Here is a 100796-nt window from a genome sequence, read left to right as displayed (position 1 = left end):
TCTGCGCTTGAATCCTTTGGTGTGAGAGCCTGGATTCTACCGGTGGCTGGCCCTCTGCCTATCGTTTCAAGCGTTGCACTTATTCTATGAATTCAGGCGGGCTGGAACTACAACGACACTGATCGCCTGCAACTGGCCTATGAGCGCTTGCAGAGTGATGTCGACAGCCAAGTGCTCAATGAGCATGGTTCGTTCAGCTCCACCGTGACCTTTGCCCCGATGCGCAGCAATGCATTGATCGACACCAGCGGTGCCAAGGACAGCACGGATCGTGAACGTATCAGCCTGCAACACCGCTTCGCCCTGGATCTGGCCGCTGTGGATAACGTGAACTGGCAACTGAGCTATCAGAACAGTCAAATACGCCAGCAAACCGAACAAACCCGCCGCGTGTGGACCGCCGCTAACGCCGCCCCCACACCAACGCCAGGCACCCGCGAACGCTATCGCACCCGCGACTCACGTTACGAGGAAGACCTCTGGAGCCTGAATGTCCAATTCGACAAGCAGTTCCAAACCGGCAACGCCAATCACACGCTGATCTATGGCCTGGATGCCAAGCACCTGGAAAACAGCAACCTGCGCAAGGGCGGTGAGATTTTCACCGATACCGGCGCAGCCGTGCCTGTTTCGCCAACGGCAGAGCGCCTGCCCCTCAGCGACTTCCCCGACCCGACCACCGTGCAGTACGCGTTCTTCGTTCAGGACAGCATCGAAATCGGTCGCTGGACCTTGCTGCCGGGCCTGCGCTACGACCACTACACACTCAAACCTGACGTCACGCCCGAGTACCTCAACGCCAATCGCCAGGACCAGAATCCGTCCAATTACAGCGATCACGCGTTTTCACCCAAACTGGGCGTGACCTACGACCTCGACGGCACCCACAGCGTCTACGGCCAATACGCGGCAGGCTTCAAAACGCCGGAAGCGGTGGATATCTACGGAGAGTTTTCCAACCCGGGGCATGGCTACCAGTACCTGGCCAACAACAACCTGAAAGCGGAAAACAGTGACAGCTACGAAATCGGTCTGCGCGGCAAATATGATCAGGGCAGCGTCTCTGTGGCGTTGTTCTACAACCGCTACAAAGATTTTATCGAGCAAGTCACCACGGCTGATCCAACCGGCGCTGGCCTGCTGACTTATCAGCAACAGAACCTTGACCGCACCACCATTCGCGGTGCCGAGGCCAAAGGTGAACTGTTCCTTGACCAGTGGGGGCTCAACGGCTTCCGCGCAACCGGTGCCATCGCCTATGCACGCGGCAAGGATCACGAAAGTGGCAACGCGCTCAATAGCGTCGATCCACTGAAAGCCGTCATGGGTATCGATTACACCGCACCCAGCAGCAACTACGGTGCAGGCCTGACCTGGACATTGGTTGCCGCTAAGGAGCGGATTGATGACAGCCAAGCGGCCGCGGCGCGGATCAACGAGCAGTTCGCACCTTCCGGCTACGGCACACTTGACCTCAACGGCTGGTGGCAGGTTAGCGAACAGTTCTCGGTTAATGGCGGCCTGTATAACCTGACCGACAAACAGTACTGGCAGTGGGGCGATGTTCAAGGCTTGGACAGCCAATCCGTAGCCCTCGACCGCTTCAGCCAGACGGGCCGCCACGCCGCCGTCAACCTGATCTGGGAAATCTGATCCACCGCAGCTGTGCAACGCGTTCCACTTGGCGCAAGGATGCGCCCTCCTCTTTCACTTCCGCGCCAGAGCGGCATAATGCCGGCCTGTCGAGGAGGTTCCCATGTTGCGATTATGTGCACCGGATGAGTTGGCCGAAGGCCAGAGCCGGGGCTTCGAAAGAGCTACAGAGCAGTTATTTGCCGTGCGCAAGGACGGCCAACTGTATGCCTATCGCAATCGCTGCCCGCACCGTGGCATCCCGCTGGAATGGCAGCCCGACCAATTTCTCGATGTCAGCGCCAGCCTGATTCAGTGTGCCACCCATGGCGCGCTGTTTCTGATTGATTCTGGCGAGTGCGTCGCCGGTCCCTGCGCCGGGCAATCCCTACAGGCAATCGCCATTCACGAGGATGATCAGGCTATTTGGGTCGAGTTAGGCGACGCCTAAAGCCCTTGAGCAGCCAGCCGTTGAGCGTGTTCCACAAACAGCTTGACCGGCTCGGCTCCCTTGCCGACCAGGCCAAAGGTCTGATTGATGATATCGAAGTGATCCAGCGGGTACTGATCACCGATCACCGTGCCCAAGTGCGAGCTGTAACGCCCGACCATGCCATCACACTGCCCCACCTCACGCGTGAAGGTGCGCGCAAAAAGGCGGCAGGCGATATTCGGCCCGTCAAAGCGGTTACCGCCTTTATTGGTAATACCCGGCTGGATAGTGCCGGACCAGGAGTAGTAACGCACGCCGTTGACCTCAGCCGCACCTTCACCGCCCCAGACTTCAGGCAAGCCCTGCGGATGCTGCGTATTGAAAGCCGCGACGCCTTCGGTGCTTAGCGATTGCTGCGCCGCTGCCACATCCATCGGCAGCGGTTCACCCTTATACCCGCGCTCCAGCCAGGCCATGCACCGGGCTACAGCACGCAGCAGCGCACTCAGTGCACGTTCACGCAGGCTGCCGTGTGGCGCTTTACGGGCGAGAAAATCCGCCAGCTCCGACCCCTGATTAGGCCCGGCCACCGAAGTGACGGACGCCACCCACTCAGGCTTGAGCGCGGCGGCATAACGGGCCGTCAGCGCGCCCTGGCTATGGCCGATCAGGTGCACCTTTTCAGCCCCGGTTTGCGCCAACACATCGGCGATGCGCAGCAGCAATTGCTCACCGCGCACCTCGGTGGAATGCACCGATGACACCAGCACCGGAAACACCGTCGCGCCCAACCGGCGTAACGCGCTGACAATGCCGTACCAGTACGGATAACCGAGCAAGCTGATAAAGCCGAGCAGACCGGGGACGAGAACTAAGGGGTAACGGGGAGTAGATGACGATGTCATGGATAACCTTCCTGGTAGTCAGGGTGTTGAGCGCAGCACAACTGCGCCCGCTCAACCTTATGACCAGCATAACCATGGAAGGTTACGTACGCGCGTCTTCACACCGCTTGCGGCGTCACCACTGAAGGCGGCAGGCGGTAGATCCAGATACGCGTGAGAACCGTCTTGAACTGCCGCCACAGGCTGCCGTTGTTGTAGACCTGACCATAACGCTCGGCGATGGTGCGCACTTCAACGGCCAGCGCGGCATAGCGACGGGCCGGCAAATCAGGAAACAGGTGATGCTCGATCTGATGGCTGAGGTTGCCGGTGAGGATGTGAAACAGCGGCCCGCCGTTCAAATTGCTGGAACCGCGCAACTGGCGCAGGTACCAATGGCCACGGCTCTCGCCGACCACCGACTCTTTGCTGAACACCGCCGCCTGCTCGGTGAAGTGACCGCAAAAAATCACGGTAAAGGTCCACAGGTTACGGATCAGGTTGGCCAGCGCATTACCCGCCAACACCGCCAGCGCATTAGCGCCGATCAGCAGCGCCAGCAGCGGGAAGGCCAGATAATCCTTGCCCCACTGGCGCAGCACCTTGGCGTTGAACTGTTTGATCAGCGGGCGCGCCTCATCTTTGCTCAGCCTGCCCTTGTAGACCTTATCCAGACGCAGGTGCTGAATCGCCACCGAGTACTGAAACAGCACGGCCTGAATCGTCACCCACAGCGGCTGCCAGCGGTAAAATGGCTTCCAGCGCTGTTCAGGAAACAAGCGCACCAGCCCATAGCCGACGTCATCGTCCATGCCCAGCACATTGGTCCAGGTGTGGTGCACATGGTTGTGGGTGTGCCGCCAGAAATCGCTCGGCCCGGCAATGTCCCATTCATAGGTGCGCCCGGCCAGTTCGGGGTCGTTCATCCAGTCGTACTGGCCGTGCATGACGTTATGCCCCAACTCCATGTTTTCCAGAATCTTGCCCAGCGCCAGCAGCGCCGTGCCAAGCAGCCAGGTCGGGGGAAACCAACCCAGCATCAGCAAGCCACGCCCGCTCCAGCAGCAAAAGCGCACGGCCGCGCGGATACGCCGGATATAACGCGCGTCCGCCTCACCCAGGTCAGCTAGGGTGCGTTGGCGTAGGGCGTCCAGCTCCGCGCCGAAGGCATTCATTTCATCCACAGACAGTTCGCGATCAGCACGCATGGGGAGCACCTGAAGAGTTAGAGATCAATTTCAACATCCGAATGGGCCGCGCTGACGCACAGGCGGATCGGTTGGCCGGGTTCGCTGAACAAGGCGCCGCTGCGCATGTCGCGCACCGTGCCGCTGAGCAAGGTGCAGGTGCAACTGGCGCAGATACCCTGACGGCAACCATGCGCCGGCTGCAGCCCCTGTGCCTCGGCCCATTCGAGTAGGCTGCGCTGATTGTCTGCGGGCCGCTGCTGATGACTGCGCGCAAAGCCCAGTTGCACCGCGCGTACGCCATCCAGCGCCAATAACGCGGGCGGAGTGAACGCCTCGACCTGAAGCACACCGGGCAGTTGAGCGCCCTGCCACCACTGCTGCACCTGGCTGACAAACCCAGCCGGGCCGCACGCCAGCACATTGCCGGGTGCTGTCGCATTAAGCGCCTGTAGATGCGCGGCGTTAAAACGTCCGTTCAACACGGCAGCCTCATTCGCTTCGGCGGTCAGCGACCACTGCACCTGCAAGTTGGCATATTGCCCCTGCAAGGCCTGCAACTCCTCGACAAAGGCGCGCTGACCTTGCTCACGCACGTAATGCAGCAACGTAATCGGTGCGCTGAAACCCTTTGCCAGCGCCTGGCGCAGCAACCCCAGCAGCGGCGTGATACCGCTGCCTGCCGCCAGCAGCAGCACGCCTTCATTCGCTTGAGGCCAGTTCATCTCACCTTGCACCGGGCCCAGCTCAAGCAGATCGCCAACAGCCAGATGCTCAAGTAAAAAAGGCGAAACACGACCACCGGCCTGAAGCTTAATCGCCACCTGTAAGCGTCCGCCGGGCTGTACGGATGTCAGGCTGTAGGTGCGACTCAGGCGCACACCCTCGCGCTCGACAAACAGTTGCAGGTGCTGGCCAGGCGTTGCACCGGCCCAGTTGCCGTTGGCCTGCAGGCTGAGTTGGAGCATGTCTTCAGCCACCCACTGACGCGCGGCAACTCGGGCAAAAACGCGATTCAGGCGCAGCGCCGGGTGCATGCGCGCCAAGCAGAAATCAATGTCAGCCTCACGCAGCCAGCCCCGCGCAGCCAGCACACGCAGCGGCCACAACAGCGGTTTTAGCGCGCGCAACCAAGCAAAAGGAATAAGGGCCATGACGGACTCCAGTGAACAATCGTTCACTAGACTGGCAGAGCAAACCCACTCGGTCAACACTTGTACACTCAAACCGCTGCGCGGTCATGGTTCGACGCCTGCAAGCTGGCTTTGTTAGAGTGCAGCGCTGAATGCACACGCCGAGCCTCAACGTTTGAAACCACTACAACCGCGCGCCGAACAAAAACTGCAAACCCGCCACGCCCTGATGGAAGCCGCCCGCAGCCTGATGGACAGCGGCCGGGGCTTTGGCAGCCTGAGCCTGCGCGAAGTCGCGCGTTGCGCCGGCATTGTGCCGACCGGCTTCTACCGCCACTTTGCCGATATGGACGCCCTGGGCCTGGCCCTGGTGGCCGAAGTGGGGGAAACCTTTCGCGACACCATTCGCCAGGTGCGCCACCATGAATTTGAGTTGGGCGGCGTGATCGACGCGTCCGTGCGCATCTTTCTCGATGCCGTGGCGGCCAACCGCTCGCAATTTGTCTTTCTCGCCCGCGAGCAATACGGCGGTTCACTACCGGTTCGCCTAGCAGTGGGCGCATTGCGTGAACGCATCACCGCCGACTTGGTCGCCGACCTGGCACTGATGCCCAAGCTGCAGCACTTCGACCGCCCCGCACAAACCGTGCTGGCAGACTTGGTCGTCAAGACCGTCTTCGCCACCTTGCCTGAGCTGATTGACCCACCGGCTAATGCGCTGCCGCAGTTCGCCACACCTCAAGCCAAAATGATCGAACAGCTGCGCTTTATCTTTATCGGGGCTAAACATTGGCAAGGCTTAGGCCAGCAAAAAGACTGAGCGCACCAATCCACAGCCCACCAGCCACTCTTACACCTCACCGAAAAAGGCTCTGGCCCGGCATCATCGGCCATGCGTCAGCTTGGCAAGCCCCTTGCTCTATAAACCGGCATTGACCTGCCGGAAACTGCCCCATGTTGGTGATCCACAACCGTATTGCCGCCCAGCCGCACTGGGATGCCGAACTTGAACTGAGCTTCGAAGCCCGCAGCAAAAGCCGTCTGCGCTGCTTTAGCCGCACCGGTGAGGATGTCGGCCTGTTCCTTGAGCGCGGCCAACCCGCGCTGCACGATGGCGAATACCTGCAAGCCGAGGACGGTCGCATTGTCCGCGTGGTCGCCCGCCCCGAGCCCTTGTTGCACGTCACCTGCGCCAACCCCTTTGAACTGATGCGCGCCGCCTATCACCTGGGTAACCGCCATGTCGCCTTGCAACTCGGTGATGGCTGGCTGCGCCTGCCGGATGATTACGTGCTCAAGGCCATGCTCGAACAACTCGGCGCGACGGTCACGCTGATCGAAGCGCCCTACCAGCCAGAACAAGGCGCTTACGGTGGCGGCCATCACCACTCCCATGCCGGCGATGCCGAATTCAGTTACGCGCCGCGCCTGCATCAATTCGGTGCACGCAAATGAATAAAGCCTGGCAATTATTAAGAATCGCCAGCCCGCAGTTACCCATCGGCGGCTACAGCTACTCGCAGGGCTTGGAAATGGCGGTCGAACAGGCCGTGGTGCATGACGAAGACAGCGCCCAACGCTGGATTGCCGATCAGTTGCTACTCAATCTCGCCCGTTTTGAAGCACCGCTGCTGCTCGCCCATTGCCAGGCCGCCGCGAGCGAGGACTGGCTGCAACTGCGTGCATTGGCCGAGCAGCAACGGGCCAGCCGGGAAACCCGCGAGCTGCGCCTGGAAAGCCGGCAGATGGGCTACTCCCTGCAACAACTGCTTAGCGGTTTGCCGGAGCTGGATCAGCAGGCGCAGCAGCTGTTTAGCGAACTGGATGAGCCCGGCCTGGCCGTTGGCTGGGCGCTGGCCGCACGGGCATGGCAGATCGCACCGCAGGACGCCCTCGCCGCCTGGCTCTGGGGCTGGCTGGAAAACCAACTGGCGGTGCTGATGAAAACCCTGCCGCTGGGCCAGCAAGCCGCGCAACGCCTCACCTCGCAGTTGCTACCGCTGCTTGACCACGCGCAGCACCAGGCAAGCGAACTCGAACCCGAACACTGGGGCAGCGCCGCCTTTGGCCTGGCCCTGACGAGCATGGCGCACGAGCGCCAATACAGCCGTTTATTCCGCTCTTGAAGATAAGGATGATTCACAGATGAACAGCCAACCTCTGCGTATTGGTATCGGTGGCCCGGTCGGCTCCGGCAAAACCGCCCTGACCCTGGCCCTGTGCCTGGCACTGCGCGAGCGCTACAACCTGGCCGTGGTGACCAACGACATCTACACCCAGGAAGACGCGCAGTTTCTGGTGCGCAACGAAGCCCTGGCACCGGAGCGGATCATCGGCGTGGAAACCGGCGGCTGCCCGCACACCGCCATCCGTGAGGACGCCTCGATCAACCTGGAAGCCGTCGACCAGCTCAACCGGCGCTTTCCGGGCTTGGACCTGATCATCGTCGAATCCGGCGGTGACAACCTATCGGCCACCTTCAGCCCAGAGCTATCAGACCTGACCATCTACGTGATCGATGTCTCCGCCGGCGACAAGCTGCCGCGTAAAGGCGGCCCGGGCATCTGCAAGTCCGACCTGCTGGTGATTAACAAAATCGACCTAGCCCCACTGGTCGGCGCATCGCTTGAAGTGATGGAACGCGACACCTTGAAAATGCGCGGCGAAAAACCATTCGTGTTCAGCAACCAGAAGATTGGCCAGGGGCTCGACCAGATCATCGCCTTTATAGAACAGCACGGCATGCTCAACGCCGCTTAACCCATTCATTCAGTCAAGGAGACACTCATGAACCTGCGTAAATCGCTGTTCGCCCTCGCCCTGTTCCTCAGCCCGGCCGTGGCCTTCGCTCATGCCGGCCACGATCATTCCGGCGTCATGGCTGGCCTGGCACACCCGGTATTCGGCCTCGACCACCTGCTGGCCATGCTCGCCGTCGGCCTGTGGGCGGCGCAGCAATCCGGCGCGGCGCGCTGGGCGCTGCCGCTGACCTTTGTTGGCAGCATGCTGATCGGCGGCCTGCTGGGCTTTAACGGCCTGGAAATTCCGTTGATGGAAACCGGCATCGCCGCCTCGGTATTGGCCTTTGGCCTGCTGGTGGCCGTGGCCATTCGCCTGCCGATGGTTGTCGCCGTCGCCCTGACCGCTCTATTTGCTCTGACCCACGGCGTAGCGCATGGCCTGGAGCTGCCGGCACTCACCAGCCCGTGGGGTTATGCCGCAGGCTTTGTTGTGGCCACGGCGGCCCTGCATGCCAGCGGCTATGCCCTGGTGCGCCTGCTGCCGCACGCGGCTGCGCCCCTGGTGCGCCTGCTGGGCGCGGCCTCGGCCTTGACCGGTGCCTGGCTGCTGGCGGGCTGATTGAGCACGGTGGCCTGTAGCCCGGATGCAATCCGGGGGTGAATGGCAAAATCCACATCAGCACCCAACGCAGATGAAATCCGCGGCAGGCCTGCCAAAGCGGGCACTGCCCCCGGATCTCATCCGGGCTACGCAACTGATTGGCCAAATCTAGCTCAACGCCCAACGCAGATGCCACGTGGCGCCAATGGCTACAGGCCTGACGTATTGGGTCTCTCGCCCGCGCTTAATGGCTTTGTCATAGTCGAGGTGTATTAAGCACAGCCACTCTGACCTACCTGGAACTTCCTCTATGTTGCGCGTTCTCCGCTTTATCGCCGTCCCCTTAATGCTGCTGGCCCTCGCGCTCGGCGTACTGGCGCTGACCAGCCAGCCGGCGCAAACGTCTGCGGTGCTGAGCACACTTGGCGATCAGCCGCTGGTGATTGCCCACCGGGGCGGCAAAGGCCTGTGGCCGGAGAACAGCCTGTTTGCCTTCGAGCGCGCCAGCGATCTGGGTGTGGACATGCTGGAGATGGACCTGCACCTGTCCAGCGACGGTGAACTGGTGGTGATTCACGACCGCACCCTCAACCGCACCACCAACGGCCAAGGCCGGGTCGCGGAGCACAGCCTGACGCAACTGCAAGCGCTGGACGCGGCCTATAACTGGACGGCCGATGGCGGCCAAAGCTACCCCTATCGTGGCCAGGGCATCCGCATTCCGACATTCACCGAGGTGCTGCAGCGCTTCCCGGATGCCGCCAAAGTCATCGAGATGAAAGTACCGGACGTGGGCATGGAGGCTGCGCTGTGTGAGGCCCTGCAAAGCCATCAACAAATTGACCGGGTAGTGATTGGCAGTTTTTACGACCGCAGCCTGCAACTGTTTCGTGAGCAATGCCCTGGCGTGGCCACCTCCGCAGGGCCAGGCTCAGTGCGCATGCTGGTGGCGCTTAACTGGGTCGGGCTGGGCAGCTTGCTCTCGCCCTCGTATCAAGCGCTGCAAATTCCCGAAGCCCACGATGGCTTGTTGATCGCCAGCCCCAGCCTGTTCAAAACGGCCAGCGAACGAGGCTTGAACATTCAGATGTGGACCATCAATGAACAGGCCGACATGCGCCGCCTGCTCGATAAAGGCGCGCACGCGCTGATCACCGACTACCCCGACCGCGCCTTACAAGTGCTGGGGCGTCCGACCCAGATCAATGCACTGGCCCGTGAATAGCCCGCTGCACAAAAAACAACCTAATTGCTTCAGGCCACGCCTACTGTGGCCTGAAGCCAAGCATGCGCAGCTTATCCACAGATCACTCCACAGCAACCTTGGATAAGTTATCCACCGCCGCCTAAAACGAATCACTAACACCTTGAAAACACGTGATTATTGCTTGACGCCAGCGCGTAAAAATGAGGCCAAGAGCCGCCCAGCGCCACTGATCAAAAAACAACCACATCACGCAAAGGCGCGCCTGGCATGGCCTGCAGATAGCCATACCAGAGTTATCAACAGCTCTACCCACAGTAGTCGTGGACAACTTTGGCACTGCCTTAAAAACGCCTGAATAACCAGCCTAACCTGTTGTTTCTGCAATAAATATCTCGCTGATCAAAAAACCACCAACGCCTTCAATCGCCCAGCCAACAGGGGCTGCAGGTAGCTGCACCCACCTTATCCACAGTTCGCTCCACAGTCTTTGTGCACAACTGTTGAAAAGCCAAAACGCGGCTGTGCATAAACCAGCAATCGAGCCCAGGCTATGGGCCTGATCGAAACAATCAACAGCCGAGCCAGCGGCTACAGGGGTAACGTCTTTTAACCAACTCAGGAGACGCACCATGCCCCTCAATGACTTGTTACGCAGCCTGCTTGCCGCCTATGCCAGTGGTGCCAGTGGCAGCAGCCGCGACTAGCCTAGGTGCGGCCCTATCGGAGTGCTGTAGCCGCTGGCGGCTGACTCACGTATAAGTCTGCGCCATTGCGCCGTCGACTCGCCGTGCGCCAACCCCCGACTACCTCGCTCTTGGAAAGGAATCTGCACATGGCCGGCGCCAGCCTTTTAACCCTGCTCGATGACATTGCCAGCGTGCTTGATGACGTGGCGCTGATGACCAAAGTGGCCGCCAAAAAAACAGCCGGTGTACTCGGCGACGATTTGGCATTAAACGCCCAACAGGTCAGCGGTGTGCGTGCCGAGCGTGAACTGCCCGTGGTGTGGGCAGTGGCCAAGGGATCATTCAGGAACAAGCTTATTCTGGTTCCAGCCGCGCTGCTGATCAGTGTTGTCGCACCGTGGGCGATCACCCCGCTGCTGATGTTTGGCGGCGCCTTTCTGTGTTACGAGGGGTTTGAAAAGCTCGCGCATACGTTTTTTCACCCTAAAGCCGATGCGCAAGCGCAGCATGAAGAACGCTTAAACGCTGTAGCCAATCCTGATGTGGACATGCTGGCCTTCGAGAAAGACAAGATCAAAGGCGCAATCCGCACAGACTTCATCCTCTCCGCTGAAATCATTGCCATTACCCTGGGCACTGTCGCGGCGGCCAGTTTCGCCAAGCAAGTCGTGGTGCTGTCTGGTATCGCCATTGTGATGACCATTGGCGTGTACGGGCTGGTTGCCGGGATCGTGAAACTCGATGATGCCGGCCTTTACCTCAACCAGCGCAGCGGCAACAGCCTAAGCACCCGCTTGCAGCGAGCACTTGGGCGCAGCCTGTTGCTGACAGCGCCGTACCTGATGAAAGCCCTGTCAGTGGTGGGCACAGCAGCCATGTTTATGGTCGGTGGCGGCATCCTCACGCACGGTGTGCATGCCGCGCAGGTGTGGATTGAGCAATTGGCGCAGAGCCTGGCCGCCAGCAGCGGCTTGCTCGCAGCGCTGCTGCCCAGCCTGCTGAGCGCGGGCGTCGGGGTGATCGCCGGGGCCGTCGCCCTGCTACTGGTCACACTCGGCAGCCGTCTTTGGAAAGCCGTTAAACGCTGAATTTTAGCCAGACAGCGGCATCACCGTTACCTGCACCTCGGGGTCGTGACTGCCGCCACCAAGAATCACCCCGCGCAGCGGCGAGACATCGGCAAAGTCGCGGCCCCAGGCCAGGGTGATGTGCTCCAGCGCCGGGCGGATATTGTTGGTCGGGTCAAAATCCACCCAACCGTGCTGCGGGCAAAACACCGAAATCCAGGCATGCGAAGCATCTGCGCCGATCAGCCGAGGCTGACCGGGCGGTGGCTGGGTCAGCAGGTAGCCGCTGATGTAGCGTGCGGACAGACCGAGCGAACGCAGGCAGGCAAGCATCAGGTGGGCGAAGTCCTGACACACGCCACGGCGCTCTTCCAGCACCTGCAACAAAGGCGTGGCCACTTGTGTGGCGGCGGCATCGAAGCTGAACTCGCTGAAGATTTTCAGCATCAAACCATCCACCGCCGCCAGCAGCGGGCGACCGGGGCTAAAGCACTCGGCGGCGAAATCAGCAAACACCTGCTTGAGGTGAACGTAGGGCGATTCGAAGCGAAACCGCGCCGCGTCCAGCACGCCCGGTGCGAGCGGTTGGCCGCTGTAGCGCAAGGCGCTGCAGGCCGCTTCCCAGGCCGGCGAGTCCTGCACGTTTAACGCGGGCCGGGCCAGCACTTCCACTTTGAGCCGTGCACTGACTTTTAGCTCGTTGTGCGGGCGCTCAAACACCAGCCGGGTCAGCGGATTGCCAAACACATCCAAGGCGTCCTGGCGCTGGCAGGGCAATGGGCTGACCAGCAATTCCTGCTCATGGTTACGCTGCCAGGGACAGTCACGCGGCCACAGGTGCGCCAACTGCTGGGCCAGGGTCACGGAGCTGGCGTAGCGGTAATGGGTATCGTGAAGAATTTGATAAAACGCACTGCTCATGAGGATTGCGTCCGCTGGCTGGCATCAACATGGGCGAAGAAACGCAGGCCCAAACGGTCGGAAATATCGGCACTGGCCTCGCTGATGCGGGTGAGCAAGGTGGCCAAACCCTCAAGCACGTCCTGCACACTGGTGGCACCAAACAATGGGTTTTCCAGGCTGGCCAGGCTAAAGCGTGCCAGTTGCCCCTCCAGATGCTGCAGGCGGCGCTCGGTGGGCAACTCGAAACCAGCCCCTAGGCGCTCCAGCGAGCGCAGCAAGGTGCGCATCTGAAACAGCACAGCGTGCGGGTTTTGTTCATCGAGCAGCAGCAAGTCCAGCACCGGGATCAACTGTGCCGAAGCGAGGTAACGGGTGCGGTAGGTGATGCTGCTGTTGCCCAGTTCCAGCAGCCATTCCAATGCGGACTGGTCGTGCGCGGCGCTGCTACTGAGAACGTTGGCCAGGCTGTCGCAGAGAAACTGCAAGCGCTCGATGCAGCGACCGATCATCAAAAAACGCCAGCCGTCATCGCGGGTCATGTCGTCCAGGGCAAAGCCCGACAAGGCGGCCAACGACAGCAAGACACGGTCGAGGAAATCCAGCAGCTCGCCCAGATCATCCTGCGTCCCGCTGAGTGACTGCGCCTCACGCTGCAGTTCGAGCAACGCCTGCCAGTTGGCCTGGGACAGCTTGCCGCGCACGCGGCCCGCGACCCATTGCAGCCGTTGCAGGTTACTGCGCAGGCTCTGCGGCCAATCTTCACCGAGCAGGGCTTCAAGCAGGCGCGTTTGTAACTCGCCGCTGTCGGCATCCGGCAACAGTTCCAGGCTCTGCGCCAGGCTCAGGGCTGACTGCAGGGCCTGTGGGTCATCGTCGTCATCGACATAGCGCGCCAACATGATGCGCAACAGGCGCGCACTGTCTTCACAGCGCTCGCTGTAACGACCGAACCAGTAGAGGTTTTCCACCACGCGCGAAGGCAGGTAGGGGTCACTGCGCACCAGATCCGCCACACCCAGCGGGCGCAGCCACTGCCAGGGCTCGCCACCGGCATGCCGTTCGCCGAGCACCCAGGTGTCTTTACTGGCACCGCCGCGCTGCATGGACACCACTTCGGCATCCGCATCAGCAGCCACGCGGGTCAGACCACCGGGCATGACTCGATAACCGCCATCAGCGCTGGCCACGGCAAACACCCGCATGCCAATGGCACGCGGGGCCAACTGGCCTTCTTCAGGCTGCCAGACCGGGGCCAGCGATAACTTGGCACGGGCTTGGGCGACATAAGCATAGGGCCGCGCTTTAAGGCGTTCGGCCAACTGCGCTCGCTGGGCGTCATCCAGATCACGGCCAAACACCGGAGCAAAGCTTTGCGAAGGGAAGCTGGCGCGCACCAGCAACTCATCCAGCTTCTCCAAGGCCTTGTCCAGCACCGGTGGCTCACCGCACCACCAACTGGCAATACTCGGCAGCAGCAGTTCTTCGCCGAAGAGTTTTTCTGTAATGGCCGGCAAAAAGCCCGGCAAACCCGGAGACTCCAGCACGCCGCTGCCCAGAGCGTTGGCCACCAGCACATGGCCCTGACGCACCGCTTCGAGCAGGCCGGGCACGCCCAAGGCCGAGTCGGTGCGCAGCTCCAGCGGGTCGCAGAAGTCATCATCCAAGCGGCGCAGCACGGCATGCACGCGGCGCAGACCGGCGAGGGTTTTCAGGTAGACCTTGGCGTCGCGCACGGTCAGGTCACTGCCTTCCACCAGCGGATAGCCAAGCTGACGCGCCAGGTACAGGTGCTCAAAGTAACTTTCGTTAAAACGACCCGGCGTGAGCAGCACCACCAGCGGCGTTTCACCCGCCGTCGGTGCCTGTCGCGCCAGGGTGTCTTGCAAGGTGCGGAAGAAACCCGCCAGGTATTGCACGCGCAGATCTCGGTATAGCTCGGGAAACGCACGCGAAACGATCTGCCGATTCTCCAGTGCATAACCCGCACCGGAAGGTGCTTGCGTGCGGTCGGCCGTGACCCACCAGCGACCATCCGGTGCGCGCGCCAGGTCCACGGCATACAAGTGCAGGTAAGTGCCACCCAGCGGTTGCACGCCCTGACAGGGCCACAGGTAGTTGTTGTGGCCAAACACCAGTTCAGCGGGCAACAGGCCGTCGGCCAACAGTTGCTGCGGGCCGTACAGATCAGCCAGCACGGCGTTGAGCACACCGGCACGCTGGGCCACGCCAGCGGCGATCTGCTGCCACTCTTCGGCGGGAATCAGGTTGGGCAACAGGTCCAGCTCCCACGGGCGATCAGCCCCATCGGGATCGGCGTAAACGTTGTAGGTCACGCCGTTTTCCTGAATCTGCCGCGACAACAGCGCCTGGCGCTGTGCAAGCTGCGCCGGGCTGCTGCGTTGCAAACGCTCCAGCAACACCCGCCAATGCGGGCGCACCTTTCCTTCGGCGTCGAACAGTTCGTGGTAGGCCCCGGGTGTCAGGGGGTAGTCGGCAAGCAGGTCGGGCATGGCAGGCTCGGCAGTGGCAAGGCAATACGGCTTTACGCTCCCCTCTCCCATTTATGGGAGAGGGGCCGGGGGAGAGGGCTGAAAACACCGCGAAGCGACACGTTTTCCCCTCTCCCTAACCCTCTCCCCAAAGGGGCGAGGGAACTGGTCGCGGCAGCCGTCATTCAAGTGCGAAACATTACGTTAAACGAGGCGCAGGTCCAGGGTCATGGGCATTTCATTATTGTGAATCGGTGCCAGCAGCGGACGTTTGCCCGGGCTGTGGCCCAAGCGGAAGAAGCGCGCCAGCCGGCGGCTTTCGGCCTCGTAGGCATTCACCGGCAGGCTGTCGTAGTTGCGCCCGCCGGGGTGGGCGACATGATACTGGCAACCGCCGAGCGAGCGCTGCATCCAGCTGTCCACCAGATCGAATACCAACGGCGCGTGCACTTCGATGGTCGGGTGCAGGCAGTTGGCCGGTTGCCAGGCGCGAAAACGCACGCCGCCGACAAACTCGCCGACTTTGCCAGTGGGCCTTAGCGGCACGGGCACGCCGTTGCAGGTCAGCACGTAGCGATCACTCGGCAAACCGCTGAGTTTCACCTGCATGCGCTCCAGCGAGGAATCGACATAGCGCACCGCGCCACCGCCGCCGCCCTCCTCGCCCAGTACATGCCAGGGCTCCAGCGCCTGGCGCAATTCCAGCTCGATACCTTTGACGTTGAAGTCGCCGGATTTAGGGAAGCGGAACTCGAAATGCGGCGCAAACCACTCGTGGCGCAAGCGGTAGCCGCTGCCATCCAGTTCTTGCAGCACGTCGGCAAAATCCTGCTCGATAAAATGCGGCAGCAGGTAGCGGTCGTGCAGTTCAGTGCCCCAGCGCACCAGCCGCGCCGGTTTGTAAGGTTCACGCCAGAAGCGCGCGATCAAGGCGCGCAGCAACAGCTGCTGGGCCAGGCTCATCTGCGCATGGGGCGGCATTTCGAAGGCGCGCAACTCCAACAAACCGAGACGCCCGGAGGCTGAATCTGGCGAGTACAGCTTGTCGATACAAAACTCGGCGCGGTGGGTGTTGCCGGTCACGTCCACCAGCAGGTTGCGCAGCAGGCGGTCGACCAGCCAGGGCTGGCATTCGCGACCGGCTTCGGGCATTTGTGCAAAGGCGATTTCCAGCTCGTACAAGGCATCGTTACGCGCCTCGTCGATGCGCGGCGCTTGCGAGGTCGGCCCAATAAACAGACCGCTGAACAGGTACGACAACGACGGGTGATTGTGCCAATAGCTGATCAGGCTGCGCAGCAAATCCGGGCGGCGTAGAAACGGCGAATCCGCCGTAGTCGCCCCTCCCAGCACAAAGTGGTTGCCGCCACCGGTGCCGGTGTGGCGTCCGTCGATCATAAACTTCTCGCTGGAAAGACGGCATTCGCGCGCCTGCTCATAGAGAAATTCGGTGCGCTCGACCAGCTCATCCCAACTGGCGGCCGGGTGGATGTTTACCTCGATCACGCCGGGGTCGGGCGTCACGCGGAAGAACTGTAAACGTGGATCGAGCGGCGGTTCATAGCCTTCGAGCAGCACCGGGCACTTCATCTCGGCCGCCGTGGCTTCGATGGCCGCGACCAGTTCCAGATAGTCTTCCAGGCGCACCAGCGGCGGCATAAACAGGTACAGCTTGCCGTCACGCGGTTCAGCACACAGCGCCGTGCGCACCACGCCCGCCGCCGATTGGCCCAGCAGCGGCCGCTTGTTGGCACTGGCCGCTTTGCCGGACCAGACACCGCGTAGCTGCGGTTTGATCTGCGCCGCTGCGGGGAGCGGGGCAAAACTTTGGGTCGGGTCTTCCGGGTTGATGTAGGGGTAGTCGGCGTCGCTCACCCAAGGCTGCGAGTCCAGTGGCAGGCGATAGCCCATGGCTGAATCACCGGGAATCAGCCGACAGTGCTCATCGCGCAAAAACCAGCTACCACTCTGCCAGCCGAGCTGCTTGGCATGCCGGGCCAGCGGCAGGATGTGCCCCACCACCTTGTCCAGCCCCTGCTCGAACACCTTGCGCAGGCGCTCACGCTCCAGCGGATCGGCCAGCCGCGAGTCGTCGGCTGTGACGTTGCTGGGCAACTTGCGCTCACGCCATAGGTAATAGAAGCGGTCTTCATAGGCGGGTACACGGTACTTGCCATCCACACCCAGACGTTCAGCCAGCCGGGTGATAAAGTCGGCGGCCTTGCTCGCATCAACGCCATAGTCGTGCTGTTCATCGGCATACAGCGCCGGGTTGTGCCAGATTGGTTCACCATCGCGCCGCCAGTAGGCATTCAGCGACCAGCGCGGCAGTTGCTCACCGGGGTACCACTTGCCCTGACCGAAATGCACCAGCGCGCTCGGCGCATAGTGCTCGCGCAGGCGATGGAACAGGTCGGTGGCCAGACGGCGTTTGTTCGGCCCCAAGGCGGCGGTGTTCCATTCCGGGTCATCGGGGTAATCGAGGGCGACAAAGGTGGGCTCGCCGCCCATGGTCAGGCGCACATCCTGCGCTTGCAGGTCTTCATCGACCTTTTGCCCGAGGCTGACAATCGCCTGCCATTGCTCGTCGCTGTAGGGCTTGGTGACACGCGGCGCTTCCCAGATGCGCTCCACCCACATTTTGTGGCTGAACTCGCACTCGCATTCGTCCACGCCGCCGCTGATCGGCGCGGCCGAGGATGGCTCCGGGCTGCACGCCAAGGGGATATGACCCTCACCGGCGAACAGGCCGCTGGTTGGGTCCAGGCCGATCCAACCGGCACCCGGTAGATAAACCTCGCACCAGGCATGCAGGTCGGTGAAATCCACCTCGGTGCCGGACGGGCCGTCGAGGGCTTTGACATCGGCCGTGAGCTGAATCAAGTAACCCGAGACAAAGCGCGCCGCCAGCCCCAAATGGCGGAACAACTGCACCAGCAGCCAGGCTGAGTCGCGGCAGGAACCCGAGGCTTTTTCCAGGCTTTCTTCCGGGGTTTGCACGCCCGGCTCCAAGCGAATCAGGTAGCTGATGTCGGTGGACAAGCGCTGATTGAGCGCTACCAGAAAGTCCACGCTGGGCGTCGGCGTCAGCTCGATGCCCGCCAGGTACTTGGCGAACAGTTTGCCGGCCGGCAACTTGACCAGATAGGGCGCAAGCTCCAACTGCTCTCCTTCGGTGTAGGCAAAAGGGATTTTCTCGGCGTAAGGCTCAAGGAAGAAATCGAACGGGTTGAATACCGCCATTTCGGCGACCAGATCGACCTCAATTTTCAGCTCGCGGGTTTTCTCAGGGAACACCAAACGCGCCAGGTAGTTACCCTGGGGGTCTTGCTGCCAGTTGATAAAGTGCTCGCCCGGCTCGACCTTCAAGGCATAGGACAACACCCGGGTACGGCTGTGCGGCGCTGGGCGCAGGCGCACCACCTGCGGGCCGAGGTTAACTGCACGGTCGTAGCGGTAGTGACTGACATGGTGCAAGGCGATATGAATCGACACAGTGGGCCTCCTGCGAGCCTGGGCGATACACCAGTAACGCAAGACTTATGCCAGCGCCCCAGGCCAGCGCTGGCGCGGCCTGCCGCGCTTACCCACAACAAGCGCGCACCACAATAGAGCCAGGCATGCCCCATGCCTGCTGCGGCGCACGAAAACAGGTCATGCGCTGATCTCATGGCACCGCCAGATCTGTGGAAGGGGCCGCTTTAGCCGCGATAACAGCTCGCCGCTACGACTGCATGGATGCAGGAGGTAGAGCGAAGCAGGATGCCAAAGCCGAAAGCGCCTCCTACACCTGCTAGCCCGTCACTGGGACAGCTCAGCAATCCCCTTGCAAACTGGCGACCCAGCGGCGCAACACTTCAACCCCTTCAGCATGCACGGTGGAGCGGCCCAGTTCGGGCATCATGATGCTGGGGTCGACGCTTTCCATGCGGTACAGCAGCACGGACTTTTCCGGCGCTCCGGGGTGGATGTCCACCAGACGGTCGCCCGAGCCTTTACCCGCCGCCACCGGTTGTTTGCACAGGCCATAGCTGATACCGAACGGCGTGGCCGGATCGAGCAACAAGCCGGAGGTGCGCCCCGGCCCTTTGGGGTTGTGGCAGTGGCTGCAGTTGGCGTCGAGGTAACTGCGCGCCTGATGTTCCAGGCTTTCACTCGAACGCGGCGTCGGCCACAGGGCATTGCGCGGCACGCCCTGCAAACCCACTGGCAACGCTTGTAAACGGCCTTGCTGCTGCCAGTAGAGCAGCTGATTATGGCTGCCATCGGCGTAGGCAAAGGTCTTGTTCAAGTGCCGCGCTTTGGGGCCAAGGGGGTTGTTGCCCTGCCCGGCGCTTTCCTCGTGGCAACCGGCGCACTGGTTGGCATCCGGCACTTGATAATCCACAGTTTGAGTGTTGCCCTGCGCCGTAAGCAGGCTCAGCGCGCGGCTGTCGCCGGCCCATTCCAGTCGTGCGTCCTGTTGTTGCTCATCCCACACATAGGGCAGCGCGACCCAGCCGTTTTTTTGCTTGAGCAACAGGCGCGTTTCAATCAACTGCACCCGCGCCAATTCCAAGCCGCGCTGCGGATCGCGCACATCCTGTTCATGCTGCAGCAAACGGCCCTGAGCATCCTTGGGGTAGTAAAAGGTTTTGCTGATTACCGTGCCCAGCGGGTAGTCAAAATGCGCTTCGCCGTAGCGGGCCGAGGTGCCGGCGGGCATCCAGACCGTGCGCAGTTTATGGGCATAGTCGGTAAACAGCGGGGTGTTCAGGTCATAAGGCAGGGCCTCAGCAATCGGCGCAATAAAGCCTTGGCTGCGTTGCAGCATGCCCCAGTCGCTGAGCTTTTCCGGGTAGTTGTCCCCCTCGGGCAAGTACAGGGGCGCGGGTTGCTGCTGGCACCCCACCAGCAGCAACAGGGCGATCACGAACAGGCGACGCATCAGGCCCCCTGACCGGCTTCAGCCGAGGCCAATTTGACCGCTGGCAACGGCGGCAGGCTGCAGCGATAGGGCGTCATGTCGGTGCTGATGTTCTTGAAGTTGTTGGGCCCGTCGACGTTGATCATGCCGGCCTCGCCATTGTTAATGCAGATGGCGCGATCAGCCGGCAATTGGCCGTCGACCAGAATGTCGAGGTTGACGTAACCGTCCCAGAGCACGTCCGGCAGGCGGCCATTCAAGCCAAACTGGCTGACTTTGAGTGCTTTGAGGTCAAAGTGATCCGGGCTTTCACCGCCCGGCCCGAAGCGATTGCCGTGGATGTGGATGCCTTCGGGGTAAGGGTCGAAGGCCTCGGTGGTCGAGAGGTCGCTGTAGCCGGTGCTGAAGTAACTGCTGATGATCACGTTGGCGGTCTTGTGGTTGCCGATGTCGTTATCGAACACCTCCACATCGTCGTGGGAGTTGATCACCACCCCGGAGCCAGCCGGAATGCTCGCCACGGGCGTGCCCTTGTGGCCGAAGTTCTTGTGGTTGTTGCCTTCAATCTTGTTGCGGAACACCCGCGTCACGCGACCTTCCTGCGGCAGGTTGGGCATGTTGAACACCAGCACGCCGCCGGTGTTGCCGGTGGCAATGTTGTCGTAAACATCGGCGTCCACGGTGTTTTCAATCTCGATCCCGGCCACGTTGCGTTCGGCCCGGCTGTTGCGCACCACCACATTGCGCGACTGGCCCACGTAAATACCGGCATCAGACGCACCAATGGCCACCACCCCATCAATCAGGGTGTTTTCCGTTTGCACCGGGTAGATGCCATAAGCACCGTTTTCCGTGGCCGGGCCGTTGGTCCATTCGGTGCGTACACGGCGGATGATGATGTTCTTGCCGCCCACCACCTTGAGCGCGTCACCTTTGCTGTCCTCGAAGGCGATGTCTTCGATGGTGAAATCCGAGGCATCCACCAGCAGACCTTCCGCCCCGGACTTCTGCCCTTTGAAGCTCAGAATGGTCTTGTCCATGCCTGCGCCTTTGATGGTCACGCCGCTGACTTTAAGGCTCAGGCTGCGATCGAGCTGAAAGGTCCCGGCCGGGATTTCAATCACCGTACCGGGCTTGGCCTTGATCAGTTGGGTCTGCAAATCTTTTTGAAAATCCAGGTTGGCCACCGGTTCCGGGGCGTCACCGCAGGCAACCAACAACACGGACATAGCAAGGGTGGAAAGCATGGCAATGCGCATAGGGGTCTCCAGCATTATTTTTATAATCTGGAACGATAGTACCAATTTAGCTCAAAAAGCCAAGCCCGGTGCACACAAACCGCGGCCAACCTACGCAGAATGCCGCGCTTCCGTTACCATCGCCGGCAATCAAGCAACGAGTTGCGCCATGTACATCTATCGATTGGTGCTGATCCTGGTGGTGGGGATCTACCTGTTTTCCCCAGCCATCATGGACTGGTGGATCGACCCCAACGGTGCCTGGTATCGGCCGTATCTGCTGTGGCTGATTCTGATTGTGGTGACTTTTATTCTGCAGAGTCAGCGCGATGCCGATGAGCTCTGAGCCGTTGCACGCCTCGCCCTCCCCTTATTCGCTGCTGAGTCATTGTGATGCTGACAAGCTTTAGCCTGAGCCAGCTGATTCTGATCAGCGCCATTTACCTTCTTGTGCTGTTCGGTGTGGCCTGGATCAGCGAACGCGGCCTGATCCCGCGCTGGGTGGTCAGCCATCCGCTGACCTACACCCTCTCGCTCGGCGTATACGCCAGCGCCTGGGCCTTTTACGGCACGGTGGGGCTGGCTTACCAATATGGTTATGGCTTTCTGGCCAGCTACCTCGGCGTGTCCGGTGCGTTTCTGTTGGCCCCGGTGCTGCTCTACCCCATTTTGCGCATTACGCGCACCTACCAACTGTCCTCGTTGGCCGACCTGTTTGCCTTCCGCTTTCGCAGCACCTGGGCTGGCGCGCTGACCACCGTTTTTATGCTGATCGGCGTACTGCCCTTGCTGGCCCTGCAAATTCAGGCCGTGGCGGACTCCATCGGCATCCTTACCCGTGAACCCGTACAGGAACGCGTGGCGCTGGCCTACTGCGGGCTGATCATTCTGTTCACCATTCTGTTTGGCGCACGGCACATCGCCACGCGGGAAAAACATGAAGGCCTGGTGTTTGCCATCGCCTTTGAGTCGGTGGTCAAGCTGGTGGCCATCAGCGTGATCGGCTTGTACGCGCTGTATGGCGTATTCGACGGCCCGCAAGATCTGCAAGCCTGGCTGGTGCAAAACCAGTCCTCACTGACCAGCCTGCATACGCCACTGCAAGAAGGCCCCTGGCGCACCCTGCTGCTGGTGTTTTTCGCCTCGGCCATCGTCATGCCGCACATGTACCACATGACCTTCACCGAGAACCTCAACCCGCGCGCCATGGTCAGCGCCAGTTGGGGCCTGCCGCTGTTTCTGCTGCTGATGAGCCTGGCGGTGCCGCTGATTCTCTGGGCCGGCCTCAAGCTGGGCGCGACTACCAACCCGGAATACTTCACCCTTGGCGTGGGCATTGCCGTCAACAGCCAAACCTTGGCCTTGTTGGCCTATATCGGCGGGCTGTCGGCCTCCAGCGGGCTGATCATTGTCAGCACCCTGGCGCTGTCCGGCATGGTGCTTAACCATGTGGTGCTGCCGCTGTACCAGCCGCCGTCAGAGGGCAACATCTACCGCTGGCTGAAGTGGACCCGCCGCGCGCTGATCCTGCTGATCATCATGGCGGGCTACGGTTTCTATCTGTTGCTGGGCGCCGAGCAAGACCTGGCCAACCTCGGCATTGTCGCCTTCGTCGCCACCTTGCAATTTCTGCCGGGCGTGCTTTCGGTGCTGTATTGGTCAACCGCCAACCGCAAAGGCTTTATTGCCGGGCTGCTGGCCGGTATCGGCGTGTGGACACTGACCATGCTGTTGCCGATGTTGGGCAACCTGCAAGGCTTTTACCTGCCCTGGTTCAACATCATTTATGTACTCGATGACAGCAGTTGGCACATGGCGGCCATCGGCTCGCTGGCGGCAAACGTACTGATCTTCACCCTGGTGTCGCTGTTCACCGAGGCCAGCCCAGAAGAAAAGAGCGCCGCCGAAGCCTGCGCGGTGGACAACGTGCGCCGCCCGCAACGGCGTGAACTGCTCGCCGACTCACCGCAGGAATTCGCCGCCCAGTTGGCCAAACCACTGGGGGCGAAAACAGCTCAGCATGAAGTTGAGCAAGCCTTGCGCGACCTGCACCTGCCCTTTGATGAAGGCCGCCCCTACGCCCTGCGCCGCTTGCGCGATCGTATCGAAGCCAACCTCTCAGGGCTGATGGGCCCCAGCGTGGCCCAGGACATTGTGGAAACCTTCCTGCCTTACAAAGCAGGTAGCGAAACCTATGTCAGCGAAGACATCCACTTTATCGAGAACCGCCTGGAAGACTACCGCTCGCGCCTGACCGGCCTTGCCGCCGAACTCGATACCCTGCGCCGTTACCACCGCCAGACCTTGCAGGAACTGCCCATGGGCGTTTGCTCGCTGGCCAAGGATCAGGAGATCCTGATGTGGAACAAAGCCATGGAAGAGCTCACCGAAATCCCCGCGCAGCGCGTGGTCGGCTCGCGCCTGAATACCCTCGGCGAACCCTGGCGCGCCTTGCTGGAACACTTTATCGAACTGCCCGATGAGCACTTGCACAAGCAACGCCTGGCGCTCGATGGGCAAACCCGCTGGCTCAACCTGCACAAAGCGGCTATCGATGAGCCACTGGCTCCCGGCAACAGTGGCCTGGTGTTGCTGGTAGAAGACCTAACCGAAACCCAGTTACTGGAAGACAAATTGATCCACTCCGAGCGACTGGCCAGCATTGGCCGGCTAGCCGCCGGTGTCGCACACGAGATCGGCAACCCGATTACCGGCATCGCCTGCCTGGCGCAAAACCTGCGCGAGGAACGTGAAGGCGACAGCGAGTTAACCGAGATCAGCGAGCAGATCATCGAGCAAACCAAACGCGTGTCACGCATCGTGCAATCGCTGATGAGTTTTGCTCACTCTGGCAGCCATCAGCACAACGAAGAACCGGTGTGCCTGGCCGAAGTGGCGCGCGAGGCCATCGCCCTACTGGCGCTTAACCGGCGCAGCGTCGATGTGCAGTTTTTCAACTTGTGCGAGTGCGACCACTGGGTGATTGGCGATCCACAGCGCCTGGCTCAGGTGCTGATCAATTTGCTGTCCAACGCCCGCGATGCCAGCGAGCCGGGCAGTGCGATTCGGGTCAAAAGCGAGCAGTTCGAGCACACCATCGACCTCATCGTCGAGGACGAAGGCAGCGGTATTCCCAAAGCCATCATCGACCGTTTGTTCGAGCCGTTCTTCACCACCAAAGACCCCGGCAAAGGAACGGGACTGGGCCTTGCTCTGGTCTATTCGATCGTGGAAGAGCATTATGGCCAGATAACAATCGACAGCCCGGCCGACCTGGAACGGCAGCGCGGCACCCGGATTCGGGTGAGCTTGCCACGGCATGTCGAAGCGACGTCCCTAGCGACTTAAACCAGCTATCCGCGCGCATGCAGACCCGGCTCTTTGCCCGGCGCTGCGCCCTGAGACTGTCGAGAGAACGAATTGATGCCTCATATTTTGATCGTCGAAGACGAAACGATTATCCGCTCTGCCTTGCGTCGCCTGCTCGAACGTAACCAATACCAAGTCAGTGAAGCCGGCTCGGTACAAGAAGCGCAAGAGCGCTTCAGCATCCCAAGTTTTGACCTGATCGTCAGCGACCTGCGCCTGCCGGGCGCGCCCGGTACCGAGCTGATCAAGCTCGGCCAAGGCACGCCGGTGCTGATCATGACCAGCTACGCCAGCCTGCGCTCGGCGGTCGACTCGATGAAGATGGGCGCGGTGGACTACATCGCCAAACCCTTCGACCACGACGAAATGCTGCAAGCCGTAGCGCGCATTCTGCGTGATCACCAACAGGCCAAGAACACCCCAGCCCCCGCCGCTGCCAGCAGCAAGCCCAGCGCGGAAAAAGCGGTGGATAACAGCAACGGCGAAATCGGCATCATTGGTTCCTGCGCGGCCATGCAGGAGATGTACAGCAAAATCCACAAAGTCGCCCCGACCGATTCCAACGTGCTGATTCAGGGTGAGTCCGGCACCGGTAAAGAACTGGTCGCCCGCGCCCTGCACAACCTTTCGCGCCGCGCCAAAGCGCCGCTGATTTCAGTCAACTGCGCGGCCATCCCGGAATCGTTGATCGAGTCCGAACTGTTCGGCCATGAAAAAGGCGCCTTCACCGGTGCCAGCGCTGGCCGTGCCGGTTTGGTTGAAGCCGCCGACGGCGGTACGTTGTTCCTCGATGAAATCGGCGAACTGCCGTTAGAAGCGCAAGCACGCCTGCTGCGTGTGCTGCAAGAAGGTGAAATTCGCCGGGTCGGCTCGGTGCAATCGCAAAAGGTCGATGTCCGCCTGATTGCCGCCACCCACCGCGACCTGAAAAGCCTGTCGAAAATCGGCCAGTTCCGCGAAGACCTTTACTACCGCCTGCACGTCATCGCGCTCAAACTGCCACCGCTGCGTGAGCGCGGCACAGACGTGGTCGAAATTGCCCGCGCCTTCCTGATTCGCCAAACCAGCCGCCAAGGCCGGGAAGACCTGAGCTTTGCCACTGACGCCGAACAAGCCATCCGCCATTACTCTTGGCCGGGCAACGTGCGTGAACTTGAGAACGCCATCGAACGCGCGGTGATTCTGTGTGAAGGCAGCAGTATTTCCGCCGAGTTGCTGGGCATCGACATTGAACTCGACGACCTTGAAGACGATTTCACCGGCCTGCCTGCCCACGCCAGCGGCTTGGGCCACGAATCCAACGAGCCAACCGAAGACCTGTCCCTGGAAGACTACTTTCAGCACTTCGTGCTGGAACACCAGGACCACATGACCGAGACCGAACTGGCGCGCAAACTCGGCATCAGCCGTAAATGCCTGTGGGAGCGCCGTCAGCGCCTGGGCATTCCCCGGCGCAAAGCCTCTGGCGTGAGCGCAGGCTGAGCCAACGCCGCACGTCGCTTGAGCGGAATATCCTGCAGCCGGTCGCCGGCTGTGGGAAAATCCCCGGCCTTTCTGCCGATTAGCCTTGCCATGTCCCTGCCTCCGAAACGCCCGAAACGCCGACCTGCCGCCCGTCCTGCTGCGCCCAAACCAGACGCCAGCAAAGGTCAACTTCACCCGCGCAACCGGCACCAGGGGCGCTACGACTTTCCGGCGCTGATCAAAACCAGCCCGGAACTGGCCGCCTTCGTCATCATCAACCCCTACGGCAAGGAAAGCATCGACTTCGCCAACCCGGCCGCGGTCAAAGTGTTCAACCGCGCGCTGCTCAAGCAGTTCTACGGCATTCAGCACTGGGACATTCCGGCCGATTATCTGTGCCCGCCGATCCCTGGTCGCGCTGACTACCTGCATTACCTGGCCGACCTGCTGGCCGCTGGCAATGGCGGTGAAATCCCGCGCGGTGGCAAGATCCGCGCGCTGGACATTGGCGTAGGCGCTAACTGCATTTACCCGCTGCTCGGGCACCGCGAATACGCCTGGCATTTTGTCGGCTCCGACATCGCCACCAGCGCCATCGCCTCGGCCAAGGCCATTGTGCAAGCCAATCCGGGCTTGAGTGCCGCCATCGAACTGCGCCAGCAAACCGACAGCGCGCACATCTTCAAAGGCCTCATCAATAGCAGCGAGCGCTTTGACCTAACGCTGTGTAACCCGCCCTTTCATGCCAGCGCCGAAGAGGCCAGCAGCGGCAGCAAACGTAAATGGCGCAACTTGGGCAAGCTCGACCCCAAGCGCACCCTGCCCGTACTTAACTTTGGTGGCCAGGCCGCCGAGTTGTGGTGCAAGGGCGGCGAGGCGGCATTTGTCAGCCAACTGATCCGCGAAAGTGCCGACGTGGGCCAGCAGGTGCTGTGGTTCAGCAGCCTGATTTCCAAGGCAGGTAATTTGCCCGGCGTTTACAGCACCCTGAAAAAGGCCGGCGCATTGCACGTCCACACCGTGGAGATGGCCCAAGGGCAAAAGCAGAGCCGCTTTGTCGCCTGGACATTCCAGACGCCGGAACAGCAGCAGAATTGGCGCAAAACCCTCTGGCAGTAATGCACCCGGCTAATAGCCAACTAATCGGGCGGCATGAGTGCCTACGCAATAAACGCTTGCACAGTAAAAGTTCCGCCTGCTGTTACAGCCCATCTATGATTATTTAGAGAGCCTCGTGAAAAGGTTCTTGATTCGGCGAGCGCAGCTTTTATCCGTACTACCTAAATAAAAAAGGCGGGGCATTCACATTCATGGCCCGCCTGTTAACGCTGCGCAACACGATGAGATAATTAGCGTCGGGCACCCGCCGGTTCTTTTAATGAGGGGTTTGAATGAAGTGGAAAAACCTGTTCGTTGCCGTGTGCCTGTGGTGGGGGCTTTCTGCACAGGCCACCGAGCAGCCGGAATTGAGGATCAGCGTGGGCGACTGGCCGCCTTATTTGTCCAGTGAGTTAAAACACAACGGTGTGATCGCTCATCTCATCAGCGACATCCTGGCCGACGAGGGCTATCGCGTCACCTTCCAGTTCCTGCCTTGGCCACGCGCCTATTCAGCCGCCGCAGCTGGCCGCTTTGACGGCACCGCCGTATGGATGCATAAAGCCGAGCGCGAGGCCGACTTTTACTTCAGCGAGCCCCTGCTGGATGAGCAGTTCGTGTTTTTCCACCTCAAGAGTTTGCCTTTTGACTGGCAGCGCTTCGACGACCTGACCGGCATGACCCTCGGCGGCGGACTGGAATACAGTTACGGACCGCAGTTCGATGCATTTCTGGCGAAAAACACGGTGAAGATGGAACGCGTATCCACCGATATGCAGAACTTCGAAAAGCTGCTCAAAGAGCGCGTAGTGCTCTACCCGCAGGAGATGAACGTCGGCTACGCCGCCCTGCGCAGCCATTTCAGCGCCAGCGACCAGGCCAAGATTACCCATCATCCAAAACCCCTGCTCAGCAACTACAGCTACCTGCTGCTACCGAGAAGCCTAGCCAGTAGCACGACCTTGATGGCGCGGTTTAATCAACGCCTGGCGGATTACCGCAAGAGCGGTCGCTACGATCGCTACTTCGCCGATTTGAATCAGGGAAAATACCAACCTGAAGCCATACTCCCCTTGAACAGTAATGATTAATCAGGCTTGCTAACTTCGTGAAAGAGGAGACGCCTGTACATGCATAACAATAAAAACCGCATGCGCTGGATTACTAACTGCGCGCGAAGCCGGCCAGGAAGCTTTAAATAATGTCCCGACTCTTAATTAGAGGCGCGCTCGCCGCCTGGACGTTTTTTACCAGTTCTGCGGCCATCGCTGAACCGGGCCTGACAGCGCATGAAGTACGCATCGGCATGGTCAATGCACAAAGCGGCCCCGCCGCCGCGCTGGGCTTGGGTATGCACAGCGGCGCGCAGGCTTACTTTGACCGCATCAACGCCCAAGGCGGAGTCAACGGCCGCCGCATCACCCTGCTCAGCCAGGATGACGGTTATGAGCCAAACCGCACCGCCGCTCACACCCGTGACTTGCTGAGCAACCAAAAGGCCTTCGCCCTGCTCGGTTATGTGGGTACCCCAACCTCACGGGCGGCTCTGCCCTTGGCCATGCAGGCGCAGGTGCCTTACCTGTTTCCGCTGACGGGTGCCGAGTTTTTGCGCACGCCGACCAAGCCAGGTGTCTTCAACGTACGGGCTTCTTATATCGAGGAAACTGAGCATCTGGTGGAGCGCGTCACCAAGGACCTGCAACTGAGCAAGATCGCCATTTTGATGCAGGACGATTCCTTCGGCGAATCAGTCAAAAGCGGCCTTAATGGCGCACTGAGCAAGCGTGGTCTTTCACTGCATGCCGAGGCGCGGGTGCTGCGCAACTCTCTGCAGGTCACACAGGCCATTCATGCCTTACAGCATGCCCAACCCGAAGCGGTATTCTTTGTCGGCACCTACAAGCAGTTGGCGGCGGCCGTCAAAGAAGCTAACGCCCAAGGTTTCAAAACGCGCTTTCTCAGCGTGTCATTTATTGGTTCTGAGCGCTTTATACAAATCGCCGGGCTGGATGCTGAAGGGGTTTACATTTCCCAGGTGGTACCCTCGCCCCACGACAGCGCCCTGGCGTTGGTGAAGGCGTATCAGGCGGATATGCCAACCGGTGATTTCAGCCATGTATCACTTGAAGGTTATGTAAGCGCGGCGGTGTTTGTGCAGGCACTGCAAAACGCTGCCGAACCACTGACCCGCGACAGTTTTCTCGATGCGCTGGAGCATCTTGATACTGACCTGGGCGGTTTCAAGGTGTCGTTCAGCCGCAATGACCATCAAGGCTCCAGTGCTGTATTCCTGACCCATATCGAGAACGGCCGCGCACGCCCCGTGCAACGCATGCGCTGAGGCTCATATGTTTGGCGGCGCCATGCGTGGCTGCATGACGTCAGCCAGCGGCAACGCTACCGCGAGACGGCTGAGGTTCCAGTAATGCCCTTCCAACGTGCGGTTGACCAGCAACGTGGCCGGTGCTGGCTGCAGGCTGCCTAACGCGCCCAATACATCAGGAATAAGCCGTTGCATCTCCTGATGCAGCGGCGTGGCAGCAAAATCCCACTGCTCACCCGGCTGCAACAGCGGGCCGAGCAAACCATGTAATTGCCGATACAGCCCGTAAGGGGCTGCCGAACGCGGCTGGCGTGTGCCAAGGGCCTGAAACGCCTGTTCCAGTTGCTCACCATCGCGCGCCTGCAGCGCCTGGTAGGCGTGAACATAAGCCGTCAGCAGCGCAGACGGCAGCCGATGCACACAGCCAAAGTCGTACACCACCAACTCACCTGCGGCGGTGTAAGCAAAATTGCCGGGATGCGGGTCAGCATGCAGCAGGCCCAATTCAAATGCCTGCGCACCGAGCCACTGCACCAGCGTCAACGCCAGCCGCTCGCGCACTTCGGCACTGGCCTGGGCCACCTCAGCAAATGGCAATCCGGGTTCTTCGCTCAAGGCCAGCACGCCGGGGCGACACAGATCCACTTGCGGCACTGGCAAACGCAGCCCCGGCCAGTCGGCAAAATGCGCACGGAATACCTGCAGCCGTTGCATCTCGGCGGGGTAATCCAGCTCGGCGGTAATCACCGCGTCCAGTTCGTTGTACAAGGCCTCCAACTGTTGCGCCGGCACGCGCAACAAGCGGCCCAAGGGCAGCAGGCGACGCATTTGCAGCAAATCGGCCTGACAAATCGCGGCAATGCCGGGGTATTGCACCTTCAACACAATCTTGCGTCCATCGGCGGCTACAGCGCGGTGCACCTGCCCAAGCGAGGCGGCGGCGAACGGTTGCTCATCAATCTGCGCAAAAACCTGCTGTAAATCCTCGCCGTAGACCAACTGCAAATGCTCGCGCAGGGCGCTGAAGGGCAGCGCCGGTACGCGGTTTTGCAGTGCGCTCAGTGCCTGGGCAATCGGCGGCGGCAACACGCCCTGCCACTGCGAGGCCATTTGACCCAACTTGAGCACCGGCCCCTTCATCTCGCCCAGCACCTCAGTAAGCAACTCGCCAATCGGCTGCCAGTCCACACCGCGCTTGCCCGGCAGCAAGCGCTGCCCGAGCACGCTGCCACCAATGCGCGTGGCGGTGCCGGCCAAGGTCAAAAACCGGCCCAAGGCAGAAGCAGAAGGAGGGTCAACGGGACGCTTAGCCATGCCGGCAGTGCTCATCAGAACGGAGTTTCATCATGCGTCACGCGCAGGCGTATACCAAGCCAAGCGCAGCTTTAACTCGTCAGCGGTCACTGTGCAGCAGAAACACTTGCACCTTTTGCTGATAGGCCGCCGACTCGCGCTGACGCTCAATTTCATCCCACAGCCGTGCCGCTAATTCCGGCTGTGCGGCCACCAGGCCATTGGACAGCATGAGGTAGTAGGCTTTTTCTTCCAGCGGCAGCACACCTTTCTCAAGCTGCGCAGCCAACTCAGGCTGAGCCTGCAGGATGAAATCGGCACGCAGGCTTTGTAGAGCGGCGGCTTCAATGCGTTGGTGTTTGAGCATCTGCAACAAAGCCAAAGGATCACGGCTGGTTTCGTCCACCTCAAGCCCATGGCTGCGCAGCATTTCAACAATCGAGAAGCCGCTGAGTGAGCCAATACGCCCGGTCAACTGGCGAAACTGCTCGCCGTTCCAGCTCACCGCACTGCCCTTGCGCCGGTACAGAGCATAGGTCGAGGTATGCAGGCGTTTGCGCTCATCAAGCCGACCATCGGCATCTTGCGGATAACGCCCCAAGGGCAAACGCTCGGCCTTGAAACTGGCGGCAAACGCGCCGTCGTAAACACCTTGGGCCAAACCATTGAGGCAGCGCTTCCACGGCACGGCCACCATGTGCAGCTCCAGACCCAGGGCATCGGCCACCTGTTCCAGCAACAACAGGTTGAGCCCGCTGCCGTCGGTCATCACCCAAGGATACGAGTCTTGATCTTCATGGCAAAAGGTCAGGTTTTGCGCCAAAACCTGCGGCGTGTACAGCGGGACAAGCAAGCAGCACAACAGGCAGATCAGTGGCTTGGTCAAGCACGTCACTCCAAGCGATTCGCTAGAACTCCCTGATAAATTGCGTACGCGCATCCTGTGCGACCAACCGAGTATAGATAGCCCTCGGCTGATCAGCGCAGGGATGCATCAACTGCTTGGCTGACTGAAGGCAAAGCGCTTGTCCAATGCGCTGTAACCCATGCCCACGGCCTTGTGCACTTTCAGCTGCACGGGGATGCGCTCTTTCAGCGCCTCAACATGGCTAATAACGCCGATCATTTTGCCGCTGGCGTTGAGGTTATCCAGCGCATCCAGCGCCACCTCCAGGGTCTCGCCGTCGAGGGTGCCGAAGCCTTCGTCGAGGAACAGCGAGTCGATGCTGGTTTTGTGGCTGACCAGATCGGACAGCGCCAAGGCCAGCGCCAGGCTGACCAGAAAACTCTCGCCGCCGGACAAGGTTTTGGTGTCGCGCGCCGCATCGGCCTGCCAGGTATCGAGCACTTCCAGTTCCAGCTCACCACGGCTGCGCCGCGCCAATTGGTAACGACCGTGCAGGCGTTCGAGCTGCTGATTGGCCAGGTAGACCAGATGATCCAGGGTCAGGCCTTGAGCGAACTTGCGGTATTTGGCGCCGTCTGACGAGCCAATCAGGCTGTTGAGCTGTTGCCACAGGTCGTATTCATCCTGCTGGGTGCTGATGGCGGCAAACAGGCTTTGCTGACCGAGCCTGCGCGCCTCATCGCCCTGCAACTGCGCGCGGATTTCACCCTGACGCTCGCTCAGGCTGTGCAACTGGCTGTTGAGCGTGAGCAACTGCGCATCGAGTTGCGCAAGATCCAGCGCGCTGGCCGGACTGGCGCGCAGCACTGTGACCTGTTCGGCGGCAGCGCACACCAGTGCTTGGGCATCGCTCAAGGCTTTATCCAACCGCTGACGCAGTTGCTGCAACGCGATTCGCTGCACGTCATCCAGCAAAGCGGCCAGATAATCGGCCTCGGCATTAAAGGGGCTGGCGCTTAGGGCGGCCGTCCACTGCTGTTCGGCTTGGTGCAGGCGCGCGTGTTCATCCTGCAGACGGCTGGCCAGCGCCTGACGGCTACCGGTCAACTGCTGCTGACGGCGCTGCACCTCTTCCAGTTGAGTCTGCGCCTGTTGCAAGGCCGCCTGCGCATCGGCGAGCTTGGCCATGCCCGGTTGATCGTCGAGGTTCAGCGCACTCCAGCGTTGCTGCCAGTGCTGAGCCAACTGAACGGCAGCCTGCAGGGCGTGATCCCGCTCACTGAGCTGACGCTGTAAATCCAGACTTTGCTGCTGATTGCGCTGCCAACACTGCCACTCTGTTTGGCGCTCGGTGAGCCAGGCGCTGGCGTTGTCCGGCAGCTGATAGCCAAACTCGGCAAGGGCCTGACTCAGATCGGCAGTACGTTCAGCGGCAACCTGCTGCAGTTGTTGCAGGCGCTGTTGACCGTGCTCGCGCTGCTCCTGACGCTGCTGCAGGTGCAGTCGATTAAGCGCCTGCTGTTGCTCCAGTTCGTTGCACCGCTGTTGCTGATTTAGCCGCGTTTGCTGGCACTGCTCAAGGGCGGTATTGAGCTGTTGCAGTTGATCAAGTTGCTGCTGCAACATGAGCAGCTCATCGCTTTGATGTGCCTGCAGGTTAGCCAGGGCATCGGCATCGGCCAGCGGATGTCCCAGTTGCGCGTTAAGCACTTGCCAGCGCTCACCCTGCTCGGCCTGGGTCTGCTCACCCCGCGCAAATTGCTGCTGTTGCTGCTCCAGGCGTGCGGCGATTTTTTCCAGTTCGCCCGCCAGTTGCCGGCCCTGTTCGGTCAGGGCTTCCAGCTCGTTGCGCTTGCTGTTCAACAGCGCCTTGGTCGCCGACACATCCAGGGCTTGGTAGGCGCTAATCGCAGGATGCGCCTCGGAGCCGCACAGCGGGCAGGCTTCGCCGGGTTGCAATTGGGCGCGATGGGTTTCCAGGGCCTGGATGCGTTGCTCCTGCTCCAGTAGTTTTTCCTGAGCCTGCACCTGCTGCTGCAGGTCCTTGTAGCGCAGGCGCAACTGCGCCACCTCGTCGCTCTTGGCCTGATGCTGCTCGCGTAATTGCGTCAGGGCGCTGGCTAACTGCGTTTGTTCGATTGCCAGACGCTGTTGCGCGCCGGCCAATTCGCCCAGCTGACTCAGCACACCGCTCTGGATATGCAGCTGCTGCCAACGCTCGCGCAAGGCTGCCTCAGTGCGTCCGGTCAGCAGCGCCTGCTGTTGTTGCTGCGCGGCGTGTTCCTGCTCGCGGGCCTGCTGCAGGCGATGCTGTTCGGCACCTAGTTGCTCAGTCTGCTGGCTCAGTTGCGTGTGCAGCGCGGTAATCGTTTCTTGCAGTTGCTGCTGACTCAGTTGCAACTGAGTGATGTCCTCGACCAGTTGCTGGCGTGCCTTAAGCTGCTCGCCCCAGCTGCCCAGCTGTTCCCCCAGACGACCCTGTTGCGGCTGCTCGGCCAGTTGCTGTTGCACCTGCTGCAGGCGTTCAGCCAGTTGCTGACGCTGCGCCTGACAATCAGCAAGCAGCAGGGCGCTCAGTTCGCAGGCCTGCCAGGTCTGCTCGGCAATGGTCTGCTCAACCTGGCGCTGCTCGCTGGCATTCTGCTGCAGCCCTTGTTCGGTTTGCGTCAGACTCTGGCGAGCTTGCTGCCAGTCATGGTGCAGCGGCTGCAAACGCTGCGCCGGCTCGCTGGCGGCCAGTTGCGCCAATTGCGGCTGGGCTTGCTGCAAGGCCTCTTGCGCCGCCTGCTCAGCCTGCTGATTGGCCAACCACTGCGCCTCGGCTTTGCTCAGCGCTTCGCGCGCGTTGCGCAGGTGCTGCAATTCGCTTTGTTCGCTGGATAAACGGCTGTGTTCCTGCGCCCATTGTTGCGTTTGCGCCTGCAGCTCGGCGCGCTGCTCATCACTGAGCAACTCCACGCCCTCGGCCTTGGCGCGCAGTTGATCGAGGGCGACTTTGACCTCGCGGGTTTGCTCGAACACCCGCTGGGAAATATGCCCGTAGATATCGGTGCCGGTCAGCTCTTCCAGCAGCTCGGCGCGCTGGTTGGCGTTGGCCTCAAGAAACGCAGCAAAACCGCCCTGGGCCAGCAACATGGATTTGGTAAAGCGCTCGAAATCCAGCCCCGTCAGGCGCTCGGTTTCGCGCAGCTTCTCGTTGATTTTGTCGGTGATGATTGGCCCATCGGCAGCCGCCAGTTCGACCTTGGGCGCTTGCAGCGCACCATCGGCCTTATCGCGGGCGCGGCGCTGGCTCCAAAAAGCGCGATAGGCGACGCCCTTAACCTCAAACTCGACCTCGGCCAAACAGTCGGCGGTGTGCCGACTCATCAGTTCGTTGGCGCTGGCCGACACCGTGCTCATGCGCGGCGTGCGATGGTAAAGCGCCAGGCAGATGGCATCCAGCAGCGTGGTTTTACCCGCCCCGGTCGGCCCGGTGATGGCGAACAAGCCGTTGTCTTTGAACGGCTCGGCGGTGAAATCAATCTTCCACTCGCCCTTGAGCGAATTGAGGTTTTTCAGGCGCAGGCTGAGGATTTTCATGCGTCACCCTCGCGCAGTTCACTGACCACCTGCTGATACAGCGCCAGCAGACGTGCCTGCTCGGCTTCGTCCAGCGCTTCGCTGCTTAAACGTTGGGCGAACACGTCGTCCACACTCAGTTCATCCAGGGTTTCTTTAGCCTGACCCTGCAAGCTGCTGCTGGCATTGCCACGCTCGCGACGAATGCGCAGCACCTCCACCGGCAGGCCTTCACACAGCTTGGCGATGCGCAGTTGCAAGTCACTCAGGTAATCGTCGGTGCCGACCAGCACTTCCAGCCAAACCGGCTGTTCGGCACTGCCCTGTTTGGCGGCCTCCTGAATGGCGGCTTCCAGTTCCTTTAACGAACCGCGCAAGGACAGCAGCGGCTGAAAACGCGGCACCGGCAGCGCGCTGATCTGGCGCAAACCGCTACTATCGAGGTCCACCAGCAGCACTTCCTTCTGCTGTTTGGCTTCATCGAAACTCAACGCAATCGGCGAGCCGCAGTAGCGGATATGTTCCAGCCCGCCGACCTTTTGCGGCCGGTGGATATGCCCCAGGGCGATATAGGCCGCTGGCGGAAAGGCGCTGGTGGGGAAGGCCTCCAGGCTGCCGACATAAATCTCACGTACCGAATCACTGGCGCTGGCACCGACCGTGGTCAGATGACCGGTGGCGATAATCGGCAGCTCGCCGCCCAGCTCAGCGCGCTTGGCTTCGGCCAGGGCATAGAGGTCTTGATAGTGCTGCTGGATCGCCTGCTGCAGCGACAGTTGCTTGTCCTGCGCGCTTTGCCCGGCCTGGCTGAGCAGCACATCGCGCGGGCGGATAAACGGGATGCCGCAGAGAATCGCACCGGGCGAGCCGTCACGTTGCTGCAGCACCAGCAGTTGCTCATCCAGTTGCTCACAAACACCCGGAATCACCCGCGTGCCAAGCTGCGCCAACAGGGTTTTGCTCTCAGCGAGCATGGCCACCGAATCATGATTGCCGCCCAGCACCACCAACGCGCAGCCGGTGGCGCGCAGCTCGACAATAAAGCGGTTGTACTGCTCGCGGGCATAACTGGGCGGCGCGCCGGTGTCGAAGATATCGCCGGCAATCAGCAGCGCATCCACCGCATGCGCGCGCACCTGCTCGATCAGCCAAGCGCAAAACGCCTGATGCTCTGCCTGACGCGTCTTGCCCATAAAGTGCTGGCCGAGGTGCCAGTCGGAGGTGTGCAGGATGCGCATGCTCAAAACAGCCAATCCTTGACCACCATATGGGTCTTCACTTTCTGTATGCCGGGGAAGTTTTCGATCTCGCCACGCACCTCGCTCAGGCGTTGCATGGAGGGCGCTTCGATGACCACCAGCATGTCCGTTTCGCCACTGATACCGCTGCAGCGGCGCACTTCCGGGTACACGCGCATACGCTCGACATAGTGCTCGCAGCGGCCGCCTTGGTAGAACAACTCCAGATAAGCCGTGATCGCGCCTGCACCGGGCAGTGCCACCTGCGCCTGATAGCCACGGATCACGCCCGTCTGCTCCAGTTGGCGAATCCGCTCACTGACGGCCGAACGCGACAGGTTGACCTCACGGGCGATCTGACTGACGGGTAAGCGCGCATCGGCACGCAACAGGGCGAGTATCTGTTGATCGAACTTGTCCACGCGGGGCTCTCAGAAAGGCAATTTGACGGTCAATACCACCATTTCGTCGGTCAAAGACGACGCTTCGCCAGCAGCCTGCAGCAGGTGGGCGATTTAACATGGCGGACGAAACCGCAGAGCATACAACATGAGTCGTCTGAACCCGGAATTGGGCCTGCTGCAAGGGATTGGCCTGCTGAGCACCTCACTGTTGGGCACCGGGATTTTCGTGATCCCGGCACTGGCGGCCACGGCGGCGGGCGATGCGTCACTGTGGGCCTGGATGCTGCTGATCGCTCTGGTGCTGCCGGTGGCCTTTACCTTTGCCCAACTCGGCCGCCACTTCCCCCATGCCGGCGGCGCGCCGCACCTGATTGGCCGCGCCTTCGGTACGCGAATGGAGCGATTGAGCGCCTTGCTATTCCTCGCCGTGCTGCCGGTGGGTTTGCCCGCTGCGCTGAATATCGCCAGTGGCTTCTGGCAGGCACTGTTTGACCTCAGCCGGGGGCAGGCGCTGGCCATCCAACTGGCTACGCTGGCCGCCATGCTGCTGCTCGGCCAGCGCCCGGCCAAGGCCAGCGGGATGATTCAGGGCACGATTGCCGTGGCGATCATCAGCACCATCGCGCTGATCTGGTGGGTCGGCGATCTGCCCGTCACCAATCAGCCGTTGTTGCCGGAGATCAGCGGTTCTTGGCACCTATTGCCAGCCGCGCTGGGGGTGATGTTCTGGTGCTTTGTTGGCATCGAAGCCTTTACCCACATGGGCGAGGAGTTCAAAAACACCGAGCGCGACTTCCCTCTGGCCTTGCTGTTTGGCGTGCTACTGGCCGGTTTGGTGTACTGGGCCTGCTCGGTGGCGGTGCTGAGTTTGCAAGCCTATGGCGATGTGACCACCGATGCCGCTTCGCTGCCGCGTATGCTCGACCAGTTGCTGGGCGACAAGGCGCGCTGGATCGCGGCGACGGTCGGCTATCTGGCCTGCTTCGCCTCGATGAATGTGTACATGCAGGGCTTCGCCCGCCTGATCTGGAGCCTGGCCGACGAGGGAAAACTGCCTGCCACGCTGGCCCAGCTTAACCGGCATGGCGTGCCGGCCCACGCGCTGTTGCTGGTGATTCTGAGCTGCGCCCTGTGCGCCAGCCTGGCCCAGTTACTCGACCTGACCGTGGACGACCTGATCCGCTATGCCAATGGCAACTTCGTACTGATTTACCTGCTGAGCATGGCCGCTGGCGTGGTGTTGCTGCGTGGCATCTGGCGCGCGCTGGCCGCATTCAGCGCACTGCTCTGTGGCCTGGTGCTGCTGATGCTGGGGATGGATGCCGCCTATGCGCTGGGCCTTTTGGTGCTGCTGGGCGGACTGGACCGTTGGCGCGAGCAACGCAATGCCCCGCTGCCCGACCTGAGCAGCCGATAAGGGCGCGAGCATGTAGCGCGGCCTGCATTGCGGCTATTCTCAGTCCAGCCCATCACAAGGACTGACCATGCGCCGCATTTTCCATGACCTGAAAATTCTTATCCTGGCCAACCTGTGGATCGTTCCCGTGCTGGCCGGGCTGGTGGGCGCGCTGTTTTATTTCGCCGCACCACCGCCGCCTATGCACGCACGCCTGGCCACAGGCGCTGAAACCGGTGGCTACCATGCCTTCGGCCAGCGCTTACAGGCGGAACTGGCCTTGCAGGGTTTCACCCTGGAGCTGGTGCCAAGCGATGGTTCACAAGACAACCTGAGCAAACTGACCCGTGGCGAAGTGGAAATGGCCCTGGTGCAAAGCGGCCAGGAACTGAGCTTGGACGAGGCCCAGCGCAGCCATCTAAATGGTTTGGGCGTGATGTACCGCGAACCCTTGTGGCTGTTTCTCGGTGAGAAGGTCAAGTTCGAACGCCTGAACGACTTGCTCAGCCTGCGCCTAGCCATTGGCAACCCCGGCAGTGGCACGCACGCGGTAACCAGCGCCCTGTTCGCCGCCAATCGTCTGCAGCCAGACGCCTACCCCGTCACCTGGCAAACCCTGGGCGCCAGCCGCGCTGCTGATGCGCTGATTGCCGGTGAGCTGGACGCTGCATTTTTTGTCGGCCCGGCGGAAAACGCCCTGATCCAGCGCCTGGCCGCCACACCCAGCGTGCGCTTGGTCAGCCTGCGCCGCACAGAAGCCTACCTGGCACGCTTGCCCTACCTGAGCCGCTTGGAAGTCGGTGAAGGCATGCTCGACATGCAGCACAACAGCCCGGACCGTGACATCGTCACCCTCGGCCCGGTCGCCACCCTGGTGGCCGGCGAAACGTTTCACCCCTCGCTCACACCACTGATTCTCGAAGCGGCGAAAACCGTGCTCAAACACGGCAGCCTGCTCGACCCAGCCGGCAGTTACCCGGCCAAACCGCCGCTGTCACTCAACACCCTGAGCGAAGCCGAGTACTACTACGACAAAGGTTTGCCGATCCTGCAGCGCTACCTGCCGTTTCGCATCGCCTCGCTGGCCGATCGCTACATCATCCTCGCTATTCCGTTGCTGGTGCTGCTCTTCCCGCTGTTCAAGGCCATCGGCCCGATCTACCAATGGCGCATCCGCGCGCGCATCTACCGCTGGTACAAACACCTGCGCGAGATCGATCAACAGCTCTATAAAGGCAGCCTACCCAGCGACCTGAACGCCGAAATCGCCCGCCTGGAACGCCTCGAAGGCGAACTGGCGCGGGTCGAAGTGCCACTGTCCTATTCCAGCGAGCTGTATGAACTGCACATGCACCTGCGCTACATGATCGAACGCCTGCATGCGCTGCAGCGGCGCACGACTGCCGGGCAGCAGGTCGGGTAACATGCGCGCTTTCCGTTCACGCACCATGAGGCCGCCATGCCGATCCGCCACTGCATCGTCCATTTGATCGACAAAAAGCCTGATGGCACGCCCGCCGTACTGCACGCCCGCGACAGCGAACTGGGTGCCTCGCAGGCCATCGAGAACATGCTCGCTGACCTCAACGAGAGCTATAACGCCAAGCAGGGCAAGGCTTGGGGCTTCTTTCATGAGGAGTCCGGGGCCTACCCGTTCAGCGGCTGGCTCAAGCGTTATCTGGATGACGAGCAGGATTTCACCGCCTTTAGCCGCCAGGCCGTCGAGCAACTGCAAAAGCTGATGGAGGAATCCAACCTGTCCACCGGCGGCCATGTGCTGTTCGCCCACTACCAGCAAGGCATGACCGATTACCTGGCCATCGCCCTGCTGCACCACAGCGAAGGCGTGGCGGTCAATGATGCGCTGGATGTGACCGCTGCCAAGCACCTGGACCTCAGCCAGTTGCACCTGGCCGCACGGATCAACATTTCCGAGTGGCGTAACAACGCCAACTCCAAGCAGTACATCTCCTTTATCAAGGGCAAGAATGGCAAAAAGGTCTCGGAATACTTCCGCGACTTTATCGGCTGCCAAGAAGGCGTCGACGGCCCCGGCGAAACCCGTACCCTGCTGAAAGCCTTTAGCGACTTCGTGGAAAGCGAAGACCTGCCGGAAGAGCAAGCCCGCGAGAAGACCAAGACCTTGGTCAGCTACGCCGCAAACCAGGCCAAACAAGGCGAGCCCATCACCCTCGACGAGCTCTCCGGACTGATCGACGAAGAACGACCCAAGGCCTTCTTTGATCATATCCGCAACAAGGATTACGGCATGGCCCCGGAGTTTCCGGCGGACAAACGCACCCTTAGCCAGTTCCAGCGCTTTACCGGCCGCGCCGAAGGCCTGTCGATCAGCTTCGAAGCGCACCTGTTGGGCTCGAAGATCGAATACGACGAAGGCACCGACACGCTGGTGATCCGCAACTTGCCGACGCAACTCACCGATCAGCTTAAGCGCCGCAAAAACTGACATGAGCCGCCTGCCGGATAACCTGCTGGACAGTTGCCGCTGCGACCCTGCAGCGCCCTTCGCCGAAGATCCGGCACGTGACTTCGGCTTGGACAAACAGCGGGCGCAGCAGGCCTTGGCTGAACTGCGCCCCTGGCTCAATCGTCAGCAGCGCATGCTCTGGGCCAACCGGCGCAACGCCCTGCTGCTGATCCTGCAAGGCACCGACTGTTCCGGTAAAGACGGCGTGATTCGCCGGGTGATCAGCAGTTTTGATCCGCAAGGGCTGCGCATCCACAGTTTTCAAAAGCCCGATGCCTGCGAGCAGCGCCACGATTTTCTCTGGCGCTACCAGCGGCGATTGCCGACGGCGGGCCTGCTGGGCGTGTTCAACCGCAGCTATTACGAAGGGCTGATCAGCGATCCGCTGGACGGGCTGTGCAGCGCGGCCGACCTGCCCGCCCGGCGGCAAGCCATCCTCGTCTTCGAGCAGCGGCTATGTAGCCAATCGACGCAGCCGTTGAAGTGCTTTTTGCACCTGAGCAAAGCCGAGCAAAAACGTCGCCTGCACGAGCGCCTGGAGCACCCACACAAGCGCTGGAAGCTGCACGCCAGCGACTTGCAGGCCCACCGCGAATTCGACCTGCGCGAGCAACGCTGGACCGAACAACTGGCGCAAACCGATCACGCAGCGGCGCCTTGGTACATTATCCCGGCGGATCATCGCTGGTTGCGCGACTGGCTGGTGGCCAGCCTGTTGGCACGCGAACTGGAACGCTTAAAACTGGACTGGCCAACCGCACCCGCCCCGTTCAGCGCAGACGATCTGGAGCAGGTATGAAGCGTCTTTTACTGCTGTTACTGGGCCTCAGCAGCTTTGCTCAGGCCGTGCCGGAACAGGCGCTGTACCCGGACGAAGTGCGCTTTGTCACCGCCAACGCCGAGTTCACCCTGCTCCATGAGATGGGGCATCTGCTGATCAGCGAACTGAAATTGCCGGTACTCGGCCGCGAAGAAGATGCTGCCGACCAACTCGGTTTTATGGGCCTGTTTCTCCTGCACGAACGGCAACGCGACACCGACTTTTACGCCAAGTTGCTGGATGTGGCCGACTACTGGCGGCTGGAGTGGCAACGCCAGCGCCCGGAAGCACCCGAGGTGCGTGAATGGGACAGCCATGCCCTGGACGCGCAGCGCTTTTTTAACCTGGCCTGCCTGGCCTACGGCAGCGACCCGCGCCAACTGGAATGGGTGATCCAGATGACCGGGCTGCCGGATGAACGGGCTTTTTACTGCCCTGAGGAATACCAACAGGTTGAATACGCAGTGAACTGGATTCGCCAGCACTTCGCCCGCCGCGCCGACCAGCCGATCCGCCACCACCTGCGAGTGGAGTACCAAACCCCGCCCCTGCATTTACCCGAAGCCCGCGAGTTGCTGGAAAAAGTCCGCGCCTCCGGCGAGCTGGAAGCCATCGCCGAGCGCACCAGCAGCACCTTCGCCCTGCCCCGCGACCTGAAACTGATCGTCGCCGCGTGCGGTGAAGCCAACGCCTGGTACAACCGCATCAGCGGCGAACTGACGTTGTGCTACGAGCGCATCCTCTACTTTCGCGAACTGGCACGCGAGCTGCCACGCCTGAGGCAGAACGCGTTGCAGGAAAACCAACCCACACGGTAAATCGCTCCCTGCTCGAGTGAGGCAAAGGAAGGCCACATGAAGAAAGTTATTCTGCTGCTCAGCGCCTTGGCGCTTTACCAACACTGGGACACCGTGCAGCGCTGGTTGCAGCCGCCTCAGGCCAATCAACCGGGCGAGGTGGTGCTGTATGCCACGCAATGGTGCGGCTATTGCGCAAAAGCCCGCGAGCAGTTAGCCAGCGATGGCGTGCGGTATCGGGAAGTGGATATCGAAAAAGACGCCGCCGGCAATGCCACGTTCAAAGCCCTCGGGGGACGCGGCGTGCCCCTGTTGGATATCAAGGGCACGCTGGTGCACGGCTACGACCCGCAAGCCATGCGGGCCGCTTACTGAACGTTCAGTGCGTCAGGTACTAAGGCCTTACAGCGCCTTGATGGCAAAACCCATGCGCGGGAAATGCACATGCACGGTGCCGGCGCGTGGGTCTTCGCGGCGCAGGATCAGCTCTTCGCTGCCGCTAAAGACCAACTCACCTTCCACCGCATCCACGCCATAGTCGATGGCAGAGATTGCCACCTGTTGGCCAAGGGTAAAGCCATTCGGGTCGGCCAACGCAGCGTCCGGCAAAGCCGCCGGGGTGGCGTCCCGGGCAATGGCAACAGCGTCTTCACCACTCATTTCGCTGAATGAGCCGTGGCCGAAATCCAGCACGCGCGCCAGCCAGGTGGCTACCGCCGGGTACTCATCGACCAGCGGAGCCGTGACCGGCGTACCACGCAGGAACCACAACGGGTGAGCCATGGCGATGTCAGCCAGTGAGGCCTCGCCAAACAGGAAATCGCCGGACTCACGCTCCAGTTGCTGCTGCAAACGTGCCATCAGCGTAGGCCATTGGTGCTTGGCCACCTCAAGCGGAACGCGCGTGGCCAGGCCACCGGTGAACAGTGTGGTACGGTCAGCAATAAAGGTTTTGAGAAACTCCGGCGGCAACTTGCCGAAGCGCGCGGCGATGGATTCCGGCTGGAACACCAGGCTAACCGCATGCAAAAACACCTGAGCATCGGCCCACTGGGCAAAGCAGGCGACGTTGAATTCTTGGCCTTCTGGGAACAGCGCCGGGGTAGCTTTCTCCGCTTCAAGACGACGGGCAATCAGGGCGGTGTCGCAGTAGATATCAGCACCGACTTGCAGCACCGGAGTCTTGCGGTAGCCGCCGGTCAGGGCCGTGAGATCGGGTTTGGGCATCACCGGCGGAATCATCACCGAACGCCAGGACAACTGCTTGAAACCGAGCATCAACCGCGCTTTTTCAGCAAAGGGCGAGGTTGGGTAATGGTGCAGGATCAACTCGTGCATGGCAGGCTCCGCAAGGGTTCAGGTAAGCCCGCAGCTTAACCGCACAGCCGGCGACGGCCTACCCGCTTAGCCTGATGGCGCGCTATCAACCGCAGCGATAACAGCGGCGGTCGCCACCAAACGCTCCTTGGCGGCTTTGCTCAATGCCTTGATCGCCCGTTCACGCCGCAGCGCATCACCCTTGCCCACGCAGGCCTCGGTGTACACCAGCGCCTGCGCCGGGCTGGAGTAAAAGAAGCGCGCGCCCTTACCGCTCTGATGCTTGGCAAACCGCTTGTGTGGGTCGTCGCTGATGCCGCAGTACAACGCCCCGTTAGCCGCCCGCACCAGATAGACAAACCAGGGCTTGGCGGCAGGTGTTCCAGGCACAGAAGAGGCGTCAGGCATCAGTTAAATCGGCAGGCAATGAGCAAGGTCGCCGAGCTTAACAGACCGTTGGAAACGTAGGCGAGGCAGGCAAAACAAGGCGCTACGTTAGTAACAGCCTCCGGCTGGTCAAAACAGGGAAGGAAGCGGAGTGTACTTTGGTACATGAGCATTCCGACTGGGCTCGCGTCCGAGCCTGTTTTTAACGCCCCCTTTCTTTTATCGAAAGGGCCAACGCAGGTAGTTTCTCGACGGTCTGTTAACGATTCTTCTGGAAGGCAGCCAACCCTTTACCCGCCTTCTGGCGGATGGCGTTCTGCACAAAGGGCGTCCAACCCAGCAAGCGGCCTTTGAAACCCAGCGCCTGAGCGGCCCAGCGCCACAGGTCGAAGTGGTCGCGGTGCTCGCAGATTTTGCCGTCGTGAAAGCGGAAGTTGGCCTCGATGTGATTGATCACCTGGTTGCCGGTCTGGCTGAAGGTGTAGGTGGCGATCCAGCGCGCCTTACCGGAAAAGTCATCGGCGGCCACGCCGTCAAAGGTCAGGGAAAAGCCCTGCGCCTTGGCACACAGCATGCGCCACATGTCGCCGGCATCCGTCCCGCGCAGGTCAGTAAATACCGGGTCGCTGAACTGCACATCGTCGCTGTAGCAGCGGGCCATGGCCTCAGCGTCCAGTTGTTGGAAGGCCTGATAAAAACGGGTGATCAGCGCGGCATTGGGGTGGCTCATGGGGCGGACTCCAGTCAGTAACGTGTCAGCAGTATTGCCGTTAAAGCGCTGCACCGCGATTGGCGTTAAAGACAGCTTTGTGTCAATAATCGCCAAATTCCGCCACATTGTTGACACCGCCATGCCCACCATCGCCCTGTACGTGTGCCCGCAAACGGTCTGTTCAAGCCTGAGCATGGCCATGGATGCGTTCAACCTGGCTAACCATCTGGCTGGGCGATCTCTGTTCACCCTGCAGCGCTTCAGCCTCACGGGCCAGGCAGTCGATCTGGGTTTTGCACAGATTCAGGTCGATGGCGATCTGAGCCTGGCCGAAGACGCCGACCTGATTCTGCTGGCGGCCAGCGGCAGTGCCATCGACCGCACCCTGACCGACAACGCCGCGTTGCTGCCCTGGCTGGCGCAACGCCCGCCGCAGCAGCAAGTGGCCAGCCTGTGCAGCAGCGCCTTCTTACTGGCCGCCGCCGGCATGTTGACCGGCCGGCGCGCGACCACGCACTGGGCACTGGCCACGACCTTTCGTCAGCGTTACCCCGAGGTCAGCTTGCACATTGAACAACTGGTGTGTGAAGACGGCCACGTGCTCAGCTCCGGCGGTGCGCACGCCGGGCTGGACCTGTGCCTGCACCTGATCGGCCAGCATGGCGGTGCGGAGCTTGCCCAGCAGGTGGCCAACGCGCTGGTCTTCGACAGCCAGCGCGGCAGCCAGTCGCGCTTTGCCCCGCTGCTGCCGCCCATCCAAACGCACTGCCCACTGGCCCCGCTGCTGCATTGGTTAAACCTGCACTACGCACAAAGCATCGACCTCAACCGCCTGGCCGCACAAGCCAACTGCTCGGCGCGCACCTTGCTGCGGCGCTTTAAATCCAGCACCGGCCTGACGCCCAACGATTACCTGCAACGCGTGCGCATCAGCGCAGCGCAACAGCTGCTGCGCGGCCCGCAGGCACTGGAACAGATTGCCGAACAGGTAGGCTACGGTGACCGCGCCACCTTCGCCAAACTGTTCAAGCAACTCTGCGGGGAAAGCCCCGGTGCCTTTCGTAAACGCGTGCGTCAGGCGGATGCATAACCCTGCGACGCTATGGCTGGCGCCGCGCAATTGCTGCCCACGGCCGGCCCGCGCACAATACGCGGCTGTTTTCTGATTGATACCGAGCCTCAGATGTTGCCCCCTGCCCAAACGCCCATTCCCGACACTCAACCGGCTGATTTTCTGATCATTGGCGCAGGCATTGCCGGCGCGTCTACCGGCTATTTTCTCGCCCCACACGGCAAGACCCTGGTGCTGGAGCGTGAAGCGCAGGCCGGTTATCACGCCACCGGACGTTCGGCGGCGTTGTTCACCGTGGCCTACGGCACGCCGCAAGTGCGCGCGCTGACGGCGGCCAGCCGGGCATTTTTTGACGCGCCGCCGCCCGGTTTTGCCGCGCACCCGCTGCTCACCCCGCGCGGTGAATTGGTGGTGGACGTGCACGGCGACCCGGACGAGCTGCAACGGCAGTTGTACAGCGGCATCGGTCATGTACCGGAGATGCGCCTGCTCAGTGCTGACGAAGCCTGCGCCCGCGTGCCGGTGCTGCGCCGCGCGTGCAGGGGGCGTTGTTCGACCCCAGCGCCGCCGACATCGACACCGACGCCTTGCATCAGGGCTACCTGCGCGGCATTCGTCAGCACGGCGGGACGATACACACACACTGCGAGGTGCTGAGCATTCAGCACGACGGCGAGTTGTGGCAGGTGACGTGCAACGCTGGGCAGTACCGCGCCAAAGTGCTGATCAACGCCGCCGGGGCCTGGTGCGACCAGATCGCCTCACTGGCGGGCGTGGCACCCATCGGGCTGGTGCCCAAGCGCCGCGCGGCCTTTACCTTCGCCGCCGAAGCAGGTGTGGACTGCCAGCACTGGCCTTTTGTGGTCAGCCTGGATGAGTCGTTTTACTTCAAGCCCGATGCAGGCCAACTGCTCGGCTCGCCCGCCAACGCCGATCCGGTCGCACCGCATGATGTGCAGCCGGAAGAGCTGGACATTGCCCTGGGCATTCACCAGATCGAAACCTACACCCACCTGCAGATTCGCCGCCCCAGCCACACTTGGGCAGGCCTGCGCAGTTTTGTCGCCGACGGCGATCTGGTCGGCGGCTTTGATCCGCAGGTGGCGAACTTCTTCTGGGTCGCCGCCCAAGGCGGTTATGGCATTCAAACCTCAGCCGCCATGGGCATGGCCTGCGCCGCTCTGGTGCGAGGCGAACCGTTGCCCGAGCACCTGCGCCAGCATGGCTTGACTAAAGCCATGCTGGCGCCCGCACGCTTGCGCCAGTAATCCCACGCGGCGCTATCTGACCTTGTGAGTTCCACCCCGAGTGGATTCCCGGACTCTCTGCCCCGCTGCAACGTAAGCGCGACATTTAATGCGCAGTTAAGCCAAGGCTGTTCTCCTTGGCTGACGCCTGACTGCGCCATTCCTCCTGTCGCCCTTTGCAAGGATTGTCCATGCCACTCGCCGCACTGCGTCGCCCCTATGCCGCCTATTGGCTTCTGACCTGGCTGGCAGCCGCCCTGAACCTGGGACGTTTTTTTGATCTCGCCGCGCCGTCATGGCTGTTGGTCTATCAACTGCTACTGATCGGCAGCTATGCCTTGTTGTTTATCGCTCCTGCTTGGGCCATAACGCGCCTGCTGCTACGTGTTTCAGGCAAAGCCGCAGCGGTTCTGGCGGTCGTACTGGCAGGCGCGGTGCAACTGGCGCTGTATGGCGACCACCTGCTCTGGCAGCTCTATGGCTTCCACCTCAACGGCTTTGTCTGGAACATCATCACCACGCCCGGCGGGATTGCGGCGCTGGGTTCCTCGGCCTCTACCGAGCGCGACGTGGCGATGCTCGCAGCCGGCATCTTTGCCCTTCAGGCGCTGCTGCTGGCCGCCGCCCATGGCCTGGCACGCCTGGGCCTGCCGTTGCCACGGCTGATCTGGGTGTTGCCACTGTTTATGGTGGTCACCCTGGGTGAACGGGTCAGCTACGGCGTCAGCCATTTCTATGGGTACAGCCCGCTGCTGGAGAGCGCCCAGCGAGTGCCCTTCTACCAACCGCTGACCATGCGCCGCGTGCTGGAGCAGCAGTTTGGCCTGCAGCGCCCACAACGCATGGAGGTGGCCAGCGCCGAACTAAAAGGCCAGTTGCGCTATCCACAGGCACCGCTGCGCATCGAACCACCGGCCAAGCCGCTGAATATCGTCTGGCTGGTGGCCGAGTCTTGGCGCGCCGACAGCCTAAACCCTGAAGTGATGCCGCAGACGCACGCCTTCGCCCAACGCGCTCAGCATTTCGTCAGCCACTACTCCGGCGGCAACGGCACGCGCATCGGCATGTTCAGCCAGTTCTACAGCCTGCCAGCGAACCTCTGGTTTCCGGTGCTTGATGCCCGCGTCGGCAGCCCGCTGATTGATGTATTGCAGCAGCAGAACTACCAGATCAACCTGTTCACCAGCGCCCGCTTCAGCTACCCGGAATTCGACAAGAGTTTGTTCGTCAACGTGCCACCCGAGCAGATGGTCGAGGATGACCAGGGCCATACCTGGGAACGTGACCGACGCAACGTAGACCGGTTGCTGACGTTCGTCGATCAGCGCGACACCAGCAAACCGTTTATGACCTTCCTGTTCTTCGAGTCACCGCACGCCAACTACGACTTCCCGAAAGAGTCGGTGATCAAAGCGGACTACCTACCGGATTTCAGCTACGCCAGCATGGACCTGCAGCGTGACATTGGCGGCATCTACAACCGCTACCTGAACTCGGTGCACCACCTGGACAGCCAGTTGGCGCGCATCACCGAGCACCTGGAGAAGAATGGCCTGCTGGACAACACCCTGGTTGTGATCACCGGTGACCATGGCGAAGAATTCATGGAGCAAGGCCGCTGGGGGCATAACTCGACCTTCGTAGACGAACAGGTACGGGTGCCGTTGGTACTCTGGGTGCCTGGCCGCGCGGCTCAGCAGGAAAGCCTGCGCACCAGCCACAGCGACCTGCTGCCCACTCTGCTACCACTGCTCGGCGTAAAAAACCCAAAACAGGATTACTCGATCGGTCGCAGCCTATTCGATGCCGAGCCCGGCCGACTTCTATTGGCCGGCGACTGGGACCGCCTGGCCTTCCTCGGTGACCAGTACAAGGTGGTGGTGCCGTTTACCAGTGGCAGCTTTACTGCCCTGCAAACCAGCAAGGCCGACGACAACCTGCTGCCAGACAGCAGCCAGGTACTGCAAAACACGCTGCCGCTGATCCAGAACGAAATTCGCAGCCTGCGCCGCTTTCTTGCCCACTGATCATCCAGGCCGAGGCAACCCTGATCCCGTGCGCCGTTATACTGCGGGCTTTAATCAGGAGCACGAGTGATGCAGCAGGCAGCGGTGTACGGTGTGGGCGATGCCTCCTATCAGGCGGCGGGCGGTATTGACGGCCTGCAGCGTTTGGCCGCTGATTTTTATCGGCTGATGAATGAGCGCCCAGACGCGGCCCAGTTGCGCGAGATGCACGGCGAAGACCTGGCCGTGGTCAGCGACAAGCTGGCCTGCTTCTTCAGTGGCTGGCTGGGCGGGCCCAAGCTTTTCAGCGAGCGCTACGGCCCAATTGCCCTGCCGGCGTTTCATGCCCAATGGGTGATCGACGAACGCCTGAGCCAAAGCTGGCTGGACTGCATGGCCGCCGCCATTGCCCAACAACCCTTTGCGCCTGACTTTGCCGAATACCTGCTGACGCAACTGCGCGTGCCAGCGCAGCGCATTGTGCAGGCCAGCCGTAACCGACATGGCGAGTCAGGTAGCTAGAACGGCCATAGTGAGGTGGTCGAATTCCCTTGGGCGGGGTTTGCGTGGGCGGTTGGGCTGCGTCGCAGGCTCCTCGACCCAACCTACGGGTGTGTATGCCTGCACCGTGTTGATCGTGCGGTAGGTTGGCGTTGAGCGCAGCGAAGCCCAACACAAGCCAACGCTGGCCAAACGTAATAAGGGTTTACGCCGACTGCCAACGCGCGGCAGCCGTCTGATCGCTGCTGCGCCCTTCAACCCAGCGCGGGCCTTCGGCGGTGTCTTCCTTCTTCCAGAACGGTGCGCGGGTTTTCAGGTAGTCCATGACAAAGTCGCAGGCCTCGAAGGCCGCCTGACGATGGGCGCTGCAAACCCCGACAAACACAATCGGCTCGCCCGGATGCAGATGCCCCACCCGATGGATGATTTGAATGCCCAACAGTGGCCAGCGCTGGGCGGCTTCTTCGGCAATCGTGCCCAAGGCTTTTTCAGTCATGCCGGGGAAGTGTTCGAGAAACATGCCACCGACTTCACGCCCCTCGTTGAAGTCACGCACATAGCCGACAAAGCTGACCACCGCACCAATACCCAGATTGGCCGCATGCAGGGCATTAAGCTCAACACCCGGATCGAAGGGTTGCAACTGGACGCGAATGCTCATGCAGAGGCTCTCTATGGAAAGGACGGGCGGGTTAGCGGCGCAAAGTCAGGCTGGCAAAACACTGCACAATCCGTGCGCAGCGCTCAACCTGCGCGACCCATCCTACACACCGTGGGAGGGGCTTTAGCCGCGACAACACCCGGCTCAACCGCCGGTTACGGTAGGAAAGAATGCCACGTCATCACCGGCCTGCAGCGGCTCATCCAGACTGCACAGTTCCTGATTACGGGCGCACATCAGGTTGTGCTCAGCCAGCACGGCCCACACCCCGCCACGGGCCAGCAGGTGTTGGCGCAGTTGCTCAAGGCTGCTGAACTCAGCGCTCAGCTGTTCGCCCTCCAGCCCCAGCGCCTCACGATAACGGGCGAAATACTGCACGCGAATCATGCGTGTTCTCCCGCCACAGGCTCGGCCTTGAAGGCACCACTCTTGCCGCCGACCTTCTCCAGCAAGCGCACCGACTCGATGACCATGCCGCGATCCACCGCCTTGCACATGTCATAGATGGTCAGCGCCGCGACGCTGGCGGCGGTCAGGGCTTCCATCTCCACGCCGGTTTGCCCGGTCAGTTTGCAGCGCGCGATGATGCGCACGGCATCCGCGCCTTCGGGCATCAGTTCAAGCTTGACGCTGGTGAGCATCAGCGGGTGGCACAGCGGGATCAGGTCACTGGTTTTTTTCGCCGCCTGAATGCCGGCAATGCGCGCCACGGCGAACACATCGCCCTTGGGGTGCTCGCCTTGAGCAATCATCTGCAGGGTTTCTGGGCGCATGCGCACCCGTGCTTCAGCCACGGCTTCACGGACGGTCAGGGCTTTATCGCTGACGTCGACCATGTTGGCGCGGCCTTGGGAATCAAGATGGGTTAACACAGACAGGCTCCGAGCAAATGTGCAGCGATTGTAAACCCGCCCGATGCGCTTGCGGCACCTGTGAATAGCGGGAGATTCAGGCTGCGCGTAGCACGGATGCAGTCCGCGACAACTGACCTCCGTAGTCACTCCCGGATTACATCCGGGCGGCGGAAACGCCGGCAGTCGTCACGCCCTGCAGCGCCGAATGCTGCAGGGCGATCACGACGGTTACATATGGGTTTCTGCGTACTCAGCTAGAATCGAACGCGGCACACCTTGCAAGGTGATGTGTACGCCATGTTCGAAGTCTTTGAAGCGCTCCGTCAGGTAGGTCAGGCCCGAACTGGGCGCGGAGAGGTAAGGCGTATCGATCTGCGCCAGGTTGCCCAGACATACCACTTTGGAACCGCTGCCGGCACGGGTGATGATGGTTTTCATCTGGTGCGGGGTGAGGTTCTGGCATTCGTCGATCAGGATCAGGCTCTGCTGGAAGCTGCGCCCGCGAATGTAATTGAGCGACTTAAATTGCAGCGGCACTTTTTGCAGGATGTAGTCGACGCTGCCGTGGGTGTTCTCGTCGTCCATGTGCAGGGCTTCGAGGTTGTCGGTGATCGCGCCGAGCCAGGGCTCCATCTTCTCGGCTTCAGTGCCCGGCAGAAAGCCGATTTCCTGATCCAGCCCCTGCACGCTGCGGGTGGCGATGATGCGCCGGTAACGCTTGCTGACCATGGTTTGCTCAATCGCCGCGGCCAGCGCGAGGATGGTTTTCCCCGAGCCCGCCGCACCGGACAGGTTGACCAGGTGGATGTCCGGATCCAGCAGGGCAAAAAGCGCCAGCGACTGATAGATGTCGCGCGGCCGCAGGCCCCAGGCTTCCTGATGCATCAGTGGCTCCTGATGCAGGTCGAGGATCATCAGCTCGCCGTTTTTAATGCCTTTGATCCAGCCGACAAAGCCCTGCTCGTCAATGATGAACTCGTTGACGTGAACGGCCGGCAGGTTATCGGTCAGTTGCACACGGTGCCAGGTGCGGCCATGCCCCTGGCGGGTTTCCACGGTATTCACGCGGTCCCAGAAGGAGCCGGTCATGGTGTGATAGCCCTGCGAGAGCAGCGACACATCGTCGACCAGTTGGTCGGTGTGGTAATCCTCCGAATCAATACCGCAGGCGCGCGCCTTAAGGCGCATGTTGATGTCTTTGGTCACCAGCACCACGTTGAGGCCGGGGCGACGGGTCTTCAACTCCACCAATTGGTTGATGATTTTGTTGTCGTTGAGGTCCTCCGGCAGCCAGGTGACCGGGGTGGCGCTTTTGCTCATCAGAATCGACAAAAAGCCACAGGCTCCACTCTTCTCACGCTGAATGGGCACGCCGTGCTCAACATCCTCCGGGCTGGCACTGCCAAGTATTTTGTCAATCAAGCGGATGGCTTGGCGGCACTCGGCAGCCACGCCCTGTTTGCCGGTTTTAAGCTTGTCCAACTCCTCCAGAACCGTCATGGGAATGGCCACGTGATGCTCCTCAAAATTGAGCAACGCGTTGGGGTCGTGGATCAGCACATTGGTGTCGAGGGCGTACAGGGTTGGGGCGGTGGGCTTGGCGCGTCCGTGATCATCCATACTCGTTCACCTTCTTGTAATGGCCAGGCGGCGCGGGGGCGAGCCGCGCCACGGAGGGGGCCGCCGACTTCTCGGTGCAGGGCCGAGAAGATACAAGCAAGGTGAGGGCCAATGGCCGCCACCTGTCTGCAGGGTTCGGCGGTCTTGCCTGTTTAATTACTCCAAAAAAGATGACAGACAAATGTTTTTTTCATGCACAGCAGATTTATTTGTCGCCGCGACAGATAGCGCTTGGCGACCTGCCCGGCCGCCGTTAGAGTCGGAAGTCGCATGGCACTCTGCGCTTGCCACATTTTCTCAGGGCTGCTCGGTCCTGTGCTGATCAGCACAGCGATTCACCTCCACGGTAACGTGCACCAACTCCGCAATTTCCTTGAGCCGCGCCTTGTAGCGATCAGCCGACGCCTCGCCGTGGGTGACCACGCTGATGATGCAGGCAAACTGCGCCCGCCCCACGCGCCACAAGTGTAAATCCGCCAGTTCGGTATCGGCTTCCTGCGCCAACACGGTGCGCACGCGCGCAACAACAGGGCTGTCCATTTCGCGGTCGAGCAGCACCTTGGCGGTTTCCATCAACAGGCCCTTGGCCTAGACCGCAATGATCACTGCACCGATCACCCCCATCAGCGGGTCGAGCCAGTTCCAGCCCAGCCACAGGCCACCGAGCAAGGCAATAATCGCCGCCACCGAGGTCAGGGCATCGGCCAGCACATGGACAAAGGCGGCGTGGCGATTGAGGTCTTTACCGGCGGGCGCAGCGTCGTGATCGTGATCGTGATCGTGATCGTGATCGTGATCGTGATCGTGATCGTGATCGTGATCGTGATCAGCATGACCGTGATCGTGCGCGCCGTGGGCATGGCCATGCAGCTCAGGCTGATCGCGCAGCAGCCAGGCCGATATCAGGTTCACCAACAAGCCAACGACCGCCACCCACAAGGCCATCTCGAAAGCGATCACCTGCGGCTGCCAAAAGCGCCACAACGACTCAAAGGCCAACATGGCGACCACAACCACCAGCAGCAGGGCACTGGCAAAACCGGCCAGCACTTCAACTTTCCAGGTGCCGAAGGCAAATCGCGGATCATTGGCGTAACGGCGCGCCAGCAGATAGGCCAACGCCGTCAGGCCAATGGCGAGCATATGTGAGGCCATGTGCCAGCCATCAGCCAGCAGCGCCATGGAGTTAAAGGCATAGCCGGCGACGATCTCCACCAGCATGGTCGCCCCGGTCAGCGCCGCTACACGCCAGGCCTGACGTTCAGCGGTGGTTTCCAGCGGGCGGTAGGTGTGGGACGGCGTCCAGCGCGCATGATTACAGGTCGTCATAACAGCTCCTGGGTAGACAGTGCCCACACAGACTACAACCCCGGTGCCGTCCCAGGGTCAAGCGCTTCAATCAACCTTATCGGTAGTCTCAGCCGCCATCAGCTTCTAGAATCGCCGCAGACTTTCAGGAGCACAGCTTATGTTGATGGTGATTTCCCCGGCCAAAACCCTTGATTACGAAACACCGCCGGCCACGCCACGCTTTACCCAACCGGAACACCTTGAACACGCGCAGGTGCTGATTGATCAGTTGCGCGACTTCAGCCCGGCGCAAATCGCCGAACTGATGCACCTGTCGGACAAGCTCGCCGGCCTCAACGCCGCGCGATTTGGCAGCTGGCAGCCCGCCTTCACCCCGGAAAACGCCAAGCAGGCCTTGCTGGCATTCAAAGGCGATGTGTACACCGGCCTGAATGCCGAAGACTTCAGCGAAGCCGATTTCGACTTTGCCCAGCAGCACCTGCGCATGCTCTCGGGCCTTTATGGCCTGTTGCGCCCGCTCGATTTGATGCAGCCCTATCGCCTAGAAATGGGCACCAAGCTGGCCAACGTACGCGGCAACAACCTCTATGACTTCTGGGGCGAGCGCATCAGCGGCTGGCTCAATGGCGCGCTGGAAGCGCAGGGCGACAACGTGCTGCTCAACCTGGCGTCCAATGAGTACTTCAGTGCGGTGAAACGAAAAGTGCTGAACGCACGGATCATCGACACCGAATTCAAGGACCTGAAAAACGGCCAGTACAAGATCATCAGTTTCTACGCGAAAAAAGCCCGTGGTCTGATGGCCCGTTACGTGATCAAGGAGCGCCTGAGCGATCCAGCCGGCCTCAAGGACTTCAACTATCAGGGCTATCGTTTTTCGGCGGAGCAGTCCAAGCCTGATAGTCTGGTGTTCCTGCGCGACGACCCTGAGGCCTGAGTGATGCTGATTGGCGCAATTCTGGTACTGAGCTGGCTGATTCTGCTGATCCGCTACCCGAGCAAGGCCCTGCCGGTTTCGCTAACCGCGCTGGTCGGCTTGGGTCTGGTGGCCAGTTGGGTGCTGTGGCAGGAAAGCCGCGACACCCATGACCTCGCCCGTTTGGAGTTGCGCCTCGACTACACCCCGGAGCGCTGCCCGGCCGACCGTCCGCTGGCCCTGACCCTGAAAAACCGCAGTGATGCTGCGCTGCTTGAACTGCAGTGGCAGATCGCGGCCTATCGCCCCGGCGACAGCGTCAACCTCGCCGAACGCCTGTACGAAACCCCACACTACAGCGGCCCTGGCGAGTTATTGTCCGGCGAGGACTGGCAGACGTGCCTGCCTGTGCCCACCCTGCGCAGCGGCTACCGTGCCAGTACCCTGGAGTTTCGCGCCGAGCGCCTGCAGGGCCGTTTCAACCGCTAAGACCTCCCCATAAGAACAAGGAAGAAGGAAACCCGCATGAGCCAACCCAGTGTTTTGATCACCGGATGTTCCAGCGGCATCGGTCGCGCTTTGGCCGATGTGTTCCAGCAGGCCGGCTATCAGGTCTGGGCCACGGCGCGTAAATCCGAGGATGTCGCCGCATTAAGCGATGCGGGTTTTCACGCCGTGCAGTTGGACGTCAACGATGGCCTGGGGCTGGGCCAATTGGCTGAGCGCCTGAAAGCCGAAATCGGCGGCCTTGATGTGCTGATCAACAACGCTGGCTACGGGGCCATGGGGCCGCTGCTCGACGGCGGCGTTGAGGCCATGCGCAAGCAGTTTGAAACCAACGTGTTCTCGCTAGTCGGCGTGACGCGCGCACTGTTCCCGCTGCTGCGCCAGAACAAAGGCCTGGTGGTGAATATCGGCAGCGTCTCCGGCGTACTGGTCACCCCGTTTGCCGGGGCTTACTGCGCCTCCAAAGCCGCCGTGCACGCGCTGACCGATGCCCTGCGCATGGAGTTGGCACCCTTCGCCATCGAGGTGATGGAAGTGCAGCCCGGCGCGATCGCCTCCAGCTTCGGTGCCCAGGCCAGCCAGCAAGCCGAGCAACTGATCGACGAAGCCTCGCCCTGGTGGCCGATCCGCGATGGCATCCGCGCCCGCGCCAACGCCTCGCAAGACAACCCCACCCCTGCCAGCCACTTTGCCCGCAACCTGCTCGCCGCTGTGCAAAACCAGCCGCGACCGTTGTTGCTGCGCCTCGGCAACGGCAGCCGCGCCCTGCCCCTGCTGGCCGCCGTGCTGCCCAAAGGCCTGTTGCAACGGGTGTTGAAAAAGCGCTTCGGCCTCAATCGCAGCCTGTAGGAGCCTGCCGATGAACGCACCGCACGTATCGCCTGCACCCATGACCCGTCTGGCCCTGGGCGGTGTGGTCGCGGTGGTCGTGCTGAACCTGCTGCTGCGCACTTTGGTCAAACTCGGCGGCCCGCTGACCACCCTGCTGATCGCCAGCGCCGTGGCCGGCGGCATGGCCCTGTGGTTTTACCTGCGCCAACAACGCCGCCCCACCCCGCGTGAACGGCGCCACCTGCTCTTTTACTACGGCGGCATCCTGGCCCTGCTCTACCTGGGTTTACTGGCCATGATGTGGCTAAAAGATGAACCCGGCCCGATGGGCTTGCTGCTCTTTGGCCTGCATTATTTTTGTTATCCGCTGATGGCGTGGCTTTTTTTGAAAAAAAATCAATCTATCGCCTAAACCTAGCCCCGTATTTCCACAAGTATTTTTTAAAAGCTATTACCAAGGCGAATTCAGGTTTCTTTTAGACGGGGTAGGTCATCGGCAGTGAAAAAAGGGGCACTTGGGGGAGCAATTGATTTTCGCTCAGGCGCACGCCACCCATCAGGTCTTGTAGGCGGAGCCCTTAAAGAATTTGCAGCATTCTGCAAATCAAAGAAATGACGAAGTGTTGTGTTTTCAGCTTTCTTCGCAAACTCGGTTTTACCATCTGTAAACTCGATAAAATCTAGAACACCTCTTACTGCCACGCCAGGCGCTCCCGGAATAAGCCCAGCAATTTACTGCAGAGCATCCTGCACCATTGCATCACCTTCGCCCTCATTAAACTTCTGAGTTGATCTTGGTAAAAAGACCCCTTACTCTTGAAGTCATTGAAGAGTAAGGCCAAATCCTTGGCTGTATAGTTTTCTCAGAACCTGAGAGACTTATAAAAGCCACTCCTTAATAATTAAAACTCAATCAACCACAAAAATCTGGAACTTATTCTGCAAGTTCATAAAGCACATCAACAAGCTCAGAGTACTTATCAAAATAGAATGGAAAATTAACTTTCAGTGCCTCACATGACTCCGTACGAAGATCATTAGAAACCCCTCCAAAATTCTTAATTTTATCCAAAAGCAATCGCGCCCGTTTTGAAGTCTGAAAAAAGGAATATGCCTTAATTTTTTCAATCTTATAGTTAACCACAACAATCTCATATGCCACAGGGCAATAACTACTTTCATGAATTAATTCATACCCATAAATAGCAGCCTTGAGACCGTTTTCTAGATCACCTTGATCTATCAGTAAATTACCCAGCGAATTCAACAATAAATAACACTTTACAGATCGATCTTTGCATTTATTTCTTCCGAAAAAATTAAAATTATCTTGATCATTACTTGACCCCGGGTTCAAGCTTCGAATAAAAAAATCGCCGTACTCACGCAGCTCAGGAGAGACATCGAAATCATCACCTTCCACATCAACTCTTACATCAGCCACCGCCACATTATTTATCAGAGCAGAAACCATCAAAAAAAAGCAGCACAACACTCGATTGCATTTCATTTATAAAACACCTGAAAAACCTGTGGCAATAAGCCATAGTATGAGCTGAGCAATGCGAGAACCTGTATTGCCGTGCGCCGTGCTTTACTGGCAACCGACGCGACTCAGTAGTGATAACGCAGCTGCGCAATCAACAGCGCATCGCCCTCCACCCGATAAACCATCCGATGTTCGTCATTGATTCGGCGTGACCAATAACCGGCCAGGGCGTGCTTGAGCGCCTCCGGTTTGCCGGTGCCGGCAAAGGGAGTGCGGGCCGCTTCCTTGATCAGTGCGTTGATGCGTTTGAGGATCCTCTTGTCGCTGTCCTGCCAGTGGAGGTAGTCCTCCCAAGCCTGCTCGGCGAAGATCAGCCTCATTCAGCCAGACTCCGCTCCTGACCTTGGCCGCTTTCCAGACTGGCGACTGCATCAAGCAGGCGCTTGGCATTCTTGGGTGCGCGCAGCAGGTAGGCGGTTTCCTCTAGGGCTTTGTAATCCTCAAGCGAGATCATTACCACCGACTGCTGCCGGTTGCGGGTGATGATCAGCGGCTCGTGGTCTTCGCATACGCGGTCCATGGTCTGAGCCAGGTTGGCGCGCACGTTGGTGTAGCTAATGGCGTCCATTGGGATACCCTCTATACATGTACGCAATACCGTACATATGCAGACCTAAGCTTGTCTAGGGGTTTTCTTGGCCGCCGATCAGCGGGGGCGCAGTCCGGATATCCATGGGGAATATTTGTAGGGTGGACAACGCAAAGCGTGTCCACCAGCAATAGCACCGGATTACAGCCGGGCTATCTGAAGAGCATCGTCGGAGTGCCGAACCACAGCAAGCTGGCTCCTACAGGTTGGCATCAACCCTAGCGTTTAATGGTCTTGAGCAAATCATCCGGGGTGATATAGCCCACCGCTCCGCCCTTGCTCGCGGCACTGCCCGGCTGTGGCTGATGCAGGATATGGCCCTTCATCTTGCCGATGATGTGCATCTCGCACGGCTTGCAGTCGAACTTCAGGGTCAGCACTTCGTCCTGATGGATCAGCTGCATGTCCGAGACTTTGGTGCGCACACCGGTTACGCCTTTGGCCTGTTTCGGGCACAGGTTGAAAGAGAAGCGCAGGCAGTGCTTGGTGATCATCACCGGCACGTCGCCCGCCTCTTCGTGGGCCTCGTAGGCCGCGTCGATCAGCTGTACGCCGTAACGTTTGTAAAAGGTGCGGGCCTTGTCGTTGTAGACGTTGGCGAGGAAGGTCAGGTGCGACTCCGGGTACACCGGCGGAGGCACGCTGACCGGCTTGCGCCCGCCACGCGGGTGAGCGGCGACGCGGGCTTGGGTCAGCGCCTCGATGACTTCGCGGCGCAGGGCTTTGAGTTGCGAGCCGGGCACAAACGGCACGGCCTCACAGTCAATCTGCGCGCCAGTGCTGTAGTAGATGGTTGTGCCCAGTTTGCTCAAGCCATCGGCCAGTTGCTCGCGGGCTTGCTCAGCATCCTTGGCGGCGGCGAACGGCCCATTCAGACTCACGCAGGCGCTGATGCCTTCCTCACTGGTGGCGCTCACATTCAACTGATCACCCTGAACCGCCAGCTGCCAGCTGACCGCAATGCGCCGCTCGGATGAGGTTTTGAGCAGAGCCTGCTGCCAGTTGTGGTCGAGGTTGCGGTTGAGCGGATGTTGCGGGCGCGCACGGTGCATGGCCTCGGGCATTTCATTGGGCTCGACGCGGTAGCGGTAGCGCTTCTCGCCGTCTTCTTCAAACTCGCCTTTGAGTTCGCAGATGTTGCTGCGAAAACCCACCACTTCACGCTTGATCAGCACGTTGAGGCCATCGCCGTTGGACAGCGGCGTGTCGGTGACGGCAATCAGGTCGCGCTTGTTCACCTTCTCGATATAGCCCACTGCCAAGCCGGTAAAGGTCGGCGAATCGAACGCGCCGATGTCCACCTTGCGGTCGGTGACGAAGTAATCAGTGCTGCCACGGTGGAAGGTTTTGTCGGTGTCCGGGGTGAAGAAATGCTCGGTGCGGCCACTGGCGGCGCGGGCAAGGTGCGGGCGTTGTTCGAGAATCGCATCCAGCTCGCGGCGGTAGTGCGCGGTGATGTTCTTCACGTAGCTCATGTCTTTGTAGCGCCCTTCGATCTTGAACGAGCGCACGCCGGCATCGACCAGATAAATCAGGTTGTCGGTCTGGTTGTTGTCCTTCATCGACAGCAGGTGCTTATCAAAGGCCACTACGCGGCCCTGATCGTCTTTCAGGGTGTAGGGCAGGCGGCAGGCTTGCGAGCAGTCACCACGGTTGGCGCTACGGCCGGTCTGCGCGTGGGAGATGTTGCACTGCCCGGAGAACGCCACACAGAGCGCGCCGTGGATGAAGAACTCCACCGCCGAATCGACATTGCGGCAGATGTTTCCGATTTCTTCCAGATTGAGCTCGCGGGCAAGCACCAGCTGCGAGAAGCCGGCGTTGTCGAGGAAGCGGGCTTTTTCCAGGGTGCGGATGTCGCACTGGGTGCTGGCGTGGATCTCGATGGGCGGCAGGTCCATCTCCATCACACCCATGTCCTGCACGATCAGCGCATCGATGCCTGCCTCGTAGAGCTGCCAGATCATCTGCCGCGCCGGCTCCAGCTCATCCTCATGCAGGATGGTGTTGAGGGTGACGAACACCCGCGCATGGAACAGGTGGGCAAACTGCACCAGCTCGGCAATATCCGCCACGCTGTTGCTGGCGTTGTGCCGCGCACCAAAACCGGGGCCGCCGATGTACACGGCATCCGCGCCATGCAGGATGGCCTCTTTGGCAATGGCGGTATCGCGCGCGGGGCTCAGCAGTTCGAGGTGGTGCTTGGGCAGGGACATGGTTTCGCTATCGGGCAGTCAATCAGGCCGAGCATTTTACTCGGAATAGTTGATTTGTCTGTGTCCGCTGAGCACTCGCCGCAACACTGTATAGGCATACAGACAAAAGCCCGCGTAGAATTGCCCGATCAAAAATGGCTTTGAGAGCAACAGGGTGAAGTTACAACAGGGCTTTCTGCTGACTCGCCACTGGCGTGATACGCCGGCTGGCACGCAGGTGGAGTTCTGGCTCGCCACCGACGACGGCCCGCGCCTGCTGCGTTTGCCGCTGCAAACCTCGGTGGCCTTTATCCCGGCTGCGCAAAGCGAGCAGGCCGAAGCAGTGCTGAAAAACGAGCGCGGCGTCGAGCTGCGCCCGCTGAGCCTCAAAGACTTTCACCAGCGCCCGGTGCTCGGCCTGTATTGCCAACAGCACCGCACCTTGATGGACCTCGACAAACAACTGCGCCGCGCCGGCGTAGACGTGTACGAAGCCGATGTGCGACCGCCCGAGCGCTACCTGATGGAGCGCTTTATCACCGCCCCCGTGCAGTTCACCGGCACGCCCGATGCGACCAATCCGGCCCTGCTGCTGGAGGCGCAGATCAAACCCTGTGAGGATTACCGCCCCACCCTCAAACTGGCCTCGCTGGACATCGAAACCAATGCCTTTGGTGAGCTGTATTCGATTGCCATCGAAGGCTGCGGCCAGCGCAACGTGTACATGCTCGGCCGCACGCCCGAGCAACCGCCGCAGGTGGATTTTCAGCTGCACTACTGCGCCAGCCGTGGCGAGCTGCTCGAATGCCTGAACCAGTGGATGGCCGCACATGACCCGGACGCGATCATCGGCTGGAACCTGGTGCAGTTCGACTTGCGTGTGCTGCACGAACACGCACGCAACCTGGCCATCCCCCTGCGTTTGGGCCGCGATGGCAGCGAGATGCAGTGGCGCGAGCATGGCAGTGGCAACGGTCACTTCTTTGCCGACGCCGCCGGTCGCTTGATCATCGACGGCATCGAGGCACTGCGTTCGGCGACCTGGAGTTTCCCTTCGTTCAGCCTGGAAAACGTCGCGCAAACCCTACTCGGCGAGGGCAAGGACATCTCCACGCCCTACCAGCGCATGGACGAAATCGACCGCATGTTCCGCGAGGACAAACTGGCTTTGGCGCGCTACAACCTGCGCGACTGCGAGCTGGTCACACGCATCTTCGGCAAGACCGCGATCCTCGACTTCCTGCTGGAGCGCGCCACCGTCACCGGCCTGCCGGCTGATCGCAGCGGCGGCTCGGTGGCGGCTTTCGAGCACCTGTATATGCCGCTGATGCACCGCCGTGGTTTTGTCGCACCCAACCTGGGCGATAACCCGCCGCAAGCCAGCCCCGGCGGTTTTGTCATGGAGTCGCAGCCGGGGCTGTATGAGTCGGTGTTGGTACTCGATTACAAGAGCCTGTACCCGTCGATTATCCGCAGCTTTCTGATCGACCCGGTGGGGCTGATCGAAGGCCTGCGCCAGCCGGATAACGCGCATTCGGTGCCGGGTTTTCGTGGCGCGCGCTTCTCGCGCAGCCAGCATTGCCTGCCAGCGATTGTCGAGCGCGTATGGCGGGGCCGTGAGGCGGCCAAACGCGAACACAACGCGCCGCTGTCGCAGGCGCTGAAGATCATCATGAACGCCTTCTACGGCGTGCTCGGCTCCAGCGGTTGCCGCTTCTTCGACACACGCCTGGCCTCCTCCATCACCCTGCGCGGCCACGAGATCATGGCCCGCACCCGCGCGCTGATCGAGGCCGAGGGTTATGCGGTGATCTATGGCGACACCGACTCCACTTTTGTCTGGCTCAAGCGCCCGCATGCTGAAGAGGACGCCGCACAGATCGGCCGCGCACTGGTGGCCAAGGTCAACGCCTGGTGGCGCGATCACTTGCATGATGAGTACGGCCTGGAAAGCGCCTTGGAACTGCAGTTTGAAACCCATTACCGGCGCTTTCTCATGCCGACCATTCGCGGCACCGAGGAAGGCAGCAAGAAGCGCTACGCCGGCCTGATCACCCAGCCTGACGGTGGCCACAAGATGGTCTACAAAGGCCTGGAAACCGTGCGCAGCGACTGGTCACCGCTGGCCCAGCAGTTTCAGCGCGAGCTGTATGAGCGCATCTTTCTCGGCCAACCCTATCAGGATTATGTGCGTGACTACGTCGAGCGCACCCTAAGCGGTGAACTGGATGAACAACTGATCTACCGCAAACGCCTGCGCCGCCTGCTCACCGATTACGAACGCAACGTACCGCCCCATGTGCGCGCCGCGCGTCTGGCCGACGAGTACAACGCCCTGCACGGCCGACCGCTGCAATACCAGCGCGGCGGCTGGATCAGCTACGTGATCACCACCGCTGGCCCACAACCGCTGGAAGCACGCAGCGCCGCCATCGACTACGACCACTACCTGACCCGCCAACTGCAACCGGTGGCAGATGCCATCCTGCCGTTTGTCGAGGATGATTTCGCCACGCTCATCGGCGGGCAGTTGGGGTTGTTTTGAACGCTTTGTGGGAGGGGCTTTAGCCGCGACAGCTTTATCGCCTAAGTCGCGGCTAAAGCCCCTCCCACATCAATCTCCAGCCTCGCGAACGCACCCTACGCCTGGCGTGTCGCCAACAGTGGCGCAGCTTTGGGCTTACGAAACACCAGCACGTTACCCAGCATTACCAGCAGCAAGCCGAACAGCGCCGGGGCCGTCCATTGGTAGCCTTCAACAAACACCGAGATATTCAGCGCCACCACCGGGAACAGCACGGTGCAGTAGGCCGCGCGCTCTGGGCCCATGCGCCCGACAAGGGTCAGGTAAGCAGTAAAGCCGATCACCGAACCGGGAATCGCCAGATACAGCAGGCTGCCGATGTAGCGGCTGTTCCATTCGAAGCCGAACGGCGTGCCGCTGACCAGACAGATCGCCACCAGCATCAACGCGCCATACAGCATGCCCCAGGCATTGGTGGTCAGTGGTTTGAGACCTGCCTTTTGCTGCAGGCTGGAGAGCATATTGCCGGCAGAGAAAAACAGCGTACCGAGCAGTGCCAGGCCGATGCCGAGCAGGGTTTCATGGCTGGCCTCGTGCCCGGCCAGTTCCGGCCAGAACAACAACGCCAACCCGCCGAGGCCCAGCGCACCACCGGCCAGCACATTGGCGGCTATCTGTTGTTTGAAGAACAGCCGCGCGTTGATCGCATTCCACAGCGTGGCGGTGGAGAAAATCACCGCCACCAGACCGCTGGGGATCCACTGGCTGGCGGTGTAGAAGCACATAAAGTTCAGACAGAACAGGCACAGCCCCTGCACCAGACAGATCAGTTGGCCGCGCTTATCGAGTTTTTGCAGGCGACCGCTGAGCAGCAGGATGGCGAACAGCACCAGCGAGGCCAGGGCAAAGCGATAGGCGATGGACGCGGCAATTGCCACCTCGCCTAATTGCAGCTTGAGGGCGATCCAGGTAGTGCCCCAGATCAGGACAGTGAGCAGATAGAGCGACGGGTTCATCAATAGACTCCCTTTGAATGCTCAGGAGTCTGCGCCTGATCGACCCGGCTGTTCTTGCACAAACTTGCGCTTATTGTTGCCCTCATAAAGCCGCCACGCGACGTGGAAAATATCGATACTCACTGAGTGCTATGGCCGGGGTAGGTTGGCGTTGAGCGCAGCGAAGCCCGACAGAGATTGGCACGCACCCTAGGGCTTCTGCGCTGCGCGCCTCAGCCCAACCTACCGGTCGGCATCCCTTGGATGGCGTGGCAAACCGATGGAAATCAGCGCCGCCAGCAGCACAAACGCCGAAGAAATCCACAGACAGGCCTCAAGGCCATAGGCCTGATACACCCAGCCCGAGAGCAGCGTGCCGAGCAGCCGGCCGGCGGCGTTGGACATGTAATAGAAGCCGACATCCAGCGACACGCCGTCGGCTTTGGCGTAGCTGACAATCAGGTAGCTGTGCAGCGAGGAGTTCACCGCAAACACGGCGCCAAACACCAGCAAGCCGCCGATCAGCACCCATTGCACGGGCCAAGCACTGCCCATACCCAGGGCAATCAGTGCCGGCACAGCAGCCAGCACGGCGGCCCAGGCAAACGCCGCGCGGCCATCCGGCAACTGGCCGCTGGCCTTGCCGGTAATGGATGGGGCAAACGCCTGCACCATGCCGTAGCCAATCACCCAGGTCGCCAGAAAGCCGCCGACCATCCAGAAATCCCAGCCCAATACGCTGGACAGGTATACCGGCAGCGCCACGACAAACCACACATCGCGCGCACCGAACAGAAACAGCCGCGCCGCCGAAAGCAGGTTGATCGCCCGGCTTTTGGACAGCAGTTCGCGAAACTTCGGCTTGGCCTTGGCCTTACCCAAGTCTTTTTTCAGCAGCACCACACTGGCCAGCCAGATCAACGCCAGCACAGCGGCCATAGCCAATACCGCGCCAGTGAAACCGAGCAGCGCCAGCAGCGCACCGCCCATAAAGAAGCCCACACCCTTGAGCGCATTCTTCGAGCCGGTCAGGATCGCCACCCATTTGTACAGCGTGCCTTGCTGGCTATCCGGCACCAGCAACTTAATCGAGCTTTTCGCGCTCATCTTGTTCAGGTCTTTGGCGATACCAGACAACGCCTGCGCGCCCATCACCCAGGGAATGGTCAGCCAGGCGGCTGGCACGGTGAGCATCAGCAAGGCCGCTACCTGCAGGCCCAGGCCGATATTCATGGTGCGATTCAAGCCCAAACGCGCGCCCAGGTAGCCGCCGACCAGATTGGTGACCACACCGAAAATCTCGTAGAACAAAAACAGCGCCGCAATCTGCAGCGGCGTGTAACCGAGGCTGTGGAAATGCAGCACCACCAACATGCGCAGCGCGCCGTCGGTGAGGGTAAAGGCCCAGTAGTTACCGGTTACCAATAGGTATTGGCGCACGTCGGGGGCTAGGCGTGATAAGGCGTGCATGGGGAGTTCCTGTTATGCGGCGAAGCTTGATGGGTATCGCCGAGCTCAACCTACGCGGCCCGCCCCATCCTACGGATCTGCGGCGTGGACGTAGGGTGGGTTAGCCGAAGGCGTAACTCACCAACCGGCCGCGAGGCCGGCCATCGCGAGGTCTGTTCGTCATCGTCGGCGGGTTACGCCGCTGCGCGGCTAAACCACCCTACGGGTCAATCGGCGGCACCAACCATCCGCGCCAGTTCCACCGCACGGTTGGCGTAGCCCCATTCGTTGTCGTACCAGGCGTAAAGCTTCACCTGGGTGCCGTTGATCACCAGGGTCGACAGCGCATCAATAATCGAAGAGCGCGGGTCGGTGCGGTAGTCGATGGACACCAGCGGCCGTTCCTCATAACCGAGGATGCCGGCCAGCGGACCAGCAGCGGCGGCCTTGAGCAGCGCGTTGACCTCTTCCACCGTGGTGGCGCGCTCCACCTCAAACACGCAGTCGGTCAGCGAGGCGTTGGCCAGCGGTACGCGCACGGCGTGGCCGTTCAACTTGCCGCGCAGCTCGGGAAAGATTTCGGCAATCGCCGTCGCCGAGCCGGTGCTGGTGGGGATCAGGCTCATGCCCGACGCCCGCGCACGGCGCAGATCCTTGTGCGGTTGATCGAGGATGCTCTGGGTGTTGGTCAGGTCGTGGATGGTGGTGATCGAACCGTGGCGAATACCGAGGTTTTCGTGGATCACCTTAACCACCGGAGCCAGGCAGTTGGTGGTGCAGGAGGCTGCGGTGACAATGCGGTGTTGCGCAGGGTCGAACAGTTGCTGGTTGACGCCCATGACGATATTCAGCGCGCCCGTCTCTTTCACCGGCGCGCAGACCACCATGCGCTTCACGCCTTGATCCAGATAGCCTTGCAGCACGGCGACGGTTTTCATCTTGCCGCTGGCCTCGATCACCAGATCGCAGCCGCTCCAGTCGGTCTCGCTGATGGCTTTGTTAGCCGTGACCTGAATGCGCTTGCCGTCAATCACCACCGCGTCGCCGTCACTACCGGCCTCGTGCTGCCAGCGGCCATGCACCGAGTCGAAATTCAGCAAATGGGCATGGGTCGCGGCGTCACCGGCCGGGTCGTTGATCTGCACAAATTCGAATTCCGGCCAGCCCCAGGCTGCACGCAGCGCCAGACGACCGATACGGCCAAAACCGTTGATACCCACCTTAATAGCCATGGTCAGATTCCCTCGTAGAGTCGGTTAAATATTGCGCGGCGCAAACATTAAGCATGCTCAAGTCAGTTGCCGAACTGGGCGATCCAGCTCGCATGGGCCGGATGCTGGATGGCTTTCGGCCGCAGCGCCTGCACCAGGCTGACGGCCTCGCTGCGGGCGATGCCCTGCTCAATCAGCATGCGTGCGGCAATCAATCCGGTGCGCCCGGAGCCGCCTTTGCAGTGGATGGCGATGGCTTTGTCTGCCGCCAGCAAATCAGCCGCCTGCGCCATAACCACCGGCCAGTCTGCGTCGAAATCTGCCTGCGGCACCTGCTCGTCAGCCACGGGCAAATGCAGCCAGAGCAAACCTTGCGCGGCGCACAGCGCGGGCAACTCGCTAACGGTGTTCTGCGCCAGTTCGTCGTATGGCATGAGGGTCAGTACGGCGTCAGCGCCCGCCTGCTTCAGGGTGCTTAAGGCGCTGTCGAGGCTGCTGTCCTTGGTGCCCGGGCACGGCGTGAAGATCAATCGACCGGGGCGATTGGGCAGGCTGAGTGTGTCGAACGGATGGGACATGGTGAGTGATCCTGATTATTAAATAGAGGCCTGGTTGACCCGCTTGGACAACTGCTCAGCCGATTCCTTGCGCTCGGAGTAGCGATCCACCAAATAATCCGCCTGGCCGCGCAGCAGCAGGGTGAACTTGACCAGCTCCTCCATCACATCCACCACACGGTCGTAATAGGCCGATGGCTTCATCCGCCCGGCCTCGTCAAATTCGAGAAAGGCCTTAGCCACCGAAGACTGGTTGGGGATGGTGAACATGCGCATCCAGCGGCCCAGCACGCGCATCTGGTTCAGCGCATTGAAGGATTGCGAGCCGCCCGACACCTGCATCAGCGCCAGGGTTTTGCCTTGGGTCGGACGCACCGCCCCCATGCTCAGGGGAATCCAGTCGATCTGCGATTTGAACACCCCGGTCATCGCGCCATGGCGCTCCGGCGAGCACCAGACCATGCCCTCGCTCCACAGCACCAAGTCGCGCAGCTCCTGCACTTTGGGGTGATCCTCGGGCGCATCGTCCGGCAGCGGCAGACCGCTGGGGTTGAAGATGCGCGTGTCGGCACCGAACTGTTCAAGTAAGCGTGCAGCTTCCTCGGTCAGCAGGCGGCTGTAAGAACGCGCCCGGTTGGAGCCATACAGCAACAGGATGCGCGGTTTATGCGCGGCAGCCGGTTGAGCCAGCTTGTCCGGGGTCGGAATGTCCAGCAGTTCGGGGGCGATATTCGGCAGTTCGGAGGTCATGGTCGTTCTCTGAAAAAGGCGGCTCAACCGCACAGGGCGGCGCGGTCCGGGCGGTCGCGCATGCTGTGCAGGCGCAGGCGGTCTTCGGCCAGTTGCGGATCATTTGCAGTGAGCACTTGCGCCAGGGTCTGCCGAACCCAGGCTGGCAGGTGCGGATGCAGGCGGTAGTACACCCATTGCCCGGCGCGGCGGTCCTGCAACAAGCCGCTGCTGCGCAGTTGTGCCAAGTGGCGGGAGATTTTCGGCTGGCTTTCCTGCAGGGCGGCGGTCAGCTCGCACACGCACAGTTCACCCTCTTGCACGATGAGCTGGGTCATGCGCGCGCGGGTGTCGTCGGCCAGGCATTTGAACAGGGTGACCGGGGCCAACATCTGCACCGGCGTGCTGGCTTTGCTTTTGACCAACACGAACATCTTGATGCGCTCGTGGATCTGCTGCAGGCAGTGCTTATAGGCATCCTTCTGCGAGCTGCTGGCCGGGTCCTCGAAATCCCAGGCGATGTATTCACCGGCACCGGGCAAGGTGCTGCACTCGAAGGCGGACTTGTCGCAGAGGGTGATCACGTAGTCGAACTGCTGGCCGTCGAACTGCTCCAGCGCTTTGCTGTGCAGGCCGTCCGTGCTGACGCCCAACTGCTCCAACGCCAAGCGCGCACGCGGGTCGACCGCACTGGGCTGGGTGCCGGCACTGCACACCTCGTAGCCATCGGGATCGGTATGACGCAGCAGCGCCTCGGCCATTTGCGAACGGGCGGCGTTGGCCACGCAGAGGAACAACACGCGGGTTTTCAATGTCATCACAACAGTGCCTGCAAATTCGGTTTGGCGAATATATTTAAAACCATATATGTTGTAAACCGCATATCTTCACCACCCGGCACTCACCTCACACGAGCAACCCAGGAGCGACAGCATGCCCCCGCAAGCCTCAGTGGATGTTCTGATTATCGGCGGCGGCCAGGCGGCGTTGGCCACTGCCTACTTTCTGCGTCGTACGCAACTGTCGTTTCTGCTGCTGGATGATCAGCCGCAGCCCGGCGGCGCTTGGCAGCATGGCTGGGACTCGCTGCGGCTGTTCTCCCCCGCCACCTGGAGTTCGATTGCCGGCTGGCAGATGCCCAACCCTGAGCCTGGCTACCCGCACCGCGATGCCGTTATCGACTACCTCGCGCAGTACGAAGCGCGCTATCAGCTGCCGATTGCGCGGCCGGTGCATGTCGATTCGGTGACCCGCGACGGCGAACTGTTTGTGGTGCAGGCCGGTAGCCAGCAATGGCGTTGCCGCGCCCTGGTCAGTGCCACCGGCACCTGGAGCAAGCCGTTTATCCCGACTTACCCCGGCAGCGCAGCGTTTGCTGGCCAGCAACTGCACTCGGCGCATTACCGCAACCCACAGGCCTTTGCCGGCAAACGCGTGCTGGTGGTGGGCGGCGGCAACTCTGGCGCGCAGATTCTTGCTGAGGTATCAAAAGTCGCCGATACCTTATGGATTACTCCAGAGCCGCCGGCCTTTCTGCCTGAAGAGGTCGATGGCCGGGTGCTGTTCGAGCGCGCCACCGAACGCTGGAAGGCCCAGCAGGAAGGCCGGGTGATTGATCAACCCGTCGGCGGTTTGGGCGATATCGTCATGGTCGAGCCGGTACGGGAAGCCCGCGAACGTGGCGTGCTGGTGGCCGAGCGGCCGTTCCAGCGCTTCACCGCAGACGGCGTGGAATGGGCCGATGGCCGCCGTGAAGCAGTCGATGCGGTGATCTGGTGGACCGGCTTTCGCCCGGCGCTGGATCATCTGCAAGGCCTGGAGGTGTTGGAAGCCGATGGCAAGATCGCCGTCGATGGCACCCGCGCCAGCAAACAGCCTGGATTATGGCTGGTCGGCTATGGCGAGTGGACCGGCGCGGCCTCGGCCACCCTGATCGGTGTTACCCGCACGGCGCGCAGTACAGTCAACGAGATAGCCGAAGCCCTGCAGGGCGATACAGATCAATAGCAGACCCACCGAGCGCCGCTAGACTCGCCGCTCAGCCGCAAGGAAATCGCCATGTCCAGCCAATGTGAAGTGATCGGCAAGCAAGCCGCAGGTACCCCTCTTCGGTTCTTCGAGCGTTACCTGACGCTCTGGGTCTTTCTCTGCATCATCGGCGGCACCCTACTGGGTCTGTATGCGCCGAAAGCAGCACAGGCCGTAGGCGCACTGGAAGTCGCACAGGTGAATCTCCCGGTAGGCCTGCTGATCTGGGTGATGATCATCCCCATGCTGATGAAGATCGACTTCAGCGCCATTGCTGAGGTCTACCAGCAGCGCGCCGGCTTGGGCGTCACGCTCACCATCAACTGGTTGATCAAACCCTTCACCATGGCCTTTTTGGCCTGGCTGTTCTTGCGTCATGTGTTCGCAGGCTGGCTGCCAGCCGAGCAGATCGACAGCTACGTGGCCGGGCTGATTCTGCTCGGTGCCGCGCCCTGCACGGCGATGGTGTTCGTGTGGAGCAACCTGTGTAAGGGCAACGCCAACTTCACCCTGACTCAGGTGGCGATCAACGACCTGGTGATGGTGTTCGCCTTCGCGCCCATCGTCGCCCTGCTGCTCGGCGTATCGTCGATTCCGGTGCCGTGGGATACCCTGCTGCTGTCGGTGGTGATGTACATCGTCATCCCCTTGGCGATTGCCCAATTTATCCGCGCGCGCCTGCTGCGCCAGGGTGATGCAGCGTTGCAAGCGGTGCTGGCGCACATCGGCCCGTTCTCCATCCTCGCCCTACTCGCCACCCTGGTTTTGCTGTTCTCTTTTCAAGGCCAGACCATCGTCGCCCAGCCGTTGATCATCGCCATGCTGGCGGTGCCGATTCTGCTGCAAACCCTGTTTATCGCCGCGTTGGGTTACTGGATGTGCCGGCAACTCAAGGTGCGCCACGACATCGCCGGGCCGGCGGCCATGATTGGTGCGTCGAACTTCTTCGAACTGGCGGTGGCCGTGGCCATCGTGCTGTACGGCTTCAACTCCGGCGCGGCGCTGGCCACGGTGGTCGGTGTATTGATCGAGGTGCCGGTGATGCTTTGGCTGGTGAGCATGATCAATAAAAGCAAAGGCTGGTATGAGCGCGCCCCGGCGCAAGGCTAAGGAAGCCCTATGGAACTGTTCACATGGCTCAATGACCAACTGTTGCGCATGGATTGGCTGGCCTGGCTGGTGCGCGTGCTACTGGAGGACGGTTTGGGGCTGGACATGACCAGCCGCAGCGCGGCCAGCCTGCACTTCTTTATCTATGACGTGATCAAGATATTCATCCTGCTGGCGGTGCTGATCTTCAGCATTTCCTGGGTGCAGAGCTATTTTCCGCCTGAGCGCACCCGGCGCATTCTTGGAGGCATGAGCGGTTTCAAGGCCAAGCTCACCGGTGCGCTGCTGGGCACCATCACGCCGTTTTGCTCCTGCTCGTCGATACCGCTGTTTATCGGCTTTACCAGCTCCGGCCTGCCGCTGGGGGTGACCTTCGCCTTTTTGATTTCCTCGCCACTGGTGGACCTGGCCTCGGTGATCCTGCTGGCGAGCATCTTCAATTGGTCGATTGCCATCGCCTATGTGCTGATCGGCCTGGTGTTGGCGGTGCTCGGCGGCACGCTCATCGGCCGGGCAAAAATGGAGCGCTATGTCGAAGCCTTTGTCATGCACAACCCGGTGCTCGACATTCCCCAAGCCGAACTCACGCGGCGTGACCGGGCGCAATTCGCCTGGGCGCAGGTCAGCGATATTTTCCGCCGGGTCTGGCTGTATGTGCTGATTGGCGTGGGTATTGGCGCGGCCATCCACAACTGGATTCCAGCCGACTGGATCGAAGCGCTGCTGGGGCAGGACAACTGGTGGTCGGTACCATTGGCAACCCTGGTCGGCGTGCCGATGTATGCCGACATCTTTGGCACCTTACCGATTGCCGAAGCACTGGTGGCCAAAGGCATCGGCCTGGGTACGGCGCTGGCCTTTATGATGGCCGTTACCGCGCTGTCGCTGCCCTCGTTGATCATGCTCAAAAAGGTGGTCAAGGCACCGCTGCTGGCCTTGTTCTTCGGCATTGTGACGATTGGCATTGTGCTGATCGGCTATCTGTTTAACGCGTTCGCCTATCTGTTTATCTAACGAATGGAGCACAGCATGATCATCAAAGTCCTCGGTTCCGGTTGCAAGAAGTGCATCACCCTGAGCGAAAACACCCAGGCGGCACTGGCCAATCTGGGGCGTGAAGCTCAAGTCATCAAGGTGACTGACTTCGCCGAAATCGCCGCCCACGGCGTGATGTCGACCCCCGCCCTGGCGATCGACGACAAGGTGGTCTCGGTGGGCAAGGTGCTGACCGTCAGCGAAGTGGAAAAACTGCTTGGCGCCTGAGCCGCTCTGCCCTTGCACAATCTTGCGCATTTTTTCGGCCTGGGGCTGGCAACGCACGTCGCTCGGCGTAGCATCGCGGGTGGAGGATCTATGTCGCCACTCAAGCACCTACACGTATTTCAAAGCCTGCACAGCTCACCCAACGCGCGCCTGCAAAGCGGTGCCGAGCTGGGCGATGGGCTGGCGGCGGCCGTGTGGAGCAACCACCATGATGCGCGCGACTACGCAGCGCCGAGCCATCACACGCTGTCCTGCTACTTGGCTGGCGGCACCGGCACCTTTCGCCGGGAAAACCCGCACCACAAAGGCGCGCCGGACAAGCTATGCATTCTGCCGGCCGGGCATCAGTCGGCGTGGGTGATTAACGGTGAAATCCAGCTGGCTCATTTGTATATCAGTCAGGAGCAATTCGCTCTGGCGGCCGTTCACCTGCTGGATCGCGAACCGCGGGAACTGGAGTTGCGCGAAGGCACCTTTATCGACGATGCGCAGCAAGCGCAGCGCTTTCGTCAACTGAGCCAACTGGATTGGCAGGAGCCCGCCGAACGCCTGTTCAGCAGCAGCCTGGCTCACGACCTGATCAGCCACGCGCTGCTATCGCAGGTCGGTCGCCGCGAGGGCCTACGCCTGAACGGCGGCCTCGCGCCCAACAGGCGTCAGCAGCTACGTGACTTTATTCAGGCCAACTTGGCGCAGCCGCTCACCCTGGGGCAGTTGGCGGGGTTGTGCGCACTCTCCGAGTATCACTTTGCGCGCATGTTCCAGCTCAGCTTTGGCCTGCCGCCGCACCGTTATGTGTTGGCGCAGCGCCTGCGTCACGCCCAGCACCTGCTGCGCCACAGCACGCTGGCCCTGAGCGAAATAGCCCTAAGCTGCGGCTTTGCCAGCGCCAGCCACTTCAGCAATCGCTTTCGCCAGGCCTTCGGTGGCACGCCAGGGCACTACCGCGCCAGCGTGCAGAGCCGCTAAAGGCGCGCGGGCAAAGACAGACAACGCCCTGCTAATCCATCTCCGGCTGTGCAAGAATCACCGGCTGCCTTTGAGAAAGCTGCCCATGTCACTGCATCGCTGCCCACACCGCAGGTGCCATTAATGGCCCTGGATATCCACCGTCTGCGCCTGGAAGACTGGCGGGCGGAATTTGGCGTGGGCGATTTGCAGCGCGGCCAAGGTTATGCCCAGCAAGGCCGCAGCCGCCTGCTCAGCCTCAAAGACAACACCCTGCTGGCCAGTTGCCGGGGCTCCGGCAGCCAAACCTATCAGCAGCGCATCACCCTGCACCCCTATGGCCAAGGCTGGGGCGTAACCGGCAACTGCAGTTGCCCGGTGGGTTTTAACTGTAAACACGTCGCCAGCGCCCTGCTCACCCTGCAAACCCAGCAGGAGCAAGGTGTTGACCTCTCGCCGCTGATCGTCAGCAGCCCACAAGTGCGCGAAGAGCGCCTGGACACGTTGCACCCCAGCCCGGTGCTTAGCCTTGGCAGCCTGATGCGCGTGCATTTCGATGCGCGCAAGGGCCGCATGCACGAGCAAACCCAGCACCGCGCCGCCCTGGCCTTCGATTACCAAGGCCACCTGGCGATGGGCAAGCAGGGTAAAGACCTGCTGATCAAGCAAAGCCCTGCCCTCACCCTGCGCATCGTGCGCAACCCGGCTGCCGAACAGCAATTGCGCAAACGCTTGGAGAAAACCGGCCTGCAAGTGGCCCTGCGCCAGAGCGAAGAACTGCCGGAAAGCGCCGGGGAAGCCTACGAGTACCCCAGCGAAGCGGCCTGGCTGGAGTTTGTCCGCGAGCACGTGCCACAGCTGCGCGAAGAAGGCTGGCAGATTCGCATGCAGCCAGATTTTCAGTTCAACCTGGCCACCATCGATGACTGGTACGCCGAGGTCGAAGAAGACCCGGAACAAAACTGGTTTGATCTAGAACTGGGCATTGAGGTCGAAGGTCAGCGCATCAGCCTGTTGCCGATTTTGCTGCAGGCCATCCGCCAAAAGCCCTGGCTGCTCAACGGCGAAGCCGTGAACAAGCGTGATGACGACGAGGTGGTGCTGGTCAACCTGCCGCACAACCACAAACGCGCCGCCCTGCCGCTGGCGCGACTTAAACCGTTGCTGGCGACCCTGGGCGAACTGTTTGTGCGCGACCCGAGCGACAGCAGCCCGCGCCTGCGCTTGTCACGCCTGGATGCGGCGCACCTCAATCACCTGCAACAAGGCCCGGCACTCAATTGGCAGGGCGGCAGCCAGTTACGCGAATTTGCCCAGCGCCTGCAACAACTGGACAACACGCCCCTGCAAGCCCCGGAAGGTTTGCAGGCCGAGTTGCGCGCCTATCAACTGCAAGGGCTGGCCTGGATGCAGGGGCTGGCCGAGCTGAACATTGGCGGCTTGCTGGCGGATGACATGGGTTTGGGTAAAACCCTGCAGACGCTCGGGCATATCCTTTGCGAACACAACGCAGGGCGGCTGCAACAGCCAGCGCTGATCGTCATGCCCACCAGCCTGATCCCCAACTGGCAGGATGAAGCCGCGCGTTTCACCCCGCAGCTCAAAGTGCTGGCCTTGCATGGGCCAAAACGCCGCGCACTGTTCAAGCAGATCGACGAGCACCAGATCATCCTCACCACCTACGCCCTGCTGCCGCGCGATCTCAAAGCGTTAAGTGCCTATAACTATCGCCTGCTGATCCTCGACGAAGCACAAAACATCAAAAACCCGCGTAGCAAGGCCGCCATCGCCGCTGGGCAACTGCAGGCCGGACAACGCCTGTGCCTAACCGGCACGCCGCTGGAAAACCACTTGGGCGAGTTGTGGTCGCTGTTCAACTTCCTCATGCCCGGTTGGCTGGGCGACAGCAAAAGCTTTACCCGCGACTACCGCACGCCGATTGAAAAGAACGCCAACGAACAGCGCCTGGCGCACCTCAACGGGCGTATCAAACCCTTCGTGTTGCGCCGCACCAAAGAGCAAGTGGCCAGCGAACTGCCGCCAAAAACCGAAATCACCCATTGGGTCGAACTCAGCCCAGCGCAGCGCGACCGCTACGAAACCCTACGCCTGGCCATGGATCAAAAGGTACGTGCGGAAATTGCCCGCCAAGGCCTTGCACGCAGCCAGATTGTGATTCTTGAAGCGCTGCTGCGCCTGCGTCAGGCCTGCTGCGACCTGCGCCTGCTCGGCGATGAAAGCGACAGTCAGCTGACCAGCGCGGATTCCGGCAAGCTCAGCGGCCTGTTGGAGATGCTCGAAGAATTATTCGCCGAAGGCCGACGCGTGCTGCTGTTCTCGCAGTTCACCTCGATGCTGGCTCTGATTGAAACCGAATTGAAGGCGCGCAATATCCCCTACGCCAAGCTCACCGGCAGCACCCAGGACCGACGCACCCCGGTGCAGCAGTTCCAGGCCGGAACGCTGCCGATCTTCCTGATCAGCCTCAAGGCGGGTGGCTCAGGCCTGAACCTGACCGCCGCCGATACGGTGATTCACTTCGACCCCTGGTGGAACCCGGCCGCCGAAGCGCAGGCCAGCGACCGTGCCTACCGCATTGGTCAGGACAAGCCGGTGTTCGTCTACAAACTGATCGCCCGTGGCAGCGTCGAGGAGAAAATCCAGCACCTGCAGCAGGCTAAGGCCAACCTAGCGCGCGGCGTGCTGCAAGGCGGCAGCCAAAGCCAGTTGCAACTCAGCGAAGACGACCTGCAGGCACTGTTTGCACCGTTAAGTGACTGAGTTGGCTCAGCGGTGTGTTGCGCCAGCCGAGTAACCGCTGGCCGGCGCGCACCGCCACTCAAGCCTGCGCGCGCGGGCTCAGTCGTCGCTCTGCATATCATCTTTCTCTGCCGCATCATCAGCGGTATTGCGCTTGCGCCGAGGGCTGTCGACCTGCACCGCCGGATAGCGCGAAGACGCATAGCGCACCACCAAAATCGCAAAGGCCAGCAGCAGAATCGCCCCAGACACCATCACCACGCCCCAGTCCGGCTTATGGTTGTGCGAAATGTCGGAAATCATCAGGCGAGTCAGCGCGGTAATCGCCACATAGATCATGAAGCGGATCGGCATGTGGTTGGTTTTGAAATAAATCCCCACCATCGCCGCCAGTTCCAGGTAGATGAACAGCAGCAGGATGTCATCAATGCCGATCTGGCCTTTCTCCAGCATCCCCAAAAACGCCACCACCGCCGCCCAGGCCGTCACGGCACCAATGGCGAACAACGCCAGGTAATGGAAAGCCTCCATCAACAGATTGCCCAATGACTCAGCCAAGCCATGCATGCGTTCGCGCATCTGCTCGGCCCAGTTTGAATGACTCATAACAGCTCCTCAGTCTTTAAAAATAACGCTCGCGCGGCGCATGATTGCCCATGCGTGTGACCGTATAAACGGCACTGGCTGTTAACGCCCGCAAAAGGCGCGCCAGCCTACACGACAATCCAAGAGGAAATTGCCGCTGGCATAATGTTGGCGAGTTCTTTATGCTCGCCAACACTGTACATATAAACAGTTTCTAGCAACCCATCAGCGTGAAGGCGTAGAGGTGATGAATGGCCGTCGAAGTGGTGTACCGCAGCAGCCGGGATTTGGAGCGTTTGTTCATGGATAAAGCCGAAGCCGACCGTCACGACAAAATGCTCGAACTGGCCGAGTTACTCACCGAAGTGCTGCAAAAAGCCGTGCCTTCGCTGAATGAAGCCCAAGGTGAAGAACTGGGCATTTATATGGCGAAAAACCGCGATGTATTCGCCAAGGCCTTCAAGAACCAGCCGGACGCCTTGAGTGAACTGAGCGAACCCGCTGCCGAATAAGGTCTGCGGCAGTCAACAAAACCCCAGTCAATGACTGGGGTTTTGTGTTTTTGGCCACGCCACGCACCGGTGGTGATTGAGCCTCAGTTTATGTCGCCGCTAAAGCGCCCCCCCCACAAGTCAGGTGCCTACAAAGGTTTTGTGGGGTTGGCTTTGTGGGAGGGGCTTTAGCCGCGACTGATAGCTGCACAGCGGATCAATTGACCAGCAAAGCAACGATCTGCTCGCTGTAGCGGTCGATCACAAACGGCAGTGAGCGCTCTCGATAATCGAGTAGCGGCGGCTCGATGTAATTCCAGATCACCTGCACCTGTGCCAATTTGCTGCGCTGTTCGCTGCTGCCCGAGGTTGCCTTGTGCAGTTGCTGCAAACGCTGGCTAAAACTTTTGGCCATTACATCCACCGGCTCGTAGCGATCTTTGGCGCTGTCATAAACAGCCGATCCGGAGTCAAAACTGGCCGCCTCACGCACATATTCCGCGGCAATCTGTTGCATCAAGATGGCTTGGCGCAGGTCTGCTGAAGCGGGCTGAGCGGCCAGTTTATCCAGCGCCTGCCGGTTCAATTGCAGCAGGCTGTGGGCGCTCTGCGACAGGGCATCGAGGGCGTAGAAGTCAATTTCGTCGTAGCGCAACTGTGAATTGTGCAGCAGCACGTCCTGAAACGCTTTGGCCTGTTGCAACACGTCAGCTGCGAGCGGCGCACTGCCCTCGACGACGAGCAGCCCTTCAAAACGCTGCACTTCTGCCTGCAACCGCGACAGCACTTCAGGCGCACCCTGCTCCAAACGCAAGAGGTGAAAAAGAGTGAGCAGGCGGTAGGTGGAAAGCTCTTGAGCCAGGAGCCTGTCTTGCGGGTTTTGCGCAGCACTGAGCAGTGAACTGATCAGCATCAGCAGTGTGAGGGTCAAGCAGCGCAGGGGGGCGATCATCCGGGATTTCCTTGTTAAAAAAACGCGGCACACGCTCGCACAGCCCGGATACAAGAATGTACTGGACGAAGGTTAGGCGCTTGGCTACAAAGCCTGAGACACCGGGAGATTGCTATGGACCCACGCGCTGCCTGCCTTGCCTGCCTGCAACAACAACCGCCGGCCTTGTTCGAGGCGGCGCTGTGGATAGCCGCTGAACATCAACCGCACCTGCAACCCGCTGACATGCTGCGGGTGCTCGATCACCTGCAACAGCAGGTGCATCAGGGGCTACCCCAGTTGCCCGCACAAGAGTTGGCTCAGCCACTGCTGCGGCGCTTGAGCGAACTGGACTTTCACGAAGACGATGACTATCCACTGCGCCCGCAAGCGGCGCTGCTCGACTGGGTGCTGCGCAGACGCCGTGGCCAGCCGTTGTCACTGGCGCTACTGGCGTTGGAGCTGGCGCGCCGCCTGGGCATTCCGTTGCAGGGGGTGAGCTTTCCCGGCCATTTTCTGCTGCGCGTGCCGGGCGCCGATCACCTGCTGGACCCGTGCAGCGGTCGCCGTCTGTACACCCGTGAATGCCGTGAGTTGTTGCAGCGTCAGTTCGGCCCAAACAGCGAACTGAGCGCCAGTCACCTGCAAGCCTGCGATGCACGCAGCATGTTGCAGCGCCTGTCACGCAACCTGCGCCAATTGCACCTGCAGGCGGACGACCCTCTGGCTGCGCTGCGCGATGCAGAGCGGGTGTTGCAACTGGGTGACCCGAGCCTGCACGACCATTTGGCCCGCGCCGAGATTTACCAACAACTGGATTGCCCACAGGCTGAGCGCTTCGACCTGCAGCGTGCCTTGCTTTTGTGCGAAGACCCGGCGCAATGCCTGCAGCTGAGTCGGCGCCTGCGCTTGCTCAACAGCAACCCGGCGCTGCATTGAGAAACCTGCGCGGTCGCTTAGGCGATCAACCCTCGCGTGATGGAAGCGACGTGGGCTAGAAAAAACCCAATTCCTTGGCCTTGGCCACCGCCTGAGTACGCCGCGCCACACCGAGCTTGCCGTTGATGCGGCGGGCGTGGGTTTTGACCGTATGCAGGGAGATAAACAGCCGCTCGGCGACTTCCTGGTTGGACAGGCCCTGAGCAATCAGGCTGAGTACGGCCACCTCACGGCTGCTGAGCGCACTGCTGCTACTAGCGGGTGCCACTTCGCTCACCGTATCGGCTGGCGCACCGACATGCAGGCACGCCCAGTGATAGCCCAGCCGTTGCTGCAAGGCGTGTCCGGCCTGACGGGCCTGCTCGGCCGCTGGCGTATCTCCGGCGGCGTTACAGGCTTGCGCGTAGCTGCGCCACAGGTCACAGGCCAACGCCTGCCGCCCCTGGAGCAACGCTTGATCAAGCAGTTGGCGCAGCGCTAGGCGACGGTCATCACCTTGGGCGACGGCCAGTTGATGCAGCAACGCTTGAAAGCGCGGGATCAATTCCGGGAAATGTGGCGTAGGCAGAATGGCTTTAACGCGTTGTGCGTAACCAAGCACACGGGTAGCAGCCAGCTGGGCGCGCGACAAATGCCCTTGCGCCATCCACAAGTGGCTGCTGGCCAACAGTAATGCGCCACGGTAAAGGCTTTCACTGACGCGCTGCCGCTGCATTTGCCGTTCGGCCTGCGCCAGCAGGGCAAATGCAGTGGCCAGATCACCCTGCCCCATGGCCAGCTCCGCCAACCCCAGATAGGCATGAAAAGCCGAAAGATCGGCGCAGGCCAACGCATGCTCCAGGCCGCGCTGCAAATAGCCGTGCGCTTCATCGGCACGCCCCTGACGCAAAATAAGCCGACCGAGGCGCGCTTCAAGCCGCGCCAATACTGGGGTATTGCGCAAGGCTCCTGGCGCGGTGGCCTCCAGTACACGGCGCAACAGGGCCTCGCCACGGGCAAACTCGCCGCGGGCCTCCAACAGCAGCGCATGGTCCAACTCCAACAAGGCTTCAAACACGGCATTGCCATGCAAACGCGCCTGTTTCAGCGCATCAAAACTGAGCTTGTGCGCCTCCTCCAGCCGACCTTCGCCAATCGCTACCAGGGTCAGCACCGAACGACACAATAAGCCCTGCGCCCAGGCATCCTCGGGCAAGCCTTGCAACGCCTCCAGCAAATGCGCCCGACTGTCCACGGCGCAGAGCCGGGCAAAGGCAATGATGCCCTGCACGGCCTGCCACTGGGCGAACAGCTCACGGGTGCGCCAGGCATCGGGGCGCGGTTGAAAACGCGCCAACTGATCGATGCAAACCTGAGCTTCATCCAACCGCCCAGCCAGCAACAACACCCAGGCATTCAGCACAATTAAACGAGGTGTGCTGAACAATAGGCTTTCGGGTAATTCACTGCGCCAACGCAGAATCAGCGCTAAGTCCTGCCCTTGCAGCACATGCGCCTCGGTGAAGCGCTCAAGAAAGCTGCTGGCCACCTCAGGTTGACCGGCCAACAAGGCGTGCTCCACCGCCGTAGGAATATCACCATGGGTGGAGAACCACTGGCTGGCATGCACATGCAGGGCGCTGCAGACTTTTTCCGGCGTGTGCCGGCGCAGCAAACGCGCCAGTGGGGCAAACACCGTGAACCAACCGTGGGCACTCTCCAGCTCGTGGAGAAAGACGCCTTGCTCGATCAGTGCGCTCAGCCACTGCGCGCCCTCACCTGCGCCGAACAAATGCTCGCACAGATCCGGATTAACGCGCGGCAGGTGCGCCAGTTGCAGCAAGACCTGCCGCAGCTCGGGCGCAAGCGGTTGCAGCACCTCACGCTGCACATACTCACTGAGTAACTGCTCGTGCTCGCCGCACTGCGGAACACTCTCAGTCATCGGCTCGTTTTGCCCGGCCAGCAGGCGCAGTCGTAAAGCGGCGGGCCAGCCAGCGGTCAGGCTAAATAATGCTGACGCCCAAGCGCTGCGTGCAGGGTCGAGTTGCTGCAACCAGAGCGCTACTTCGGCCTCACTAAAGGCTAATTCACTGGCACTGAGCTCCTGCAACTCGCCCTCAAGTAACAAGCGCGAGAGGTTACACGCTGGCCGTCGGCGACTGGCCAACCACCATTCAATGCCATCGGGCGTGCAACCCAGCAGGCGATCAAGCCACTGATCCAACGCTTGATCTGGCAGCGCGGGGTAATCGTTGAGCATGATCCACAGCCGACGCGGTTCCTGTGCCAAGCGCGTCAGCAGTTGTTCGTGGGAGAGTGATTCGGGGTAATCAAGCAACCGGCACAGGTGCTCGGCCAGTTGCGACGCATCGAATGGGCGTGCCGTGCAATTGAGCCAAAGCACGGCTACATCAGCGTGCGCTTCGCGGGCGCAGTCAGCCAGCAACACACTTTTGCCAAAGCCGGCCGGACCGACGAGCAAACGCAACCGGCAGGGTTGCACCAGCAAACGTTGCTGCATTGTGCGCCGCACAATATGCCCAGGCGGCGGACGTTGCACACCGCTGCACACAGGTGCGGCGACGATCAGCGAGTGAGGCGCTAATGCGTTCATGGCGGCTCGTTTTATTGTTTTTCAAGAACCGAAGAGTCGCAGGCTAAACCTCAGCTAACGTGCGTCACAGTTTCATAACCTCAGCTGATGGCAGGCAATAAAAAAGGCGGCCCGCAGGCCGCCCAATCATGGCGTAGCAAATACCACAGAGCCGTTAGCGCACACCTGAGCTGCGCAGCGCCGCCGGGGTGTAGTCGGCCGCCGAGGCTTTAAAGCCGAAGTTATAGGCGGTACGTTCTTCGTTCTTCATGCCCAGCGCCAGGTAGCGTCCCGCCACCAGGTCATACAGGGCTTCCAGGGTGTAGCCCGGCACCTGATAGTTGAAGTAGTGCTGCGCATGACCCTCCGCGACGCGCCACAGTTGGCCACGGCCGTCGTAGTGATCGACCAGGGCGATTTGCCAGCTGTCCTCATCGAAGTACATGTGACGTTTGGCATAAATATGCCGCTCACCACTCTTCAATGTGGCCACCACTTCCCAGACGCGGTGCAGCTCGTAGCGTGTCAGGTCCTGATTGATGTGCCCGGCCTTGAGCACGTCGTCGTACTTCAATGACGGCGAATCGAGCTTGAAGCTGTTGTACGGAATGTACATTTCCTTCTTGCCCACCAACTGCCAGTCATAGCGATCCGGCGCGCCGGAGAACATGTCGAAGTTATCCGCCGTGCGCATACCATCGGACGCGGTGCCCGGGCCGTCATAGGCCACCTGCGGGGCACGACGCACGCGGCGCTGACCGGCGTTGTAGATCCACGCCAGACGCGGCTCTTTCACCTGATCGATGGTCTCGTGTACCAGCAGCACGTTACCGGCCAGGCGCGAAGGGGCCGTCACGCTCTGTTTGAAGTAGAGCAGGATGTTGCTGCCCTTGGCCGGATCTAGGTCGGGCATGTCCGCCGGGAAGGCCACTTCGTCCTCAAACTTGACCAAACTGTAAGAGCCATTGGTTTGCGGCGTGGCCTGGGTCACCACGCGCCGTGTGTTACCGCCGCGATAACGGGTGACATGGTTCCACACCACTTCCACGCCCGCCTTGGGGATGGGGAAGGCGTAATAACGGCTGGCATTGAAGTTTTGCAGCCCGTTGCCGCCATCGACTGCGGTGGTGTTCAACGCACTGACCTTGGCCGCTTCGCCAATCGCTGCGGGCACGGAGGTGGTGCGATGGGTCGGGTATACCGGAATTTTGTAGGTGTCCGGGTAGCGCTGCAGCATGGCCATCTGACCGGCCGAGAGTTTGTCCTTGTACTGCGCCGCATTGGCCGCCGTGATGGTGAACAGCGGTTGCTCATTGGCAAACGGGTCGGCCAAAAAGCCTTTGCCATCCACCGCCGCCGCATTGGTGGACAAACCACCGGTCCAGGCCGGGATAGTGCCCTCGGCGTTTCCGGCCATTTCACCGCCCAGCGGTGTCAGGGTGGTGCCCAGTTGCGCGGCTTCTTGCTCAGAGACTGCAGCCATCACGCTGCTGGCGAGCAAGGTCAGCGCCAGCGCACCCGCTTGCAGGATTCTTGTGCTTTTCATGGTGTACGGATCCTTTTGCACTGCGTTAATCAGAAGTTCACGCCGAAGCTGAGCGCAACGAAATCGCGGTCAGTGGTCGTGTTGTAGTCACCCCCGAAGAAATCGGTGTAACTCAGGCTGGCGGTGTAGGCGTTCTGGTAGTCGGCATTCAGACCAATGCTGATGGCCTTGTTACCTTCACTGAAGTTCGGCCCGTAACCGTCTACGTCATGCGACCACGCCACGCTGGGCGACAGGTTGACCCCGGCAAACACGTTGCTGTAGTCCAGGCTGGCGCGCAGGCGATAACCCCAGGAGGTCGAGGTGAAAAAGCCTTCGCCTTGGCATTCATCCGGATTGGCGGCGTTAAAGGCGGCGCAGACACCCGGCGCGCTGTATTCACCCGGCCCGTAAATTGGGTCACGGCCAAAGCGCAATTCGCCAATATCGTCACTGATGCCGGCAACGTGGTTGTAGCCCACTTCGCCCAGTAAGGTCAGGCGACTGGCGCCCAGTACACGGTCGATAAAGTGCACGGCTGACATTTGCGCCTGGGTCACCGCACGGCGGTCATAGCCATGCAGGTCAGCACCGGCGACGTTGCGCGCGTGACCGCTCTGAAAAACCGGGCTGAACGGCAGCCCCAACGCGCCAAACGACAGGTCCGTGGAGTTGATCTGCAATGGCATGTTCGGCCGGTAGCTCACTTCGCCCGACAGCGCCGTGCCGCTCACGTTGGTCTGGAAGCTCAGGCCATACAGGCGGATGTCTTCGGGGTATTCGAGAAAGTAACGGGCGTTCGGTGCGCCCGGAATAAAGGTCGCAAAGTTCGGCGTGGTGGTGCGGATGGTGCTGAACACCGGGCCACGGCTGTGGTAGTTCATGGCATAGGCCCCGAACTCGGTGTCATTCAGCGACTCAGCAAACCAGCGCAGGGCGATGCCGTATTGGCCACTGTCACGGGCGTCGCGATCACCGGCGCGCGGGATGTAGGCGTTATCAACAAAGGCGTTGTTCGACACACCCGGCGGCAGATCAGGGCCAAATACGGCCAGGCGGTCCTCGCAACCGTCGGCCAACACATCGGCGCTGGAGAAGAAGGTGCCGCAGTTATCCACCACGGTCTGGTCCCACTCCAACTGGTAGAAAGCCTCCATGCTCAGGGTATCGGTCAGGCTCTGCGAGACATAGAGCATGTTGACCGGAATCAGGCCTTCCTTGATCTCGGCACCGGGTCGGCGAAATGCCGCCACGTCCACCGGGTTGATGGAGTTGATGCTGTTCGCAATAAAGGTGCTCTCGCCCCAGCTGACCACCTGCTTACCCACCCGCACACTGCCCGGCAGGCTGCCCAGGTTGTAGTTGTGGTAGATGAAGGCATCGAGAATCTGCGCCCCGGAAGACTGCGCCGCTGTTTTGCGGTTGTTGTCCTGAATGTCGTAAAACTCGCGGCCTTCGTCCTTGGTTTCAAAGTCGTACCAGTACTTACCGCGGATAAAGATGCCGGTGTCGCCGTACTTCAATTCCAGGTCGTGAATACCTTTGAAGATTTTCGAGAAGGTCTTGCCCTTCTCAAAGTTCAAACGGCCATCGTCCGAGGTGCGCGAAGACGCCTGCCCGCCGCTGGCCGTGGAGATAAAGTCGCGGTCGGCATCACGCACTGACCAACTGGCACCCACCGACAGTGAAGAATCGAACTGCGCTTCGACCTCACCAAAATTGAACGTTACGGCCTGAACCGGCGCGACACAGCCCAGCGCGATGGCAAGCGCCAAAACACTGGGCTGGAAGGTGGCATGTCTTTTTGTTGTTCTCATGCGGCACTCCTGGAAGCGGATTTCGTGTTGAGGCTTCACGCTAACCAGAGGCCTGAGGCGGGATAAGCGCCCGAAAGAGGTATTTGCCCTGTCACTCGAAAGAGTGAACAAGCCTCTGCGCCAGCCACTTCGCGCGATGCCATGAACAACCCCAATAACGCGCCATAGCGCCAGTGAATGGCGCAACGCAAAGGCGCCAGCCGCATACCGGCACGGCAAACGTATCGATTTCAACACACCGTAATGAATACGACACAAAGCGTTCAGACCACGACATCAGGCCCTCTTATGCAGCGCTACGAGCATTACCGGCAAAAACCGTATCGAATTCAATACAAACAGCTATGAGCAGCCCTCGCGAAAACACATAAACCATTGTTTTTATTGATAAAAATAACAATGGCACCCAGCTTGCTTGTAATCCATCATCCTGCTTGCTGCCGCGCACAAGCACCCTGCACATCGCCCCAACAGAAGGGCGAGTCATCACCCTTGAGGAGTACACATGAGCGAATTACGTTTTACCGTTGAGCACGAATGGCTGCGTCAGGATGCCGATGGCCTGATTACGGTCGGCATTACCGCCTACGCCCAGGACGCCCTGGGTGATGTGGTATTCGTCCAACTGCCAGACGTACAGCGCTACGCCGGGGGTGACGAAGTCGCGGTGCTGGAGTCGGTAAAAGCTGCCAGCAATATCGCCATGCCGCTGGACGGTGAGGTGGTTGAGGTCAATGCCGAGCTAGAATCCAGCCCTGAGCTGGTCAACGAAGACCCCCTGGGCAAGGGCTGGTTCTTCCGTTTTCGGCCGGCCAATGCCAGCGCCGTTGCCGACCTGCTCGACCAGGCCGCTTACGAGCGCCTGCTCAACGCCAATGCTGACGCCTGAGAGATTGTGATGACCAAGCTGACCACCCAGAACGAATTTATCGCCCGCCACATCGGCCCACGTGACGCAGACACCGCGGCCATGCTCGACCTGCTCGGCTACGCCAGCATCGACGCACTGACCGATAACGTCATTCCCGAGAGCATTAAAGGCACCAGCATCCTCGGCGCACAGCCGGGCCTGTCGGAAGCCGACGCCCTGGCCAAGATCAAAACCATCGCGGCCAAGAACCAGCAGTTCAAAACCTACATTGGCCAGGGCTACTACGGCACCCACACGCCGAGCCCGATCCTGCGTAACCTGCTGGAAAATCCAGCGTGGTACACCGCCTACACCCCGTATCAGCCAGAAATTTCCCAAGGCCGCTTGGAATCGCTGCTGAACTTCCAGACCCTGATCAGCGACCTCACCGGTATGCAGATCGCCAACGCCTCGCTGCTGGACGAAGCCACCGCCGCTGCCGAAGCCATGACCTTCTGCAAACGCCTGTCAAAGAACAAGGCCAGCAACGCCTTCTTCGCCTCCCAGCATTGCCACCCGCAAACCCTCGACGTGCTGCGCACCCGCGCCGAGCCTCTGGGCATTGAAGTCGTGGTGGGCGATGAAGCTGCGATCACCGACGCCAGCGCCTACTTCGGCGCGCTGCTGCAATACCCGGCGAGCAATGGCGACATCTTCGACTACCGCGAACTGGTTGAGCGCTTCCACGCCGCCAATGCCCTGGTGGCCGTGGCCGCTGATCTGCTGGCCCTGACCCTGCTCACCCCGCCGGGCGAATTCGGTGCCGACGTAGCCCTGGGCAGCGCGCAGCGTTTCGGTGTGCCGCTGGGCTTCGGTGGCCCACATGCCGCTTACTTTGCTACCCGTGATGCATTCAAGCGCGATATGCCGGGCCGCCTGGTCGGCATGTCGATCGACCGCTTCGGCAAGCCGGCCCTGCGCCTGGCCATGCAAACCCGCGAGCAACACATCCGCCGCGAGAAGGCCACCAGCAACATCTGCACCGCGCAGGTGCTGCTGGCCAACATCGCCAGCATGTACGCCGTGTACCACGGCCCGAAAGGTCTGGTGCAAATCGCCCAGCGCACCCACCAGTTCACTGCGATCCTGGCCAAAGGCCTGCGTGCATTGGGTTACAGCGTTGAACAGGCATTCTTCTTCGACACCCTGACCCTGGCCACTGGCGGCAAAACCGCAGCCCTGCACGCCGCTGCGCGCAAGGCTGGGATCAACCTGCGTGAAATCGACGGCGAGCGTCTGGGCCTGTCCTTGGATGAGACCACCGATCAAGCGGCCGTTGAAGCCCTGCTGGCGGTCTTCGCCGACGGCAAGGCTGTACCGGCCTTTGCGGAACTGGCGGCTGGCGTGACGGCCCAACTGCCAAAAGGCCTGCTGCGCGAATCGGAAATCCTCAGCCACCCGGTGTTCAACCGCTACCACAGCGAAACCGAGCTGATGCGCTACCTGCGCAAGCTGGCCGACAAGGACCTGGCGCTGGACCGCAGCATGATCCCGCTGGGCTCGTGCACCATGAAGCTCAACGCTGCCAGCGAAATGATCCCGGTGACCTGGGCCGAATTCGGCAACCTGCACCCCTTCGCCCCGACCGAGCAAAGCCAAGGCTACAGCCAACTGACCACAGAACTGGAAGCCATGCTCTGCGCGGCCACCGGTTACGACGGCATTTCCCTGCAGCCGAACGCCGGCTCCCAAGGCGAATACGCCGGTCTGATGGCTATTCGCGCCTATCACCTGAGCCGTGGCGATGATCAGCGCGACATCTGCCTGATCCCGCAATCGGCTCACGGCACCAACCCGGCCACCGCCAGCATGGTCGGTATGCGCGTCGTCGTGACCGCCTGCGACAGCAGCGGCAACGTGGATATCGCCGACCTCAAAGCCAAGGCCGAAGAGCACAAAGAGCGCCTCGCCGCGATCATGATCACCTACCCGTCGACCCACGGCGTGTTTGAGGAAGGCATCCGCGAAATCTGCCAGATCATTCACGACAACGGCGGCCAGGTGTACATCGACGGCGCCAACATGAACGCCATGGTCGGCCTCTGCGCACCGGGTCAGTTCGGTGGCGACGTGTCGCACCTGAACCTGCACAAGACCTTCTGCATTCCGCACGGCGGTGGCGGCCCCGGTGTGGGCCCAATTGGCGTGAAGGAACACCTGATCCCCTTCCTGCCCGGCCACGGCCACATGGCCCGTAAAGAGGGTGCCGTCAGCGCCGCGCCATTCGGCAGCGCCAGCATTCTGCCGATCACCTGGATGTACATCAGCATGATGGGCGGCGAAGGCCTCAAGCGCGCTTCGCAGATGGCCATCCTCAACGCCAACTACATCGCCCGCCGCCTGGAAGAGCACTACCCCGTGCTGTATTCGGGCAGCAACGGCCTGGTGGCGCACGAGTGCATTCTGGATATCCGTCCGATCAAAGACAGCAGCGGCATCAGCGTTGATGACGTGGCCAAGCGCCTGATCGACTTCGGTTTCCATGCTCCGACCATGTCCTTCCCAGTCGCCGGCACGCTGATGATCGAACCGACCGAAAGCGAATCCAAGGAAGAGCTGGACCGCTTCTGCGACGCCATGATCGCCATCCGCAACGAGATTCGTGCGGTGGAAGCTGGCCAGTTGGATGCCAACGACAACCCACTGAAAAACGCTCCGCACACTGCCTTGGAACTGGTCGGCGAGTGGACTCACGCCTACAGCCGCGAGCAGGCCGTGTACCCCGTGGCCAGCCTGATCGAGGCCAAATACTGGCCGCCGGTCGGCCGCGTGGATAACGTGTTCGGCGACCGCAACCTGATCTGTGCCTGCCCGTCCATCGAGGCGTATCAGGACGCGTAAAGGTGTCTATGCCGCTGACCCCGAAGGTGAGCGGCAACCGTAGCCCGGACGAAATCCGGGAAGCTTGCGAAAACTTCCCCGGTTTCATCCGGGTTACAAGGTCGGTTCAACCCAAGAATTTCGACTCACCTCTAACCGAGGCGGGTTAGCTGCACCCACAAGAACAATAAACCTGAGCCAGACGTCCTTCGCAGCACAGTGTGAGTCTCGGTCTACGCTGGCTGCAGAAACGCCGTGAATCCTCTGTTCAAACTGAACCGAGGCTGGTGATAGGCCATGGCGCACCCGGAGCAACACATGTCACTTAGCGTATTTGACCTGTTCAAAATCGGTATCGGCCCCTCCAGTTCGCACACGGTCGGGCCGATGCTGGCCGCCGGACGCTTCGCCGAAGGCCTGCGCCGTGATGACCTGCTGACCAGCAGCGCGAGCATCAAGATCGAGCTGTACGGCTCGCTGGGCGCAACCGGCAAAGGCCACGGCAGCGACACAGCAGTGCTGCTAGGGCTGGAAGGTGAACAGCCGGATCGGGTAGACACCACCTGCGTACCGGCGCGCCTGGCGCAGATCCGCAGCAGCGGTCAACTGCGATTGCTCGGTGAAAAACCGATTGGCTTTGTGGAAAAACAGCACCTAGCGATGATCCGCAAAACCCTGGCGTTTCACCCCAACGGCATGATCTTCCGCGCCTTCGACGCCAGTGGCCTGCAGATCCGCTCGCGTGAGTACTATTCGGTGGGTGGCGGTTTTGTCGTTGACGAACAGGCGGCCGGGGCTGATCGCATAACCCCCGACCGCACCGTGCTGCGCTACCCCTTCACCACCGCCAAACAACTGCTGGCTCACTGTGCCGAACACAGCCTGAGCATCAGTCAGGTGATGCTGGCCAATGAAGCCGCCTGGCGACCGGAAGCCGAGACCCGCGCGCGCCTGCTGCAAATTTGGCAGGTGATGCAGGACTGCGTCAGCGCCGGCTGCCGCAACGAAGGCATCATGCCCGGCGGCCTCAAGGTCAAACGCCGCGCCGCCGACCTGCACCGGCAACTGTGCCAGCACCCTGAAGCCAGCCTGCGTGACGCCCTCAGCGTGCTCGACTGGGTCAACCTCTACGCCCTAGCGGTAAACGAGGAAAACGCCAGCGGTGGCCGCGTGGTGACCGCCCCCACCAACGGCGCGGCCGGGATCGTCCCGGCGGTGCTGCATTACTACAGCCGCTTTATCCCCGGCGCGAACGACGACGGCGTGGTGCGTTTTCTGCTCACCGCAGCCGCCATCGGTATCCTCTATAAAGAAAACGCTTCGATCTCCGGTGCCGAAGTCGGCTGCCAGGGCGAGGTCGGCGTGGCCTGCTCAATGGCTGCCGGCGCGCTGTGCGAAGTGCTCGGCGGCAGCGTCAATCAAGTGGAGAACGCCGCCGAAATCGGCATGGAACACAACCTTGGCCTGACCTGCGACCCCATCGGCGGCCTAGTGCAAGTACCTTGCATCGAACGCAACGCCATGGGCTCAGTGAAGGCCATCAACGCCGCGCGCATGGCCCTGCGCGGCGACGGCCAGCACTTTGTCTCGCTGGATAAAGTCATCCGCACCATGCGCCAGACCGGTGCCGACATGAACAACAAGTACAAGGAAACCGCTCGCGGCGGCCTGGCCGTGAATATTGTCGAGTGCTGACTGCCTCCCCTTTCCCTCGGGAGAGGGGCTGGGGCGGGCCGCGTTCGGATGAGGGCCGCTCTAGCGAGACCCTCCATGGAACGTATTAATAACACCGGACCATCCCCTCGCCCCTCCGGGGAGATGGCTAGGGAGAGGGGTCGATATAGACTCCGCCCACAACATTTATGGAGAACAGCATGACCACTGAAACCCTGGCGAAAACCCCGCTCCACGCTCTGCATATCGAACTGGGCGCACGCATGGTGCCGTTCGCCGGCTATGACATGCCGGTGCAATACCCGCTGGGTGTCATGAAAGAACACCTGCACACCCGCGACGCCGCCGGCATGTTCGATGTATCGCACATGGGCCAGATCGTCCTGCGCGGCGCGAATGCCGCCAAAGCCCTGGAAACCCTGGTGCCGGTGGACATCATCGACCTGCCCGTGGGCATGCAGCGCTACGCCATGTTCACCGATGAGAACGGCGGCATCCTCGACGACCTGATGGTCGCCAACTTGGGCAACGACACCCTGTTCCTGGTGGTCAACGCTGCGTGTAAAGAGCAAGACTTGGCTCACCTGCAACAGCACATTGGCAGCCAGTGCGAAATCGAAAGCCTGTTCGAATCCCGCGCCCTGTTAGCGTTGCAAGGCCCGAAAGCCGTCGATGTACTGGCGCGCCTGGCCCCCATCGTTGCGAAAATGACCTTTATGCAATTCGCCCCGGTGCGCCTGCTGGGTGTCGACTGCTACGTCAGCCGCTCCGGCTACACCGGCGAAGACGGCTTCGAAATCTCCGTGCCGAGCGAGCACGCCGAAACTCTGGCCCGCAGCCTGCTGGCCGAAGCAGAAGTCGAGGCCATCGGCCTGGGCGCACGCGACTCGCTGCGCCTGGAAGCGGGCCTGTGCCTCTACGGCCATGACATGAGCACCAGCACCACGCCGATCGAGGCCAGTCTGCTGTGGGCCATGTCCAAGCCGCGTCGCGCCGATGGCGCCCGTGCTGGCGGTTTCCCCGGTGCCGAGCGAATCTTCGCCCAACAGCAAGAAGGCGTGGCCAGCAAACGCGTCGGCCTGCTGCCGCAAGAACGTGTTCCCGTGCGTGAAGGCGCAGAAATCGTCGATGCCGATGGCAATGTGATCGGCACCGTATGCAGCGGCGGCTTCGGCCCAAGCCTGGCTGCGCCTGTGGCCATGGGTTATGTGCAGAGCAGCCATATCGCCCTGGATACCGAGGTATGGGCCATGGTGCGCGGCAAGCGCGTGGCGATGAAAGTGGCGAAAACGCCGTTTGTGCCGCAACGTTACTACCGCGGTTAAAGCCCGCACGTAGCCCGGATGCAATCCGGGGCATCGGTGGTGGCCATTCGGCCATCCCCGGATTGCATCCGGGCTACTCGTTAACCGCTCCGCTACTCGCGCAGCTGCCCAACCATCGCCGCTAAAACGCTGAGCACGTCTTTACCCAATCCCTTGGAGCGCTCACCGCTCCAGCCGGTGTGCGGGTTGGGGCGGTCGTCGTGGTCTTTGAAGGGCATTTCGATGGTGAACGCCAGACAGTCGAACTCCAGTCCCACGGCATTGCAAGCCAACGTGGTGTTGGCCTGGCCCGGTTCGTCACGCGGGTAACCGAAGGCCGTCTGGAACTCAGCGCCCTGCTCGATCAGCAAGCGTTTGAACTGCTCCTCCAAGCTTTGCAGACGCATGCTGTAGCCGGGATTGCCCTCACAGCCAGCGACAAAGACGTGGGGGATTTCCTCATCACCGTGGATATCCAGAAACAGATCGACGCCCACGGCGCGCATTTGCTGCTGAACAAAATACACCTCCGGGCTATCAGTCTCGCTGGCTGACTGCCAGGCACGGTTTAGGTCGCGCCCGGCATGGTTGGTGCGCAGATGGCCACGGTAGGCACCGTCAGGATTCATGTTCGGCACGATGTAGAGGTCCGCCTGTTCCAACAGCGCGCTAAGCTCGGCGTCATCAGTCTGTTGCAACCGCTCGATCAGCCCGTCCATAAACCACTCGGCCATATGCTCGCCGGGGTGTTGCTGGGCAATCAGCCAGATCTTGCGCGACGCTTGCGGATTGCGGCTGATGCGCAACAACTCGATTGCGCGCCCTTCAATGCTGCGACCCGTGGCCAACAATTCAGCACCGGCCAGGCGCTGCGCATCGGCAATCAATTGCTCATGCCGTTCCCGGCTATAAGGTTCGAAATAGGCAAACCAGATCTGCGCATGTTGCGGCTCAATGTCGAAGTTCAGCGCACCCTCTTCAAAACGGCTGGGGACGCGAAACCAGGTGCGTTGATCATAAGAGGCTACGGCGTGGTAACCATGCCAGGCCTGTTTGTAAGACGACTGCCCGGCATTAACCAGGCTAAAGCCATAACGCTGACCCGGCTGCAAACCCTCAGCCTTGAAGTGGAACCACTAGAAATGTGCACTGTTAAGATCGGGGCGAATAGCCAGTAACACCCGCTGCAAGTTACTGGAGTCGATGACCTCAATGTTGCCGCTGTCGAAATCGCAACTGATCTGCATGAAACCCTCGTCGGCCGTTGTTTGGCAATCGCCGACAAGAATCGCAGTTCAGAACGACCAAGGAAACGCTGCAGGCGACAAACAGTTCAACTGTGCAGCGTGCAAAGCACAGCAACTTACTGCAGATTCGGCAGTCTGCTACACAGCGAACAAAGCCAAACAGGAACTCAACGCGCCATGCGTCTTCGTTATATGCTCACCGCGCTGCCCTTCACCGCCCTGTTACTGGCCGGCTGCGCCAATACAGCAAACGAGCCGCCGATTGGGCAAGCGGATAGCCGCGATATTCCGCAGATCGATGCGCAAAATGACTTGCGCCAACAGGCCAGTCGCGGCGATCCCGACAGCGAATTCCAACTGGGTAGCCGGTACTTTGTCAGCCAACCCAAAGACCTTAAACAGGCAGAACATTGGTGGAAACAAGCAGCTGAAAAAGGTCACGCCGGGGCGGCCGTGAGCTTGGCCTACTTGTACACCGGCCGCGACAAGCCTGAATTGCGCAACCCGCAGCAGATGCTCAAATACCTCAACCAATCAGCGGCAGGCGGTAACGCAATGGCCCAGCACATCCTCGGCAACCTCTACCTAAGCGGGGAGCAGGGTGTGCCGAAAGACTCAATCCAAGCCAAGCAGTTGTTCCAGAGCGCGTGTCAGCAGCAGTACGCGCCCAGTTGCCAAGCATTGCAAGCGCTCCAATAAGCCTTAGGTCTCAACCGCCTTTGCATCAACAGCCTCATTGGCAGGCGCTTCAGACTGCTGCGACTCATCTTTGCCCTCTTCATCGGCAGGCTTGCCAAGCAACTCATTTGCAGATTGCTGCACACCATCTATCTGCTCGTTAAGACCTTGGACCGCGCCATCAACCGCCTCTTTAGCGACATCTTGCACCGCTTGTTCAGCTTTTTCGGCGAGGTTCTGCGCCGATTGTTCCACCGCGTCGCAGCCTACTAGGGCGATCATTACCACCGCCAATGCGGCCAATTGCACAGATTTACGCACAGCACTCTCCTCTTAAAATCATGATTATCGAAATAGTGGCACAACAAATAGCTCGTGGTTCAGTTCAACGCACGCTCAACTGCACCAAACGGGCGGCTTACTGTCAAATCGTTGCACACGCACTTAATAAGCCACATGTTGCCATTTGCGCACATTCCGCCGATATCATCGGCAGACCAGCGATTATAGAAGTAAATGTAGAGAGACCAGAGGTTCGACTCAATCGCTCATGGTTTGCAAGGTATTACCGGCGCCTACCGGCATGCGACACAAACGAATAAATGCACACAACATGACATCCTCCGTGCTACCCGGCGACGAACACCGCAGGCCCTTAATCACGACGACCAACCACTAGAACAGATCGTCAAGCCCACTTCGCACTGCACGCTCTAAAATCAATAAAAACTATATTTATCAATAGTTTAATAAAATACTCAGCTCTTTAAATTACACCCCACTGGACTTTTAAATCATCAGGATCATAATTACCCTGTGTAAGCCACCCACTCATGCCAGTGGGCCATTGGCGGGCAACAGCACGTAATCGGGTATTAATTTTGGTACTTCGCGTGTGAAGCAAATGCTCTGTCATACATATATGTGCTTACACATCCTATTTGGCTGGACTAGACGGCATACATAGGAACCCGTCATCTAACCATTTTCCGCTCCAGAACCATGGGTAACTACGTGACGAAAGACGAACTGCGCGCCGAACTCGAGCGCCAGGCGCAACGTTACAAGGACGTATACGGCGGGGAAGTCATTACCTACGCCGCTCAACCGGACCCCGAGCGCAAGCCTTGGCGAAAAAGATCCAACCTCCTTGATCAAGCCTTTGACAAAGAGTTGGAGAGAATCGAAAAAGAGTTAAAAAATAAAGCCGATGGAGCATCAACCTGATACTCCATGGCAGCAGGCCACCGCATGGGTGGCCTAGGTCTCAACGCTTCTTGCCACCCATTAACGACCCCAACAAACCGCGCACCAACTGCCTACCCAGTTGATTCGCTGCCTGGCGCATGGCTGTTTTCACCACCTGCCCGGCAAAACCACCCAGCAGCTCACCCGCCGCACTGCCCAACCCTGCGCCCTGCTGAGCGCTGGACGCCGCAGAGGCTCCTTCAGTCTGCTGCATGACCGCTTGTTCGCTGCGCATTTGCAGCATTTCATAGGCGGATTCACGATCAACCGGTTTGTCGTAACGACCAGCTAGCGGAGACTGACGTATCAAAACGGCTCGCTCTGCGTCGGTCAGCGGGCCAATACGCGACTGCGGTGGCGCAACCGCTACACGCTGCACCATGGCCGGCGTTCCCTTCGATTCCAGCGTACCGACCAACGCTTCTCCAATGCCCAACTCAGTCAGCACGGCCAAACTGTCGATAGCGGGATTGGGCCGGAAGCCATCGGCCACTGCACGCAGTGACTTCTGCTCTTTGGCCGTGAACGCACGCAGCCCATGCTGAATACGCAATCCCAACTGAGCCAGCACCGCGTCAGGCAAATCAGCCGGCGACTGGGTGACAAAGTAAACACCCACGCCTTTTGAACGAATCAAACGCACCACTTGCTCCAATCGCTCCTGAAGCGCCTTGGGCGTGTCGGCAAACAGCAGATGAGCCTCATCGAAAAACAAAGCCAACAGCGGCTTTTCAGCATCACCGCGCTCGGGCAATTGCTCGAACAACTCGGCCAGCAGCCAGAGCAGGAAGGTCGCGTAAACCTTGGGCGCTTCATGCACCAGGCGGCTGGCATCGAGCAGATGAATACGCCCACGCCCATCACGATCCGGGTGCAGAATGTCTTCAAGTTGCAGTGCCGGTTCACCGAACAAGGCCTCTGCGCCCTGCTGTTCAAGGCCGGCTAGCTTGCGCAGCAATGCCTGCGATGATGTAGACGTAAACAGCGCGCTGTCTTCACCCAGTACCTGCGGATTGCTCTTAAGGTGTGCCAGCAACGCCTTGAGGTCTTTCAAATCGAGCAGCAGCAGGCCTTCGCGATCCGCCACTTTAAATGCGGCATACAGCGCAGCCTGCTGGCTGTCGGTCAACTCCAGCAACGCCCCCAGTAATAAAGGGCCCATTTCGCTGAGCGTGGTGCGCAGTGGGTGACCACTCTGGCCATGCACATCCCAAAGCGTCAGCGGGTAGGCCTTGGGCTGATGATTGAGCCAGGGCATGCTGGCAATGCGCTCCGCGACTTTACCCTGCGGAGCGCCAGCGGCGCCCAAACCGCTGAGATCGCCTTTGATATCGGCAGCAAACACCGCCACACCGGCATCACTAAACGTTTCGATCAGGCGCTGCAGGGTCACGGTTTTACCCGTACCGGTTGCACCGGCAATCAGCCCATGCCGATTGGCCATACGCAATGCTTGACCCACTGCCAGCCCTTGCGGATCTGCGCCTACAAAAAACTGCCCACCCTCTGCCATCTTGTTATCTCCGCAGTTAAAGCTTTACTTCAAGTGTGCCGACACACTGAACATCGCCCCCCAAAAGGCGTTGTCAGACATAGCGAGCGTCAGCAAAGACTGATGCCAGACCTTACCGGACGCAAGAAGCCATGACCAATAACCTGAAGTTCAGCCACAAGATTCTGCTCGCCGCCTCGCTGGTGGTAATAGCGGCTTTCTCGCTGTTCACCCTGTACAACGACTACCTGCAGCGCAAAGCCATTCGTGCCGACCTGGAAAGTTACCTGCATGAGATGGGCAGCGTGACAGCCAGCAACATTTCCACTGGCTGTCGGGACGAATTCTGCTGGTGGAAAACGTCGCACAGTCCGTAGCAAGGGACTCTTCCAGCGACTACCTGAGCAATCTGCTCGAGCAGAAAGCCTTGGCATCTACCTTCGAGTTCACGTACTTGGGCAGCGCTGACGGCAGCTTCACCATGCGCCCTAATGAAGACATGCCGGACGATTACGATCCGCGTCAGCGCCCTTGGTACAAAGATGCTGTCGCTGCCGGCACAACAACACTGACTGAACCTTATGTTGATGCCGCCACCAGCGAACTGATCATCACCATCGCCACACCGGCTAAAGCCGCAGGCGTGGTCGGCGGAGACCTGAGCCTCAACACCTTGGTTGAAATCATCAATTCCCTCGACTTTGCCGGCATGGGCTATGCCTTTCTCGTCAGCGCCGACGGCAAGGTACTGGTGCATCCAGACAAATCACTGGTGATGAAGAATCTCAGTGAAATCTACCCACAAAACACCCCTCGCATCACTGGTGATTTCAGCGAAACAACGCTGGATGGGAGTGAACGCATCCTGACATTTGCCCCAGTAGATGGATTGCCATCCGTTAAGTGGCATGTCGGCCTGTCTATCGACAAGGGCAAGGCGTACCAAATGCTCAGCGAGTTCCGCGCATCCGCCATCATTGCGACGGTGATTGCAGTGGTGCTGATTATTTTCCTGCTCAGCATGCTGATCAGCGTATTGATGCAGCCGCTGAACGTCATGGGCAAAACCATGGAGGACATCGCTCAGGGCGAAGGTGACCTGACCAAACGCCTGACCATTCAGTCCAACGATGAATTTGGTCGGCTGGCACGTGCCTTTAACCAATTCGTCGAGCGTATTCACACCTCGATTCGTGAAGTGTCGTCGGCCACCAGTCAGGTCAACGAAGTGGCTAAGTTGGTAGTGGGTGCCTCCAATTCGTCCATGATCAATTCAGATGAGCAGGCCAGCCGCACCAACAGCGTGGCAGCCGCGATCAACGAATTAGGTGCAGCCGCTCAGGAGATTGCCCGTAACGCAGCGGACGCCTCGAACCAAGCCTCAGACGCTCGTCAACTGGCCGAAGATGGCCGCCAAGTGGTCGAACAAACCATCAAGGCGATGAACGAGCTCTCGGGCAAAATCAGCGCCTCGTGCGGCAACATCGAGACGCTTAACAGCAAGACGGTAAACATCGGCCAGATTCTTGAAGTAATCAAAAGTATCTCCCAACAAACCAACCTGCTGGCCCTCAACGCCGCCATTGAGGCGGCGCGCGCGGGTGAAGCCGGCCGGGGCTTTGCGGTGGTGGCTGACGAGGTACGCAACCTTGCGCACCGTACCCAGGAGTCCGCGCAAGAAATCGAGAAAATGATCGAAGAGCTGCAAGTTGGCTCACGCGAGTCGGTCACCACCATGACCGAGAGCCAGCGTTACAGCGAGGAAAGCGTTGAGATTGCCAACCAGGCCGGTTCGCGCCTTAGCAGCGTGACCGAACGCATCGGTGAAATTGACGGCATGAACCAATCTGTAGCCACGGCAACCGAAGAACAAACCTCGGTAATCGAAGCGCTGAACATGGACATCACCGAAATCAACACGCTAAATCAGGAAGGCGTGGAAAACCTCAATGCCACCCTGCGCGCCTGTGGGGATCTGGAGCAGCAGGCGCAACGCCTCAAACATCTGGTGGACAGCTTCCGCATCTAAACCAGTACCCAAACAAACGGGGCGCTTATTCAGCGCCCCGTTTTGTTTTAAGCCTCAGATGAGACTGCGCTACCGATCCGGCAATAGCCTTGAAGACGCGCGACTTTTTACGCTGATCCAACACCCTGACTGGTTTCACTCTGCGCATCCTGCTCTGCCTGAAGTAGCGCGCGTTGCTGCAACTCGCGCCACAACTCGGCAGCTTGTGCAAACTCCGCACCGTTTTCAGCCGTGAGTGCCTGCGGGTCATAGCGCTGCGTGCAGCCTTCGCCGAGCACTGGGGGCGCTACAGAGGCACCACGGGCCAGGGGATCGCTCATATCAAATGCCTCATCAAATCAGCCGAGAGAGCGACGCCCTTCATCATGCTGGGCAAACTCTTTAACCGCACGCAACACATCACTGCGGCTTACCTGCCCGATCAGACAACCGGCCTCAACCACAGGCAGACGGCGACGACGGCCACGCAAGAAGCGCTCAGAGATTTCGATGATATCGGCCTCTGGCGAAATCACCTCGACCTCGGTGGTCATGTAGGCGCTGACATCGCCACCGGCGGACTCGTAATAAGCGCCGGAGAGAATACCGCGCAAGCAGTCCCCCTCGGATAACAACCCCACCAGATGCCCCTGCCCATCCACAACCGGGGCACCGGAAATACGGTGTTCAAGCAGGCGGTTGATGGCGGTGAACAGGTCCATTTCAGGACGAAATATCACCAGATTGCGGGTCATGTAGTCACGTACCTTGATTGACTTGAGCATCAGTATTCCCTCGTGTCACGTCATGATCAGAACCGCAGCATGCACCTCAGTCGAACACCACTGTCTTGTTATCGTGCACCAGCACTCGATCTTCCAAGTGATAGCGTAGACCACGCGACAAAACCATCTTCTCCACGTCCTTACCCAGGCGCACCATTTCTTCGATGCTGTCTCGGTGACTTACACGCACCACGTCTTGCTCAATAATGGGGCCGGCATCCAGCTCCTCAGTGACGTAGTGCGAGGTTGCGCCAATCAGCTTCACGCCACGCAGTGAAGCCTGGTGATAAGGCTTGGCGCCAACAAACGACGGCAAAAAGCTGTGGTGGATGTTGATGACACGCTGGGAAAACTCGGCACACAGTGCCGCAGGTAAAATCTGCATATAACGGGCCAGAACAATCGCATCCGCTGCATGGCTCTTCACCAAGCGAGCCACTTCATCAAATGCTGATTGTTTGTTCTGCGGATCAACCGGCACATGAAAGAACGGGATGTTGTGCCATTCAACCATGCTGCGCAGGTCATCATGGTTTGAGATCACACAGGGAATACCGCAATCCAACTCATCACTGTGCCAACGGTGTAACAGGTCCGCCAAACAGTGCGATTCACGGCTGGCCATCAATACCACGCGTTTTTTCTGCGCCGAATCGGTGACGCGCCATTCCATCGAGAACTCGCGGGCAATCGGTGCAAACGCTTGGCGAAAACCATCCAGATCAAAAGGCAGCGAATCTGCACGAATTTCGTGACGCATAAAGAACCAGCCACTCTGGGTGTCAGAGTGGTGACTGGCTTCGGTGATCCAGCCGTTATAAGTGGCCAGAAAATTACTGACCTTCGCCACGATCCCGACCCGGTCCGGACAGGCTATGACCAATCGAAAAGTACGCATCAGCAGCTCCAGCACTCAAATAAAGTCGGCCATTCTAGTCACTGCGCTGAAAAACTGCAGTAACTGGCGTCTTACCGTAGCGCCAGCAGAGCGCTGGCAACACGGTCGCACTGGTAATCATCCGGCAATGACCATGACACAAATAGCATCGATCAAATGATTAAAAGTTCCCTCACACTTCATTAAACAAACATCTTTATAAAAAATAGTGACAAAGCGGTTTACTTGTTAAAAGTGCCTGACTACTATTGCTGACACTTCTCCAAACCCTATACAGGTCACACTCATGTCCTTGATCAACGAATACCGTGCTACAGAAGAAGCCATCAAAGAACTGCAAGAACGCCTGAAGAACATGTCGCAAGACGACAAACTGAAAAAAGAGCTGGAATTCGAAGGCAAACTGCGCGCGCTGATGGGCGAATATCAAAAGTCGCTGCGTGACATCATTGCCATGCTCGACCCAGAAGCTAAAAGCGGCAAAACAACTCGCGCCCCGAAAGCAGCCACCAGCAAGCGCGCCCGCAAAGTTAAGCAGTACAAAAACCCTAACACTGGCGAAGTTATCGAAACCAAAGGCGGCAACCACAAAACGCTGAAAGAGTGGAAAGCCAAGTGGGGCGGTGACGTGGTAGAAAGCTGGGTCACCCTGCTGGACTAAGTATCAAACGCCACACCTGCTTTATTTAAAACGCCAGCGCTGCTGGCGTTTTTTATGGGTTATCGGTTTTACGTGTTGTTGCAGGCAAGGCGCAGCCTTAAAACGTATTGGTATTAGCTTCGGCTTTAAATGTTGTTATGCTGGGCTCACCAAT

85 protein-coding genes and 4 pseudogenes are annotated in these 100796 nt (G+C 60.5%); 46 read left to right on the top strand and 43 right to left on the bottom strand.

The window, feature by feature from the left end:
- The first annotated feature begins 90 nt into the window (after positions 1–90).
- Both AUK77_RS15590 and AUK77_RS15585 read left to right on the top strand, forming a co-directional pair.
- On the top strand, positions 91–1653 hold the full coding sequence (locus AUK77_RS15590; RefSeq protein ID WP_363079414.1) for a TonB-dependent receptor: 1563 nt from the start codon (positions 91–93) through the stop codon (positions 1651–1653).
- Between the two features lie 103 nt (positions 1654–1756).
- The gene (locus AUK77_RS15585; protein ID WP_296131356.1) at positions 1757–2083 is read left to right on the top strand and encodes a Rieske (2Fe-2S) protein; all 327 of its coding nucleotides are present in this window, start codon (positions 1757–1759) and stop codon (positions 2081–2083) included.
- Here AUK77_RS15585 and AUK77_RS15580 read toward each other — a convergent pair.
- From AUK77_RS15580 to AUK77_RS15570, 3 genes are all read right to left on the bottom strand, one after another.
- Positions 2080–2970: a triacylglycerol lipase gene (locus AUK77_RS15580; RefSeq protein WP_296131354.1), complete on the bottom strand. Its 891-nt coding sequence runs from the start codon at positions 2968–2970 to the stop codon at positions 2080–2082. The genes AUK77_RS15585 and AUK77_RS15580 overlap by 4 nt on opposite strands.
- A gap of 98 nt (positions 2971–3068) precedes the next feature.
- Positions 3069–4157: a fatty acid desaturase gene (locus AUK77_RS15575; RefSeq protein ID WP_296131351.1), complete on the bottom strand. Its 1089-nt coding sequence runs from the start codon at positions 4155–4157 to the stop codon at positions 3069–3071.
- 17 nt (positions 4158–4174) lie between these two features.
- Positions 4175–5290 carry a ferredoxin reductase gene (locus AUK77_RS15570; protein WP_296131349.1) on the bottom strand — a complete coding sequence of 372 codons (1116 nt, stop codon included), beginning with the start codon at positions 5288–5290 and terminating at the stop codon, positions 4175–4177.
- A 208-nt stretch (positions 5291–5498) separates the two neighbouring features.
- Between AUK77_RS15570 and AUK77_RS15565 the strand changes: the two genes are divergently transcribed.
- The 6 genes from AUK77_RS15565 (at position 5499) to AUK77_RS15540 (ending at position 9836) form a co-directional block, all read left to right on the top strand.
- Positions 5499–6089, top strand: a complete 591-nt coding sequence (locus AUK77_RS15565) for a TetR family transcriptional regulator (protein WP_296131366.1) — start codon at positions 5499–5501, stop codon at positions 6087–6089.
- Between the two features lie 134 nt (positions 6090–6223).
- Entirely contained in the window at positions 6224–6724 is a 501-nt protein-coding gene (gene ureE, locus AUK77_RS15560; protein ID WP_296131346.1) for an urease accessory protein UreE, read from the top strand.
- Positions 6721–7395, top strand: coding sequence for an urease accessory protein UreF (locus AUK77_RS15555; RefSeq protein WP_296131341.1), 675 nt, complete (start codon positions 6721–6723; stop codon positions 7393–7395). Before ureE ends, AUK77_RS15555 begins: the two co-directional genes overlap by 4 nt.
- A gap of 19 nt (positions 7396–7414) precedes the next feature.
- A complete protein-coding gene (gene ureG / locus AUK77_RS15550) occupies positions 7415–8029 on the top strand; it encodes an urease accessory protein UreG (protein ID WP_296131338.1) in 615 nt (204 codons plus the stop codon).
- Positions 8030–8056: 27 nt separating this feature from the next.
- The gene (locus tag AUK77_RS15545) at positions 8057–8629 is read left to right on the top strand and encodes a HupE/UreJ family protein (protein ID WP_296131335.1); all 573 of its coding nucleotides are present in this window, start codon (positions 8057–8059) and stop codon (positions 8627–8629) included.
- Between the two features lie 292 nt (positions 8630–8921).
- Positions 8922–9836, top strand: a complete 915-nt coding sequence (locus tag AUK77_RS15540; RefSeq protein ID WP_296131333.1) for a glycerophosphodiester phosphodiesterase — start codon at positions 8922–8924, stop codon at positions 9834–9836.
- A gap of 346 nt (positions 9837–10182) precedes the next feature.
- Here the strand turns inward: AUK77_RS15540 and AUK77_RS15535 are convergent, their stop codons facing one another.
- Complete coding sequence (locus tag AUK77_RS15535; RefSeq protein WP_296131330.1) at positions 10183–10449, bottom strand: hypothetical protein; 267 nt, start codon at positions 10447–10449, stop codon at positions 10183–10185.
- Positions 10450–10650: 201 nt separating this feature from the next.
- Between AUK77_RS15535 and AUK77_RS15530 the strand changes: the two genes are divergently transcribed.
- On the top strand, positions 10651–11592 hold the full coding sequence (locus AUK77_RS15530) for a DUF808 domain-containing protein (protein ID WP_296131328.1): 942 nt from the start codon (positions 10651–10653) through the stop codon (positions 11590–11592).
- Between the two features lie 3 nt (positions 11593–11595).
- Here the strand turns inward: AUK77_RS15530 and AUK77_RS15525 are convergent, their stop codons facing one another.
- The 5 genes from AUK77_RS15525 to AUK77_RS15505 form a co-directional block, all read right to left on the bottom strand.
- Positions 11596–12492 carry a transglutaminase family protein gene (locus tag AUK77_RS15525; protein ID WP_296131325.1) on the bottom strand — a complete coding sequence of 299 codons (897 nt, stop codon included), beginning with the start codon at positions 12490–12492 and terminating at the stop codon, positions 11596–11598.
- On the bottom strand, positions 12489–14984 hold the full coding sequence (locus tag AUK77_RS15520) for a circularly permuted type 2 ATP-grasp protein (protein WP_296131322.1): 2496 nt from the start codon (positions 14982–14984) through the stop codon (positions 12489–12491). The genes AUK77_RS15525 and AUK77_RS15520 overlap by 4 nt, the downstream gene beginning before the upstream one ends.
- Before the next feature lie 183 nt (positions 14985–15167).
- The gene (locus AUK77_RS15515) at positions 15168–18458 is read right to left on the bottom strand and encodes a transglutaminase family protein (protein WP_296131320.1); all 3291 of its coding nucleotides are present in this window, start codon (positions 18456–18458) and stop codon (positions 15168–15170) included.
- Positions 18459–18777: 319 nt separating this feature from the next.
- Positions 18778–19890: an SO2930 family diheme c-type cytochrome gene (locus AUK77_RS15510; protein WP_296131318.1), complete on the bottom strand. Its 1113-nt coding sequence runs from the start codon at positions 19888–19890 to the stop codon at positions 18778–18780.
- The gene (locus AUK77_RS15505; RefSeq protein WP_296131316.1) at positions 19890–21128 is read right to left on the bottom strand and encodes a parallel beta-helix domain-containing protein; all 1239 of its coding nucleotides are present in this window, start codon (positions 21126–21128) and stop codon (positions 19890–19892) included. The genes AUK77_RS15510 and AUK77_RS15505 overlap by 1 nt, the downstream gene beginning before the upstream one ends.
- Positions 21129–21276: 148 nt before the next feature.
- Between AUK77_RS15505 and AUK77_RS15500 the strand changes: the two genes are divergently transcribed.
- The 6 genes from AUK77_RS15500 (at position 21277) to AUK77_RS15475 (ending at position 29379) form a co-directional block, all read left to right on the top strand.
- A complete protein-coding gene (locus tag AUK77_RS15500) occupies positions 21277–21453 on the top strand; it encodes a hypothetical protein (protein ID WP_003244646.1) in 177 nt (58 codons plus the stop codon).
- 47 nt (positions 21454–21500) lie between these two features.
- Positions 21501–24455 carry a sensor histidine kinase gene (locus AUK77_RS15495; protein WP_296131313.1) on the top strand — a complete coding sequence of 985 codons (2955 nt, stop codon included), beginning with the start codon at positions 21501–21503 and terminating at the stop codon, positions 24453–24455.
- Between the two features lie 75 nt (positions 24456–24530).
- Complete coding sequence (locus tag AUK77_RS15490) at positions 24531–25958, top strand: sigma-54 dependent transcriptional regulator (RefSeq protein ID WP_296131311.1); 1428 nt, start codon at positions 24531–24533, stop codon at positions 25956–25958.
- 90 nt (positions 25959–26048) lie between these two features.
- On the top strand, positions 26049–27059 hold the full coding sequence (gene rlmF, locus AUK77_RS15485; protein ID WP_296131309.1) for a 23S rRNA (adenine(1618)-N(6))-methyltransferase RlmF: 1011 nt from the start codon (positions 26049–26051) through the stop codon (positions 27057–27059).
- 272 nt (positions 27060–27331) lie between these two features.
- The gene (locus tag AUK77_RS15480) at positions 27332–28129 is read left to right on the top strand and encodes a transporter substrate-binding domain-containing protein (RefSeq protein ID WP_296131306.1); all 798 of its coding nucleotides are present in this window, start codon (positions 27332–27334) and stop codon (positions 28127–28129) included.
- Positions 28130–28239: 110 nt separating this feature from the next.
- On the top strand, positions 28240–29379 hold the full coding sequence (locus AUK77_RS15475; protein ID WP_296131304.1) for an ABC transporter substrate-binding protein: 1140 nt from the start codon (positions 28240–28242) through the stop codon (positions 29377–29379).
- 3 nt (positions 29380–29382) lie between these two features.
- Here AUK77_RS15475 and AUK77_RS15470 read toward each other — a convergent pair whose 3' ends face one another.
- From AUK77_RS15470 to AUK77_RS15450, 5 genes are all read right to left on the bottom strand, one after another.
- Positions 29383–30675: an AarF/ABC1/UbiB kinase family protein gene (locus AUK77_RS15470; RefSeq protein WP_296131302.1), complete on the bottom strand. Its 1293-nt coding sequence runs from the start codon at positions 30673–30675 to the stop codon at positions 29383–29385.
- Between the two features lie 79 nt (positions 30676–30754).
- Positions 30755–31540, bottom strand: a complete 786-nt coding sequence (locus AUK77_RS15465) for a transporter substrate-binding domain-containing protein (RefSeq protein WP_296131300.1) — start codon at positions 31538–31540, stop codon at positions 30755–30757.
- Between the two features lie 108 nt (positions 31541–31648).
- Complete coding sequence (locus AUK77_RS15460; RefSeq protein WP_296131298.1) at positions 31649–35083, bottom strand: AAA family ATPase; 3435 nt, start codon at positions 35081–35083, stop codon at positions 31649–31651.
- A complete protein-coding gene (gene sbcD / locus AUK77_RS15455; RefSeq protein ID WP_296131364.1) occupies positions 35080–36300 on the bottom strand; it encodes an exonuclease subunit SbcD in 1221 nt (406 codons plus the stop codon). The genes AUK77_RS15460 and sbcD overlap by 4 nt, the downstream gene beginning before the upstream one ends.
- A gap of 2 nt (positions 36301–36302) precedes the next feature.
- The gene (locus AUK77_RS15450; protein WP_267806978.1) at positions 36303–36722 is read right to left on the bottom strand and encodes an Lrp/AsnC family transcriptional regulator; all 420 of its coding nucleotides are present in this window, start codon (positions 36720–36722) and stop codon (positions 36303–36305) included.
- 127 nt (positions 36723–36849) lie between these two features.
- On the opposite strand from AUK77_RS15450, the gene yjeH reads away from it, so the two are divergent.
- From yjeH to AUK77_RS15420, 6 genes are all read left to right on the top strand, one after another.
- Entirely contained in the window at positions 36850–38121 is a 1272-nt protein-coding gene (gene yjeH / locus AUK77_RS15445) for an L-methionine/branched-chain amino acid transporter (protein ID WP_296131296.1), read from the top strand.
- 67 nt (positions 38122–38188) lie between these two features.
- Positions 38189–39523, top strand: a complete 1335-nt coding sequence (locus AUK77_RS15440) for a TAXI family TRAP transporter solute-binding subunit (RefSeq protein ID WP_296131292.1) — start codon at positions 38189–38191, stop codon at positions 39521–39523.
- A 36-nt stretch (positions 39524–39559) separates the two neighbouring features.
- Positions 39560–40567 carry a nucleoid-associated protein YejK gene (gene yejK / locus AUK77_RS15435; protein WP_296131287.1) on the top strand — a complete coding sequence of 336 codons (1008 nt, stop codon included), beginning with the start codon at positions 39560–39562 and terminating at the stop codon, positions 40565–40567.
- Between the two features lies 1 nt (position 40568).
- On the top strand, positions 40569–41387 hold the full coding sequence (locus AUK77_RS15430; RefSeq protein WP_296131284.1) for a PPK2 family polyphosphate kinase: 819 nt from the start codon (positions 40569–40571) through the stop codon (positions 41385–41387).
- Positions 41384–42226, top strand: coding sequence for a DUF4344 domain-containing metallopeptidase (locus AUK77_RS15425; RefSeq protein ID WP_296131280.1), 843 nt, complete (start codon positions 41384–41386; stop codon positions 42224–42226). Before AUK77_RS15430 ends, AUK77_RS15425 begins: the two co-directional genes overlap by 4 nt.
- 36 nt (positions 42227–42262) lie before the next feature.
- The gene (locus tag AUK77_RS15420; protein ID WP_296131277.1) at positions 42263–42580 is read left to right on the top strand and encodes a glutaredoxin domain-containing protein; all 318 of its coding nucleotides are present in this window, start codon (positions 42263–42265) and stop codon (positions 42578–42580) included.
- A gap of 27 nt (positions 42581–42607) precedes the next feature.
- Here AUK77_RS15420 and AUK77_RS15415 read toward each other — a convergent pair whose 3' ends face one another.
- The 3 genes from AUK77_RS15415 to AUK77_RS15405 all read right to left on the bottom strand — a co-directional run bounded on the left by AUK77_RS15415 (position 42608) and on the right by AUK77_RS15405 (position 44639).
- Positions 42608–43543 carry a glutathione S-transferase family protein gene (locus tag AUK77_RS15415; protein WP_296131275.1) on the bottom strand — a complete coding sequence of 312 codons (936 nt, stop codon included), beginning with the start codon at positions 43541–43543 and terminating at the stop codon, positions 42608–42610.
- A gap of 66 nt (positions 43544–43609) precedes the next feature.
- Positions 43610–43930, bottom strand: coding sequence for a GIY-YIG nuclease family protein (locus tag AUK77_RS15410; protein ID WP_296131273.1), 321 nt, complete (start codon positions 43928–43930; stop codon positions 43610–43612).
- Positions 43931–44168: 238 nt separating this feature from the next.
- Complete coding sequence (locus tag AUK77_RS15405; RefSeq protein ID WP_296131270.1) at positions 44169–44639, bottom strand: nuclear transport factor 2 family protein; 471 nt, start codon at positions 44637–44639, stop codon at positions 44169–44171.
- A 121-nt stretch (positions 44640–44760) separates the two neighbouring features.
- Between AUK77_RS15405 and AUK77_RS15400 the strand changes: the two genes are divergently transcribed.
- The 4 genes and pseudogenes from AUK77_RS15400 to AUK77_RS15385 all read left to right on the top strand — a co-directional run bounded on the left by AUK77_RS15400 (position 44761) and on the right by AUK77_RS15385 (position 49468).
- Positions 44761–45711: a helix-turn-helix domain-containing protein gene (locus AUK77_RS15400; RefSeq protein WP_296131362.1), complete on the top strand. Its 951-nt coding sequence runs from the start codon at positions 44761–44763 to the stop codon at positions 45709–45711.
- A 93-nt stretch (positions 45712–45804) separates the two neighbouring features.
- Positions 45805–46961: pseudogene (locus tag AUK77_RS15395) on the top strand (FAD-binding oxidoreductase).
- Positions 46962–47131: 170 nt separating this feature from the next.
- Positions 47132–48967 (top strand): sulfatase-like hydrolase/transferase, encoded by a 1836-nt coding sequence (locus tag AUK77_RS15390; RefSeq protein ID WP_296131268.1) that lies wholly within the window; start codon positions 47132–47134, stop codon positions 48965–48967.
- Between the two features lie 69 nt (positions 48968–49036).
- Positions 49037–49468 carry a group II truncated hemoglobin gene (locus tag AUK77_RS15385; protein WP_296131267.1) on the top strand — a complete coding sequence of 144 codons (432 nt, stop codon included), beginning with the start codon at positions 49037–49039 and terminating at the stop codon, positions 49466–49468.
- Positions 49469–49652: 184 nt separating this feature from the next.
- Here AUK77_RS15385 and moaE read toward each other — a convergent pair whose 3' ends face one another.
- The 5 genes and pseudogenes from moaE to dmeF all read right to left on the bottom strand — a co-directional run bounded on the left by moaE (position 49653) and on the right by dmeF (position 53911).
- Positions 49653–50108: a molybdopterin synthase catalytic subunit MoaE gene (gene moaE / locus AUK77_RS15380; protein ID WP_296131264.1), complete on the bottom strand. Its 456-nt coding sequence runs from the start codon at positions 50106–50108 to the stop codon at positions 49653–49655.
- A gap of 144 nt (positions 50109–50252) precedes the next feature.
- Positions 50253–50495 (bottom strand): MoaD/ThiS family protein, encoded by a 243-nt coding sequence (locus AUK77_RS15375; RefSeq protein ID WP_296131263.1) that lies wholly within the window; start codon positions 50493–50495, stop codon positions 50253–50255.
- The gene (moaC, locus tag AUK77_RS15370) at positions 50492–50980 is read right to left on the bottom strand and encodes a cyclic pyranopterin monophosphate synthase MoaC (RefSeq protein WP_296131260.1); all 489 of its coding nucleotides are present in this window, start codon (positions 50978–50980) and stop codon (positions 50492–50494) included. The genes AUK77_RS15375 and moaC overlap by 4 nt, the downstream gene beginning before the upstream one ends.
- A gap of 210 nt (positions 50981–51190) precedes the next feature.
- The gene (locus tag AUK77_RS15365) at positions 51191–52582 is read right to left on the bottom strand and encodes a PhoH family protein (protein ID WP_296131257.1); all 1392 of its coding nucleotides are present in this window, start codon (positions 52580–52582) and stop codon (positions 51191–51193) included.
- A gap of 297 nt (positions 52583–52879) precedes the next feature.
- Positions 52880–53911: pseudogene (dmeF, locus tag AUK77_RS15360) on the bottom strand (CDF family Co(II)/Ni(II) efflux transporter DmeF).
- A gap of 139 nt (positions 53912–54050) precedes the next feature.
- On the opposite strand from dmeF, the gene yaaA reads away from it, so the two are divergent.
- The 4 genes from yaaA to AUK77_RS15340 are packed head-to-tail and all read left to right on the top strand — an operon-like array spanning position 54051 to position 56559.
- A complete protein-coding gene (yaaA, locus tag AUK77_RS15355) occupies positions 54051–54830 on the top strand; it encodes a peroxide stress protein YaaA (RefSeq protein WP_296131254.1) in 780 nt (259 codons plus the stop codon).
- A 3-nt stretch (positions 54831–54833) separates the two neighbouring features.
- Positions 54834–55298 (top strand): multidrug transporter, encoded by a 465-nt coding sequence (locus AUK77_RS15350; RefSeq protein WP_296131252.1) that lies wholly within the window; start codon positions 54834–54836, stop codon positions 55296–55298.
- Between the two features lie 36 nt (positions 55299–55334).
- Positions 55335–56165: an SDR family oxidoreductase gene (locus AUK77_RS15345; RefSeq protein ID WP_296131250.1), complete on the top strand. Its 831-nt coding sequence runs from the start codon at positions 55335–55337 to the stop codon at positions 56163–56165.
- A 10-nt stretch (positions 56166–56175) separates the two neighbouring features.
- Positions 56176–56559, top strand: a complete 384-nt coding sequence (locus AUK77_RS15340; RefSeq protein ID WP_296131248.1) for a hypothetical protein — start codon at positions 56176–56178, stop codon at positions 56557–56559.
- A 522-nt stretch (positions 56560–57081) separates the two neighbouring features.
- Here the strand turns inward: AUK77_RS15340 and AUK77_RS15335 are convergent.
- The 4 genes from AUK77_RS15335 to AUK77_RS15320 all read right to left on the bottom strand — a co-directional run bounded on the left by AUK77_RS15335 (position 57082) and on the right by AUK77_RS15320 (position 60501).
- Positions 57082–57657, bottom strand: a complete 576-nt coding sequence (locus tag AUK77_RS15335; RefSeq protein ID WP_296131245.1) for a hypothetical protein — start codon at positions 57655–57657, stop codon at positions 57082–57084.
- Positions 57658–57761: 104 nt separating this feature from the next.
- Positions 57762–58016 (bottom strand): Txe/YoeB family addiction module toxin, encoded by a 255-nt coding sequence (locus AUK77_RS15330; protein ID WP_296131241.1) that lies wholly within the window; start codon positions 58014–58016, stop codon positions 57762–57764.
- Positions 58013–58264, bottom strand: a complete 252-nt coding sequence (locus AUK77_RS15325; protein WP_296131239.1) for a type II toxin-antitoxin system prevent-host-death family antitoxin — start codon at positions 58262–58264, stop codon at positions 58013–58015. Before AUK77_RS15325 ends, AUK77_RS15330 begins: the two co-directional genes overlap by 4 nt.
- Before the next feature lie 239 nt (positions 58265–58503).
- The gene (locus AUK77_RS15320) at positions 58504–60501 is read right to left on the bottom strand and encodes a U32 family peptidase (protein ID WP_296131237.1); all 1998 of its coding nucleotides are present in this window, start codon (positions 60499–60501) and stop codon (positions 58504–58506) included.
- 154 nt (positions 60502–60655) lie between these two features.
- Between AUK77_RS15320 and AUK77_RS15315 the strand changes: the two genes are divergently transcribed.
- The gene (locus AUK77_RS15315) at positions 60656–63025 is read left to right on the top strand and encodes a DNA polymerase II (protein ID WP_296131234.1); all 2370 of its coding nucleotides are present in this window, start codon (positions 60656–60658) and stop codon (positions 63023–63025) included.
- Positions 63026–63120: 95 nt separating this feature from the next.
- On the opposite strand, the gene AUK77_RS15310 is transcribed toward AUK77_RS15315, so the two are convergent.
- From AUK77_RS15310 to AUK77_RS15285, 6 genes are all read right to left on the bottom strand, one after another.
- Entirely contained in the window at positions 63121–64020 is a 900-nt protein-coding gene (locus AUK77_RS15310) for a DMT family transporter (RefSeq protein ID WP_296131230.1), read from the bottom strand.
- A gap of 222 nt (positions 64021–64242) precedes the next feature.
- Complete coding sequence (arsJ, locus tag AUK77_RS15305; RefSeq protein ID WP_296131226.1) at positions 64243–65469, bottom strand: organoarsenical effux MFS transporter ArsJ; 1227 nt, start codon at positions 65467–65469, stop codon at positions 64243–64245.
- A 206-nt stretch (positions 65470–65675) separates the two neighbouring features.
- On the bottom strand, positions 65676–66680 hold the full coding sequence (locus AUK77_RS15300) for an ArsJ-associated glyceraldehyde-3-phosphate dehydrogenase (protein ID WP_296131225.1): 1005 nt from the start codon (positions 66678–66680) through the stop codon (positions 65676–65678).
- A 62-nt stretch (positions 66681–66742) separates the two neighbouring features.
- Positions 66743–67237, bottom strand: coding sequence for a protein phosphatase (locus tag AUK77_RS15295; RefSeq protein ID WP_296131223.1), 495 nt, complete (start codon positions 67235–67237; stop codon positions 66743–66745).
- 18 nt (positions 67238–67255) lie between these two features.
- The gene (arsH, locus tag AUK77_RS15290) at positions 67256–67966 is read right to left on the bottom strand and encodes an arsenical resistance protein ArsH (protein ID WP_296131220.1); all 711 of its coding nucleotides are present in this window, start codon (positions 67964–67966) and stop codon (positions 67256–67258) included.
- Positions 67967–67989: 23 nt separating this feature from the next.
- Positions 67990–68763 (bottom strand): metalloregulator ArsR/SmtB family transcription factor, encoded by a 774-nt coding sequence (locus tag AUK77_RS15285; protein ID WP_296131217.1) that lies wholly within the window; start codon positions 68761–68763, stop codon positions 67990–67992.
- Positions 68764–68878: 115 nt separating this feature from the next.
- Here AUK77_RS15285 and AUK77_RS15280 point away from each other — a divergent pair, with 115 nt between their 5' ends.
- From AUK77_RS15280 to AUK77_RS15255, 6 genes are all read left to right on the top strand, one after another.
- On the top strand, positions 68879–69952 hold the full coding sequence (locus AUK77_RS15280; protein WP_296131214.1) for an ArsO family NAD(P)H-dependent flavin-containing monooxygenase: 1074 nt from the start codon (positions 68879–68881) through the stop codon (positions 69950–69952).
- Positions 69953–70003: 51 nt separating this feature from the next.
- On the top strand, positions 70004–71083 hold the full coding sequence (gene arsB / locus AUK77_RS15275) for an ACR3 family arsenite efflux transporter (RefSeq protein ID WP_296131213.1): 1080 nt from the start codon (positions 70004–70006) through the stop codon (positions 71081–71083).
- A gap of 9 nt (positions 71084–71092) precedes the next feature.
- A complete protein-coding gene (locus AUK77_RS15270; RefSeq protein ID WP_296131210.1) occupies positions 71093–72097 on the top strand; it encodes a permease in 1005 nt (334 codons plus the stop codon).
- A gap of 15 nt (positions 72098–72112) precedes the next feature.
- A complete protein-coding gene (locus AUK77_RS15265; RefSeq protein ID WP_296131207.1) occupies positions 72113–72346 on the top strand; it encodes a thioredoxin family protein in 234 nt (77 codons plus the stop codon).
- 90 nt (positions 72347–72436) lie between these two features.
- Positions 72437–73315, top strand: coding sequence for a helix-turn-helix domain-containing protein (locus tag AUK77_RS15260; protein WP_296131205.1), 879 nt, complete (start codon positions 72437–72439; stop codon positions 73313–73315).
- Positions 73316–73438: 123 nt separating this feature from the next.
- Entirely contained in the window at positions 73439–76075 is a 2637-nt protein-coding gene (locus tag AUK77_RS15255) for a DEAD/DEAH box helicase (RefSeq protein WP_296131202.1), read from the top strand.
- A 78-nt stretch (positions 76076–76153) separates the two neighbouring features.
- On the opposite strand, the gene AUK77_RS15250 is transcribed toward AUK77_RS15255, so the two are convergent.
- Positions 76154–76660: a phosphate-starvation-inducible PsiE family protein gene (locus AUK77_RS15250; RefSeq protein ID WP_296131199.1), complete on the bottom strand. Its 507-nt coding sequence runs from the start codon at positions 76658–76660 to the stop codon at positions 76154–76156.
- Positions 76661–76890: 230 nt separating this feature from the next.
- On the opposite strand from AUK77_RS15250, the gene AUK77_RS15245 reads away from it, so the two are divergent.
- Positions 76891–77151, top strand: a complete 261-nt coding sequence (locus tag AUK77_RS15245) for a YebG family protein (RefSeq protein WP_136662946.1) — start codon at positions 76891–76893, stop codon at positions 77149–77151.
- A 196-nt stretch (positions 77152–77347) separates the two neighbouring features.
- Here AUK77_RS15245 and AUK77_RS15240 read toward each other — a convergent pair whose 3' ends face one another.
- Positions 77348–78082, bottom strand: coding sequence for a hypothetical protein (locus tag AUK77_RS15240; protein ID WP_296131196.1), 735 nt, complete (start codon positions 78080–78082; stop codon positions 77348–77350).
- Positions 78083–78196: 114 nt separating this feature from the next.
- On the opposite strand from AUK77_RS15240, the gene AUK77_RS15235 reads away from it, so the two are divergent.
- A complete protein-coding gene (locus AUK77_RS15235) occupies positions 78197–79000 on the top strand; it encodes a transglutaminase family protein (protein ID WP_296131194.1) in 804 nt (267 codons plus the stop codon).
- Between the two features lie 55 nt (positions 79001–79055).
- Here the strand turns inward: AUK77_RS15235 and AUK77_RS15230 are convergent, their stop codons facing one another.
- From AUK77_RS15230 to AUK77_RS15220, 3 genes are all read right to left on the bottom strand, one after another.
- Positions 79056–81596, bottom strand: a complete 2541-nt coding sequence (locus tag AUK77_RS15230; RefSeq protein WP_296131191.1) for a LuxR C-terminal-related transcriptional regulator — start codon at positions 81594–81596, stop codon at positions 79056–79058.
- 154 nt (positions 81597–81750) lie between these two features.
- Positions 81751–83121 (bottom strand): DUF1329 domain-containing protein, encoded by a 1371-nt coding sequence (locus AUK77_RS15225; RefSeq protein WP_296131189.1) that lies wholly within the window; start codon positions 83119–83121, stop codon positions 81751–81753.
- A 29-nt stretch (positions 83122–83150) separates the two neighbouring features.
- A complete protein-coding gene (locus tag AUK77_RS15220) occupies positions 83151–84917 on the bottom strand; it encodes a DUF1302 domain-containing protein (RefSeq protein ID WP_296131186.1) in 1767 nt (588 codons plus the stop codon).
- A 505-nt stretch (positions 84918–85422) separates the two neighbouring features.
- On the opposite strand from AUK77_RS15220, the gene gcvH reads away from it, so the two are divergent.
- The 4 genes from gcvH to gcvT all read left to right on the top strand — a co-directional run bounded on the left by gcvH (position 85423) and on the right by gcvT (position 91646).
- On the top strand, positions 85423–85806 hold the full coding sequence (gene gcvH / locus AUK77_RS15215) for a glycine cleavage system protein GcvH (RefSeq protein WP_296131183.1): 384 nt from the start codon (positions 85423–85425) through the stop codon (positions 85804–85806).
- Positions 85807–85815: 9 nt separating this feature from the next.
- Positions 85816–88668, top strand: a complete 2853-nt coding sequence (gene gcvP, locus AUK77_RS15210) for an aminomethyl-transferring glycine dehydrogenase (RefSeq protein ID WP_296131180.1) — start codon at positions 85816–85818, stop codon at positions 88666–88668.
- A gap of 297 nt (positions 88669–88965) precedes the next feature.
- Positions 88966–90342, top strand: coding sequence for an L-serine ammonia-lyase (locus AUK77_RS15205; RefSeq protein ID WP_296131179.1), 1377 nt, complete (start codon positions 88966–88968; stop codon positions 90340–90342).
- Between the two features lie 179 nt (positions 90343–90521).
- The gene (gene gcvT, locus AUK77_RS15200) at positions 90522–91646 is read left to right on the top strand and encodes a glycine cleavage system aminomethyltransferase GcvT (protein WP_296131176.1); all 1125 of its coding nucleotides are present in this window, start codon (positions 90522–90524) and stop codon (positions 91644–91646) included.
- Positions 91647–91738: 92 nt separating this feature from the next.
- Here the strand turns inward: gcvT and AUK77_RS15195 are convergent.
- Positions 91739–92872 (bottom strand): annotated as a pseudogene (locus AUK77_RS15195) (M14-type cytosolic carboxypeptidase).
- A gap of 177 nt (positions 92873–93049) precedes the next feature.
- Here AUK77_RS15195 and AUK77_RS15190 point away from each other — a divergent pair.
- Positions 93050–93571 (top strand): tetratricopeptide repeat protein, encoded by a 522-nt coding sequence (locus AUK77_RS15190; protein ID WP_296131173.1) that lies wholly within the window; start codon positions 93050–93052, stop codon positions 93569–93571.
- A gap of 3 nt (positions 93572–93574) precedes the next feature.
- Here AUK77_RS15190 and AUK77_RS15185 read toward each other — a convergent pair whose 3' ends face one another.
- Positions 93575–93871, bottom strand: coding sequence for a hypothetical protein (locus tag AUK77_RS15185; protein ID WP_296131170.1), 297 nt, complete (start codon positions 93869–93871; stop codon positions 93575–93577).
- Positions 93872–94564: 693 nt separating this feature from the next.
- Here AUK77_RS15185 and AUK77_RS15180 point away from each other — a divergent pair.
- Positions 94565–94777 carry a hypothetical protein gene (locus AUK77_RS15180; protein WP_296131168.1) on the top strand — a complete coding sequence of 71 codons (213 nt, stop codon included), beginning with the start codon at positions 94565–94567 and terminating at the stop codon, positions 94775–94777.
- Positions 94778–94817: 40 nt separating this feature from the next.
- On the opposite strand, the gene AUK77_RS15175 is transcribed toward AUK77_RS15180, so the two are convergent.
- A complete protein-coding gene (locus AUK77_RS15175; RefSeq protein ID WP_296131165.1) occupies positions 94818–96311 on the bottom strand; it encodes a helicase HerA-like domain-containing protein in 1494 nt (497 codons plus the stop codon).
- Between the two features lie 131 nt (positions 96312–96442).
- On the opposite strand from AUK77_RS15175, the pseudogene AUK77_RS15170 reads away from it, so the two are divergent.
- Positions 96443–98319 (top strand): annotated as a pseudogene (locus tag AUK77_RS15170) (methyl-accepting chemotaxis protein).
- Positions 98320–98426: 107 nt separating this feature from the next.
- On the opposite strand, the gene AUK77_RS15165 reads toward AUK77_RS15170, so the two are convergent.
- From AUK77_RS15165 to purU, 3 genes are read right to left on the bottom strand one after another with little or no spacing between them, the layout of a single operon-like run.
- A complete protein-coding gene (locus AUK77_RS15165; RefSeq protein ID WP_296131162.1) occupies positions 98427–98639 on the bottom strand; it encodes a hypothetical protein in 213 nt (70 codons plus the stop codon).
- 18 nt (positions 98640–98657) lie between these two features.
- Entirely contained in the window at positions 98658–99083 is a 426-nt protein-coding gene (locus tag AUK77_RS15160) for a CBS domain-containing protein (protein WP_296131157.1), read from the bottom strand.
- A 46-nt stretch (positions 99084–99129) separates the two neighbouring features.
- The gene (gene purU, locus AUK77_RS15155; protein WP_296131155.1) at positions 99130–99981 is read right to left on the bottom strand and encodes a formyltetrahydrofolate deformylase; all 852 of its coding nucleotides are present in this window, start codon (positions 99979–99981) and stop codon (positions 99130–99132) included.
- A gap of 286 nt (positions 99982–100267) precedes the next feature.
- Here purU and mvaT point away from each other — a divergent pair, with 286 nt between their 5' ends.
- Positions 100268–100642, top strand: a complete 375-nt coding sequence (gene mvaT, locus AUK77_RS15150) for a histone-like nucleoid-structuring protein MvaT (protein WP_296131152.1) — start codon at positions 100268–100270, stop codon at positions 100640–100642.
- Positions 100643–100796: the final 154 nt, after the last annotated feature.

This window comes from Pseudomonas sp. Ga0074129 (assembly GCA_001465025.1).
In the GTDB taxonomy this organism is placed as follows: Bacteria; Pseudomonadota; Gammaproteobacteria; order Pseudomonadales; family Pseudomonadaceae; genus Aquipseudomonas.
This window is presented reverse-complemented; position numbering and strand designations above follow the sequence as displayed.

Excerpts from the sequence above, each read along its gene's own strand:
- AUK77_RS15535 (WP_296131330.1), bottom strand. The coding sequence starts at position 10,449 with ATGGTGCGTCTCCTGAGTTGGTTAAAAGACGTTACCCCTGTAGCCGCT.
- AUK77_RS15280 (WP_296131214.1), top strand. The coding sequence starts at position 68,879 with ATGCCCCCGCAAGCCTCAGTGGATGTTCTGATTATCGGCGGCGGCCAG.
- AUK77_RS15325 (WP_296131239.1), bottom strand. The coding sequence starts at position 58,264 with ATGGACGCCATTAGCTACACCAACGTGCGCGCCAACCTGGCTCAGACC.
- AUK77_RS15425 (WP_296131280.1), top strand. The coding sequence starts at position 41,384 with ATGAAGCGTCTTTTACTGCTGTTACTGGGCCTCAGCAGCTTTGCTCAG.
- AUK77_RS15470 (WP_296131302.1), bottom strand. The coding sequence starts at position 30,675 with ATGGCTAAGCGTCCCGTTGACCCTCCTTCTGCTTCTGCCTTGGGCCGG.
- AUK77_RS15495 (WP_296131313.1), top strand. The coding sequence starts at position 21,501 with ATGCTGACAAGCTTTAGCCTGAGCCAGCTGATTCTGATCAGCGCCATT.
- AUK77_RS15580 (WP_296131354.1), bottom strand. The coding sequence starts at position 2,970 with ATGACATCGTCATCTACTCCCCGTTACCCCTTAGTTCTCGTCCCCGGT.
- AUK77_RS15350 (WP_296131252.1), top strand. The coding sequence starts at position 54,834 with ATGCTGATTGGCGCAATTCTGGTACTGAGCTGGCTGATTCTGCTGATC.
- rlmF (WP_296131309.1), top strand. The coding sequence starts at position 26,049 with ATGTCCCTGCCTCCGAAACGCCCGAAACGCCGACCTGCCGCCCGTCCT.
- sbcD (WP_296131364.1), bottom strand. The coding sequence starts at position 36,300 with ATGCGCATCCTGCACACCTCCGACTGGCACCTCGGCCAGCACTTTATG.
- AUK77_RS15345 (WP_296131250.1), top strand. The coding sequence starts at position 55,335 with ATGAGCCAACCCAGTGTTTTGATCACCGGATGTTCCAGCGGCATCGGT.
- AUK77_RS15565 (WP_296131366.1), top strand. The coding sequence starts at position 5,499 with ATGGAAGCCGCCCGCAGCCTGATGGACAGCGGCCGGGGCTTTGGCAGC.
- AUK77_RS15525 (WP_296131325.1), bottom strand. The coding sequence starts at position 12,492 with ATGAGCAGTGCGTTTTATCAAATTCTTCACGATACCCATTACCGCTAC.
- AUK77_RS15285 (WP_296131217.1), bottom strand. The coding sequence starts at position 68,763 with ATGACATTGAAAACCCGCGTGTTGTTCCTCTGCGTGGCCAACGCCGCC.
- AUK77_RS15255 (WP_296131202.1), top strand. The coding sequence starts at position 73,439 with ATGGCCCTGGATATCCACCGTCTGCGCCTGGAAGACTGGCGGGCGGAA.
- AUK77_RS15480 (WP_296131306.1), top strand. The coding sequence starts at position 27,332 with ATGAAGTGGAAAAACCTGTTCGTTGCCGTGTGCCTGTGGTGGGGGCTT.
- arsH (WP_296131220.1), bottom strand. The coding sequence starts at position 67,966 with ATGACCTCCGAACTGCCGAATATCGCCCCCGAACTGCTGGACATTCCG.
- AUK77_RS15410 (WP_296131273.1), bottom strand. The coding sequence starts at position 43,930 with ATGCCTGACGCCTCTTCTGTGCCTGGAACACCTGCCGCCAAGCCCTGG.
- AUK77_RS15205 (WP_296131179.1), top strand. The coding sequence starts at position 88,966 with ATGTCACTTAGCGTATTTGACCTGTTCAAAATCGGTATCGGCCCCTCC.
- AUK77_RS15300 (WP_296131225.1), bottom strand. The coding sequence starts at position 66,680 with ATGGCTATTAAGGTGGGTATCAACGGTTTTGGCCGTATCGGTCGTCTG.
- AUK77_RS15390 (WP_296131268.1), top strand. The coding sequence starts at position 47,132 with ATGCCACTCGCCGCACTGCGTCGCCCCTATGCCGCCTATTGGCTTCTG.
- AUK77_RS15310 (WP_296131230.1), bottom strand. The coding sequence starts at position 64,020 with ATGAACCCGTCGCTCTATCTGCTCACTGTCCTGATCTGGGGCACTACC.
- AUK77_RS15540 (WP_296131333.1), top strand. The coding sequence starts at position 8,922 with ATGTTGCGCGTTCTCCGCTTTATCGCCGTCCCCTTAATGCTGCTGGCC.
- AUK77_RS15160 (WP_296131157.1), bottom strand. The coding sequence starts at position 99,083 with ATGCTCAAGTCAATCAAGGTACGTGACTACATGACCCGCAATCTGGTG.
- AUK77_RS15545 (WP_296131335.1), top strand. The coding sequence starts at position 8,057 with ATGAACCTGCGTAAATCGCTGTTCGCCCTCGCCCTGTTCCTCAGCCCG.
- AUK77_RS15225 (WP_296131189.1), bottom strand. The coding sequence starts at position 83,121 with ATGAAAAGCACAAGAATCCTGCAAGCGGGTGCGCTGGCGCTGACCTTG.
- AUK77_RS15460 (WP_296131298.1), bottom strand. The coding sequence starts at position 35,083 with ATGAAAATCCTCAGCCTGCGCCTGAAAAACCTCAATTCGCTCAAGGGC.
- AUK77_RS15335 (WP_296131245.1), bottom strand. The coding sequence starts at position 57,657 with ATGAAATGCAATCGAGTGTTGTGCTGCTTTTTTTTGATGGTTTCTGCT.
- AUK77_RS15365 (WP_296131257.1), bottom strand. The coding sequence starts at position 52,582 with ATGGATGATCACGGACGCGCCAAGCCCACCGCCCCAACCCTGTACGCC.
- yaaA (WP_296131254.1), top strand. The coding sequence starts at position 54,051 with ATGTTGATGGTGATTTCCCCGGCCAAAACCCTTGATTACGAAACACCG.
- AUK77_RS15475 (WP_296131304.1), top strand. The coding sequence starts at position 28,240 with ATGTCCCGACTCTTAATTAGAGGCGCGCTCGCCGCCTGGACGTTTTTT.
- AUK77_RS15265 (WP_296131207.1), top strand. The coding sequence starts at position 72,113 with ATGATCATCAAAGTCCTCGGTTCCGGTTGCAAGAAGTGCATCACCCTG.
- AUK77_RS15400 (WP_296131362.1), top strand. The coding sequence starts at position 44,761 with ATGCCCACCATCGCCCTGTACGTGTGCCCGCAAACGGTCTGTTCAAGC.
- AUK77_RS15420 (WP_296131277.1), top strand. The coding sequence starts at position 42,263 with ATGAAGAAAGTTATTCTGCTGCTCAGCGCCTTGGCGCTTTACCAACAC.
- AUK77_RS15190 (WP_296131173.1), top strand. The coding sequence starts at position 93,050 with ATGCGTCTTCGTTATATGCTCACCGCGCTGCCCTTCACCGCCCTGTTA.
- ureE (WP_296131346.1), top strand. The coding sequence starts at position 6,224 with ATGTTGGTGATCCACAACCGTATTGCCGCCCAGCCGCACTGGGATGCC.
- AUK77_RS15320 (WP_296131237.1), bottom strand. The coding sequence starts at position 60,501 with ATGTCCCTGCCCAAGCACCACCTCGAACTGCTGAGCCCCGCGCGCGAT.
- purU (WP_296131155.1), bottom strand. The coding sequence starts at position 99,981 with ATGCGTACTTTTCGATTGGTCATAGCCTGTCCGGACCGGGTCGGGATC.
- gcvT (WP_296131176.1), top strand. The coding sequence starts at position 90,522 with ATGACCACTGAAACCCTGGCGAAAACCCCGCTCCACGCTCTGCATATC.
- AUK77_RS15230 (WP_296131191.1), bottom strand. The coding sequence starts at position 81,596 with ATGAACGCATTAGCGCCTCACTCGCTGATCGTCGCCGCACCTGTGTGC.
- AUK77_RS15270 (WP_296131210.1), top strand. The coding sequence starts at position 71,093 with ATGGAACTGTTCACATGGCTCAATGACCAACTGTTGCGCATGGATTGG.
- arsB (WP_296131213.1), top strand. The coding sequence starts at position 70,004 with ATGTCCAGCCAATGTGAAGTGATCGGCAAGCAAGCCGCAGGTACCCCT.
- AUK77_RS15375 (WP_296131263.1), bottom strand. The coding sequence starts at position 50,495 with ATGATTCGCGTGCAGTATTTCGCCCGTTATCGTGAGGCGCTGGGGCTG.
- AUK77_RS15240 (WP_296131196.1), bottom strand. The coding sequence starts at position 78,082 with ATGATCGCCCCCCTGCGCTGCTTGACCCTCACACTGCTGATGCTGATC.
- AUK77_RS15510 (WP_296131318.1), bottom strand. The coding sequence starts at position 19,890 with ATGCGTCGCCTGTTCGTGATCGCCCTGTTGCTGCTGGTGGGGTGCCAG.
- ureG (WP_296131338.1), top strand. The coding sequence starts at position 7,415 with ATGAACAGCCAACCTCTGCGTATTGGTATCGGTGGCCCGGTCGGCTCC.
- AUK77_RS15175 (WP_296131165.1), bottom strand. The coding sequence starts at position 96,311 with ATGGCAGAGGGTGGGCAGTTTTTTGTAGGCGCAGATCCGCAAGGGCTG.
- AUK77_RS15330 (WP_296131241.1), bottom strand. The coding sequence starts at position 58,016 with ATGAGGCTGATCTTCGCCGAGCAGGCTTGGGAGGACTACCTCCACTGG.
- AUK77_RS15575 (WP_296131351.1), bottom strand. The coding sequence starts at position 4,157 with ATGCGTGCTGATCGCGAACTGTCTGTGGATGAAATGAATGCCTTCGGC.
- moaE (WP_296131264.1), bottom strand. The coding sequence starts at position 50,108 with ATGAGCATTCGCGTCCAGTTGCAACCCTTCGATCCGGGTGTTGAGCTT.
- gcvP (WP_296131180.1), top strand. The coding sequence starts at position 85,816 with ATGACCAAGCTGACCACCCAGAACGAATTTATCGCCCGCCACATCGGC.
- AUK77_RS15490 (WP_296131311.1), top strand. The coding sequence starts at position 24,531 with ATGCCTCATATTTTGATCGTCGAAGACGAAACGATTATCCGCTCTGCC.
- AUK77_RS15440 (WP_296131292.1), top strand. The coding sequence starts at position 38,189 with ATGCGCCGCATTTTCCATGACCTGAAAATTCTTATCCTGGCCAACCTG.
- AUK77_RS15405 (WP_296131270.1), bottom strand. The coding sequence starts at position 44,639 with ATGAGCCACCCCAATGCCGCGCTGATCACCCGTTTTTATCAGGCCTTC.
- AUK77_RS15415 (WP_296131275.1), bottom strand. The coding sequence starts at position 43,543 with ATGCACGAGTTGATCCTGCACCATTACCCAACCTCGCCCTTTGCTGAA.
- gcvH (WP_296131183.1), top strand. The coding sequence starts at position 85,423 with ATGAGCGAATTACGTTTTACCGTTGAGCACGAATGGCTGCGTCAGGAT.
- AUK77_RS15520 (WP_296131322.1), bottom strand. The coding sequence starts at position 14,984 with ATGCCCGACCTGCTTGCCGACTACCCCCTGACACCCGGGGCCTACCAC.
- AUK77_RS15165 (WP_296131162.1), bottom strand. The coding sequence starts at position 98,639 with ATGAGCGATCCCCTGGCCCGTGGTGCCTCTGTAGCGCCCCCAGTGCTC.
- yejK (WP_296131287.1), top strand. The coding sequence starts at position 39,560 with ATGCCGATCCGCCACTGCATCGTCCATTTGATCGACAAAAAGCCTGAT.
- AUK77_RS15430 (WP_296131284.1), top strand. The coding sequence starts at position 40,569 with ATGAGCCGCCTGCCGGATAACCTGCTGGACAGTTGCCGCTGCGACCCT.
- AUK77_RS15340 (WP_296131248.1), top strand. The coding sequence starts at position 56,176 with ATGAACGCACCGCACGTATCGCCTGCACCCATGACCCGTCTGGCCCTG.
- AUK77_RS15250 (WP_296131199.1), bottom strand. The coding sequence starts at position 76,660 with ATGAGTCATTCAAACTGGGCCGAGCAGATGCGCGAACGCATGCATGGC.
- AUK77_RS15235 (WP_296131194.1), top strand. The coding sequence starts at position 78,197 with ATGGACCCACGCGCTGCCTGCCTTGCCTGCCTGCAACAACAACCGCCG.
- yjeH (WP_296131296.1), top strand. The coding sequence starts at position 36,850 with ATGAGTCGTCTGAACCCGGAATTGGGCCTGCTGCAAGGGATTGGCCTG.
- AUK77_RS15555 (WP_296131341.1), top strand. The coding sequence starts at position 6,721 with ATGAATAAAGCCTGGCAATTATTAAGAATCGCCAGCCCGCAGTTACCC.
- AUK77_RS15585 (WP_296131356.1), top strand. The coding sequence starts at position 1,757 with ATGTTGCGATTATGTGCACCGGATGAGTTGGCCGAAGGCCAGAGCCGG.
- AUK77_RS15530 (WP_296131328.1), top strand. The coding sequence starts at position 10,651 with ATGGCCGGCGCCAGCCTTTTAACCCTGCTCGATGACATTGCCAGCGTG.
- AUK77_RS15500 (WP_003244646.1), top strand. The coding sequence starts at position 21,277 with ATGTACATCTATCGATTGGTGCTGATCCTGGTGGTGGGGATCTACCTG.
- AUK77_RS15220 (WP_296131186.1), bottom strand. The coding sequence starts at position 84,917 with ATGAGAACAACAAAAAGACATGCCACCTTCCAGCCCAGTGTTTTGGCG.
- arsJ (WP_296131226.1), bottom strand. The coding sequence starts at position 65,469 with ATGCACGCCTTATCACGCCTAGCCCCCGACGTGCGCCAATACCTATTG.
- AUK77_RS15260 (WP_296131205.1), top strand. The coding sequence starts at position 72,437 with ATGTCGCCACTCAAGCACCTACACGTATTTCAAAGCCTGCACAGCTCA.
- AUK77_RS15295 (WP_296131223.1), bottom strand. The coding sequence starts at position 67,237 with ATGTCCCATCCGTTCGACACACTCAGCCTGCCCAATCGCCCCGGTCGA.
- AUK77_RS15245 (WP_136662946.1), top strand. The coding sequence starts at position 76,891 with ATGGCCGTCGAAGTGGTGTACCGCAGCAGCCGGGATTTGGAGCGTTTG.
- AUK77_RS15385 (WP_296131267.1), top strand. The coding sequence starts at position 49,037 with ATGCAGCAGGCAGCGGTGTACGGTGTGGGCGATGCCTCCTATCAGGCG.
- AUK77_RS15570 (WP_296131349.1), bottom strand. The coding sequence starts at position 5,290 with ATGGCCCTTATTCCTTTTGCTTGGTTGCGCGCGCTAAAACCGCTGTTG.
- mvaT (WP_296131152.1), top strand. The coding sequence starts at position 100,268 with ATGTCCTTGATCAACGAATACCGTGCTACAGAAGAAGCCATCAAAGAA.
- AUK77_RS15505 (WP_296131316.1), bottom strand. The coding sequence starts at position 21,128 with ATGCGCATTGCCATGCTTTCCACCCTTGCTATGTCCGTGTTGTTGGTT.